Raw genomic sequence first — 104,990 nt, 5'->3', positions numbered from 1 at the left:
GTCCCGTTCCATGTCCGCGCGCCGGGTGGTCGTCCCCAACGTGGTGAACAGTCGGTCCTCCGATTCGGCGGTGGTGTCGAGGTCCGGGTGGAGCTCCTCGTTCTCGTCGACCGCGAGGTCCTCCGCGAGCTGTCTGAGCAGGGTCGACTTGCCGGCGTTCGTGTAGCCCGCCAGCGCCACGAGGTCGAACCCCGACTGGCGGCGCTCCTCCCTCCGCTGTTCCTCGGTCTTCGCGATCGAGGCCAGCTCCTCCTTGATCCGGCTGATCTGGGACTTGATGTCGCGCTCGCGCGACTCGTCGTACTCGCCGAGCCCCATGAACCCGGGGTGTTCCTCGCGTTTCGAGAGGCTGACCTTCGCGTCCACGCGGGGCAGCTCGTAGCGAAGCTCGGCGAGCTCGACCTGGAGTTGGGCCTTGCGGGTCTGGGCCCGCTGGCCGAAGATGTCGAGGATCAGGGTGAAGCGGTCGATCACCTCGACGTCCTCGGGCATCTCCTGGCCGATGTTGTAGATCTGGTAGGGCCCGAGCCGGTTGTCGAAAATCACGGTGTCGGCGCCCGTCCGGCGGACCAGGCGAGCCAGCTCCGTAACCTTCCCCTCGCCGATGTGGGTGGCGGCGTCCTCGGTGCGTGTCTGTGTCAGTTCGTCGAGGACGGTGTAGCCGGCCGCACGCGCCAGATCCCGGATCTCGCTCGTGTCGGCGGTGCCCTCGTCTACTCGTTTGACGATGACCGTGTTCATAGTATGAGTGTTCGTGCGGCGTACGCGGCGTGGTGGGCGATCTCGACGGTTCTGCGCTCGGCGACCGACTCGACGTACTTGAACTCGGGGCCGAACGCCGCCCCGATCACCCTGGCGGGCTCCTCGTAGAACTCGCCGCGTTCGGCGACCACGGGGCCGGCGGGCGGCTCGGGAAGCGCGCCGAGCGCGCCCTCGACGACCGAGAGCAGGTGTTCGAGCGCCGGATCGGCACGGCTGGTCGCGAAGCCGATCCCCCTGACCTCGCGGATCCGGTTCGAGCCGACGCGGGCGGCGACGGCCGCGGCGACCATGAGATACTCGCCGCGCTCCTCGTGGCGGCCGCTGATGTCGATGCCGACCACCTCAGCCGCGCCGGGCCTTCACCCCGGACCCGTCCCGTTGCCACACCATGTCGCGCGTTACGCGCCCGCCGGACTTCAATCCCGCGCCGGCAGCGTCGGGCCAACGGGAGGCGTCGAGCATCGTCGAGGGCTCAGCGCGTGCCGATCTCGTTTTCGTCCTTGATGATCCGCGTCTCGGCGGTGCCGCTCGTGTGTTCGTTCACCAGGTCGTAGAAGTCGTTCTGCATCCCCGCGGGGAACTCGAGCACCCCGACCCAGGAGCCGTCGGACTGCCACTCCTCGCGCTGGAGGTCGCCGAACTGCCTGACCTGGGCCTGCGCGCTGCCCGCGTAGTCGGCGGGGATCTGCACTGCGACGATCACCTCGTCGAAGCGGATCGGGATCACAGGCCGAAGGGCGTCGAGCGCCTCGTCGACCTGCGTCTCGACGGGCTCCATCGGGTCGATCCGGAAGTCCGTCTCCTCGAGGGCGCTCTCGATGCGCTCGGGCGGGTGGGGCGCGTTGTCCATCTGTGGGTTGACCGCGTTGCGCGCGATGCGGTTGATCAGCTGGCGCCGTTTCTGTTCCTGCATCTCGCGGCGCTGCTCGGCGGTGATCTGGATCTCCCCCCGTCGGATGACCTCGGGGATGATCTCCATCGGGTCGGTGGTGTCGAAGACGTCCTCGAGGTCGGTCTCGGCGGGGCGATCCCCACGGGAGGCGTTCTCGAAGACCTCCTCGGCGGCGATCACCTCCTCCAGGTCGCCGTCGAACTCCTCGCGCTTGATCGCGAGCGCCGCGTCCGGGTCGACGAGCACTTCGAATCGCGCACCGTGGGATTCGAGGCGTGCGGTCACCGCCTCGTCAAGCGAAATCATACCCGACGGTTCGACCCGCCGGTAAAAGAGTGTTCCCGCTGTCGATCGGTTACTCGTCCGACTCGTCGCCGGCGTCCTCCTCGTCGGCCAGCAGGTCGAACTCGTCGAGGTACTCGTCGACCTCCTCGTCGGTGACCTCGGTGAACGACTCGGTCTCGGTCGGGATCGTCGCCATCCCGATGCTCTCGGGGCGCAGCTCGCCGTCGTTGACCTCCGCGAGCGCGCGAAGCGCGAGCTCGATGCCGCCCTCGAGGTCCGCACCCTCCTCGTAGTTCTCCTCGAGGTGGTCCTCGATGTCGCCCCGATCGGCGCCCACCGCGAGCGCCTTCCACTCGTAGGGCGTCCCCGAGGGGTCGGTCTCGTAGAGGCGGGGCTCGCCGTCCTCGATGCCGCCGATGATCAGCGCGACGCCGAACGGCCGGGCACCGCCGACCTGGGTGTACTGCTGGATGTGGTCGGTGACGTCCTTCGTGAGCGTCTCGACGCCGATCGGCTCGCCGTAGCGGAGCCGGTTCACTTGCGCGTTCCGGCGCGCGAAGTCGATCAGCTGGCGGGCGTCGGCGACGTGGCCGGCGCTCGCGATGCCGATGTGGTCGTCGGCCTTATGGATCTTCTCGACGCTGGTGCGCTCCATCAGCGGCGAGCGGATGCGCTTGTCGACGGCGAGAACGACGCCGCCGGCGGTTCGGATGCCGATGCTTGCGGTGCCTCGCTTTACGGCTTCGCGGGCGTACTCGACCTGGTAGAGGCGTCCGTCCGGGGAGAAGATGGTGATCCCGCGGTCGTATGCCTGCTGTTGGTTTTGTCCCTGCATAGTATCACACTGGAGTTACATCGAAGTCCGTCGTGCCGGTGTACGCATCCCCGACCTGTACCTCGACGAGCCCGTCACGGCTGACGGCGGCCCGGTCTGCGTTCTCGAACACGACTCGGTTCTCGCCCGAAACTTCCGGTCGGCGTCCTAAATACTTTTCTTCACAGCCCTCGACGGTCCCGCTGACGCCGCGGACGTGGACGCCGACCTCCCGGCCGTCGACCTCGTCGAGACAGGCGAGCGCGGCGCGTGCCTCGCTCACCGTGTCCCGCCGGGTGCGGACGACCGCCTCGCCGACGCCCTCGTCGTGATGGAATCCGAACACGCTGAGGTCGGCGTCGGCGCTGCCCGGATCGCCGAGCAGGTTCTGACCCGCGTACCAGAGGCCGCGCTGGAACCCTCGCCGCGAGAGCTCCGCGTCGGGCCACGTCTCCAGCCCGACGGCGAGATAGCGCCACTTGGGACGCAGGTGTTTCGGGAGGTGCTTCACGCCCCGATAAAAGGACCCCGGACGGATATGTGCGGCGTTCTCGGCGACCGACGGGGGTACCGAAACCCCCTATCGCTCGCCGACCCGCTCGCCGACCAGCACCCCGACCTGGTCGTGGACCCGCCGGGCGCCCGTGACCGCGAAGCCCGCCTCGGTGAAGGCTTCGACAAGCGTGCCGACCGTGGCGGGGTCGTCGACCTCGGGGCTGTAGAAGGGCTCGGAGGGGTCAGGCTCGCCGAAGAACATCACGTCGCCGAGCACGAACCGCCGGGGTTCGAGCCCCGCGATGACCTGAATCGCCTCGCGCTTCTCCTCGTCCGAGAGGTGGTGCATCGCGAAGTTCGAGACGACGATATCTACCTCGCCAGTGTAGCCTGGCTCCCGGAAGCGCCCCTCGCCGAACTCGACGTTTTCGATCCCGCCCTCGGCGGCCTTCTCGCGCGCTCTCTCCATCATCCCCTCGCTTATGTCCCGGCCGACCACGCGCTTCGCGTCATCGGCCAGTGCCAGCGCGATCGCGCCCGTCCCACAGCCCAGATCGAGGACGACGTCCTCGGGACCCGGATCCGCGTGTTCGATTACGAGGCCCGCACAGGCCCTGTAGGCCTCGCTGTCCTGGCTCTCGTCGTAGTCGGCGGCGTGGTCGTCGAACCGGCTCGCGTGCTCCTCAACGGTCCTCTTCATACCGTCCCCTACGCACCCCCGGCTCCATGAACGACTCGGAGGCGATCTCGCGGTTGCGCTCGGCGATCCGTCCCCACTCGCGGAGTCCGTGTTCGGTCCAGTCGGCCGGAAAGCCGACCTGCTCGCCGACGGCGATCAGCTCGCGGGGCGCCCGGAGCTGGAGGTGGCTCTCCGGAGAAGCGCTCACCACGTAGGGCGCGTCGTACTGGGTGACGAGCTCGCGGAGCTTTCGCATGTCCGAGAGCGCCTGCACGCGCGGGCCGCCCGCGAGCCGGAGCACCCGCGAGAGGTCGAACTCGACGCGCACGCCGTTTCGCGCCGCGGCCTTCGCGAGCACGTGGTTGAAGTCGCCGTCGCCGGCCATCGGCCGAGTGAGGACGTCCACGCGCACCTGCTCGACCGCGAAGCGGTTCAGCTCGTTCGTCCCGCCGCGCAGCGCGAGGAGGGTGTGCTCCTCGCGGCGGTTCCCGAGGTGGCCGCTCGCGCGCTGTGGGCCGTCGACCCGGATCTCGGTGCCCCGGACGACGTCGACCCCGTAGCGCTCCGCGATCCGCTCGGCGTCGTCCTCCTCGAGGGCCGCGTCGTCCCGGACGACGATCCCCTCGAAGCCGTACTCGCTCGCGGCGTGGGCGAACCGGGCGGCCGTCGAGCGGCCCTCGGGGGCGGCGTGGATCGCCTCGTACATGCTCCCGGTTTCGGGGAGGGGTGCAATACCCGTGGCGGTTCGCGGGTTAGGGTTAACAACCTCGGCGATCTATCCCCACCCGTATGGCCCGACGCAACCCGTTCGACGACATCGAGGAGTTCTTCGACCGACTGAACAGCCAGTTCGAGGGACAGGGCGGCTTCGACCAGGAGGCCTTCGGCATGGGCGGGACGAGCCGCATGAGCATCGACCTCGCCGACCGCGACGGCGAGTTCGTCGTCACCGCGGACGCCCCCGGATTCGGCAAGGAGGAGATCGACGTCCGCGTCACCGGCCGGCGGCTCACGATCGAGGCCGAGCGCACCGAGAGCTCCGAGGACGAATCGGAGACCTACCTGCGAAGCGAGCGCCGCAGCGAGTCGCTCCACCGGACCGTCCAGCTCCCCGAGCCCGTCGAGGAGGAGGACGTCTCCGCGACCTACAAGAACGGCGTGCTGACGATCACGCTGCCGAAACAGGACCCCGAGACCGGCGGGAAGTCGATCGAGATCGAGTAGGCCGGTCGCCCCGTTTTTTCGTGGTAGCAACACACATGTGTCTCGGCAGGCATGGCTCTCCTATGCCGACCTGTTCGGGCTGTAGCGGCGATTTCACGCCCGAGGAGCTGGTGCGCCACGAGGACGGCCCGCTCCTGCTCGTTCACTGTCCGGACTGCGGGCTGTCGCTCGGGAGCTACCGCCGGCGATGACCGAAGAGGGTTCGTCCCCCACGCGGAGGTTGTGCAGGGCCAACCCCTATGGGCGCGTCGGTCGTATCGGCGAACGACCGGTTCGGCGGTGGACCGGGGGACCAGCCATGGAAAGCGTGAACCCAGCGACCGGCGAGCGGCTTGAAACGTACGACGACCACACCGAGGAGGACGTCGACCGCGCGCTCGATCGCGCCTCGGAGGCGTTCGGCGAGTGGCGCGACCGCCCCATCAACGAGCGCCAGGTGCTCCTCTCGCGGGCCGCGGAGGTGCTCCGGGAGAACCAGGAGGAGTACGCCGAGCTGATGACCGAGGAGATGGGCAAACCCATCGTGGAGGCCCGCGCGGAGGTCGAGAAATGCGCGTGGGTCTGTGACTTCTACGCCGAGCGCGCGGACGAGTTCCTCGCCGACGAGGTGCTCGGCAGCGAGCCCGAGTCCCGGTCGCTCGTCTCCTACGAGCCGCTCGGAACCGTACTAGCAGTGATGCCCTGGAACTTCCCGTTCTGGCAGGTGTTCCGCTTCGCCGCTCCCCACCTCACCGCCGGCAACGTCGGCGTGCTCAAACACGCCTCGAACGTCCCGGGCTGTGCGAAGGCCATCGAGGAGGTCTTCACGGAGGCGGGCTACCCCGAGGACGTCTTCACGACGCTGCTGGTCGGCTCGGACACCATCGACGACGTCATCCGCGACGACCGCGTGGCCGCGGTCACGCTCACGGGCAGCGAGGGTGCCGGGCGATCGGTGGGCGAGACCGCCGGCAGCGAGATCAAGAAGAGCGTCCTCGAACTGGGCGGCAGCGACCCGTTCGTCGTCCTCGAGGACGCCGACGTCGAGGCCGCCGCGGCGACGGGCGTCCAGGCCCGCACGATCAACTCGGGGCAGTCCTGCATCGCCGCCAAGCGCTTCATCGTCCACGAGGACGTCTACGACGAGTTCGTCGAGGAGTTCGTCGCGGAGACGGAGGCGCTCTCGATGGGTGATCCGATGGACGAGGACACCGACATCGGTCCGCAGGCCCGCGAGGACCTCGTCGAGGACGTCCACGAGCAGGTCGAGGGAACCGTCGAGGCGGGCGCGGAGCTGCGCACCGGCGGCGAGCGCCCCGACGGGGAGGGCAACTTCTATCCGCCGACCGTGCTGACCGAGGTCCCCCGCGACGCCCCCGCCGCGACCGAGGAGGTGTTCGGCCCCGCCGCGGCGGTCTTCCGCGTCGGGAGCGAGGAGGAGGCGATCGAGGTGGCGAACGACATCGAGTTCGGGCTCGGCGCCTCGATCTGGACCGAGGACCTCGAACGCGGCGAGCGCCTCGCCCGGCGGGTCGAGGCGGGCTGCGTCTTCGTCAACGAGCTCGTCAAGTCCGACCCGCGTATCCCCTTCGGCGGCGTGAAGAACTCCGGCTACGGCCGGGAGCTCGCCGAGCAGGGGATCCACGAGTTCGTCAACCGCAAGACCGTCTGGGTGCAGTCGCCCGAGGGCCCCGACGACGTCGCGACGGAGTAAAGGGGGCGGGCGAGAAAGACGACGCCAATGTGCGACGGGCGAGGACTCAGTAGACGGGGGCTGCTCCGCGTCGGTGCGGTCGGGGCGATGGCGGCGACGGCGGGCTGTTCGGACCTGATCTCGGGTTCCGGGCCGCTGGAGGACGAGGAGGAGGAGCACACGCTGACGGTATTCCTCGAGGACGCGGAATCGGGCGACCCGGCCACGGAGGCGTCGGTCTCGGTCGAGTCCGAACAGTTCGTCCCGCAGGCCGACGCGCAGGTTCCCGAGAGCGACGGGATCGTCTCCTTCGAGCTCGAGGACGGCGAGTACGTCGTGTTGGTCGAGAGCCAGGAGTACACGAACGTCGACGAACCGGTCTCGATAGAGGGCGAGGACGTCGAGATGACGATCGCACTCGAGCGCGGCTACGGCTGATCGGGGTCGCGCACGACCAGCACGGGAACGGGGGCGTTGTCGACGACCCGCTCGGTGACGCTACCCATCGAGAGCAGCTTCTCGCGGGGGCTCTTGCCGTGGGTGCCGATCGCGATCAGACCGATCCCCGCCTCCTCGGCGTACTCGACGATCTCCTTCTGGGGCGTGCCCGATCGGACCTCGCCGACCGCCTCGAGGCCCTCCTCCTCGGCGCGCGCGACGACGTGATCGATCGCCTCCTCGCCCTCGGCGCGCAACGACTCCTCGACGGACTCGCGGGCGTCCTCGGCGGCGCGAGCCACACGGGAATCGACGACGTAGAGCGCGTGGACCGTCGCGCCGTGGTCCCGTGCGATCCGCAGGCCGTGTTCGAGCGTGGTGTCGATCATCTCGCTGCCGTCGGTCGGGATCAGCACGCTGTCGTACATACGCGGGCGTTCGACCCCCGGCCACTTCTACCCTCCCCCGAACCGATCGGCGACGCAGTCATGGGACTCGCTCCCGTCGAGGTGGTATGGTCAAAGCCTCGGATCTACTGGTCGAGTGCCTCGAAAGCGAGGGCATCGAGTACGTCTTCGGCGTCCCGGGTGAGGAACTGGAGGACCTGCTGTTCTCGCTTCGGGACTCCGATATCCGGTTCGTCCCGACCCGCCACGAGCAGGGCGCGGCGTTCATGGCGGACGTCCACGGCCGGCTGACCGGCGAGGCCGGCGTCTGCCTCTCGACGCTCGGCCCGGGCGCGACGAACCTCATGACGGGCGTGGCCGACGCCCATCTCGATAAGTCGCCGTTGGTCGCGATCACCGGCCAGGGCGGGCGCGAACGGCTCCACAAGGAGAGCCACCAGGCGCTCGACGTCGTTCACATGTTCGAGCCGATCGTGAAGTGGAACACCCAGCTCGGCGAGCCCGAGATCGTCGCCGAATCGGTCAGGAAGGCGTTCAAGCTCGCCGAACACGAGAAACCGGGAGCGACACATCTGGAGTTTCCCGAGGACGTCGCCGCCGAGGAGACGACCGACACGCCGCTGCCCGCGCGCGAGCGGGTACGTCGGCCCGACCCCGACCCCGACTCGGTCGAGCGGGCGGCGACGCTGCTCGAACGGGCCGAGCGCCCGATCGTGCTCGCGGGCAACGGCGCGGTTCGCACCCGCTCGCGGGGGGCGGGCCGGGGTTCGGAGAGCGCGAACCGGCTCCGCGAGCTCGTCGAGAAGATGGGGCTACCGGTCGTCGCCACCTACATGGGGAAGGGTGCGATCTCCGATCGCGAGCCCCACTCGCTGATGACGCTCGATTCGGGGCCCGACGGCGAGGCCGCCGACGCCATCGAGGACGCCGACTGCGTGCTCGCAGTGGGCTACGACATCGCCGAGCACGACCCCGCGGGCTGGAACCCCGAGATCGGTACGACGATCATCCACCTCGACCACGAGCCCGCCGAGGTGTATCGCCACTACAACCCCGAGGTCGAGATCGTCGCGGACATCCCCGCGAGCCTGCGCGCGATCGGCGAGTCTGTGGACCCGCGCTCGGGGAAGTCGTGGTGCAGCGACGTCCACGACCGGATCGTCGAGAACGCGACGCGCCGGCCCGACGACGAGCCCTTCAGCGTGCGCCGAACGCTGCCGATCCTGCGCGAGGCGATGGCCGACGAGGACGTGCTGCTCTCGGACGTCGGCAGCCACAAGATGGCGATCGCCCAGGCGTTCCCGACCTACGAGCCCAACACCTGCATCGTCTCCAACGGCCTGGCGAGCATGGGAATCTCCGTCCCCGGCGGGCTCGCGGCCGACTTGGCCTGCGGGTCGAACGTCGTCGCGGCGACCGGCGACGGCGGCTTCCTGATGAACGGCGCCGAGATCGAGACGGCCACGCGGCTGGGGCTCGATTACACGATCCTGCTGTTCAACGACGACGACTACGGGCTGATCAGCGAGAAACAGGACGAACACCTCAGCGAGCACTTCGGCACCGAACTCTCGAACCCCGATTTCGTCGCGCTCGCCGAGAGCTTCGGGATCGATGGCTACCGGCCCGGGTCGTGGGACGAGCTAGAGGAGGTTCTCGAGGAGGTGGTCCCCTCCGAGGGAATGGCGCTGGTGGAGGTCCGTCTCGAATAGCGGAAAGCGGGCGACTCAGCCGGCGAGCGCACGCCCGCGTGGCGAGAGCGCGAACAGGCCGACGCCCAGAAGCACCCACAGCATCACCATCAGCCACTCGTAGGGCCAGACGAGCGCCGAGGCCCCGCCGGGCAGGTAGAGGTAGACGAAGAAGGCCGACAGGAGGAGCGCGATCGTGCCCGTCGCGTAGCCGGCGGGCACCCTGAAGGGGCGCTCCATCCCGGGTTCGCGCCGCCGGAGAACGAGGAAGGAGACGCAGACGAGCAGCCAGGCGATCACGATCCCGAGGCCACCGGCGTTGACGATCCAGCCGAGCATCTGCTCGCCGAACAGCGGCGCGAGCACCGAGGAGGCACCGATCAGCAGGATCGCGTTGTGGGGCGTGTTGTACTCGGGGTGGGTCTTCGCGAGGAACGCGGGAAGCATGTCGGACTGGGCCATCGCGAAGATCGCGCGGCTGCCGCCGATGATGAAGGCGTTCCAGCTGGTGAGAATGCCGGCGATCCCGGCGATGGCCATGACCTGTCCGAGGGTCACGCTGTCGAACAGCGTCTCCATGGCCGCCGCGGCGGGCAGCGGGCTCTCGACCAGCTGGGCGCCGGGCAGCGCCCGGCTGGAGCCCCAGATCACGGCGATGTAGAACAGCGTCGCCATCGCGACGGCGAGGACCGTGATCGTCCCGAGCGACCGTGTCGGGACGTCGGCCTCCTCGGCGGCCTGCGGGATCACGTCGAAGCCGACGAACATGAACGGCGTCGCGAGCACGACCCCGAAGATCCCCGCGGCCCCGGCGATCACGGGCGGATCGGGCGACGGCTGACCGCCGGTGATCGCGCCGATGACGAGGACGACCCCCGCGAGCGCGATGACGAGCGTGACGATCGCCTGGAACTGGGCGGCCGGACGGATCCCGACGTAGTTGACGGCGGTCATCGCGGCCGCACCGATCACGCCGGCCAGCACCCACGTCCCATAGACCGGTTCGCCGGCGATCGACCAGAGCTCGATCGCGTTGAATCCGGGGATCACGTATGCGAGCGCCGAGGGCAGCGCGACGGCCTCGAAGGCGACGACGCTGACGTAGCCGAAGGCGATCGCCCATGTACAGACGAACGATCCCAACGGACCGAGCGCCCGGTGGCTGTAGACGTGCTCGCCGCCGACGAAGGGCATCGCCGAGGCGAGCTCGCCGTAGAGCACCGCGACGAAGATCACCAGCGTCCCCCCGATGACGAACGCCGAGATCGCCCCGACGGGCCCGCCCTCGTCGATCCACTGTCCCGAGAGGATGATCCATCCCCAGCCGATCATCGCGCCGAACGCGAGTACGAACAGGTCGCGCTGGGTAAGCGCCTTCACCAGCCCGCGCTCGGTCGTTTCTTTCCCCGACATACACGCCCCCCACTCGGGAGTGGTTCATATACGTTCGGGGGACGGCAACGCGGCGTCGGAGCTACAGTATCTCGCGAACGTTCTCGACGGCCGACTCCTTCTTCGCGGGGTAGGCCTCGACCTTCGCCCGGAGGGTGATCCCCTCGCCGAGCCGGGCCTCGCCGCCGAAGGCGGCCTGCTTGTCGAGATAGAGGAACAGCTCGCAGTTCTCGGTCACGCGGTCGTCGAGCTGGTCGCGCACCCGATCGAGGTCCGCCGAGCCCCGCAACTGATCGAGGACGTGGCGGATCCCGTCGGCGTTCTCGACGCGCGCCGAGAACACGAGGATGCGATCGCCGTGGTGACCCTCGTTCTCGATGCGCTCGACCTCGGCCTCCTCGGGGAGGTAGGTCCTGAGGGCGTCCTCGACCCGCTTTTCGTCCTCGGTCGCATAACAGAACGCCCGGAGGTCGACGTAGTGCAGCGGGACGGCGGCCATCGCGCGTTACTCGTCCGCGTCGGCGTCGGCGGACGAGAGGTCGTCCTCGGGGATGCCCGTCTCCTGGCCGTCCTCGAAGCTCACCGTGTAGGTGGCGTCGCCGAACATGTTCTCCATCACCTGGGTCACCCGTCCCTCCTGGCCGTCGAACTCGCTGTGCTCGTCCGACAGCACGACGCGGTCGTCCTCGTCGAAGCTCATACCTACCGGTAGCTCCCGGTTCGGTAAAAGCAGCGTGGTTCGGTCGGCAAAGCGTTATTGCCGGTTCGAGCCCTTTCGGGAACCATGCACGAACTCGACCCCGCGACGGACCCGGGAGGTGGCTGATGACGACGATCGACGAGCTGTGGTTCCGCGCGAGCGAGGCGAGCCAGCGCGCCGAGCAGGCCTACCAGCGCCTCCGGGAACGCCACGACTCGTTTCTCCGGATCGACCACAGCCGACGGGTCTCGCGCTCGCGCTTTCGGACCCTGATCGAGCGCGTCCGCCAGTCGGGCGCGCCCTACGGCGCCCACACGATCGTCTACCGGCCCTCCGGCGAGCTCCTGCTCGTGCGCCACGAGGGCGTCGACCTCTGGGTGCTGCCCGGCGGCGAGGTCGATCCCGACGAGGGGTTCGAGCGGGCCGCGGTCCGCGAGCTCGCCGAGGAGGCCGGCGTCGAGGCCGACTACGAGGGGCTGGGCATCCTCACGCAGGTCACGATCCGCTGTGGGGAGTACGAGACGTGGGGCGTGATCCCGATCTTCGCCGCCCGCGCGCTCTCGACGGAAACCTACATCGCCGACCCGGACGGCGAGATCTCCGACGCGCGGTGGTTCTCGGAGCTCCCCGAGGACACCCGGGACCGCGAGGACCTGCTCGCGTGGCGCCAGCGCGAACTCGGGTTCTGAGAGCTACTGGTCGGGACCGTAGCTCTTGCCCTCGCGCGCGTCCGCGCGCATCCGCCTGAGGGCGGCCTGTGCGTTGGCGGCGTCGTAGCCGAAGAACACGTCCTCTCCGTAGTGATCGGCGACCTCGGCGGCCGCGATGAGGCTGTCGACGTCGACGTCGACAGCGTAGAGCTCGACGCTGAAGGGCGTCGAGAGCAGGCTCTCGAAGCCGCTCGCGATCGTCTCGAGCCAGTAGGTCGTCGAGTAGGCCATGTCGTAGAGGGGAACCACGAACTCGTCGACGTGGGGCTCGATGGCCTCGACGTCGAGGCCGGCGCGCTCGTAGAGGTGGCCCGGATACGGGTCGGGATAGAGGGTGAGATAGGTCTTGCCGGGGATCCGCTCTGCGGCGTCGGCGAGGAACGCCGTGATGACGGAGGCGCGCCACGCGAAGCGGTCCTCGAACTCGCTCTCCTCGAAGCGGGCGTTACAGCGCTCACAGAAGCAGTACTCCTGACGGGGAAAGCCGACGTCGTCGAGGCGGACGTCGCCGTTGGCGTCTGCGGCGTCGCTCACCATCTCCAACAGACCCTCGCGGTAGCCCTCGTGGGTCGGGCAGATATACGACCAGTCGAAGTAGGGTCGCTCGCGGGTCGCGAGCTCGCCCTCGCGGTTCCGGGGAACGAGCTCGGGCGAGCTCTCGGCGGCGGCGTTGTCCCCGAAACAGGAGATCATGTTGACCGCCTCGGGGATCGGCTCCGCGGAGCGCCCGCTGACGTCCTTCGACTCGTAGAAGGCGAGATCGAACTCGGGCCAGCTACACTCCTCCTCATTGCGCGTGACGACCCCGAACATGGGTGCAGTATCGGCGCGGGGCGTAAGTGCGTTGCTACGTCGGGCGGCCGACAGCGTTTTGATCGCGATGTTCCTGCACCCGGTATGGTTCAGCACCAACGGCTGGCGTACGCCCGCTACGCACGCAGGGGGTTCCTGTTGGGCGTGGCGCTGTTCGCGCTCGGGATCCTCGGCCACGCGGTCGGCCCGGCGCTGTTCGGGCCGCTGCCCGAGTGGGAACTGACGCTCTTCGCGCTGATGGAGTTCGGCGGGATCGGGCTCGCGCTCTGCTCGCCGATCGTCTTCGGCGTCGTCCTGCCGCTGATCGAATGAGAGCCGGCCGTTCCCATGGACGGCGTCGTCGAGACGCGGGTCGTGGTCGGCCAGCCGGCCCGGGAGATCATCGAGACGGCAGAGGAGGGCGGCTTCGACGCGATCGTGATCGGCAGCCACGGCCGGACGGGCGCGGCGCGGGTACTGCTGGGGAGCGTTCGAAATCCAGTGGGTTTTCGAGTCAAGCAGAACGCACCGCCTTCTGCTGACGTCGCGGAGGCGGTCGCGCGTCGGTCGCCGGTGCCGGGATCGTCCGCTGACCCGGGGTTATTCGACGCCGATGTGGTCGGCGAACTCCTCGCGGATCAGCGTCCCGCAGTAGTCACACCGGACGCCGTCCTCGAGGACCGAAAAGCGCGAGTCGACGGGCTCGCGCGCGGTCGTGATGCAGTTGGCGTTGGGGCAGGTGAGCACGCCGACGACCTCCTCGGGGCGCTCGACGCGGTGTTTCTCGATCACCTCGTACTCCCGGACGATGTTGATCGTCGCGTCGGGCGCGACCAGCGAGAGGACGTCGACCTCCTCCTGGCTCAGCTCCCGGCCCTCGACCTTGACGATGTCCTTGCGGCCCAGTCGATCGGAAGGGACGTTCATCCCGACGGAGATCTCCTCGCCGCCCGAGCCGTCGATGTCGAGGATCGCCAGTACGGTCAGTGCCTGGCCGCCGGTCACGTGATCGATGACGGTTCCGTTCCGGATTTTGCCGACGCGGAGTTCGTGGTCCTGGGTCATAGTAGCGAGTCGAGCAGCGCCATTCGCACGGGGACGCCGTTGTGTGCCTGATCGAAGTACGTCGCGTGGTCGGTGTCGTCGATCGCGGGGTCGATCTCGTCGACCCGCGGGAGCGGGTGCATGACCGAGAGGTCGTCCTTCGCGTCCTCGAGCATCGAGCGGTCGATCCCGTACGCGCTCGCGACCGCGCGGTACTCGTTCTCGTCGGGGAACCGTTCCCGTTGGATCCGGGTGACGTAGAGCACGTCGAGCTCCGGCAGGACGCCCGCGAGCTCGGTGTGTTCCTCGACCGCCGCGCCCGCTTCGTCGAGGTCGTAGCGCACCTCCGGGGGCAGCGCCAGGCTCTCGGGGCTGACGAAGTGCTGTGTGGCGTCGAAGTTCGTCAGTGCCTGGGCCAGCGAGTGGACCGTCCGGCCGTACTTTAGATCGCCCATGATCCCGATGGTGAGATCGTCGAGGCCCGCGTTCTCCCGGATGGAGTAGAGGTCGAGCAGCGTCTGGGTCGGGTGGTGGCCCGCGCCGTCGCCCGCGTTGATCACGGGGACGTCGACGAACTCGCTGGCCATCTTCGCCGCACCCTGTTGGGGATGGCGAAGCACCAACGCGTCGGCGTACCCCTCGATCACCCGGACCGTGTCGGCGAGGCTCTCGCCCTTCGTCACCGAGGAGGAGTCGACCGACCCCATGTCGAGGACGTCGCCGCCGAGGCGCTTGATCGCCGCCTCGAAGCTCATCTTGGTGCGGGTGCTGGGCTCGAAGAACAGCAGCCCGAGCAGCGAGTCGGTGTGGCGGGTGTCGCCCGTCGGGCGATCGAAGTCGGCCGCGCGGTCGAGCACCGCCTCGATATCCGCGCGCGAGAACTGTTTTGCGGTGAGCACGTGGTCATGCCGCATTACACCAACGGGGGGCGCAGGAGGCCTTCAATCCCGCGGTTGGGGGCCCGCGACATATGCCGACGATCGGGGTACATGCTTAACAGCACCCCAGCCGAAGTCGGGACGATGGTCGAACTGGGTTACACACTATCAAGCGAGGAGCATCCCCCGAACACGCTCGTCGAGAACGCCGCCCGCGCCGAGGAGCTCGGGTTCGAGTTCGTCTCGATCTCCGATCACTTCCACCCGTGGGTCGAGGCGCAGGGCGAGTCGCCGTTCGTCTGGTCGGTGCTGGGCGGGATCGCGCAGGCCACTGACGAGATCGACGTCGGCGTCGGCGTCACCTGTCCCACCGTCAGGATCCACCCGGCGATCCTCGCCCAGGCGACGGCGACGACCGCCGACATGCTCGACGGCCGGTTCTTCTTCGGCGTCGGCACCGGCGAGAACCTGAACGAGCACGTGCTGGGCGATCGCTGGCCCGAGTTCGAGGTGCGCATGGAGATGCTCGAGGAGGCGGTTGCGGTGATCCGTGACCTCTGGGAGGGCGAGAACTACAGCCACCACGGCGAGCACTACGACGTCGAGAACGCGAAGATCTACACCCTTCCCGAGGAACTCCCGCCGATCGTCGCCTCCGCCTTCGGCCCGAAGTCCGCCCGCGCGGCGGCGGACATCGGCGACGGGCTGTGGTGTGTCGGTCCGCAGGAAGAGCCCATCGAGAACTACGCCGAGGCCGGCGGCGACGGTCCGACGTACACCCAGATCGACGTCTGTTACGCCGAGAGCGAGGAGGAGGCGCTCGACACCGTCTACGAGCAGTGGCCCAACGGCGAGATCGCGGGTGAGCTGAGCCAGGTCCTGCCGACCCCGGCCCATTTCGAGCAGGCGGCGGAGATGGTCACACGCGAGGACGTCGCGGAGAGCGCCACGCCGCTCGGACCGGACCCGCAGCCGTTCATCGACAGCGTACAGGCGTGTATCGACGCGGGCTACGATCACGTCTACTTCCACCAGATCGGCGACGACCAGGAGGGCTTCTTCGAGTTCTACGAGGAGAACCTCGAGGGCGAGTTCTGACCGGCCGAAGGTTTATTCCTGTTTGAAAACATATATATTGTGATATGGGTCGGCGCCTACCGACGGGGATCGACGTGCTCGATCGGAAGCTCGAGGGTGGGCTCCCCGCGGGAAGCGTCGTCGCGCTCACGGCCGCGCCGGCGAGTCAGTCGGAGTTGCTGTTGTACGAGTTCGCCGCCCCCCGCGGGACGCTGTATCTCACGACCGAACGCTCGGCGGAAGCGGTCCGGGACGCCTTCGACCGAACCGTCGTTCCGACCGGCACGCCCGAAATAGAGGAGCTCATGGACGAGACGCCGCTCGATCGGGCCACCGCATTGTCGGAGACGCTCGCCGAGGGCTCGACGCTGATCCTCGACCCGGTCGACCCCCTGGAGTGCCAGAACTCGGCCCGATACCGGCGGTTCCTCAACGGCCTGCGGGCGCGGCTGGTCGATACGGGGAGCATCGCGGTATTGCATTGTCTCACCGGGCACGCCCCGCCGGACGGGCGCGATCTCACGGAACACATGGCCGACGTGGTCTTCGAGCTCGACACCCGGGTGAGCGGCGAATCTGTCGAGAACAGGCTCGCAGTCCCGAAGTTCCGCGGCGGGCGCGCGCTCCCCGAGACCATCAAACTGGAGCTCACCGAGCGGGTGCGGATCGACACGAGCCGCGATATCGCCTGACTACTCCTCGGCGTCGATGTCCAGGTCGCCCTCGAGCTCCTCGACGATCTCGTCGGCGTCGACGTCGGCGTCCTCGAGCGCCTCCTCGACGCCGCCACCGCCGCCCATGCCGCCCATCATACCGCCCATACCGCCCATCATGCCGCCGCCGCCCTCGATGGTCTCCTGAATGATGACCCGATCGAGGTCGAGGCGGTCCATCAGGTCCTGGGCGATCTGCTGTTTCTGGAACATCCACTGCTGGTTCATCGTCAGCTGTGGCGTCGCCTCGATGTAGAGCGTCTCCTTCTCGACGGTCTCGGTCTCGGTCTCGGGCTCCGCATCCTCGTCGTCCTCGCTCTCGACGACGGTCTCCTCCTCGACCTCGTCGGTCTCGACCCACATCTCGAGGTCGGCGTCGACGAACATCGCGAGCATCCCCTTCGCGCGGTCGACGCGGTCCTCGACCTCCTCTTCGATCTCGTACTCGTACTCGACGTCCTCGCCCGCGAGCGGGTGGTTGAAGTCGACGCGGGCCCGGCCGCCGATGACGGTCTCGACGTGGCCGTGCTGGTTCTCGATGTCGACGTGGGCGCCGGGATAGCGGTCGTCCTCGGGGATCTTCTCGGCGCTGATGGTGCGGACCTCCTCCTCGTTGTACTCGCCGAAGGCCTCCTCGGCGGGGACGACGACGCTGCCGGTGTCGCCGGCCTCCTTGCCCTCGATGTCTTCCTCGACCGTCTCGAAGAGGTGGCCCGCGCCGAGCGCGATCACGCGCGGCTCGATGTTCTGCTCCTCGACGTCGACGCCCTCGTCCTCGGCGATCTCTCGATCGGTGGTGTCGACGAGCTGGTCGCCCTCGACCGTGCGTGCGGTGTACGCGAGGCGGACGAAGTCGCCATCGGAGAGCCCGTCGGCCTCCTCGGCGTCCTCGTCGGTCTGAGCCTCCGCCTCGGCGTCGGCGTCGGCTTCGGTCTCAGGTTCATCGGCTGCGGCTGCCTCTTCTTCGTCACTCATACCACAGACGACAGGCGTTCGCGCCTTAAGAACAACGTTTCGTGCCCGCCGCGGACACGGTCGATGGACGGCCTTCAGTGGTCCGAGTACGACTCGATGGCGTCCTCGATCGCCTTCTCGTCGACCTCGCCCTCGGCGTACTCTTCGAGGGTTTCGCGAACCGCCTCCTCGTCGATCTCGCCCTCGGCGTACGCCTCGAGGACCTTCTCGACCGTCTCCCGGTCGACGTCGCCCTCGAACCGGAAGGCGATCTTGCCGTCCTCGTCGATGACGCAGATCGTCACCGAGGCCGTGATGCCGTACTTCTCGAGGGCGTCCAGATCGCCCATCGCGTGCTCCCAGTCGCCGCCGTGTTCCTCGTGGAACGCCTTGACGTCCTCCTTCGAGACGTCGAGGTTGGAGTTGACCGTCACCATGTACGCGTGGTCCTCGTACTTCCCGTGGAGGTCGACCAGCGTCTCGGAGTAGGCCTTACACTCCTCGCTCTCGATGTCGGCGAACATCACGACGGTCGGCTTGTCCTTGGGCTCGATCGTGACCGTCTTCCCGTCCGGGGTCTCGACGTCGACCTTCGGGGCGTCGTCGCCGCTTTTGGGCTTGTCGTCGTCCTTCGTGCCGTCGTCGTGGTCGTCGTCACCGTTCTCGCCGTTGGCGTCGTCGCCGTTCTCCTCCTCGTCCTCGTCCGGGTCCTCGTCGGCGCCGAGGCAGCCGGCCATGCTTGTGAGGGCTATACCGCCGGACAGCTGGATCATGCGTCGTCGTTTTATCTCGCGCATCACCTGAACCAACCACCCATCGACACTTACTTATCTAGATACTATCAGCGAGGTAGTACGTCGCTAACGGTCCGACGGGAGCGATCGGGCCGACGACAGTCACCCGGCGAGGAGCGCCGCCGGTAGGAGTGGGGTCTAGCCGACGGCTAACGCCCGACGACGGCCCCGCAGCCGAGGGCTGTAGCCCGGCCGTTAGCGGGTGGGAAACCGGGCGATCGGAACGCGGGCGTTTTTCAGCCATCGCTCGGTACGGGAGGGCATGTACGAGGTCGAGATGAAGGTCCGGGCCGACCACAGCGCGGTGCGGGAGGCGCTCGCGAGACGGGGAGCCGACCGGATCGGGACCGTCACGCAGCGCGACACGTACTACGACGCCCCGACGCGCGACTTCGCGGAGACCGACGAGGCGCTGCGGGTCCGCCGCGAGGAGCGCGAGGGGGAGGGTCGGGCGAAGCTCACCTACAAGGGGCCGCTGGTCGGCGAGACCGGAAAGACCCGCGAGGAGCACGAGACGGAGCTAGGCGACGGGGACACCATGGACTCGATCCTCGATTCGCTGGGGTTCGTGCCGGTCGAAACCGTCGAGAAGGAGCGCGAGCGGTTCTCGCTGGGGGAACACACCGTAACCCTGGACGGGGTCGTCGGGCTGGGCGAGTTCGTCGAGGTCGAGACGGAGGTCCCCGAAGGCGAGGTCGACGCCGCGCGGGAGGGCGTCGCCCGGACGGTCGAGTCGCTCGGGCTCGACCCGAGCGAGGAGATCCGAACCTCCTATCTCGGACTCCTGCTCGAAGGGACGCGGTGAGAACGGTTTCGTCGCGTGGGCGGTTCGCCGGCGGTTCAGACGAGTACCGAGCCCCGAACGGAGATCGCAGCTTGGCCGATCAGAAGCGCGAGTAGGTGGCCAAACAACAGCATCACCATCGAGATCATCCGGCCGGTGATGATCGTCTCTTCGGTGAGCGCGACGCCGGTTTCCTCGTCGCTATCGTCGGTCTGCCAGCTCGATTCGGGCATGACGACGCCGTCGCCGCTCAGCGAGGGGCGCATCTGCCCGATTCGGTTCGCGATCGCAGCGAAGAAGCTCCCCGGCACGTTCCCGAGGATGATCGCGGGAGCGATGATCGAGAACATCTGGTCGAAACTGGTCCCCGTTGCACTCGCATGGACCTCGCTCACCGCTCAACGGGATCCCACCGGCGCCCATTCCCCCGACGAAGACGGTGATCCCCGAACCGGTGAGCGAAAAGGCCGGCCCCGACCACGTCGTCCGGCAGGTCCCGTGTCCACCGCCGCGAACACGACCAGGAGCAGCGGGAGGTAGAGGTACAGCGGCACGCCGTAGGCGATCTCGTGCTTCAGAAATGCCGAGTCGATCCCTCGACTCGACCACGCAGCTGAGTTGGATATTCTCATACAGTACTGCTGAATCGTAGCGTTAGTCGATTACGGTTGCATACTATTACGATTGGTTTCGAAGCGTGTAAACGCCGAAGCGACAGAATTTCACTATCTTTCAAACAACCATCGTTTCGTGGTGGTTTTTTGTTCGTATACGGACAAGGTCGGCCATGGCAACCGCGCTAGTCGTTCAGACCGGCGACTCGATCGACAACCAGCTCCTCGAAGCCGCCGCGACGTACGCTCGGGGGACGGACACGGATGTCGTGCTCTGTCTCGCGTTCGACAAGAAACGGATACAGAACGACCTCCAGCGCCGGGCGCGGCCCGACCGGACCCTCGACGAGCTGCAGCGGGTCGCGCGGGAGAACGCGGAATCGAGCGCGAAGGCGGCTTTCGGCGAGGAGGTCCCGTATACGATCCGCGAGGAAGTCGGCTCCTTACCGGCCGCGGTAATCGAGCTCGCGGACGAACTCGGCAGTGAGCACCTCTTCGTCAGCGGCAAGCGCCGATCGCCAGCCGGGAAAGCGATCTTCGGCGATGTCGCACAGTCGCTCATCCTCGACTTCGACGGGCCCGTCACCGTCCTCACCGCCTGAGGCCGTCGCTATCGATCGGGATAACGGGCGTGTGATACACAGCGTGCATATTTCGCAGCCGAGTAGTTATCGCAAGGTATAGCATACCCGGACGTGTAGGCTCGTCAATGACCGAGCGGAACATCCGAGTCGAGCCGATCGATCGCCGAGCAGTCGAGGATCAGGAAGTCGAGATCGTCGAGCGAAAGGGGCTCGGCCACCCCGATTCGATCTGTGACGGCGTCGCCGAGAGCGTCTCGAGAGCGCTCTCGCGTGAGTACATCGACCGGGTCGGCAAGGTGCTGCACTACAACACCGACGAGACCCAGCTAGTGGCGGGCAACGCCGCGCCCGCCTTCGGCGGCGGCGAGATGGTCGACCCGATCTACCTGCTGATCGTCGGGCGCGCGACAAAGGAGTACCAGGGGACGAAGATCCCGACCGGGAAGATCGCCCTCGAGGCCGCCCGCGACTACCTCGCCGAGCACGTCCCCGAACTCGAGTTCGGCACCGACGTCATCGTCGACGTGAAGCTCGGCGAGGGCTCGGGCGACCTCCAGGAGGTCTTCGGCGAGGAGGGGACGACCGTCCCGATGGCCAACGACACCTCCTTCGGCGTGGGCCACGCCCCGCTGACCGAGACCGAGCGCATCGTGCTCGAGGCCGAGCGAAGCCTCAACGGCGAGTACAGCGACACCAACCCCGAGGTCGGCCCCGACGTGAAGATCATGGGTAAACGCGAGGGCGACCGGATCGACATCACCGTCGCGGCCGCGATGATCGACGAGTACGTCGCCGATCTCGACGAGTACGACGAGGCCGTCGTGGGCGTCCGCAAGCACGTCGCCGACCTCGCACGCGAGTACACCGATCGGGACGTCTCCGTCCACGTTAACACCGCCGACGACTACGAGCAGGGCTCGATCTACCTGACGACCACCGGCACCTCCGCCGAGCAGGGCGACGACGGCTCCGTGGGTCGGGGCAACCGCGCGAACGGCCTGATCACGCCCAACCGCTCGATGTCGATGGAGGCGACCAGCGGGAAGAACCCCGTCAACCACATCGGGAAGATCTACAACCTGCTGTCGACCGAGATCGCCCACTCGGTCGTCGACGAGGTCGACGGGATCCGCGACCTGCGGGTCCGGCTGCTCAGCCAGATCGGCCGGCCGATCGACCGACCTCACGTCGCCGACGCCCACGTCGTCGCCGAGGAGGGCGTCGAACTGGCCGACATCGAGGACGAAGTCATCGCGATCGTCGACCGCGAGCTCGCGGACGTCTCGGGGATCACCCAGCGGACGATCGACGGCGAGCTCTCGACGTTCTAGCCCGTTCGAAGCCCGTTTATCCCTCCTCGCTCTACCCCGCTCATGACCCCGCCCGAAGCCGACACCGTCCTCGTTCGCTACGGCGATATCGGCGTCAAGAGCACGAAGGTCCAGCGGGACATGGAGCGGACCCTCGAAGCGAACCTCCGGGCGATGCTCGATATCCGGAACGTGACCTGCGAGCTCGACTGGCGGTGGTCCCGGCCACGGATCCGCACCGACGCCGACGCCGCGACGGCCGCCACCGACGCCGCCTGCGACACCTTCGGGATCGTCTCGGCCAGCCCCGCGATCTCGACCGAGCCGACGATGGAGTCCATCCGCGAGGCGCTCTCCGAAACCGCCGCCGGGAGCGAGGTCGAGGGGCCGTTCGCGGTGGACGCGCGCCGGGCCGGCGAGCGCGACGACCACCCCTTTACCAGCAAGGACATCGAGCGCGAGGGCGGGCGGGCGGTCTGGGACGCCCTCGACGATCCCGAGGTCGACCTCGAGGACCCCGCCCGAACGTTCCACGTCGAGTGTCGCCCCGAGGAGGCGTTCGTCTTCGTCGAGAAGCGCGCGGGGCCGGGCGGCCTCCCACTGGGAAGCCAGCGCCCGCTCGTCGCGCTGCTCTCGGGCGGGATCGACTCGCCCGTCGCGGCGTGGGAGGTCATGAAGCGCGGCAGCCCCGTGATCCCCCTCTACTTCGACTTCGAGGCCTACGGCGGGGTCGATCACGTCGCGCGAGCGATCGAATCGGCCCGCACCCTCGCCGGATACGCGCCGAACCACGCACGCGACCTGCGGATCGCGCCCGCGGGCGCGGCCGCGGACCGGCTCGTGAGCGATGTCGGCCCGACCAGGATGCTCTCCCTTCGGCGGTTCATGCTCCGGGTCGCCGAACGGGTCGCGGAGGAGACGCGGGCAGCAGGGATCGTCACCGGCGAGGCGATCGGCCAGAAGTCGAGCCAGACGAGCGCGAACCTCGCGGTGACCGACTGCGTCACCGACCTGCCGGTCCACCGCCCGCTGCTGGCGTGGGACAAGCAGGAGATCATCGCCCGCGCCCGCGAGCTCGACACCTACGAGGACGCGACCATCGAGGCGGGCTGCAACCGGATCGCGCCCGACTACCCCGAGACGAACGCCTCGCTGGAGGCGGTCGAGGGGAACGAGCCCGACCTCGGGACGCTGGTCGCGGAGGCGGTCGCGGGGATCGAGCGGGTTGAGCCGTAGGCCGCCGGAAGCGAAACCGACTTTCGCCGGCCCCGACATTCTCCGCGCGTGACGACCGTCTGCATCGTCGGCAAACCGGAGGTGGACGTTCGCTTCGAGCTTCTGAGCCGCGAGACCGCCCGGCGGGCGCTCGCGACCCACGACCTCTCCGAGCCGTGGGAGAACACCGTCGCCGTCGAGACCGTGAGCCTCGGCGGCGCCGTCTCGCTGCTGAACGACCTGAACTGGTATCTGGTGCGCTTCGCCGACGCCGCGTTCGTCAGGGAGCCCTCGATCAGCGAGGCCGAGTGGCTCTCGCGGAAGCTGGCCGGTCAGGTCCGGGATAACGACCTCCGGCCCGAGGAGACCGATGAGCGCCTCGCGATCTACGGCGTCGAGGGGGGTGCGCTGGTCGAGCCGATGTACGTCACCCGCCGGGACGGCGCGGTTCCCGAGTACGACCTGCGCGACGTCGAGGAGACGGTCGTCGTCCGGGTCGCCGAGGGCGAGTTCGGCGGGTAGCTCACCCGGCCTCGACGTCGACGTCGGTGTTGCCGCCGCCATGGGTGTGGCGTGCGACCTCGGAGTGGGAGGCGGTGTCGGCCCGGACAAGCCAGCCGTAGGGGTACGCGTCGTCGTGGCCCGAAGGGCGGGTGACGCAGCTGTAGGAACGGAGCGTGCCGTCCTTGAGCCGCTCGACGCCGACGAAGCGGACGCCCTCGGACTGGCCGGAGCCGATCACCTGTACCGCGATCAGGGTCGATCCTTCGAAGTCGGTTCCCTCGACGAACTCCCGGGGTTCCGAGCGCCCGTCGAGCGAGAGCGATTCGACATCGTCGGAGGACGTGAGGAGCGCGATGTCGGGTGCGTACTCGCCCCCGATCAGGGGCTCACCCTCGACGGCACGGACCTCGTATCCGAGTTCCGTCCCGGGAAGCTCGGCGTCTCCCGGGCCAGGACAGCCCCGAATCGTCCCCAGAACGGCGAGCTCCACTCGTTCTCGATAGGCGTAACCGAGGCCGAGGATCGACCCCGCGGCGACCGCCCCGCCGGTCACGAGCCGACGGCGCGTGATCGACGGCATACTGCGTTCTATCCGCGGAGAGACATAACACTACTGGCCGTCAGTAGGAACTCAGCCGAACAGGCCTGTCGAGAGGGAGCGCTCGCCGCTGTCGATGTCACGGCAGCGTAGTTCGGGAGACTACCGGCCCACCGACGATAATTATATGTTCGCTTGCGTGTACAGTTACATGTACATGGGGTCGAAGAACATCACCGTCACGGAGGACGTCTACGAGCGGGTCAAGGCGCACAAGCGCCCCGACGAGAGTTTCTCCGATACGCTCAGACGGTTGACGCGGGGTGACCGGGACCCGCTCGATACCGCCGGCAACTGGCCAGGGGTCGCGGAGGCGGCCGAGGCGAGCAGACGGCGGCTCGGCCGCGATCTCGGCGATCGGGGGCGGAAGGGGGAATGACGCTAATCGACGCGAGCTTCCTGATCGACTACACCGATCCCGAGGCGGACCATCACGAGGCGGCACTAAACTACCTCTCGGAGCGCGACGGGCCGTATTTCACGTCGCCGGTAGCGCTCTACGAGCTCTACGAGGGGGTCGCGTGGGTCCACGGTCCAGAGGCGATCGACGACGTCGAGGAGGACCTCTGGTGGGTCGAGCCGGTGGAGTTCTCCGCCTCGATCGCCGTCAGGGCCGCCAGACTCACCTGCTCGCTCAAACGGAGCGGCGACGAGATCAACGGCGCCGACGCCCTGATCGCGGCGACGGCGCTCGCGATCGACCAGCCGGTACTCGCGAACGACAGGCATTTCGACCGGATAGACGGGCTGGACGTGCTCTCGTACGTCTGATTCGAGGGGTGGGAAATGGACCGGACCGTCACGTGGTGCGGGTCGAAGGTCAGTCGAACAGTCCGGTGGAGAGGTAGCGCTCGCCGCTGTCGGGGAAGATCGTCACCACCAGCGGGCAGTCGTCGTAGCCGGCCTCCGCGCCCCCGTCGGCGCTCATCGAACTCATATCGGGTGCCTCAGGGCAGTTCAGCTCGGGCCGCGCGAGACTCTCGGCGACCCGGCGCGCGGCGAGCGAGGCCGCGCCGCTCGACTGGCCGACGAGGACCCCCTCCTCGCGCGCGAGGCGGCGACACTCCCGCTCGGCGTCCGCGAGCGCGACGACCTCGACCCCATCGAGCAGCTCGACGTCGAGCAGGTCGCTGACGAACCCCGGGCCCATCCCTTGGAACTCGTCGGCCCCGGGCTCGCCGGTCGAGAGGACGGCGTTGCCCTCGGGCTCGACCGCGATCACGTCCATCCCGGGGTACTCCTCCTTGAGCCGCCGCCCCGTGCCGGTGATGGTACCGCCGGTGCCGACGCCGGCGACCAGCGCGTCGATCTCGCGGCCCTCGACGGCCTCGATGATCTCGGGGGCGGTCGTCCGGTAATGGGCCTCGGCGTTCGCGGGGTTCTCGAACTGGCCCAGCTGGACGGCGCCGGTCTCGGCGACGATCTCGTCGGCGCGCGCCCGGGCGTCGGTCATGTCACCGGCGACGAGCTCGATGTCGGCGCCGTACGCCCTGAGGAGCCGGCGGCGCTCCTTCGACATCGTGTCGGGCAGGACGATCGTCAGCTCGTAGTCCCGGGCGGCCGCGGCGACCGCGATGCCGATGCCCGTGTTCCCGCTCGTGGGCTCGACGATCGAATCGCCCGGCGCGAGCAGCCCCTCGCGTTCCGCGGCCTCGATCATCGCGAGCGCGGGCCGGTCCTTCGCCGAGCCCCCCGGGTTGAACGACTCCAGCTTCGCCGCGATCGTCGACCCCTCCGGGGAGTCGACCTGGACCAGCGGCGTCCCGATGGCGTCCAGAATGCTCCCGTACATGCGAGACGAATAGGGAACACAGGTATAAACCCCTGATGGACGCGGGTAATAAATCGCCGCGCGGGTATTAGCAACTCCGCCCGATACCCCGCCGATGCTGCCGGGACCGACAGTCGAATGCGAACGCTTGGCGTGGGATGCGCTGTGCAGTCAGTCGGGGTCGGCGGCGTTCGAGCGGTGGTACGCGACCTCTGGAGCGACGGGCGGGGCTGGATCCTCCTGGGAGTGGCCGGCGGCTGGTTCCTCTCGCTCGGCCTCCGGCTCGTCTTTCCCGCCCTGCTTCCCTCGATCCGCGAGGCGTTCGACCTCGGGCTGACGGCCGCTGGCCTCCTCATAACCGTCCTCTGGGTCGCCTACGCGCTGGGGCAGTTCCCCGGTGGGGTCATCGGCGATCGGGTCGGCGAGGGCAACGCGCTGGTGGTCAGTACCCTCGTCTCGGGAACGATGATCGCGGTCGTCGCCCTCTCGAACACGGCGTTCGTCCTCTTTCTCGCCACGGCGCTGTTCGGCTTCTCGACGGCGCTGTTCGGCCCCGCGCGCTTCACGATCCTCTCGTCGATCTACGAGGAGCGCGACGGCACCGCCATCGGCCTGACGCTGTCGGCGGGCGAGGCGGGCAACGCGATCCTGCCGGTCGTCGCCGGGCTGCTCGCGGCGGCCGCCTCCTGGCGGCTGGGCTTCGGCGCGACGGTCCCGCTGTTCGTCCTGATGGCGGTCGTCCTCCATCGAGTCGTGCCCGGGAAGGTGACCGAGGGCAGCGCAGTCGAGAGCCTCTCGCTTTCGACCTTCGGCTACGTCGCCCGCGGGATCGCCCAACGGTCGATCCTGATCGTCACCGGCGTCCACGTCTGTCTCTTCGCCGTCTATCAGGGTTTCACCGGCTTCTACCCCACCTACCTCGTCGAGGTGAAGGGGCTCTCGCCGGGCCTCGCGGCGGGCCTGTTCGGCCTCTTCTTCGCGAGCGGGGTCGCCGTCCAGCCGATCGCGGGCGCCGGCGGCGATCGCTTCGGCACCCGCCCGACGCTGTACGTCGTCTGCGGGGTCTCGACGCTCTCGCTCGCGGCCCTGCCCTTTCTCGACGAGCTGGCCGGAATCGTCGTCGTGACGGTCGTCGCGAGCTCGCTCGTCGGCGCGACGCCGCTGACCCAGACGTTCCTCGTCAACGCGCTGCCGGCGGACATGAAGGGGAGCGGACTCGGCCTGCTGCGGACGGGCTACATCGCGCTCGGGGCGACCGCCCCCCTCCTCGTCGGCGCGGTCGCAGAGCGCGGCTTCTTCGACGGGGCGTTCCTCGGGCTCGCGGCCCTCTCCGGGATCGGGATCCTCCTCACGGTGCTCGTGCCCGACGACTAGCACGCCCGTTAAGATCCCTCGCGACGAACCCTCTGCCATGACCCTCGAGACCATGCGACCGAACCCGACGTGGGACGCGAAGGCACACGAACGCGAGCTCGAACCGTTCGAGCGACACGCCGACGACTTGGTCGTTCGAGTCTGGGGCGGCGACTGGTGTGGCGACTGCCGGGCCGTCCTGCCCGACCTGGGCGCGGCCCTCGACGCCGCGGGGGTTCCCGACGATCGGATCCACGAGTACCCCGTCGAGAAGCTCGACGACGGCTCGAAGAAGGGCCCGAAGGTCGAGGAGTACGGCATCGAGTACATCCCGACCGTCATCGTTGAGCGAAGCTCAACTGGCAGCCAGAACTCGGAGAGTTCTGGCGAGATTGTCGAACGCGACGGCGAAGAGGTCGCCCGGTTCGTCGAGAGCGAGCCGATCCCCGCTTTCGCGCATCTCGCGGAACAGCTGCGCGAGATCGAGGCCTCAGCCTGAGTCCGCGGGACTCGCGGGGTCGAGATCCTCGACCCATTCCAGGGCCTCGCCGATCTCGGTCACCGGCGGCGAGCAGGTAAAGGAGCGACAGACGTAGGCGGTCGGCCCGTCCCTGGCTTCGCGGCCCGCCCAGATCGGCGGCGCTTCGTCAAGCCCCAACTCGTCGAGCCATTCCTCCAGTCCGTCCTCGGTCGGCGGCCGGCGCGCGAGGATCCGGTTCGGGAGGTGCGCGCTCCCCAGCGTCTCGCGCCATTCCTCGGGTAGCTCGTCGGCGGCGATCGTCAGCTCGAGCGAGCCGTTCTCGAACCGATCCGCGACCAGCGCCAGCGTCGCGTGTTCGAGCGGGTTCCCCCGAACTCGGTCGCCGTATCGGGAGAGGACCCGCTCGACGATCCCCTCGAAATCGGCGTCGGCGAAGGGCGAAAGCGAGAGCAGGACGTCGCAGGCGACCCCCAGGCTCGACGGGGTGGACTGGTCGTTCAGCTCCTGGGGACGGGTCACGAGCTCCTCGCCGGCTTCGGGGGTGAAGTACAGCGTCTCTCGCTCCTCGTCCCAGAACTCGCGCTCGATCGCCCGCGCCAGGTCGAGGGCGAACGCCAGGTGCTCCAGCTCGCCGGTCGCCTGGTAGGTGTCGAACGCCCCGCGCGCGAGGAACGCGTAGTCCTCGAGGTAGCCGTCGATCCTCACCTCTCCATCCTTGTATCGCCGCGAGAGCAACCCTTCCTCCGCGTCCCAGAGCTGCTCGCGGACGAACGAGAGCGCCTCCGCGGCGCGGTCGGCGTACGAATCGTCGAGTGCCAGCCCGGCCTCCGCGAACGCCGAGATCATCAGGCCGTTCCAGCCCGCGAGCACCTTCTCGTCGCGGCGCGGGCGCGGGCGTTCCTCGCGGGCCTCGAACAGCCGCCGTTTGGCCTCGCCGAGGCGCTCTTCGACCTCGCTCTCGTCCATCCCGTACTCCTCGGCCAGCGATCCGACGCCCCGCGAGAGCGTCAGCACCGTCGTTCTCCCCTCGAAGTTGCCACCCTGCTCGACGCCGTAGCGCCCGCGGAACAGCGCCGCGCTCTCCTCGTCGAGGACCTCCTCGACCTCCTCGGGCGTCCAGACGTAGAAGACGCCCTCCTCGTGCTCGCCCGTCTCGGGGTCCTCGCTCTGGGCGTCGAGCGTGCTGAAAAAGCCACCCTCAGAATGGCCGAGCTCCCGGTCGACGAACCCGAGGGTCTCCGCGACGATATCGGCGTAGCGTTCCTCGCCGGTGGCCCGGTAGCCCGCGAGGTAGGTCCTCGGGAGTTCGGCGTTGTCGTAGAGCATCTTCTCGAAGTGGGGAACCACCCACTCGCGGTCGGTGGCGTATCGGTGAAATCCCCCGCCGAGGTGGTCGTACATCCCTCGACTACCCATCGCGTCGAGCGTCTCGCGCACGACCTCGCCGTAGGGCCGCCGCTCGGTGCGGTCGTAGGCCCGAAGCAGGACCTCCAGCCGGGCGGTCTGGGGGAACTTCGGGCCGTTCTCGCCGAACCCGCCGTGCTCTCGGTCCGCGCCCCGCAGCGCGGCGTCGGCGGCCTCGATCAGCACGCCCTCCGGGCGCTCGCCCGCCTCGGGCACCTCCTCGAGCTGGTCGGTGATCGCGCGGGTCCACTGATCCGCGCGGTTCTCGATTTCGTCCCTGTCAGTTTCCCAGCTCTCGGCGAGGTTCCCGAGGAGGTCGCCGAACCCCGGCGTCCCGCGGCGCGACTCCCGGGGGAAGTAGGTCCCGACGTAGAAGGGCCGGCCGTCGGGGGTGAGCCAGACCGACAGCGGCCAGCCACCCCTACGGGTGACGAGCTGGCAGATCGTCTGGTAGATGCTGTCGAGGTCGGGCCGTTCCTCGCGGTCGACCTTGACCGGGACGAACCCTTCGTTGAGCTGCCGGGCGATCGCCTCGTCCTCGAAGCTCTCCTCCTCCATGACGTGACACCAGTGACACGCCGAGTAGCCCACCGAGAGGAAGATCGGGACGTCGCGCTCCTCGGCCTCCGCGAGCGCCGCGTCGTCCCACGGTTGCCAGTTCACCGGATTGTCGGCGTGCTGTCGGAGATAGGGGCTCTCCTCCTCGTCGAGCCGGTTCCGATCGGTGCTCATGGCTCGGGGTAGGAAGTCAGGACGGGTAAACGTGACCGTGACCGTGGCCATGGCTGTGGCCGTAGCCACAGGGCTATCACGGTCGGGGTCCTACCCCGAGGCGTGTGTACGCTCATCTTCGCCTGGCAGGCCTTCGCCGACGCCCCCGTCCTCGTCGCGGCCAACCGGGACGAGGCGCTCGGCCGTCCCTCCCATCCGCCGGGGATCTACGGCGAGGAGCCCCGGATCGTCGCGCCGTGGGACGAGGAGGCCGGCGGGACCTGGATCGGCCACAACGAGCACGGGGTGGTCGCCGTCGTCACGAACCGCTGGCTGGATCACGAACTCGCCGGCGAGCGCTCGCGGGGACTGCTGGTCGGCGACGCCCTCGAACGCGAGTCCGCGGAGGACGCCACCCGGTTTGTCGAGCGCTCGGTGGAGGAGTTCGAGTACGACGGGTTCAACCTCGCGCTGATCGACCGGAACGCGGCGCTCCTGCTGGAGTGGGACGGGAGCCTGCGGGTGCGGAACTTCGAGCCCGGCGTCCATATCGTCGTCAACGTCGGTGCCGACGGCGACTTCGAGATCCCCGCTCGACGGGCGGAGTTCGGCGAGCGACAGGCGGAAAGCGCCCGTCGGGCGCGCGAGGCGCTGCAGCCCGAGCCGGGCGAGGATTCGGGGGACTGGCACGAGCGGGCGGCGGCCACGCTCCGGGACCACGACTACGGCTTCTGCGTCCACGCCGAGGAATACGGTACCCGTTCGTCGTCGCTGATCCGCGTCGACTCCGAGAGATCGACGGAGTTCCGGTTCGCGGACGGCCCGCCCTGTGAGACCGAGTACGAGCCCGTCGACCGGGAGGCGAGCTCGGAGTTGAACTAGCAGGCAGCGCTTTTACCCCGATACCTATCGGACCATTGAGTATGGTACTCGATACGGCCATCGTGTTCGTCGTCAGCCTGCTGGTCGGTACACTGGGAATCTACGTCGGGGTCAGCCTCGCGACCAACGAGGCCATCGGCTTCGGCGGCGCGGCGATCACCGCCCTCATCGGGGCGGTCGCCTGGGGGGTCGTGAGCTTCTTCCTCGGGGGAATCCCGCTGGTCGGCCCGCTGCTGGCGCTGGCGGCCTGGATCGGCGTCATCAACGTCCGGCATACGGGCGGGTGGGGTGCCGCGGCCCTGATCGGGCTCGTCGCCTGGCTCGTCGCCGCGGGCGCCCTCTACGCGCTCGCGACGGCCGGCTTCGTCTCGGCCTCCGCGATCGGCGTGCCGGGCGTGTAGATCGGCCGGTCAGACGTCGTCGGGAACCATCGCGCCGAACGTCGCCTCGGCGTCGGCGGGCACGTCGAAGTCGTGGTAGTGCTCGCCCTTCTCCTCGGAGAGGATCGACAGCGCGGCGGCGGCGCCGTCGCCGACCGCGATGGCCGCCTGCCACTCCTCGGCCCGGACCATCGCGCCCGTCGCGAAGGCGTTCTCGACGCTCGTCTCCATGCGGACGTCGACGTCGACGACGCCGTTCTCGGTGAGGTCGCAGCCGAGCTCCTCGGCGAGGTCCCGTTTCGCGCCGGTCGCGAGGATCACGTAGTCGGCCCCGTACTCGTCCTCGTCGGTCGTGACGGTGAACCCGCCGTCCGTGGCCTCGACCGCGGTGACCTCCTCGCCCTGCTTGCGGTCGACGCCGAAGTCGTCGACCTGCTTTCGCGCGGTCGCCATGAAGGCGCTTCCGTCCACGGAGCCGATCCCGAGGTAGTTGAACAGGTGGGCCTTGTGCATCCACGTCGCGTCCGTGTCGAACACGACCGTCTCGAGTCCGTTCTTCGCGGCGAAGAGTCCCGCGCTCAGTCCGGCCGGTCCGCCGCCGACGATGGCAACGTTCGTCATACTCCATCGAGGGCGTCCCGTCACATAAGCCTAAGTGATCCGTCAATTGTCGGACGGACGTCGGCCAGACCTACACAATTTATTTATCGCATGACTCTGCATGCGAATCATGGTATTCGCTAACCCGGTTCCCGTCTTCCTGATCGGGCTGGTTACCGTCGTGGCGCTGCTCGTCTGGCTCAAGCTGCCCGCGTTCATCGGACTGGTGATCGCGACGCTGGTCGTGGGGGCGGCCACCGATCAGGTGCCGTTCGCCGAGGTGCCGGCCGAGACCGCTGCGGGCTTCGGCGACACGATGGTCGGGATCGGGATCCCGATCCTGATGGCGGCGGTGATCGGCAAGACGATGATGGAGAGCGGCGCCGCCGAGCGGATCGTCAGGGCCTTCCAACGCCTCACGGGGGAAGAGCGGTCATATCTGGCGCTCTGGGGGTCCTCGGGGGTGCTCGCGATCCCCGTCTTCTTCGACAACGTCTTCTACCTGCTCGCGCCGCTGGCGCGATCGATGCGCGCCCGGACGGGCCGGGACTACGCGCTCTTTATCGCCGTCGTCGGGGCCGCGGGCGTGACGACCCACGGGTTCGTGCCGCCGACGCCGGGCCCGCTCGCGGTCGCGCTCGAACTGGGCGTCGACCTCGGCGTCACGATCCTCGTGGGGATCGTGGTCGCGCTGCCGACCGCGCTGGTCGCGGGCGTGCTCTACGGCAAGTGGATCAACCGCCAGCTCCCCGACATCCCGCTTCGCGAGACGATGGGTTCGACCGCCGAACAGATGCGCGAGCTCTCCGAGCGGCCGACCTCGGCGCTGCCGGGCCTGTTCGAGGCCTCGCTGCCGATCCTCCTCGCGGTGTTCCTGATCGCCTCGAACACGGTCACCGACTCGATGGTCGACGCCGGAATGCTCGCCGAGGACAGCGCGGCGAACGCGGCGACGGGCTTCGTCGGCGACGCGAACTTCGCGCTGACGGCGGCGGCGCTCGCGGCGGCGCTGACCTACCTCCGCGCGCGCTCGCTCGACCGGGACGTCTGGTCGGACGAACTGGTCGAGTCGCTCAAAAGCGGCGGACACATCGCGGCGATCACCGCCGCCGGCGGGGCGTTCGGCGCGATGCTCGCCGCCTCGGGGATCGGCGACTACATCGCGGGCGCGCTCCAGGGTGTCGGCATCCCGCTGCTGGTCGCCGGCTTCGTCATCGCCGCGACGGTCCGCATCGCGCAGGGCTCGGCGACCGTCGCGCTGCTGACCACGGCCGGGATCATGGCCCCGCTGCTCCCCCAGCTCACCGTCCACCCGGTCTACCTCGTGATGATCATCGGCGCCGGCGGCTCGATCTTCTCGTGGTTCAACGACAGCGGCTTCTGGATCGTCAAGGAGGTCGGCGGGCTCACCCAGGAGGAAACGATCAAGATCTGGACCGTGTTGACGACGATCGTCTCCATCACCGGGTTCATCGTCGTCATGGTGCTCTCGACGCTGTTCCCGTTCGCCTGAGCTCCTGAGCGCGCGGTCGATGTCGATCGAAACCGATGCGGCGAAAACGGTGTCGCTCGATCCGTGACGCCTATCGCAGATCGAGTTCGCGTTTCTCCCAGTCCTTCTCGAAGAGGTTGATCGTGTGGACCCCTTCGCCCGTGTAGGCGTGCTCCTCGATCACGTCGTGATCCAGTTCGATGCCGAAGCCGGGGCCGTCGGGCACCTCCATGAACCCGTCCTCGACGACCAGCGGCTCGGTCAGCAGGTCGTCGACCCACTCGACGTCGTAGGTCTGGAACAGCTCCTGGATCATGAAGTTCGGCACCGTCGTACAGAGATGGGCGTAGATCGCCGACGCGACCGGCCCCTGGGGGTTGTGCGGCGCGAAGCTCACGTGGTCGGCCTCGGCGAGCGCCGCGATCTTCTTGCCCTCCGTCAGCCCGCCCGTGTTCATCAGGTCGGGCTGGATGATGTCGACATCGGTGCGGGTGATCAGCTCGAAGAAGTCGTGTTTGGTCATGTGGCGCTCGCCAGTCGCGATCGGAATCGGCGACTTATCGGCGACCTCCGCGAGGCTGTTGATCGAGTCCGGCGGGCAGGGCTCCTCGAACCACGTCGGCTCGAACTCGTCGAGCTTCCGGGCGATGTCGACGGCCTGTCCGGCGGTGAAGCGCCCGTGGCCCTCGATCAGTAGGTCGACGTCCGGGCCGACCGCCTCGCGCACGGCGCGGACGATGTCGACGGAGTGGTTGAGGTCCTTCTTGGGCATGCGCTGCCAGGCGGTGCCGAAGGGGTCGAACTTCATGGCGTCGTAGCCGTCGGCGACGACCGCTTCCGCGGCCTCGGCGAATCCCTCGGGTTCGCCCTCGGCCTCGGTGTACCAGCCGTTCGCGTAGGTGCGCAGGCGGTCGCCGTGGACCTTGCCGCCCAGCAGGTCGTAGACGGGTTTGTCGAGGAGTTTGCCCTTGATGTCCCAGCAGGCCATGTCGACGGCCGAACAGACGGTGGTGTTGATGACGTTCTTCGAGAACCACTCGTCGCGGTACATCTCGAGCCAGATCGCCTCGGTGTCGAAGGGGTCCTTGCCGATGAAGTACTTCGACATCTCCTCGATGGCGGCGGCGACCGTCCGTGGCTTGTCGTGGGTGGTGGCTTCGGCGAGGCCGGTGACGCCGGCGTCGGTCTCGAGTTCGACGAACACCCAGGGTTTCCAGGGGTTCGCGACGATGTACGTCTCGACGTCCGTGATCGCTACGTCTTCCATGCTCGATTGTGTCACTCGGCCCCCGGGAAGTAATACTACCGGCAGGGGCGTGGTCCGGGCGGGCGTTTATGGACCGGCGTGGCGAACCCGGGGGTATGGACTTCGGCATCGGACTCCTGACCGCACAGCGACGGCCGGACGACGATCGCCCGGCGAGCGAGATCTACGGCGACCTCCTCGAGGTGGGAAAGGCGGCCGAGCGGGCGGGTCTGGACAGCGTCTGGACCTCCGAGCACCACTTCACCGACGACGAGTACCTCTCGGGGACGACCCCGACGCTGGGGGCGCTGGCGGGCGCGACCGACGAGATCACGCTGGCCTCGGGGGTCGCGCTCACGCCCTTCTACGACCCCGTCCGCCTCGCGGAGGACGCCGCGACCGTCCAAGCGCTCTCGGAGGGGCGGCTCACGCTGGGGCTCTCGGTGGGCTACCTCGACTTCGAGTTCGAGAACTTCGGGGTCCCGAAGGACGAACGCACCGACCGCACCGAGGACGCCATCCGCCTGCTGCGAAACGCCTGGGAGCCCGGACCGCTGGAGTACGACTCGGAGTTCCACCCGGTCTCCTCCGACGCCGAGGTGACGCCGACGCCCGACGAGCCCCCGGAGGTCGTTCTGGGCGCGATCGCCAAACCCGCGGTCCGGCGGGCCGCGCGCATGGGCGACGGCTGGTGTGCCAACGAGATGCTCTCGATCGAGGACATCGAGCATCGGAAGAACGACATCGAGCGCGTTCGGGATGAGGAGGGGATCGAGGGAGAGTTTACCACCTACGCGATCCAGTACGCCTTCGTCGGCGACAGCTACGAGGAGGCCTGGGAGACGCTGCGCGAGGGCTACTTCTACCAGCAGCGCAAGTACCAGGAGTGGGGCGGCGAGGAGGAGGTCGACGAGCTCCCCGAGGAGCAGAAGGAGGAGCTCGAGGAGCGTGCGCTCGTCGGCACCCCCGAGGACGTGGTCGAGGGGGTCGAGGAGTACCGCGAGGCGCTCGGCGACGACGTCCACTTCGTCTTCCGGCCGTACGCGCCGGGCATCGACACGGAGGACCTGATCGAGTGCGTCGAACGCCTCGGCGAGGAGGTCGTCCCGCGCCTGTAGCGGGCGAAGGGCAACCTTTAGGCTTCGGCCCGCGCCTCACTCAGCCATGTCAGAGACGGTGCTGCTGGTCGGCGGGGGCGGGCGCGAGCACGCCATCGCGCGGGCGCTCGAGGACAGCGACTGCGAGCTCTACGCGTGTGCCGGGAACCGAAACCCCGGGATCGCCCGGATCGCGGCGGACTTCGGGATGCTCGGCGCCACGAACACGAGCGCCATGACGAGCTACGCCGAGGAGGTCGGCGCGACCCTCGCGGTCGTCGGCCCCGAGGCGCCCCTGCAGGCGGGGGTCGCCGACGCGCTCTCGGAGGCGGGCGTCTACCCCTTCGGCCCGAGCGCCGAGGGGGCCAGGATCGAGACGGACAAGGCCTACCAGCGCCGGTTCATGCGCGAGCACGACATCCCGGGCTGTCCGGAGTTCGAGACCTTCGAGAGCACGGAAGAAGCTTGCGAGTATATCGACTCCTCCACTACGGACCTCGCCGTCAAGCCCGCTGGGCTGACGGGCGGAAAGGGCGTGAAGGTGATCGGCGACCAGGTGGACAAGGAGGGTGCGAAGGAATACCTCCGCGAGGAGGAGTACGACAGGATCGTCCTCGAGGAGCGGTTCGTCGGCGAGGAGTTCACCGTTCAAGGGCTCGTCGCGAACGGCTCGCTCCGGGTAACGCCGGCGGTCCAGGACCACAAACGCGCCTACGAGGGCGACGAGGGGCCGAACACGGGGGGGATGGGATCGTACAGCGACGCGGGGCTCGAACTCCCGTTCATGACTGAGGAGGAATACCGCGAGGCGGTCCGGATCCTCGACGCGACGGTCGCGGCACTGGGCGACTATACGGGAGTTCTCTACGGCCAGTTCATGCTCACCGCGGACGGCGTGAAGGTCATCGAGTACAACGCCCGCTTCGGCGACCCCGAGGCGATGAACACGCTCCCCGTCATGAACACCGACTTCCTCGACGTGCTCATCGCGGCCCGTGAGGGCGAGGACCTCCCGCAGCTCTCCTTTGCCCCGCGCGCGACCGTCTGTAAGTACGCCGTTCCCGAAGGCTACCCCGACGACCCGCAGGGCGGGACGCTCGTCGAGGTCAACGAGGAGAGCGTGGCGCGAGCGGCGACTGAAGACGGCGACACACAGCTGTTCTACGCGAGCGTGGACGGAAGGGACGACGGCATCTATACCACCACATCTCGTGCCTTTGCGGTCGTGGGGATCGCCGGGAGCATCGCCGAGGCCGAGGCGATCGCCGAGCGGGCTCTGGAGGGGGCCGACGAGGGCGTGCGGGTCCGCCACGACATCGGGACCGCCGAACTCGTCCAGTCGCGCATCGGCCACATGAACGAGCTCCGCGGGGAGTAGGGGCCGGCGCACGCAGGGGTAACGACGAGGGGGGTTCCCGTGGTTGCCCGCCCCATGGACGATCACGAGCGGACGCATGACGAGTCGCCGTGGATCGCGACGACCGACGGACCGCGACACCCGCCGCTCGAGGGCGATCGAACCGTCGAGGTCGCCGTCGTCGGCGCCGGCATCGCGGGGCTCTCCGCTGCTGCTCGCCTCGCCGAGGACGGCCGCGACGTGGCGGTGATCGAACGCGACCGGGTCGGGGCGGCGGTGACGGGCCACACCACCGCGAAGGTCACCTCCCAGCACGGGCTGAAGTACGGCCACCTGCTCGAAACGGTCGGCGAGGAGCGCGCGCGCCAGTACGCCGAGGCCAACGAGGACGCTTTAGAGGAAGTCGCCGAGCGAAGCGAGGGGTTCGACGCCGAGTTCGAGCGCGCCCCCGCCTACGTCTACGCGGACGACTCCGAGAGCCGCGGGCAGGTGTACGACGAGGCCCAGGCGGCGAAACGCCTCGGCCTGCCCGCGGAGTTCGTCGGGAGCGAGGAGGTCGACCTCCCCTACGAGACGGCGGGCGCGGTCCGCTTCGCCGATCAGGGCCAGTTCCATCCCCGCAAGTACGTCCTCGGGCTGGCCGAGAGAGTGGAGGAGGAGGGCGGCGCGGTCTTCGAGGAGACGCGCGCGACCGACCTGAGCGGGAGCGGCCCCTACGAGCTCGAGACCGAGTCGGGGACCGTCCGCGCCGAGCACGTCGTCTGTGCGACCCACTTCCCGGTCTTCGACCGCGGGGGGTTCTTCGCGCGGATGAAGACCAAGCGCTCGCACGTGCTCGGGGTCCGGGTCGCGGGCGAACCCCCCGAGGGGATGTACTACAACGCGGGCGACCCCTACCGGTCGATCCGGGTCCACGAACTCGACGGCGAGCCGCTCGTGCTGGTCGGCGGCGAGAACCACGAGACGGCACAGGGTGGCTCGACGCGCGAGCGCTACGAGCGCTTGGAGACGTTCGCCCGGACGTACTTCGACGTCAGCGAGGTCGAGTACCGCTGGTCGACCCAGGACTACACGACGTTCGACCAAGTCCCCTACATCGGCCGGCTCGGCCCCGTCGGCGAGAACGCCTACGTCGCCACCGGCTTCGGCGGCTGGGGGATGACCGGCGGGGTCGCGGCCGGCGAGATCATCTCGGGGCTGATCCGCGACGGCGAGCACCCCCATCAGGAGGTGTTCTCGCCCGCACGGGTCAACGGCGAGTCGGCCAAGACGTTCGTGACCCACAACGCCGAGGTCGGCGCGCATTTCACGGCCGACTGGGCGCGCTCACTGCTGGCCGGCGAGGAGGCGGCCCTCGAAGCGGGCGAGGGCACCGTGGTGAAGACCGACGACGGGCCGGTCGGGGTCTCCCGGGACGAATCAGGAGAGATCAACGCCGTCTCGGCGATCTGCCCGCACATGAAGTGCGTGCTGCGCTGGAACGACGGCGAGGAGAGCTGGGACTGCCCGTGTCACGGCTCGCGGTTCACCCCCGAGGGGCGGGTGCTCGACGGGCCGGCCATCGAGGACCTGCCGCGCCGCGAGGCGCGTGAAAAGTGACGGCACCTGCCGGCCCCGCCCTTTCGGGCGTGGGCGGTCTCGGTTCGCCCATGGGAGACGACGACGAACCAGCGTACGGGAGCAACGAAGTCGAGAACGACGACGGACAGTACGGCGGAACCGAGGACGGCGGGGACGACAAGCGGAGCGCGGGCGGCGAGAGCGACCGAACCGACGGCGAGGACGAAAACGACGAGGGTGACGAGGAGTCGCTCGGCCAGGACGAGACCGACCCCGAGTGATCGGGTGACCGGGCGGATTCAAGGGCTGGGCGGGCGTACGCCGGAACGTGAGCGACGAGATCCCGCCCCGTCACGAGCGCGTGAGCCGCCACCCGACGCCGGGTCGCGCGAACTCGCTGTGGAACTGGCCCGACGCGCGCCACCCCCTCCGCATCGTCGTCAACTACCTCGCGATCGTTCTCGCGCGCCACTCGCCGAGCCTCCGGGCCAAGAACTGGCTGCTTCGGCGGGTCGGCGTCACCGTCGGCGAGGGCGTCTCCTGGGGGCTCGAATCGACGCCCGACGTCTTCTGGCCCGAGCTGATCACCGTCGAGGACGGCGCGATCATCGGTTACGACGCCACCCTGCTCTGTCACGAGTTCCTCCAGAAGGAGTACCGGACCGGGCCCGTCAGGGTCGGCGAGCGGGCGATGATCGGCGCGGGCGCGGTGGTCCTGCCCGGCGTCGAGATCGGCGCGGGCGCGAGCGTCGCGGCGAACTCCCTTGTGACCGAGGACGTGCCCCCGGGCGCGACCGCCGCGGGCGTCCCCGCTGAAGTGCGGACTCCCGGCGAGTGACGGCCTCGTCTTGAAGGGCATGACGGGGGTAGTTTCGTGTATGGAACCCTCCGAGTTCTACACGATGGTCAGACAGCAGGCGGACCTCGAATCGAACGACGAGGCAGAGACGGCCGCGAAGGCCGTCCTCGAGACGCTCTCCGAGCGCCTCGCACCGGGTGAGGCCGAGGAGATCGCCGGCGAACTCCCCAACGAACTGGCCGGGACGGTCGGCACCGAGGACGCGAGCGAGGAGTTCGGCCCCGAGGAGTTCATAGCGCGGCTCGAGAAGCGCGCCGGGGTCGACGAGGAGTTCGCGACCCGGGCGACGCGCGCGACGACCCACGCCCTCGAGGAGGCGGTCGGCGAGGCGTTCGTCGACGCGCGCGAACAGTTCCCCGCGGAGTACGACGAGCTGTTCGCCAGCGCGGCCGACACCCAGTGATCGCCCGGCGAACGCAGGCAGTGTTTTAACTGACGACGCGCGACCATCCTCCCGTATGGATATCAGCGACGTCGCGACCGACGAGTACGTCGCGGTGGAACCGGACACCCGGATCGCCGAACTCAAGCCGTACTTCGAGGACGAGCACATCGACGGCGTGTTCGTCGCCCGGGACGGCGAGTGCGAGGGCGTGATCACGCCCCGCGAGTGGCTCCGCTCGTATCGCGACGACGAGACCGCCGCCGAGCGGCTCGCGAAGGCCGTCCCCCTGTTCGAGCGGACCGCGAACGTCAGGGACGTCGCCCGCCAGCTCGTCGAGAGCGAGACCCGGATCGCCCCGGTCTACGTCGAGGGCGAGCTCTGGGGAGCGATCACGCAGGACGCCATCCTCGAGGCGACCCTCGAGAACCTCGACGTGCTCGAGGTCCGCCAGATCATGACCGACGACGTCGTGACGATCTCGACGGACACCACGCTGGGGACGGCGATCAACAGGCTGCGCGAGCACGGCGTCTCCCGGCTGCCCATCAGCGAGGACGGGCGTCCGGAGGGGATGGTGACGGTCAAGGACATCGTCGACTTCGTCCTGCGGACGCCAGACCGGCCCACCGACGGCACCCGCGGCGGCGAGGACCTCGACCTGATCGACCTCCCCGTCTACGACGAGATGAGCCGGCCCGCCCAGACGATCGGCCTCGAGGACACCGTCGCGGAGGCCGTCAATACGATGTTCGAGTACGACTACGACGGGCTGATCGTCTCGCCCGACTACGACGAGCGCGTCGCGGGCGTGGTCACCAAGACCGACGTGATGCGCGCGCTCTCGTACACCCAGGAGGAGGGGATGGACGTCCAGATCACCAACATCGACGCGCTGCGCTCGACCTCCCGCGAGGAGGTCGGCGAGCGCCTGCTCGAGATCAGCGACAAACACCGGACCATGGACGTCCACCACGTCCACGTCCGGTTCAAGGAGCACGACGAGAGCCTCCGGGGCCAGGCGCTCTACCGATGTCAGGTCCGGATGCGGACCAGCGAGGGCCAGATCGCCGGCACCGGCGAGGGTTACGGCGGCGACGAGGCGTTCTCGCTGGCGCTCGAGACCCTCGAACGGAACGTGCTCGAACGGAAGGGGAAGCGAAGCGACGAGGAGTACCGCGGCCAGCTGCTGCGGAAGCTCGGCGGACTCTAAGACCGCCGTTTGCTCGCGCCCTCCTCGAAGACGGTGCGATTGGGGACGATGTACTCGGTCCCGTCGTCCTCGATGCGGGTGACGAACAGCTCGACCTCCTGGACGACGCCGGAACGGTCGCCGATACGCACCTGATCGCCGATCCCGTAGGGCTCGTTGAGGAAGAGATAGAGCCCCGCGGCGCCGGAGGCGAGCAGGTCCCGGCCCGCGACCGCGACGAGGAAGACCAGCCCGAAGACGTAGACCGCGAGCAGGACCAGCAGGGCGTTGGTCGCGATCCCGAGCTGGCCGAGCGCGATCAGGACCGCGACGTAGATGACGCTGTATTTGGCGACCGTACCGACGAGCCCGACCTCCGGGAACTTGACGCTCCGGAGGCGTTCGTCGATCAGCAGGTCGATCTTGTCGCCCGCGATGATGCCGGCGATGACGACGAACAGCGCGATGAACGCCCGGGGCAGCAGCCAGGCGAGCTCGCCGATCAGGAGGTGGAGCTCGAGCACGCCCGCGACGTACAGCGCCAGCAGGACGCCGACGGCGTAGATGAACCACGAACTCAGCCGCGAGACGACCGAGACCGTCGAGCTACCGAGCCCCTGGGCGGTGCGGTCGAAGGCGGTCCCCTCGACGACGTCGCCGATGCCGATCGCGGTCAGCACCTGTTTGGTGAGCTGGCCGAGGACGTACCCGAGGACGACGACCCCGACGAACACCGCGAGCGCGAGCACCAGCGGTTCGCGCAGGATCGAGATCTGCATCTCAGTACTCCTCCGGGTCGATCTCGAGGACGAGCGTCCCGCCCTTGAACGCCCGCACGAGGCCGTCGGATTCGGAGAGAACGATCGACGTGGCGTTCGTGTCGCGCGTGATCGCCCCGCCGGCCATGTGGCGCGCGCCGAGTCCCTTCGGGATGTCGATCCCCTCGGCGGCGGGTTCGAGGTAGCGGTACGCGGAGACGATCTTGCCCGAGTCGCTGATGACGAACGCGCCGTCGAGCCGCGAGAACTCCTTGAGCATCACGTTGACGATCGGGTCGCCGACGTGGACGTGCGATTTCTCGAAGGGGTTGTAGCTGAGCGGGCGCGACTTGTTCATCACGTTGCCCGCGTCGCCGACGACGAACAACGCGCCGACGGGCTTGCCCTTCTGGCCCTTCTTGCCGAGATCGATCGCGACCTCGAGCACGCTGCGGATCACGTCGGGCTCGGCCCGGGAGTTGACGAACAGGTCGTAGAGGTCCGAGTGGACCGATTCCGCGGCCCGGACCCGCGAGACGGTGTCGATCTCGTCGTCGAAGGACGCGGTCGCACAGACGACGACGTCGCCGTCCTCGACGTAGCCGTCGCCGACGGCCGCCCCGACTCCGAACTCGACGAGGTCCTCGATGTCGACGAACTCGAGTGGGATCTCGACGAAGGTATCGGCGTCGACGGTGTTCTCGGTGCCGATGACGATCACGTCGGCGTCGAGGTCGGCCTCGACGAACCGGTCGTACAGGGATCCGCTGGGCGAGAAGAGCGCGACCGCGTCGGCGTCCGCGACGATGCCCGAGAGGAGCTCGGAGACAGGGTCCATTGTCGAAGACCACTCCGTGCGCGCGAAAAAGCGTTGTGGCACGCCTCAGCGCGTCCGACGCACGGCAGACACGATCCGGGCGAACGCTTTTGGCCCTCTCTGCTCAACGGGAGAACACAATGGTCGGAGTACTCGCGATCGGCAAGAAGGCGGCGTCGTTCGGCTACAAGAGATACGGCGTGCCCGGCGCGATCGCCACGACGCTCGTCGCCCTCGGGGGGTACTACTACCTGAAGAAGGCGTTGAGCGGGTCGGGAAGCGACGGGAACTCGGACGACGGGAGCTGACGACGCTCGGGACGAAAGGAGCACGGCGTTTCTCTTGAGACTGCTCCTTCAGTCCGTGTGGTCCGTAACTGCAGGGACGCCTACTGATTGAAGGAGCCATCGAGTCAGTTTCCGGGCGGCAGAACAGTATTGTATACAGACTCGTATACTGTATCGTATGAGCAAGAGCATTCGAGTAGACGAGGAGACCCATGCAGCGCTGGCCGCGCTAAAGGGTGACGACGAAACGTTCGACGACGTCCTTTCGCGACTCATCAGAGAGCGACGCGAAAGCGTCCGGGAGGGTGCCGGGCTGTGGGAAGGCACTGACGCAGCGGAAGGCGCCCGCCGGGCACGAAAGGAGATGAAACGGAGCGTCGGCTCTCGATGACGCTCTACGACAGTAGCGTCCTCATCGATTACCTCGACGGTGTTAGCGAGACGGTAGATTACATCGAAACCCGCTATGAGGAGCGCGCGATCACGATCCCGCTGGTGATGTTCGAGCTATACCAAGGGGAGGTGTTCAGGTCCGGTCCGGCGGAGTTCGATGCCCTCGATGGCGCGCTCGACTGGCTCACCGTCGTCGAGGGAACCCCCGACCTCGCGCGCTCGGCGGGCGAGCTCCAGGACGCGCTTTACCGTCGCGGGGAGCCGCTCGCGGCCCGCGACGCGTTCATCGCCGGAGCCGCGAAGGGGCTCGACGAGCGGCTCGTGGTCGCCGACTCGGACTTCGACGTCGAGGTGATCACCGACGAACTCGACGTCGAGTTCGTTTGAGGTGGTTCAGAAGACCTCCAGATACTCCTCGATCACCTCGCGCTCTTCCTCGGTGAGATCGAACAGGTCGTACACCGCCTCGTCGATCTCGGCCTCCAGCGCCTCGATGTCGGTTCCCTCTACTTCCTCGCGATCCTCCGCGAGCCGGGCGAGTAAAAGGTGGATGCGCGGGACCGGATTCGAACCTCGGTCGCAGCAGAGCTGCTCCCTGCTTCGAATCGGTCCTGCTCCCTCACTCCGCGCTGTTCGCTTCGCTCACAGCGTTCCGTTCAGTGCGCGGGACCGGATTCGAACCGGCGGACCCCTACGGGACAGCGTCCTAAGCGCTGCGCCTTTGGCCTAGCTCGGCAACCCGCGCGCAGTACGGGTTTCCCGCGAGCGGAGTAAAAACCCGTCGCTGTTCGCCCACCCGCCGCCTGCTACAGTCCCAGCGCCTCCACCAGATCGTCGAAGCGCTCGATCGTCAGGTCCGGATCGCCGCCGAAGGGCTCCCACGGCGAGCCCTTCCGGTCGACCCACACCGACTGCATCCCGGCATGTTTCGCCCCCAGCACGTCGAACCAGCCCGCGGTGACGTGGGCGATCTCCCCGATCGGGGTTCCCGTTCGTGCCGCGGCGTGGCGGTAGAGCTCCGCGGCCGGCTTGAACGTCCGGATCTCGTCGGCGCTGATCGTGTCCTCGAGCAGGTCGCCGATCCCCGCGTGCTCGACCATCGAGTCGAGCATTCCTGGATTTCCGTTCGAGACGACGTACGGGTCGTAGCCGCCGTCGCGCAGGCGCTCGATCCCCTCGCGCACGTCGTCGAAGACGTCGAGTTCGTGGTAGACCGCGAGGATCTCGTCGCGCTCCTCGGTCGGGAGGTCGACCCCGTGGGCGTCGAGGGCGTACTGGAGCGCGTCGCGGTTCATCTCGTAGAAGGGCTGGTAGGCGTCGATCGCGTTCGCGACGAACGTGTACTCGAGCGAGCGCGATCGCCAGAGCTTCGACACCGGTTCGGGGTCCTCGACGCGCTCCTCGAGGGCGCTCTCGGCCGCGTCGACGTCGACCAGCGTGCTGTAGGAGTCGAACGTGACCGTCGTGATGCGCTCGGGATCGAACGACATGCCGAAGTGTGGTGTGCCGTCCACATAGTACCCGCGTCGCCCCCGCGAGGTGGGAAGAAACGAGGGACCGGCTGGATAATGACCGACGGGGCGGTCAAACGGTTTAAATCCGATCGCGACCAACACAGGCCGTGTATCGTGCAAGCGACCGACTGCAGAACGAACGGTGGCTCGCCGACCTCGACCGGGCGGCCGACGAGCTGGATCTCGGGAGCGACACCCGTTCGACCGCCGAGGACCTCTTCCTCTCGACGGCCCCCGACGCCGAGCGCTCGAAGCCCGCCGCGATCGCCGCGAGCCTCTACGCCGCCGGACTGATCGCCGGCGAGCGCCGCTCCCAGGGGGACGTCGCCGACGCCGTCGGGGTCACCCGCCTGACCGTCCAGAACCGCTGGAAGTCCCTGCTCGAGGAGGCCGGACTCGAGCCGCCGACCTGGTAGACCGGACTGGTTAACAACGCTCCAACACTCCATACTAATCCTTGCCATTCTCGTATTGGTGTTACATAACCGGTAGGGCGGTGCTAACAGGGTTTTTGATTCCAGGGGGCTAAGAGGGAAGTGGAATGTGTCACTGCTTCGGTCCCGTCGAGGGGATGAGCGAGGACGAACGCACCGAACTACGCGAGGAACACTCCGCTGAGGAGCTCCGCGACGAGTACTCCCACGAGGATCTCGAGCGGTTAGGCGTCGCCGCGTAACCACGCCGTCGTTTTCCGCGATCGAACCGACCGCCGGGAGCTACCGCGAACGCTCGCGGTCGCGTCCGTCACGGTCGGGCGTGAGGTTGCCGTGTTCGTCGATCTCGCCGTTGACGATCCGGGTGCTCGAGACGACGTCGCCGTCCTCCGCCCGGAGGTGGTCGACGACGACCAGCTCGAGGGGGTCGTGGCCACGCTCCCGTCGGAGCTCGTTGATCCGCTCGCCGCCGGCCTCGGTCTCGGGCGAGACGATCAACGCATCGAAGCGGGGCTGGGTGGCGATGCCCGTCGGCTCCTCGAGCTCCATGACCTCGTACTCGCGGTCGTGCTCCTCGGCGAGCGCCGCGAGCTCGCTTTCGAGGTCCGCCTTTCGCTCATCGAAGGGCCGAACGTACCGGTCCTCCCGGCGGGTTTCGGGCGCGAGCTCGTCGCTCGTGAGGCCGACGGTGACGTCCCCGAGTTCGAAGGCGCGCTCGAACAGCGCGCGATGCCCGTCGTGTACCGGATCGAACGTCCCACCCAGCGCAACCTGCATACCGGTGCGATGCGAGCCGGTGGTTTAGAGCCTTCGGAAGGGCTACTCCCCGATCTCCTCGCCGTCCTCACCGGTCGGGTCGTCCGCCTCGTCCCGATCGTGCGGCTCCTCCGAACCGGCGTCGGTGTCGTCGACGGTGATGCTGATGGGCCGGCTCGTCTCCTCGCCGTCCTCGTCGAGGTACTGATCGAGGTTGAACACCGTGTTGAGCTCGTCCTGGACCTGGTGGAGGATCCCCCCGACGAGCTCGCTGGGCGCGATGGCGGTGTACTCGTAGGGGTTGTTGCCCGCGCCCTCGCTTTCGCGCTTCTCCCGGGAGACGTTGCCCTCCTCGTTGAGCTCCGCGAGCGCCTCGCGGACGGTACTGGGATAGAGGCCCGTCCCCTCGGCGATCTCCTCGCTGGTCGAGCCGGGGTACTGCCGGAGGTAGACGTAGATCCGCGCGCGGGTCTCGGTGTCGAGCACCCACGCCAGCAGGTCGACGATCCCCCTGTCGAACTCCTCGACCGCGCGGTCGGCACCCTCCTCGATACGCGTCCGGGCGTCCGAGTCCTCCTCGGAGTCGACCTCGACCGGTATCTCGTCGCCGGTGTCTGTGTCATCGTCGGACATGTCCGTTCTGAAGGGACGGAAGATTGCAGCGGTGAAAAGTCTTGCCTAGGGGGTGTCTCCCGTCGAAAACGAGGGAAGTGGATCGGTCCTGAGGACGCTATGGCGACAGGACGAGCGACTCGTAGAGCGCCTCGGGGCCCGATTCGTGGTGGAGCTGGCGCTGACGCGCGGTGCCGCTTCCCTCGGCGTGGATCCGGCCGATCCCCTCGACCCCGAGGCGTTCGCACTCCCGGGCGACGACCTCGCCCAGCGAGACGACCCCCGAGCGATCCCGCGCGATGAAGGAGGCCTCGTGGCCGTGGCGCATCGCGCGCCACTTGTTCTCGTCGAGGAGTTCGCGGCGGTGATCGTGGCCCGCGGCCCACGGATCGGCGTGGTCCTCGTAACGCTCGGCGAGGTCGAGAACGAGCGCGTGGGTGTACTCGACGAACGCCAGCACGCGCTCGGGATCGGCCTGGCCGTCGGGCGTGCGGACCTCGACGGTGCCGTGATCCGAGTGGGGCCGGACGTCGTACCACAGCTCCCCGCGGTCGTTGATCGAACCCTGCTCGACCATCAGGCGCTCGAAGTCGGCGAACGCCGAGAAGCTCGAGAAGCCCGTCGGCATCCCGGTGTTGGGCAGCCCCTCGAATATCTTCGCGCGGGCTGACTGGAGGCCGGTATCGAACCCGTTCCAGTACGGCGAGTTCGCCGAGAGGGCGAGCATGATCGGGAGGAACCAGCGGATCTCGTTGGCGATCCAGGTCGCCTTGTCGGCGTCGTCGACCCCGACGTGGACGTGCAGCCCTGCCGTCGTGTTTCGATGCTGGGGGTACTGGATGCGATCGAGCTGCGAGCGATAGCGGGGCTTCTCGGCGTGTTCGAGCTCGCGCCACTTCGCGGCGGGATGCAGGCCCGCGGCGGCGATCCGGTAGCCGTGCTCGGCGGCGTACGAGACGAGCGTTTCTCTCACTTCGCCCAGGACGTCGCCGGCCTCCGAGAGGGAGTCGATCACGGGCGTCTGGGTCTCGATCACGAACTTGAACAGCTCGTGATCGAGGCGGTCCTCGAGAACGCCGGGGGGGTCGTTCGCGTAGACGAGTTCGTCGGTCCCCGACACGGGCCGGCCCGAGTCGTCGACGACGAAGAACTCCTCCTCGATCCCGAGCGTGCCCATCCGTGTGAAGTTCTCGGCCGAACCCGTCTCCATCGGAACCGGGTTCGGCCCCCGCGGATAAATAGCCCCTGTTATGCCCCGGGATTACCGGGGCCGGGCGACCACCGCGAGGTGGTCGTCGTGGTACGGTTCGAGGCGCTCGGTCCCGAGGACCTCGTAGCCCTCCTCGAGGCGCTCGAGGACCTCGGGGAACACCTCGTCGGGCTCGCGGGTCACGTCCTCGCTTCGGGCCTTGATCGCCGCGAGCAGCCGGCCGTCCTCGCGGAGGAACTCGCGGTTCCGGAGCGCCACGTCGGCCTGCCCGCGGGTCGCGACGTCCTGGACGATCGCGTCGACGCCCGACTCGACGACGTGGGCGTAGCTCTCGGGCGTGCGGGCGTCCTTCAGCAGCGGAAAGAGGTTCGGCCGGTCCTCTGCGACCCCGACGAGGTCCCGAACGGGCCGGGGCGCGAACTCGACGGCGTAGGTCGGCCCCGCGAAGTCCGCGACGTGGCCGACGGTGGTGCCGCTCGCGGCCCCCAGGTAGAGCACCGTATCGCCCGTGTAGGGACCGGCCTCGGGATCGCTTCCCGCGAGCCCCGTCTCCATCCCCGTCTCGAGCATCGCGCCGAGCTTCGAGCGGTTGGGGTCCCACGCGCGCCACCCCTCGGAGGTGGGCTCGCCGTAGACCGGCTCCCCGCGGGTCGCGAGGCGATCGGACCCGCCCAGATCGCGCCGTTCGATCCCCTTGGGCAGGCTCATGTCTCGTCCTCCCGCGCCCGGATGGTCGCGATGCGGTCGTCGAGTTCGTCGTCGAGCTCGGGCCGGCGGTCGCCCGAGTAGTGGTCGACCCGGGCGACGATGGTGAGCTTGCCCGCGAGCGCGCGGGCGGCCGAGCCCCGATCCTCGGGGCGGGTGCCCCGGACGTACTCGTGGGTGAAGATGATGCCGTGTTTGGGCGAGGGGGCGTGGCCCCGCAGGTGGGCGAACAGCGCGTCCTCGGCGCCGAGCACCTGAAGGGTGCCGCTTGGCTTCTTCGCGAGCTCGCCGAGCCCGCCGGCCAGCGCGATCAGTCGTGCCGCGAGCACCGGCCCCGCAAGCACCGCGAGGTTGGGCGCGACCGCGGGCGTGGTCCGCTCGATGAAACCCCTGAGGGAATCGGCCTCGTCGGCCACCGCGGCGGTCCGGGAGGCGAGCGCGACCGCCCGCTCCTCGACCGGGTCCTCGGGCTCGTGCCCGGCCAGCTCGCGGGCGTACTCGACGCCGGCACCCTCGTCGATCCCGAGGCTGCCGCCCCATTCGGCGACCCGTTCGGCGAGCTCGTTGGCGACGCGCTCGGCGTCGTCCATCGCGCGGACCGCGTGGACGAGCTGGGCGTCGTCGGCCCGCTCGCGCTCGCGGACCTCCTCGCTGGCGGCCGCGACGCTCGCGTCGTGAAGCCGCTCGTAGTACCCTTCTCGCGTGTCGGCGAACCCCGACTCGACCGCCAGCGCCGGCCAGTCCTCGGGGGCGTCGGCGCGGCCCTCGCGGACCGCACGCGCCCCGTCGTCGGGCGTGACCCCGGCGAACCATCCCTCGCTCATACCCTCCACTTACCCCGCCGTCCGGTAAACCCCTCGCTCCGCCGGCGACAGAGTTTAAGTAACATACCCGATATTTCCTGCCAATGAACGCGCGAGGCGAACCATGAGCGACGAGCGAGTGACGATCGGAACCGCAGACGACGGGACGCCGGTCGGAATGCCGGTCGTCCAGCTTTTGACCGGCCGGGGCTTCATCACCGGCAAGTCCGGGTCGGGCAAGTCCAACACCGCGAGCGTCGTCGTCGAGGAGCTGCTCGAGGCGGGCTACCCCGTCCTGATCGTCGACACCGACGGCGAGTACTACGGGCTCAAGGAGGAGTACGAGCTGCTGCACGCCGGCGCCGACGAGGAGTGTGACATCCAGGTCGGCCCCGAACACGCCGAAAAGGTCGCCGAACTCGCCCTCGACCAGAACGTCCCCACCATCCTCGACGTCTCGGGCTACCTCGACGAGGACGCCGCCGACGAACTCCTCCGAGAAACCGCCCGCCACCTCTTCGCCAAGGAGAAGAAGCTGAAGAAGCCGTTCCTGCTGGTCGTCGAGGAGGTCCACGAGTACATCCCCGAGGGCGGCGGGATGGACGAAACTGGCCGGATGTTGATCAAGATCGGGAAACGCGGGCGGAAACACGGGCTGGGGATCGTCGGCATCAGCCAGCGGCCCGCCGACGTCAAGAAGGACTTCATCACGCAGGCGAACTGGCTGGTTTGGCATCGGTTGACGTGGGACAACGACACGAAGGTCGTCGGACGGATCGTCGGCGGCGAGTACGGCGAGCGGGTCGCGGAGCTCGACGCGGGCGAGGCCTTTCTCCAGACCGACTGGACCGATGGGGAGGTCCGGCGGGTGCAGTTCAAGCGAAAGCGGACCTTCGACGCGGGGGCGACGCCGGGGCTGGAGGACTTCGAGCGTCCCGAGCTCAAATCGGTCAGTGATGGACTGGTCGGCGACCTCCAGTCGATCAGCGAGGACCAGCAACGCGAACGAGAGCGGGTCGCGGAGCTCGAACGCGAGCTCGCCCAGCGGGATCGGCGGATCGACCAACTGGAGCGCGAGCTGGAGTCGGCCCGCGACGTGAGCGAGGCCGCCCGCCAGATGGCCGACGCGCTGTCGGGAGAGGGAACGATCGAGCCCGCACAGGCGACGCTGCCCGAGGCGACGATGGACGACGAGCTCGAACGGCTGCGCTCGGAGAACACCGCGCTGGAGGCCGAGATCGAGGAGCTGCGCGGGCGGCTGGAGGGGCCTCAGGGGACGGACGAACGGGCGCCCGAAACCTCGGCGGACGGCGACGGTGCGGACGGGGAACGCAGGGACGAGACGGGCGGGCCGAACGCCGAGGCCGTGGGGATCGCCGCGGAGATCGAGGCCGCGAGCCGGCGGTCGCTCTGTGGCGAGACCGAGACTTGGGCCGTCATCGAGGTACTGGCCGATCGGGAGGGCGCGACCGCCAGCGAGGTCGGCGGGGAGGTCTCGGCGCCGTTCCAACACGTCTGGACGCTGCTCATGGAGCTTCGGGGCTGTTCCTGCGTCGAGCGGGGATCGGACGGGATCTACACGCTCTCGCCTGCTGCGCGCGAACTCGTCCTCGAGAGTGCCGATCCGCTCTCGGCGTAGAGCGGGTGGTTACGCCTCGCCAACGGGCGGACCCGATCAGTCATGGAGGAACTCCCGGATCGCGCCGTCGAACGGCCGCCGGTGGTCGAGGACGGCCTCGTGGCCGACGCCGTCGAGTTCGACCAGACGGCCGTCGGTGATTCCGGCGGCGGTCCCGCGGAACGCCTCGGGGGCGAAGAAGGGGTCCTCGGTCCCGCCGATCACCAGCGTCGGGACCCCGATCTCCTCGAGGCGGTCGGTCCCGTCGTAGGCCAGGCAGGCCTCGGCGGAGACGAGGAAATCGTGGCGGTCGACCGGCGATGGGGAGCCGAGGAGCCCGTAGAGCCGGGCGGCGTCGCGGGCGACCGTACCCCGGAGGCCGCCCGCGACCGCGCCCGCGGCCTCCGTACAGATCGGTCGCCATCGATCCTCCCCCGCGTACTCGCGCCAGCGCCCGACGACCTCCCTGCCGCGCTCGCTCAGCCGGGCGGCGGCCAGCCCGAGGATCGCGTGCTCGACGAGGTCGGGGCGATCGGCGGCGAGCTCCGCGACGAGGAACCCGCCCATCGAGAGACCCATGACGTCGGCGGGGCCGATCTCTTCGAGGACGTCGGCGTAGCCGCCCGCGAGTTCACGGACGGACGCCTCCTCGTCGAGGCCAGGGGGCCGACTCACCATCGCGACCGTGTGCCGGCCCGCGTAGCGGTTGCAGTAGGCGGCGGCGAGCAGGCTGAACCACCACCGGTCGGTGACCCGACAGAGCGGGTCGTTGAGCCCCGGGATCACGATCAGCGTTCGCGGGCCGTCCCCAACGGCGACGTAGGGATGGTCGTCCCAGCGCCCGCGGCGCAGGGGGGCTCCGATCACCGACGACCACCGCTGGCAGGCCGGTTCGATGGGGAACGACTCATACTCACCGTGGGCGGGCCGGGACGAAAACCGTTGCCCGCCGGGGCGTTTTAGGCGCTCGACGCCCAGCTATCGGTATGGGACGTGGAACGGTCTCGGAGACGTATCACGCCGCGCTCGCTCACGGCCTCGCCGACCTGGGCGAGGCGACCCGGATCGGGGTGGTCCGCCGGCCGACGGCGTGGTTCCACGGCGAGATCGACGAGAACGTCCCCGAGCTCGGTCCGCCCGAGGAGCTGCTCTCGGAGTTCCAGGAACGCCGCGAGGGCCTGAAGACGCGGGGGATGTGCGACGAGGGCGCGCATAACGCCGCCTGGGAGGAGGTGGGATTCGGCGAGCGATACGACGAGCACCTCGGATCGCCCGAGGCGCGGGAGGTCCTCTCGGGGCTTGCGGAGCGGGTCGCAGGCGGGGAAGACATCGTTCTCGTCTGTTACGAGGCCGATTCGAAGCGGTGCCACCGCCGCCCGCTCGTCGACGCGATCGAGGAGCGAACCGGCGGCGCCTGAGAGCGCGCCGCCCGGTGCCCAGCGGGCTAAAAATCCATTCCGGTATTATAATTTTCAACACATGTTGTAATATACACAAAGTATTTATTCATGGCAGTTCTTGGAATATTTGCCGTCAAGGAGACGGCCGTTGTGCCTGTCAGAGGCCACCCCCCTCCCCATCGCACTCTCGATGGCGTCGACGATTCGTCGTCGCCATCCCACCAGTACGCCGGGGCGATCCGCCCTCCCCCCCCCCCACCGCGGATCGCCCCCGCGCCGACCGGGAACGGCCCGGTCGGCGCCGCGTACTCTGTTTGTACCGACGACTACTGACGAAGGGACCCGATCGAGAAGCGCTCGCGTTACTCGGCCTGTTCGCGGATCGCCGCGCCGAGCTCCGGGTGGAGCACCGGCCGATCCTCGTCGTCGCGCCGTAGCAGCGGGTCGCCGCCCAGCCGCTCCTCGAGCGTGCCGACGCGCTTCGTGATGGTTCGTTCGGTGTAGTCCGCCTCCTCGGCGAGCTCTTCAGTCGACAGGGGTTCGTCGGCGTTCGCGAGCACCAGCGCGATCTCGTACTCCGAGTCGCGGTACTCCGTCGCTATCTTCTCCGCGAGCGCGGCCAACTCCTCCGGGACCTCCTCGGTTGCCATACCCCCTTTCGGGGGACGGGGTATGTAAAACCTATACTGTCGGGACGAGCAGCCGGGCGAGGACGACCGCGCCCGTCGCCAACAGGACGTTCGAGAGCGCGTAGACCACGGCGAGAACGGGCTCGCCGTCCTCGACCAGCCGGGTCGTGTCGACCGAGAACGACGAGAACGTCGTGAACGCGCCGCAGGCGCCGATCCCGACGACCAGCAGCGCACCCTCCCCGGCGCCGGCGAACGTCACCCAGCCCAGCACGAAACTCCCGACGACGTTCACGAACAGCGTCTCGTAGGGGAAGCGGACGTCGAACCGCCCGACGCCGAGGCCGACGAGATACCGCGAGACCGCGCCGACCGCGCCCCCGAGGCCGACCAACAGCGCCTCGATCATCGCCACCCACCCACGACCAGCCGGCGGCCGAGGATCGCCGCCCCGAACCCGAAGGCGTAGCTCCCGAGGACGTTGAGCAGGCCCCACATCAGTGAAACGTCGACCGTCTCGAAGGCGAACATGCTGTAGGTCGTATAGGAGGAGAGGAAGCCGGTGGCGACGAGCAGCCGGGTCCGGGGGGAGATCCGGTCGGTCGTCGAGGAGGTGTAGAAGACGTAGCCCAGCGCGAAGCTCCCGGTGACGTTCACGAGGAAGGTCCCGCCCAGTCCGGGCGCAAGTAGCGTCACGCCGTATCGCGCGATCGAGCCGACGAAGCCGCCGAGCGCGACGAGCGCGATCGCCGCGGGCCGGGAGGGAGCCATCGCTAGCGGGTTCCCGGCGTCGGTGATAAAACGGAACGGTTCGCGGGCGCTACAGGCCGCCCTGGCGGCGCGGACGGTCGCGGTCGGTCACCGACTCGACCAGCGGGCGGGCCGTCTCGACGAGCGCCCGCGTCCGGGCGGGGTTTCGCTTCGCGGCGTAGGCGACGGCAGCCACGATGGTGAGGACGGTGACGGACGTGATGACGATAGCGCTGCTGATGGCAAACGGTATGAGTGCTGCAATGAGTGTGACACTGATGCCATTGATGAACAGCAACGCCCCGGTCAACAGGAGCACCCTGTTGAGCGCGGCGGTCGCCCCGCCGGATCCACGATCGGGCCCGCGCCCTCCCGTGGATCGACGGGAGCCATGGTCGGATAGTGACTCCATACCGTGACCCTCTCGCGGCCACCCTCTTGAAAGTCAGTCAGCTATCCGTCAGACATCCGTGTTTCATTCGAAAGGATATCGTCCTGAAATACCAAGAGGGATGTCCGGCGGGCGCCGACCCGGTTCATGGTCGAATGTCCACACTGCGATCGCCCGCTGGAGCTGACGGTCGAACCAGCGACCGTTCCCGTCCACCGCGACGGGGAGACGACAGAGATCGAGCCCGACGCCTTCCGGTGTGCGGGCTGCGGGGCGGTGCTGTTCGCGACCGTGAGCCGCGAGCTCGGCGAGCGATAGCGGGCAGTATACAACGGTCGATACCCTCCCCTGGGGCATGATCGGGAAAGTCGACCCCGAACGCCTCGAGACGGTCTTCTCGAACACCGGCGCTCCGGACGACGACGTCGTCGTGGGCCCGGCCTACGGCGAGGACGCCGCCGCGATCCGCGTCGGCGAACAGCTGCTGGTCGCCAACACCGATCCCGTCTCGCTGGCCGCCGAACGGATCGGCGAGATCGGGATCCACGTCGCCTGCAACGACGTCGCGGCCTCGGGCGGCGAGCCCCGCTGGCTCACCGCGGCCGTCTTCCTGCCGAACGACGACCTGCTCGAACCCGTCGTCTCGCAGCTCGACACGGCCGCCCGCGAGGCCGGCGTGGCGATCGTCGGCGGCCACACCGAGTACGCCCCGGACCGGGACCGCCCGCTGGTCTGTCTGAGCTGTCTGGGCCTCGCCGACGAGTACGTCCCCACGGGCGGGGCCGACCCGGGCGACGTCCTCGTGCTGACGAAGGGCGCGGGGATCGAGGGCACCGCGATCCTCGCGACGGACTTCCGCGAGGAGTCGGGCCTCCCCCGGGAGATCACCGACCGGGGCGCGGCGCTGTTCTCGGAGCTGAGCGTCCTCCCCGAGGCGCGGGTCCTGCGCGAGTACGCCACCGCGATGCACGACCCCACAGAGGGCGGGCTGGTCGACGGCGCCCTCGAGCTCGCGGTCGCCTCCGGCGTCGTCGCCCGGATCGAGCGCGACCGGGTGCCGGTCAGGGGGCCGACCCGGGAGCTCTGCGCGGCGATGGGCGTCGACCCCCTGAAGATGTTCGGCTCGGGCGCGCTGCTCGCGGCGATCCCTCAGGGAGAGGTCGACGGTGCGCTCACGGAGCTCGACGAACGGGGGATCGAGGCGGCCGCGATCGGGGAGGTCGGGGCGGGCGAGCCCGCCCTCGATCTCGACGGCGAGCGGATCGCCGAGCCGGTCCGCGACGACCTCTACGGGCTCTGGGAGTAGGCTACGAGCCCTCCAGACAGGCGCGCAGCTCGTCGGGATCGACGCGGAACTTGAACGCGGGGCGGCCATCGACCAGGACGTAGGGTACCCGCTCGCCGTACTCGTCGGCGAGGCCGGCCTCGTCGACGTCGACGAGCGTGAGGTCGACCTCCGTTCCGGCGTCGTCCGCTACTTCCTCGATCGTCCCGATCGCCTCCGCACAGAGGTGGCAGTCCTCGCGGGTGTAGACGGTGACCTCGGTCATGGCGGGGAGTACGGGCGCGAGCGCCATGAGCCCTTTCGATGGACGGGTTCGATATGGGCAGCTATTTATCCGAATCCGAGTGAGTCCCTATCATGACGGAGCAACCGGTTCGCCTCGCGGTCGTCGGGCTCGGCTTCATGGGACAGGTCCACGCGGAGAACGCCGAGGAGTTCGGCCACGAGGTCGTCGCGGGGACCGACCTCGACGAGGAGGTGCGCGAGGAATTCGCCTCGCGCTTCGGGGCCGCGACCTACGGGGAGTTCGAGGAGATGTACGCGGCGGAGGAGCTCGACGCGGTCGCCGTCTCGGTGCCCAACAAGTTCCACGAGCCCGCCGTGGTCGCCGCGCTCGAACGCGACCTCGACGTGCTCTGTGAGAAACCGCTGGCCCACACCTTAGAGAGCGCGGAACGGATCGCCGAGGCCGCCCGCGACTCCAAGGGGTTCTGTGCGGTGAACTTCCACAACCGCCTCTCTGCGGCCGTCGAGATGGTGAAGGGGTATCAGGAGGACGACAAGTTCGGCGACGTCACGCACATCCAGGGCAACTACGTCCGCTGGCGGGGCGTCCCGGGGCTCGGCACGTGGTTCACCTCCGAGGAACTGGCCGGCGGCGGCGCGCTCGTCGACATCGGGGTCCACGCGATCGACTTCGCGCTGTACATCCTCGACTTCCCGGCCGTCGAGGAGGTCATGGGGATCTCGCGGTCGAACTTCGCGGGCCGCGAGGACTACGCCGACCCCGACGACTGGGGGACCGGCGAGGGCGAGTTCGACGTCGAGGACTCGGTGACCGCGCTGATCCGGTGTGAGACCGGCCAGACGATCTCGCTCGAGATCGCGTGGGCGGCCTCCCAGGAGCCGACCAACGAGTTCCTCGTCCGGGGGACCGACGCGGGCGCGCGCCTCAGCCTCGGCGAGGAGGAGCTCGAGCTGCTCGAGACGGGCCACCAGGGCACCGATCACTACGTCCGCTCGGAGCTGGAGGGCAGCCTGCCCGAGACGGGCTGGGCCGCGAGCGACGAGCTGTTCCTCGAGAGCGTCGCGAGCGGCGAGACGCCCGAACTGAACACGGTCGAGCAGGCGCTGACGGTCCAGCGGGTCATCGACGGGATCTATCGGTCTGCCGAAGAAGGGACGTCGGTGCGGCTCGATTAGGCGTCGTCGCTATCCTCGTCGGCCTGGCCAAGGAAGGCCAGCGCCGCGCCCAGCAGCGCGAGGTTCTGCAGGAAGTTGGTCTGCTCGGTGGCGCGCTGTTCGCCCTCCATGTTCCAGAAGTCGTGCATCAGCGGGGTGACGCCGACGAGGAAGCCGGCGATCGCGCCCGCGGCGAGTCGTGGGACCCGCCAGAAGACGACCGCGAGACTGCCGAACGCGAGCATGCCGCTCGCGAAGGGGACCAGCTGGTCGGCCCGGGGGACGGCCTTCGATTCGGCGTAGCCGATCATTCCTTCTATCTCCTGGAAGTTGTTGTACGCGAGCGCTGCGAGGCTGCCGCCGAACAGCAGCCGTCCGAGCAGCGACGGGGTGTCGTCAGTCATGGTTCCGCTGGGGATAGACGGCCGGACATCAAAAGGGGCCGGGTATCGGAAGGCGATCGCGGCGCCATACTTGACAATAGTCTTAGAGGATAAGTTGATAACGGGATCGGTAGTACGGGGAAGCGGGGAATGCACATGCCAACCTGTGCTTCATGCGGCGAACACGTGACGGGGCGGTTCCAACGGGTGTTCGCCGGAAACGACGGTGAAGTGTACGGCTGTCCGTCCTGTACCGACATGACGGCGATCATCAACGGCGAGCCGGCCCGCCGATAGCGGCCGTCGACTCTCGTCACGTACAAGTAGCGTAGCCGAGAAGAGTCGGGACGAATGTCGGATAGCCTTCGTGGACCGCCCAAGCCGCGCAGCGAGAGGGGTCCCGAGCCGCCGGACGCGTGGACGTTCCTCACGTTCGGGGCCATGATGCTCGTCGTGTCGGGCGTGATCATCGGCGCCGGCGGCGTGCTCCACGGCTTTCCGTCCCTCTCCGAGCCCGCCGAACCGGAAGGGGAGGGAGCCGGCGACGCTGACGACGCCACCGGCGCCGACACGGTCGACGAGGACGAAGGCGAGGCGAACGGCGACGACGACGGGAACGATGAGGGTCCAGGTAGCGACGACGGAGGGATCGACGGTGACGGCGAACCCGATAGCGGTGAGGATGAGGACGGCGACGAGAACGACGAGGTCGAGGAGGACGACGAACCGCTGTTCGGCGGGAACGATGACGACGCGGACGCCGAGGAGGGTTCGGACGACGACGCTGAGGAAACCGAGGACGAGGACGCCGAGGGCGACGAGCCCGATACGAACGACGACGGCGCGGTCGACGAAGGCGGGGCTGATGGGGACGCGGGCGAAGAAGACGAGGCCGACGAAACCGATGAGGACGACACCGAGGCGGGCGACGGGGTCGAGATCGGCGGAACCGACCTCGTCGACGGCGGGTCGTGACCGGGTGTCCCCTTACTCCGCTCGCGCGACCCGGCGGATCCGGGAGTCGGCGTCCTCGCCGCCCGTCTCGTCGAAGCCGGCCATCGCATCGAGGAAGGCCGTCTTGTAGCTCGCGGGGCCCGCGTACTCGCCGTACTCCCCGTTGGCGGCCCGTTCGGCCACGAGCCCGAACGCACAGGTCCCCGCGAGCGCGGCCGAAAGAGGGTCGTCGAGGCTCGGGGCGACGACCGAGAGCGCCGCGCCCAGCATACAGCCGGTGCCGACGATCCGCCCCAGCATCGGGTCGCCGGCGCGGACCTCGTAGGCCGACTCGGCGTCGGCGACCACGTCGACCTCGCCCGAGGCGACGACGGCCGCGCCGGTCTCGCGGGCACAGGCGATCGCCGTCCGTCCGATCCCGTCGTACTCGCCGACGGACTCGACGCCCCGGACGGTGGCCCCCTCGCCGGTCAGCGCGCTGATCTCGCCGTAGTTACCCTTGACGACGGCGACGTCGAGCTCCGCGGCCAGCCGCTTTGCGACGTCGGTGCGCGTCGGGGTCGCGCCGACGCCGACGGGATCGAGTACGACCGGGATTCCCGCGTCGTTGGCCGCCCGACCCGCCGTCAGCATGGTCTCCTCGCCGTCCTCGCTCACGTCACCCATGTTCAGCAGGCAGGCCTGGGCGGTCGCGACCATGTCGGCGACCTCCCGAACGTCGTCCGACATGACCGGCAGGCCGCCCCAGTGCAGGACCGTGTTCGCGACGTCGTTGGTCGTGACCGCGTTGGTCACGGCGTTGACCAGCGGCTCGGTTCCCTCGATCGATGCCTGCATCGCCCGGAGGTCGACGTCGGGGCCGGGGTCGGGTTCGGAACCGGGTTCGTCGGCCGTCATTCCTCCCCCTCCAGGCCGTCCTCGACGGCCGCCCGCAGCTCGCGGGTCGCCGCCGCGGGGTCGTCCGCGCCGGTGATCGCGGAGATGACCGCGACGCCCTCGGCGCCGGCCGCGACCGCCGACGCGGCGTTCTCGGGGGTGATTCCGCCGATCGCGACCAGCGGGATCCCGACCGCCCCGCGGATCTCCCGGACGCGCTCGACGCCGATGGCGAGTTCGTCGTCGGCGACGTCGTCCTTCGAGGACGTGTGGAAGACCGCCCCGACGCCGAGGTAGTCCGCGCCGTTGGCTTCCGCCTCCCGGGCGGCGTCGACGGTCGAGACCGAGCGCCCGATCACGGCTCCCTCGCCGAGGATCCCGCGCGCGACCCCGATCGGGAGGTCGTCGTCGCCGAGGTGGACGCCGTCGGCGTCGACCGCCCGCGCGACGTCGACGCGGTCGTTGACGATCAGGTCGACGCCTGCCCGTTCGGTGAGCTCGCGCAGCTCGCGGCCCAGTTCGTAGCGCCGGCGGGCCGTCGCGTGTTTCTCGCGCAGCTGTACCGCGTCGATGCCACCCTCGATCGCCCGCTCGACGACCTCGCGGGTCGAACGGTCGACAGAGAGGTCCTCCTGGGTGACGAGATACGTTCGATAGGATCGATTCACGAGCCATACCAGCGGCTAATGGACCAAATACCGGCCGGTTCGTCGTCGGATCGGGTGCGAGGAGAAGGTGGACGGTCGCGTTTCGGGGGCGATTACACCAGGAACGCGCCCCAGAGCGAGACCGCCGTCTGGCCGACCAGGAGCATCATCGCGCCGCCGATCCGCGAGGACATCTGGGCGAAGGCCATCAGCTCCATGCGCTCGGCCGCGGCGAGGGTCGCGACGTCGCCCGAGCCGCCCATGTTCACCATACAGAGCCCGCCACAGAGCGAGGCCTCGATGGGGTACATCCCGAAGAGGTAGCCGACGGTCGCAGCACCGAGGGCCCCGCCCAGTACGGTGAGGATGACGATCGCGAAGTACGTCGGATCGAGCGTCTCGACGAGTACGTCGATGTCGATCAGCGACATCCCGATCGCGAGCAACAATGGGCCGACGAAGCCCGCGATCATGAAGTCGTAGAAGTGGCCCGCACCCTCCTCGAGGCGCTCGGGGAAGACGCCCGCGACCTTGATGCCGATCGCGAGCAGGATCATGATCGCGAAGGGGTGGATCGGGATCAGGTTCTCGAGGAGGTAGCCGAGCACCAACAGCCCCACGGCGATCGTCCAGCCCATCACGATCGTGTCCTCCGTGAGGTCGACGTCGGGCGTCTCGATGCCGTCGGCGGGCTTCCACTTGCCCTCGGGCATGACGATCCCGTCGCCGCTCAGCGAGGGCCGGAGCGTCCCGATCCGGTGGGCGATCGCGGCGAAGAGGATGCCGACCATGTTGCCCAGGATGATCGCGGGGGCGATGATCGAGAACATCTGGTCGAAGCCGGTGCCCGTCCCGCTCGCGTAGATCTCGCTCAGCGGGATCCCGCCCGCGCCCATCCCGCCGCCGAAGACGGGGATCAGGACGATCAACAGCGACTGGATCCCGCCGTAGCCCAACAGCGTCCCCGCCGCGTACGCGAAGACGGCGGCGAAGCCGAGCCCCCCGAGGACGGAGGGTGCGTAGATCGGCAGCGCCCGCACCAGATACGACCGGGGCATCGAGAGGATGCTGCCCGCGATCAGCGCCGCGATGAACCAGTCGAGCATGTTCGAGCCCTCGGTGAGGAACGTGTCGATCGACGCGTAGGCGTCGGCCGGGATCAGCGCGTAGTAGTTGATAACCAACCCCAACACGAGACAGAGCACCAGCCCGCCGCCGAACCAGGTCCGCCAGATCGGAAGTCGGTCGCCGACGAAGACCGTGATCCCCGCGACGACCAGCAGGAACGCGGTCGCTCCGACCATGTCGTCGGGCAGGTCGCCCGTGTAGACCGCCGCGAGCACCACCGCCAGAAGCGGCAGATAGAGATACAGCGGTATCCCGTAGGCGATCTCGGCCCTCGCCAGTCCCCCTCCGTCCCCGTCAGCCTCCCCGCTTGTTTCGTTCATCGGCCTGGATCGGAAGTCGCCCGATCGATGTAAAACGATTGCGCTAAAGAATAATTATCACGTACGTTGGTTTAATTCGACGCGGAACGGGACATCATCGGACGAATCGTCGTAACGCTCGTGAAAACGACCGCAGGAAGGGAGTGCTCCGTCAGGGATTCGAACCCTGGTCATTGCCGTGAGAGGGCAATATGATTGGCCGGACTACACCAACGGAGCGCGTCCGTTCGCATTCTCCGGTAGCCGCGAGAATCGTTTAACAGTTGCGTTTTCCCGCGGGTGTGGTGGGCGCTATCGTTCGATCACGTCCCGGTCTCGAGGGGCGAGCGCATCGCCTCCGGCTCGGAACCGGGCCGGCTGATGAGGTTCTCCCGGCCGACCCGCAGTTTGCTGATCGATCCCTCCGACTCCATCTCCGAGAGCAGCATGCTCGTCTTGGACTTCGACCACCCGGTCGTCTCGACGATGGCGGTCTGGCGCATCCGCCCGCCGTTCGAGTCGAGCAGCCGGAGCACGCGCTCCTCGTCGGTCAGGGCCATCGGTTCGTCGGGTACGTCGTGGTCCGGCGACGGTGGCGAGGTCGTTTCCTCGGTCCGGCGCTGCCACGCGACCGCGCCGCTGCCGGCGAGGAGGACGCCGAGGCCGAGCGCGACGATCCAGCCGCCGACCGACGTCGTCTGAAGCGCGTCGGCCGGCGAGGCCCCCTCAACGGGTTCGAGTATCCAGTTCATTCGATGATATATTAGATTTCCAATACGAAATAGTTTATGACCGATATTCGTCACAACCGAACAGTCAACAGGTGTGGCGGCGACCGTGGGATATGGAGACCCTATCGTTTGACGGACGGACCGCGCTGATCACCGGCGCGAGCTCGGGCATCGGGACCACGTCGGCGCACGCGCTCGCACGCGAGGGGGTCGACATCGCGCTCGCCGCGCGCCGCGAGGAGCGCCTCGAGGAGATCGCCGACGATCTCGAATCGGAGCACGGCGTCGAGACGTTGACCGTTCCGACGGACGTCCGTGACGAGGAGGCGGTCGACGCGATGGTCGAGGAGACGGTCGAGCGCTTCGGCGGGCTCGACGTCCTGTTGAACAACGCGGGGCTGGGACGGGGCGGCGACGTCGAGTCGCTCTCGACGGAGGACTACCGGCTCATGCAGGACACCAACGTCGACGGGATGTTCTTCGCGACGCGGGCGGCGCTGCCCCATCTGAAGGAGTCGGAGGGGAACCTGCTCTTCATCGGTAGCTTCGCGGGGCATTTCCCCCGGCCGTCGAACCCCGTCTATGCAGCGACCAAGTGGTGGACCCGCGGGTTCGCCCACAGCGTCCAGGCGAGCGTCGGCGAGAGCGTCGCCGTCTCGGTGATCAACCCCAGCGAGGTCCGCACGGAGTTCGGAAGCGCCTCCGGCGAGTCCTTCGAGGAGCGCTTCGGCGAGGGCGAGGTCACCGAGCCCGAGGAGATCGCCGACGCGGTCGTCTTCGCCGCGGGCCAGCGGAACTCGACGGTCACGGAACTCGACCTCTACCGGCGCGACAAGTTCAGCGGCTTCTGAATCAGATCGCGTCGGCCTCGCGGAAGGCGTCGATCTCTCCCTCGGTATAGCCGGCCTCCCGAAGCACCTCTGCAGTGTGCTCGCCGAGTTCGGGTGGATGGCGGCGGATCGAGGTCGGCGTTTCCGAGAGGAACATCGGGCTGCCGGGCATCTCGATCGCCCCCGACGGGGCTTCGACTTCCCGACGCATACCGCGGGCCTCGATCTGCGGATGGCCGAAGACGTCGGCCATGTCGTTGACCGCGCGTGCGGGCACGTCGTAGTCGGTCAGCAGGGAGACCGCCTCCTCGGTGGTGTACTCCCCGAGTTCGGCTTCGAGGATCGGGACCAGCTCCTCGCGGTTCTCGACCCGGTCGGCGTTCGTCACGAAGCGCTCGTCCTCGACGAGCCCCTCGCGGCCGATCGCCCGCCAGAGCTTTTCGGAGGCCGCCGCGACCACGACGTGGCCGTCGCGGGTCCCGAACGCCTGGTAGGGGACGATGGTGGGGTGGGCGCTGCCCATCTTCCCGGGGACCTCGCCGCCTGCGAAGTAGTTCGTCGCCATGTAGGACATCCAGGCCGCCTGGGCGTCGAGCAGGCTCACGTCGATCTTCTGGCCGCCCGCGTCGCGCAGCTCGCGGGCCAGCAGCGCCGCGAGGATCGACTGGGTGGCGTACATCCCCGCGCCGATGTCGGCGATGGCGACGCCCACCCGAACGGGATCGCCCCCGTCCTCGCCGGTGATGCTCATCATCCCGCCCTCGGCCTGGATCATCAGGTCGTAGGCCGGCTTCTCGCTATCCGGCCCCCACTCGCCGTAGCCCGACAGCGAGCAGTAGATCAGCTCGGGGTTCACTTCCTGGAGGTCTTCGTACCCCAAGCCCCACGTCTCCATGGTTCCGACCCGGAAGTTCTCGACGAGGACGTCCGCGTCGGCCGCGAGCGTCCGCAGGACCGCCTGTCCCTCCTCGCTCCCCAGATCCAGCGTGGCCGAGCGCTTGTTCCGGTTGACGCTCGCGAAGTAGGCGCTCGGGCCCTCCTCGCTGAATCGGGGCGGATGCCAACCGCGGGTCTGATCGCCCACGCCGGGGCGTTCGACCTTGATGACCTCCGCGCCGAGGTCCCCGAGCTGCATCGTACAGAACGGGCCCACGAGCACCTGCGAACAGTCCACGACCGTGAGCCCCGACAGCGGCCCCTCGCCCGTCGCGTCGCGCGCCTCGCCGGTCATGGCGCGAGGCGGTTCTTCCGGCCCTTCATGTGCTCGTCGTAGTACGCGAAGGTGATCGGACACCAGTCGGCGGCGATGTCCAGGACCTCCTCGGTCAGCTCGCGGATCTCCCACTGGCTGTCGGCGGCGGCGCGCATGTCGGCGACGTGCATCAACATCCGGGCGTTCATCGACATCACGAGGTTGACCTCGGTGCCGATCGGCAGGACGAACCGGGCGTCCTCGGGGGCCATCCCCAACTCGAGAAGCTCCTGGTACTCCTCGACGGACCGGGAGACGGACTCGGTGAACACCCGCTCGCGTTCCCTCACCGTCTCCTCGTCGACCGCGCCGCTCTTCTGGTTGCGCCCGATCCAGTTCGGGTCGCTCGCGGAGGGCGGGACGACGACCATCTCGCCGTTTCGTACCTCGGCGGGATCGACGTCGTCGAAGGCGACGTAGCGCATCGACTGCACGTCGAAGGAGACGTGGCGATGCCTGGTGAGCTGAGCCATACACGCCCGAGAGATCCCCTTGACGGCGATCGTCAGCTGGGGGTGTTCGAACGGGCCGAAGTGGCCGTGCGAGAGGAGGTGGCCGATCAGGGTCTCCTGTTTCTCCTCGATCCCCTCGCCGTCGATGCTCGCCATGACCTCCTCGAAGGACTGGTCGCCGACGAACCCGCTCATGTAGTCGTTCCGCGCGGCCGTACAGATGACCCGTTCGGGGTCCTCCGTGGCTTCGAGCAGCGTGACGTCCATACACGGTGGGGGCGCCGCCGGCTACATAACACCCACCGATCGACCGTCGGACGGTCGTAAAGGATATGTGACTACTGATTGATCAATACTACAATGGCCCCACCCGTACGGCTGGCGTTCATCGGCGATCCCGGCGTGGGTGAGGCGATCGATCGGGAGCTCGGCGAGGGGGTGGCGCTCTCCACCCTGGCCCCGGAGGAGACGGTGGGCACGGCGTTCGACTGCGTGGTCTCTCTCGGATGGCGGCCCGACGCGCTCGGCGACGGGAGTCGGCTCCCGACGCTCGTCCTGACCGACGACGCGGCGGCGGCCTCGGAGGGGCGGCTGGCCGGCGCGCGGGTCCTGCCGACGGCGACGATCGACCGACCCGAGGAGCTCCGCGCGCAGATCGAGGCCGCCGCGGAGGGGGAACCGACGCCGGCGAGTGACCGGGAACGGGCGCCGCGACGCCCCGTCGAGGACGGGGGTGTCGACGGCGGGACGGCCGTCGACGGTCCGGGGGATGGGCGCGACGCCGAGGACGACCGGACGAGGTGGACGCTCGAGGGGTTGCTCGGGGCGACCCGCGAGCTGATGGCCGCCGAGGGGAGGGAGGAGGCCGCGACCGTCGCGGTCTCGGCGGCGAACCGCGTTCTGGGGCTCGCCCACACCGGCGTTCACCTCGCCGACGACGCCGGCGAGCGGCTCGAACCCGTCGCCTACACCGAGGTCGTCGAGGAGTCGCTGGGGACGGTCCCGACCCTGGAGCGCGGCGACTGTCTCGCCTGGCAGGTCCTCGATTCCGGGGAGGGGCGGGTCTTCGAAGGGGTTCAGGAGGAGGAAGAAGCACACAACCCCGAGACGCATCTCCGCAGCGAGATGATCTACCCGCTCGGCGAGCACGGCGTGCTCATCGTCGCCTCCGATAGCCGGGACGCGTTCGACGACGCGGACGTCTACTTCACCGAGCTGCTCGTCGAGACCACGACGGCCGCGCTCGATCGCATCGCCCGCGAGAGCGCGCTCGCGGGGAAGAACGCCCGCCTCGAGGAGTTCATCGGCGTCGTCTCCCACGACCTGCGCAACCCGCTGACGGTCGCCGAGGGGTCGGCCTCGCTCGCACAGGAGACCGGCGATCTCGAGCATCTCGAACAGGTACGCGAGAGCCACCGGCGGATGCGCGAGATCATCGACGGGCTGTTGGTGCTCGCCCGGGAGGGGAAGATGGTCGGCCGGAGACAGCCGGTGGTGCTCGGTACCGTCGCCGAGGAGGCGTGGACGAACGTCGACACGGACGGCGCGACCCTCGTCGTCGGCGACGACCGGACCGTCGAGGCCGACAGGAGCCGCCTCGCGCAGCTGTTCGAGAACGCCTTTCGGAACAGCGTCGAGCATGGCTCGACTCGCAGCCGGGATCCGGTGGATCCCGACGACAGCGTTGAACACGGTCCAACGAGCAGTCGGCCGAAGGCCGACGACAGTGTCGAGCCATGCTCGACTTGCAGCCGGGATCCACCGGATCCCGGCGACAGCGTCGAACACGGTTCGACGGGCGATCTGACCGTCACCGTCGAGGCCACGCCGACGGGGTTCGCGATCGGCGACGACGGCCCCGGAATCGACCCCGAGGAGCGTGCGACTGCGCTCGAACCCGGCTACAGCAGCGAGGAGGGGACCGGCTTCGGGCTGGTCATCATCACGAACATCGCGGAGGGCCACGGCTGGGAGCTCTCGCTCGAGGGGAGCGATACCGGCGGACTACGCCTCGAGTTCACGACGGACGGAAAGGGTCATCCCGACGGCGGGCGATGAGCCGGCATGATCACGAACCTCGCGGCGGGCGTCCAGGCCTTCACCAGCAACGCGTTCCTCGTCGAGGGCGAACGAACCGTCCTCGTCGACGCGGGCGCGAACTTCGACGTCGCGAGCGTGATCCGCGAGCGGGTCGAGGCGCTCGACGGCGTCGTCCTGACCCATACCCACCGGGATCACGTCGAGAACCTTCCGGGGGTCCGCGAGGCGTTCGACGTCAACGTCCAAGGGTTCGACCCCGATCACCCCGAGGTCGACCACGCGATCGACGACGGCGAGTCCCTGACGCTGGGCGATCACGAGTACCGGGCGCTGCACACCCCGGGCCACAAGGACGACCACCTCTGTTTCTACGCCGCCGATCCGGGGATACTCTTCGCGGGCGACCTGATCTTTCGGAACGGGAGCTTCGGGCGGACGGATCTGGAAGAGGGTGATCGGGGGGCGCTGATCGACAGCATCGACCGCGTCGCGGAGGTCGTCGCCGCGGACCTCGCACAGCTCCACACCGGCCACGGTCCGAGCGTCGAGGACGACGCCTACTCGCATATCGAGCTGGCCGGGCAGGCCGCGCGGTTCTAGTCCTCCAGGTCCTCCTCGCGCTTCAGCCCGTAGTATCCCGGTTGGTCCTCGGAGACGGGGTTGCCGACCACGAGGTCGTCGCCGTTGTTCACCACCCACGGGATCGCCCAGTCGAGCAGGACGGCTTCGGTGTCGGGTTCGAGCTCCGCCTCGGGGTCGATCCCCTGAAGCAGGCGGCCGATCTCGTAGACGGTGTACATCTCGCCCTCCTCGAACAGCTCCTCGGGGGTGTAGAAGTCACAAGGGTACAGCTCGTCGAACTCCTCTTTGGGCTTTGGCATACTCGGGGTTGGACGGAGACGCCACTAAAGCCCACGGTGTGCGCGAAAAAACGGCGGGATCTACCGACTTACTCGAACTGCTCGAGGCACTTCTGGTACTCCTCCTCAGGGTTCTCCCAGTCGACGACGTCGAAGAACGCGTCGATGAAGCTGCCCCGGTCCGGGCCGTAGTCGTAGTAGTAGGAGTGTTCCCAGACGTCGAGCGCCAGCACGGGATGGGCGCCCCAGAGCGCGCCCTGGTCGTGCTTGTCGACCGCCAGGTTGCGGAGCTGCTTCGCAACCGGGTCGTAGACCAGCAGCGCCCAGCCGCTGGCCGTCGTGGCGGCCTTCTCGAACTCGCCCTTCCAGCCCTCGTAGGAGCCGAAGTCCTCCTCGATTCGGTCGGCGAGCTCGCCGGAGGGCTCGTCGCCGCCCTCGGGGCTCATGTTCTCCCAGAACAGCGTGTGGAGATAGTGGCCACTGCCGTTGTGGGTGACGTTGCCCAGCGCGGTGCCGGTACCGCTGTAATCACCGGACTCGCGGTTCTCCGCGAGCGTCTCCTCGGCGCTGTTGAGGCCGTTTACGTAGCCCTGGTGGTGCGTGTCGTGATGCCACGTGACGACCTGCTCGGAGAGGGACGGTTCGAGCGCGTCGTAGTCGTACGGAAGCGGCGGAAGTTCGGCGTTTGATTTCTCTGGCATAGTGATCTCCTCCGTCCCTATCATCTCCGGCCGCGCTGTTAAAGCTTTAGAAGCCCCACGTTATCGTACATCACTCCCGCGTCCCGGGGTCGGCACCGTCGCGACCGAGCACCGGAAGGCGGAGCGTGACGACGCTGCCGGTGGGGTCGTTCTCCGCGAACTCGATCGTCCCGCCGAGCAGCTCGACGGTCCAGCTGACCAGCCAGAGGCCGATCCCGCTGCCGTGTCGGAGGGGGGTCTCGCCGCCCGCTTCGAGGACCTCCCGTTCGACGGGCGGGATCCCCGGCCCGTTGTCCGTGACCGAGATCCGAACCGCCTCGCCCTCCACGGCCGCCTCGACGGTGACCGTCGGTTCGTCGTCGGTGTTGTGCTCGGCGGCGTTCTCGACGAGGTTGTGTATCGCCGTCCCCGCCGGCGAGCCACACGCGACGGCCGGGAGCTCCCCGACGACGAACGTCGTCCGGGGGTACTCGGACCGGAGCGACTCGACCGTGTTCGCGATCGTGCTATCGAGGCTGATCGCCGGCGGGTCCTCGTCGCTCCCTTCGGCCATCCGTTCGATCTGGGCGGCCTTGTCGCTGAGGTCCATGACCCGCGTCGCGCTCTCCTCGATCGCGCTCGCGTGGTCCCGATGGTCGTCCGCGATCCCCACGGCGTGGCCCCGAACGACCGTCATCTCGTTCCGGAGGTTGTGCCGGAGGATGCGGTGAAGCACCGAGAGGCGCTGGCGGTGGCGACGGCGTTCGGTCACGTCCCGGAGGACGACCGCCCGGCCAACGACCCGGTCGTGGTAGTCCTTCAAGATCGAGACCCGGACGTCGACGTACCGGGTGGTCTCTTCGTCCTCGATCGTCACCTCGGAGTCGCTTCCCGCCGGGGGGTCCCCGGGGTCGTAGCCCGGCACGACGTCGCTCGCCGGCCTCCCGACGACGTCGGTCGTGCCTGCGTCGAGCATCCCCCGTGCCGCGGGGTTCAGGTCCACCACGAACCCGCGGGAGTCGACGACGACGACCCCGTCGTCGATCCCCCCGACGACGAACTCGCTCGCGAGGCGGCTCGCGGACGGGTTGGCCTCGAGCAGCTTGCCCCGCGAGAGCGCGAACAGCAACACGGCCCCCGAGCCGGAGAAGGAGGCCGCCATCAGGTCGAGGCCGGCCCAGGGGGTCAGCCCGCTGAGATAGACGAGATGCGAGAGCCACGGCAGCGCGGCGCCGACGAGGAGGGCCGCGGCCTGGCTACGATACAGGAACGAGGAGCCGACCGCGAGCTGGGCGAACAGCAGCGACCCGACGGCCGCGAGGAGATACGCGTAGCCCACGGCGAGGAAGAACCACGGCCCCCAGACCGACTCGAGGACCAGATAGCCGTTGTGCTCGACGAGCGTCGCCGTCTCGCGGACGAGGCCATGCGAGCCGTTCGTCCACAGCAGCGCGATCGTGAGCGCCGGGAGGACCGACAGCCCCGCGACGATCGGGGCCCTGACGTACTGGTCGCGGCCGGTGTACTCGAGCGCGAAGACGATCCACAACACCGGCAGCGCCACGCTTCCGAACCACTGTAGTCGCGCCCAGAACAGCGTCCCGGCCAGCGTCCCCGAGAGGAGGGTGCCGAGATGCGTCGCGGACCACCAAGCCGCCGCGAGCATGAGGGCCGCGAGGCTGACCGCACCGGGTTCGGGCCGTTGGCGCCACGCCAGGGCCGCGACGCTCCCCGCGGCGAGCACCGCACCCACGATCAGCACGAACGTCGGCGTTAGCTGAACCATCTGACCATCGTCCGAAACGGCCGACCCGCTATACTCCCGCCACAGCCCGGCTCCTCTTATATGTTTTCTACTAGTGGAAGTTAAATCAAGCTCCGAAAGCCACTGCGGCGGCGAGACAGACGGCCATGAGGGGTGATTCGAGGTAGCTCGCGAGGCAGAGCCGGTCGATCGACCGGTCCCGGCCGAGACGCGCCACGAGCACGGAGGAGAACAGCATCGCCGGCGCGACGGCGAGCGCCGCCGTCGCGAGCACGTCGAGGAGGACCGCACCGCCGAGCAGCGCGAACGAGCAGGCGTTCACCGCCCCGAGGGCGGCCTGCGTCGGGCGAACACCGAGGGCGACCGGCAGGGTGCCGACGCCCTCCCGTCGGTCGCCCGCGACGTCGCGGACGTTGAACAGTTCGACGCCGACGACCGTCCGCAGGAAGAAGAAGCCGAGGACGACGGCCGCGCCCGCGCCGAACGAACGCCCCTCGAACGCGAGCGGCAGGAGCGCGAGGGGGACGGCCCACGCGAGGGCGACCGCGCCCGTCCCGACGACCAGCACGTCCTTCAGCCGGTCGGCCCCCGACCCGGGCAGCCAGCGGCTGCTGTAGAGCACGCCGAGGGCCCCCGGGAACAGCGCCAGCGCGAACGCCACCGGGCCGCCGAGGGCGGACAGACAGAGCGCCGCGAGGTAGGCGCCGGCCGAGAGCAGGCCGAAGAGCCGCTTTCGTGAGCCGAAGAAGGCGGCGCGGTCGGGGTCGTTGACCCCGTCCTCCGCGAGGTCGGTCAGCTTGTTGTGGTTGTAGACCGCGAGCGTCACCAGGAACGCCACCGCCGCGGCCACGTTCACCGGGATCGACAGCAGGAGCGAGACGACCGCGACCTTGCTCGCGCCCACCGCGGCCAGCAACAGCGAGCAGTGGACGCAGATCGCATATGCGCTCGCCGTGAGCCGTCCGGGGCGTGTTTCACGGAGGTGGCCGAACCACCGCCGGATCGTTTCGAGTTCGCGTCCGTTCGCGATCGAGAATCGTACCATTGCACTGGAACGATTGCGGACGCAAACAGATGTTTCTAGTGACAAGTCATCGGAAAAATACGTTGTTGCCGACCGTTTTCGACCGGTTCCGGTCGGTTCAGTCCTCGCCGTGTGCGCTCGAACGTCTCGATGGCCGCCTCGCGGCGTTCGGCATGGTCGGCGATCGGCTCCGACTCGTCCCAGGAGTGGATCGTCTCGGGGTCGACCCCGCGGAGCGAGGGGACGTACTCGTGGATGGACTCGGCGTCGGGACCGTGGCGCTCGCCCTGGGTCGTCGGGTTTACCACCCCGAAGTAGGCTGGGCGTCGGTGCCGGTGTTCGCGGCCTATTGCCAGCCGCCGGTGGCGTTCGCGGTGTCGTGATCCACCGGCTGCTCGCGGAATCGGGTGTAGCCCCCTCAGTAGATCAGTTCGTCGTCGCTCTCGACCATGTAGAGGGTGCGGGCGGCGATGTTGACGGCATGGTCCCCGACGCGCTCGAGGTCCCGGACGGTGAGCAGCAGGCGCGAGACCTCCCCGAAGAGTCGTTCCGTCTCGGCCCCGTCCATGTCGGTCTCGATCAGGTCCCGGATGACCAGCTCGCTCGCGCGCTCACAGAGGTCGTCGATCTCTTCGTCGCGCTCGGCGATCGCGTAGCAGGCCTCGACGTCCTCCTCGGCGTAGGCAGCCATCGCCTCGCCCAGGGCCTCGTCGACCCGCTCGCCGATGTGGCCGACGTCGACGTCAGGGTAGATCTCGCGTTCGGCGCGCCCCGCGTACTCGCCGAGGTTGGTCGCGAGGTCGGCGACGCGTTCGAGGTCGGTGATGATCTTGAAGGAGGCGGCGATGAAGCGCAGGTCGCCGGCGACGGGCTGCTGGAGCGCGATCAGGTCCGTACACTCGCGTTCGAGCTCGAGGTACGTCTCGTTTATCTCGTAGTCGCGCTCGATGACCTCCCGGCCGAGCGCCTCGTTTCGCTCCTCGAGGGCGCGCAACGCGATCCCGAGGCGCTCGCGCACCGTCTCGCCCATGTGGAGGACGTCCTCCCGGAGCCCCTCGAGCCGGTTCTGATACTCGTTTCGGGCCATCTATCCGAACTTCCCCGTGATGTAGTCCTCGACCTCCCGGTGCTCCGGGTTCTCGAAGATCTTCGTGGTATCGTCGAACTCGACGAGCTTTCCGCCGGTAAGGAACACGGCGGTCTTGTCGCTGATTCTCGCCGCCTGTTGCATGTTGTGGGTGACGATCACGACCGTATAGTCGCGTGCCAGCTCGTCGATCAGGTCCTCGATCTTCGAGGCGGCGACGGGGTCGAGCGCGCTCGTCGGCTCGTCCATCAGCAGTACCTCGGGGTCCGGTGCGATCGCCCGGGCGATACAGAGACGCTGTTGTTGGCCCCCCGAGAGGTCGAGCCCGGACGAATCGAGCTTCCCCTCCACCTCGTCCCACAGCGCCGCCCCGCGCAGCGCCTGCTCGACGTCCTCGTCGGTCGCCGACTGGCCCTGCACTTCGAGCCCGTAGCTGACGTTGTCCCTGATGCTCTTCGGGAACGGATTGGGCTTCTGGAACACCATCCCGACCGTCCGGCGCAGCGCGACGGGGTCGACGTCCTCGTCGTAGACGTCCTTGCCGCGAAAGACCAACTCACCTTCGACACGACAGACGTCGATGAGGTCGTTCATCCGGTTGATCGAGCGCAGGAACGTCGACTTCCCACAGCCCGACGGGCCGATGATCGCCGTCACCTTGTGTTCGGGAACCTCGATCGAGACGTCCTGAAGGGCCGGTTCGTCGCCGTAGTAGACGTCGAGGTCTCGTGCCGCGAGGACCGTCTCGTCGGGCCGGGCGGATCGTTCGGTTTCGCTGCTCGATACCTCGGTCGATATGAGTGGTTCGTTTTCCTTTGTTGCCATTTCAAACACCCGTTTCGTAGCGGTTGCGCACGAAGAACGCGAGGCCGTACATCCCGACGAGGATCAACAGCAGGATCAGGATGCCGAGCGCGGCCAGGTGGTGGAACTCGGTGATCGGCCGGAACGACCAGTAGTAGATCATCGTCGGCATCGACCCGAACAGATCCGTCGGGCCGGGCGACTGGCGCGCTTCGAGCACCGCTCCGACCATGATCAGCGGCGCGGTCTCCCCGATCGCGCGTGCGAGCGCGAGGATCGTTCCGGTGACGATCCCGGGAAGTGCGGCCGGGAGCACGACGCCCCGGATCGTCTGCCAGCGGGTCGCGCCGGTCGCGAGCGAGCCGTGGCGAACGCCGTCGGGCACCGCCCGCAGCGCCTCCTGGCTCGCGACGATCACGATCGGGACGACCAGCAACGCGAGCGCGAGCGCGCCGGCGATGAGGATCTCGCCCAGTCGGAGCCCGTTGACGAAGACGCCGAGCGCAAGTAGTCCATAGACGACCGACGGGACGCCGGCGAGGTTCGTCAGGTTCGCCTCGATGAGGCGGGTGATCCGGCTTCTCGGTGCGTACTCCTCCAGATAGGTCGCGGTGGCGACGCCGAGGAAAAACGAGAAGACCAACGTGAAGAGAACGAGCCAGATCGAGCCGATGATCGCGGGCAGGAAGCCGGCGTTCTCCCAGTTGCGCGAGGCGCCGCTACTGACGAACGTCCCGACGTCGATGCCGATGACGACGACCCCGACCGCCGTTTCGAGCAGGACGTCGAGGATCAACAGCGCGAGCATCACCACGCCGAACAGCGCGGCCGACACGAGCGTGGCGTGAAACAGCAGCTCCTTGCGCTTGACCCACGTCAGGTCGATGTCCGAAAGCAGATCCGAGCCGGTGTCCGTGCTCATGCGAGCCACCCCCGGTGGCGAGTATGAGTAGGGAGCAACTGCATTGTGACTGAACTCATGCGAACCGCCTCCATGCGGTTCGGATGGCCGGCGATGTCGTAACCGGGATCATTGGTACACCTCGCGATACCGCCGTTTGATGTAGTCGTTGACGAGGTTCGCCGCGAGCGTCATCAGGAACAACACCAGTCCGACGGCGAAGAGGCTCTGATAGGTGACCGAGCCGACCAGCGCGGTCGAGCGGGCGCTGGTCACCATGTAGGCGGTCATCGTCTGGACCTCCGCCAGCGGGTTCGCGGTGAGGTTCGGGGTCGCGCCGGCTGCCAGCGTCACGGCCATCGTCTCGCCGATCGCCCGCGAGACCGCGAGGATATAGGAGGCGAACACGCCGGAGATCGACGCCGGTAGTACGACGCTCGCCGAGACCTTGTACTTCGAGGCCCCGAGCGCGTACGCGCCGTTTCTGAGTTCGTCGGGAACGGAGTTCATCGCGTCCTCGGAGATCGAGGCGACCATCGGGATCGTCATGATCCCGACGACGACCATCCCCGCGAGCGCGTTGTTGCGCCCGACCGAGAGCCCGAAGACCTCGAGAACGGGTCGCAACAGCACCGGCGTGACGAACGAGACGGCGAAGAAGCCGTAGACGATCGTCGGAACGCCCGCGAGAACTTCGAGAGTGGGTTTGAGGTACTTGCGGGTTCGCGTGCCCGCGTACTCCGAGAGGTACAGCGCCGCCGCGGTCCCGATGGGAATCGAGACGAACGCCGCCCCGACCGTGATCAGGATCGTCGCGGAGATCAGCGTCGGAATGCCGAACCGCGGGTCGTCTGCGTGGGAGGGACGCCACTGGGAGTCGGTAAAGAACTCGGTAAACGTGACTCGCTGGGTCAGTCCGTCCATCCCGAGGTTGAGAATCGAGGTACTGACCCACTCGGAAAACGTCGCGTCGAAGAAGAAGCCCCACGTGTTGTCGAAGAGCACGGCGAAGATCGCGATCGTCGTCAACACGGTGATGCTCGTCGCCCCAAGGAGGATCCGACGGATCATGCGGTCGCGTCGCTGATCGCCCGAAGCGATGTCCTCCGTGATCCCCGACGGTTGGCCTGTGTCCGTACTCATCTAACTCGTCCCCCGTTATTCGTCGTCCTCGTCGTCCCCGTCGTTGCCATCCTCGACCTCGGCGCCGCCCTCGCCGGGCTCGCCGCCGAGCTCGGTGAAGTAGCCGACCCCGCCCCAGCCGAAGGCGTACTGGCTCTCGGCGACCCCCTCCATGATCGATCCGGTGTCGGTGTGGGCGCTGTAGTCGGTCCGGATGGAGCCGATCTCGCCGTTGATCTCGCGGGTGAAGTAGTCGAACGTCCCCGAGTCGTCGTCCCGTCCCCAGAGGTCGATCTCCTCGTCGGGATACTCGTCGTCGATGTCGCTCCAGGCCGTGATCTCGGACTCGTACCGCCAGACCGCGTGGAGGTCGTCGAGGGTGATCTCGTCCATCCAGTCGTTGTCGGCGTGTTTGACGACTGCCAGCCCGTCCCAGCCGATCTCGTAGTGGGAGTACTCGACGCCGTTCTCCTCGGCGACCTCGGCCTCCTCGTCGAGGATCTCCCGGCTCGCGCTCTGGATGTCCGAGCCACCGGTCGCGAAATCCTGAAAGCCCGCACCGGTCCCCTCGGGGTTGACCGCGACGCTCACGCCCTCGTGTTCGTTCTCGAAGTCCTCGCCCGCTGCCGAGGTGATCGGCGCGACCGTGTTCGAGCCCGAACAGTCGATCGTCCCGCCGTCGATGTCGTCGGGGTCGACCTCGACACCGAGGTCGTCGAGTACGGCCTGGAACTCCTCCATGTTCTGATCGCGGGTCTCGTCGTCGGTCGCGTAGTAGCCCGTATCGCGGGCGAACTCGTGCTGGTTCTCGAAGTAGAACTGGACGTACGAGCCGATCAGGTCCGGGTTCTCCTCGAGGGTCGCGTGGTTGACGAAGATGAACAGCGGCCTGGTCAGCGGCGAGTAGACGCCGCTCTCGATGTTCTCCTCGGTCGGGTGGTAGAACTCCCCGTCCTCGTCGCTCTCGACGGCGACCGTCTCGATCGCCGCCTCCGACCCCGCCTGGTCCTCGAGGAAATCGGTACACCCGGCCAGTCCGATCGCCCCGGACGCGCCCACGGCAGTCAAGAACTTCCGCCTCGTCGTCCCCGTAGCCGATGGATCAGTTGCCATCATCACCACCGTTCCCGAGAGATGGTAAATACTCTTCTAAGAGATATATATAGTAGAATGTAGATACATATATCTCTACTTCCCGGGACGTATTCCGATCGCGACCATAGCGATCTTAGAACCCATATCGTCGTACAAACGCCCTTGTATCCGTTTTATCCGCACTCACGAGATCCACCGACTGATACGATCGTTCGTGATACCGAGGTCATCGGACAATAGTAAGTCGGTCCGTTCGGGGCCGATCGCCGAACTGTGATCTCTATACCCGGCTCTGACTGAAGTATATAGATTCAGAAGAGCTTATGTAGGGGCGAGCGAACAGGGGGTGCATGGAGGTCCGTAAGGTCCAGATCACGGGCGGGTCGACCTACACCGTCTCGTTGCCCAAGGAGTGGGCGACCGAGACCGGAATCGAGGCGGGAAGCGAGCTAGCGTTCTACCCGGAGGGCGACACCCTCGTCGCCGCGCCCTCGAGTGTGGCCATCGAAGCCAGCACGACCCTCGCGACCGAGGACGCGAGCCCCGGGGAGCTCGAGAGCCGGATCGTCACCCTCTACATCAACGGCTTCGACGAGATCGCCCTCGAGGGCGATCGGATCGCGACCGACCAGCGTCGTGCGATCCGGTCGGCGGCAACCGACCTCGTGGGCTTCGAGGTCAGCGCCGAGACCGAGGACCGGATCGTCCTCCAGGACTTCCTCGATTCCTCGGAGCTCTCGTTACACAACACCGTCATGCAGATGCGCCTGCTCTCGCTGTCGATGCTCGAGGAGGCGGCCGAGGGGCTGCTCGAGGGGGAGCCCGTGCGGGCGGCGGCGTTCGCCGAGCGCGACGACGACGTCGACCGGCTGTGGTACGTCACCTCGCGGCTGTTTCGCTCCGTGTTGCGCGATCCGCGGGCGGCCGCCGCGATCGACCTCGGGCGCGAGACCTGCTTCGACTACCGGACGTGTGCGAGACAGATCGAGCGGATCGCGGACCATTCGGTCAAGATCGCGGGCCACGTCGAGGAGCTGGACGGGCTCCCCGAGGGCGTTCGCGAGCCGCTCGCGGCGCTCGAAACCGAGTCCCGCGAGACCGTCGAGAACGCGATGGACGCCTTCCTCGTCGAGGACTCCGACCGGGCGACGGAGCTCGCGACGGCGACGCTCGCCCGGTCGGCGGGGATCGACGCCCGGACCCGGACGATCGACGAACGCCTCAGAAGCGTCGACCCGACCGACGCCCAGCTGCTGGGGCTGATCGTCGACTCGCTGTCGCGGATCGGCGACTACGGGGCGAACATCGCCGAGACCGCCCTCCAGAAGGCTACGCCCGCGCCCGCGGCGACGGGCGTCCGTCGCTGAGGGCGCTCAGGCGTAGCTTCGCTCGGCGAACTCGAGGATGCGGTCGGACTCGGGCATCGTCACCCCACGCTCCTCGTCGACCAACACCGGCACGCCCCGCTGGCCGGAGACCCGTTTGACCTCGTTTCGCTTCGAATGCAGCGCCTCGGTCCAGATCGTCTCGTACTCGACGCCGAGCTCGTCGAGCCGGTCGGCGACCTTTTCGCAGTGCGGACAACCATCGAGCTGGTACAGCGTGACTGACATACCGGGTAGTGACGCGCCACCGGTAAAAAGTCAGCCCGTCATGCAATATCCTTTTATCTGAATTCAACAATTCTTATCCATGCATCGAAGCGCCGCCGCGGAGCACTCCCTCGACCGGGACGCCCGGTCCTACCGCTACTACCGGAACGCCGTCGAGCGCCACTGGGACCCCGCGGAGATCGACCTGAGCACGGATCGCGAACGGATCGGGAAGCTCGACGAGGCGACCTTCACGGACCTCAGGCGGACGCTGGCGCTGTTCGGCGCGGGCGAGGAGGCCGTCACCGAGGACCTCGCGCCGCTGTCGGTCGTCATGGAGGGGATCGAGGACCAGATGTTCGTCACGACCCAGCTCTACGAGGAGGCCAAACACACCGACTTCTTCGACCGCTACTGGCGGGAGGTGATCAACCCCGCGGAGGACGACCGCGGGCTCGAACGGAGCTCGCCGCTCGACGACCGCTGGTTCTTCGACGCCTACCACGAGCTGTTCGGGCGAAACGAGGCGGCCATGGACCGACTGCTCACGGAGGACACGCCCGCGAACCGCGTGCGGGCGCTCTGTCACTACCACCTGACGATCGAGGGGATCATGGCCCAGACGGGCTACTACGCCGTCCAGACCAACTACAGCGGCGAGATCCCCGAACTGCCCCTGATCCCGGGGCTGGTCGACGGGTTCGCGGAGATCCGCGGCGACGAGGGTCGCCACGTCGGGTTCGGGATGGCGAAGCTGAAGGAGCTGCTCGGGGAGGGCGTCCCGATCGACGTCGTCCACGGGACGGTCAACAACCTGTTGCCGCTGACCCAGGAGGTGGCCGCGACCGCGGCCGCGAGCGAGGACGGGGCCGGCCTCGACGAGGGGGACCTCACCACCTACGCCGCCGAGAAACACCTCCAGCGTATGGAGCAGCTCTCGGACGCGAGCGCCGAGATCCCCGACGTCGAGGAGCTGGTGGCGGTCGAGCGACCCGCTGATTTTTAGTGGCGAGCGTCCGTGTCCGTGGTATGCACGGACAACCCGAGGTGAGTTTTCGGTGAGCGAACGCGAGATCCACCTGCCGGTGGCCGCCCAGTCGGGCGTCGAGACGATCGTCTCGTACACCCAGCAGGCCGAACGAACGGGCTACGACCGCGTCTGGCTGCCCGAGACCTGGGGGCGCGACGCCGTGAGCGTCCTCACGGTGCTCGCCGAGCGCACCGATTCCGTAGAGCTGGGCTCGAGCATCCTCCCCGTCTACTCGCGCTCGCCGGCGCTGCTCGGCCAGACCGCCGCCACCCTCCAGGAGGTCTCGGAGGGGCGATTCAGGCTCGGAATCGGGCCGAGCGGCCCCGCGGTGATCGAGGGCTGGCACGGCGCGGCGTTCGACCGGCCGCTCAGGTACACCCGCGAGACCGTCGAAATCGTCAAACGGGTGCTCTCGGGCGAGTCCGTCGAGTACGACGGCGATCTGTTCCAGCTCTCGGGTTTCCGGCTCCGCGGTGAGCCGCCCGAGGACCCCCCGGAAATCGACGCCGCGGGGCTGGGGCCGAAGTCGGTCGAGCTCGCCGGCCGGTTCGCCGACGGCTGGCACGCCGTCGTCTTCACGCCAGACGGGCTCCGCGAGCGCCTCGCCGATCTCGAACGCGGCGCCGAGCTGGGCGATCGCGACCCGGACGACGTGCGGACGACCCTCTCGCTGCCCTGCTGTGCGCTGGAGGACCGCGAGCGCGCCCGGCGACTGGCTCGCCAACATATCGCCTTCTACGTCGGCGGGATGGGGACCTACTACCGGGAATCGCTGGCCCGCCAGGGTTACGGGGAGGTAGCCGAGGCCGTCGCGACGGCGTGGGGAAGCGGTGATCGTGAGGAGGCACTGGCGGCGATCCCCGACGGCCTGCTCGACGAGCTCTGTGCGGCGGGCACGCCCGAGGAGGCCCGCGAGGGGGTCGAGCGGTTCGAGTCCGTCGAGGGGCTCGACGCCGTCGCGGTCAGCTTCCCGCGGGGCGCGAGCGAGGACGAGATCGAGGCGACGATCGGGGCGCTCGCGCCGTAGATCGGCGTAAGATTTTTACGAACCGTGAGTATAGCATCGGATGCATTCGAGGTGAACAGCCATGGCGCTGCCGACGAACGCGACCAGCACATGGAACCAAGGCCTCGACCTGCCCTCCCGGATCTTCGGCGAGGGCGGCGGAACCGACTACGAACTGTACGAGGAGGACGGCGAGTTCGTCCTCAGCGTCGACATGCCCGGCTTCGAGCGCGAGGCGATCGACCTCGCGTGGAACGACGGCGTGTTGAACGTCGCCGCCGAGCACGTCGACGACGAGCGCGGGCGAAAGCGGACCTACCATCGCCGGTTCCGCTTCCCGCGTGACGTCGACGAGGACGGCATCGCCGCGACGTACAGGAACGGCGTCCTGAAGGTCCGGCTCCCGATCGCCGAGGAGTCGACCCCGCACGGAAAGACGATCCCGATCGAGGAGTAACGGCCGAGCGGCCGCCCCGTCTCGGGATCCCGTTCTGTAGAACGCGGTTTTCGCCGTCGCTCATCGCGTAGTCCCGGCTACGTCATCGACGGCGTCGGCTCCTCGCCGTCGGCGTAGAAGGTCCCGTGGAAGTCGAAGGGGAGCGCGTGGGGGAGGTACGCGCGCGCGATCTCCTCGAACCCCGCGGCGTCGAGAACGAGCACGCAGGAACGTTCCTCCTCGACGTCGAGCGCGACCGAGATGAGGACGCCGTCGTCCTCCTCCTCGGCGTCGGGACGCGGGACGAACAGCGGCTCGCCGGGGTGTAGCTCCGCCTCTCTCCACTCCTCGTTCGTCCCGTGCTCGACGTCGACCTTGTGCAGGCGGTCGTTGAAGCTTCCCGCTTCCGAGCCGACGCCGTAGCAGAACCGATAGGGGTGGAGGTTCGCCTCGGCGTAGTTGGTGGTCGGGAACTCGATGTCCTCCTCGAAGAGCGTCCGGCCCTCCGCCTCCCCCGCCTCGAGGTCGATCCGGTAGCGTCGGAGCTCGCCGTCCGGGACCTCGGGGGCGCGCGATCGGAGGTTCGCGAGCGAGAGCGACTCCACGACCGAGTGGTCCTCGAAGGCGACCAGGTCGACGAACAGCTCGTCGCCGCGCTCGAAGGCGTCGACGTGGTGGAAGGTGAAGAAGGGCGGGACGGTCGGTTCGGCGACGACCTCCCCCTCGCGTCGGTCGACGACGAGGAACCGGGTGTCGCGCTCGGGGTACCACCGGAAGCTCTCGGCGAACGGGCGCGAGTCGAGCAGGCGGCGCGGGGAGGTCGTGAAGGGGTGTTCGGTGAGCACGGCGTAGTGGTCGGTGAGCGCGAAGCTGTGCATGTAGGCGGGTTCGTCGCGCTCGACGTGGGCGACCGTCTCGGCGGGGCCGTCGTCGGGGTCGTGATAGAGGACGTAGCCCGAGTCGCGGCCGTAGTCGATCCCGAGGCCGACCCACTCCTCCTGGTGGAAGTCGTAGTGGTCGTGCGCGAGGGTGCCGGTCCCCTCGACGCTCCCGTCGTGCGTGCCGAGCGTCGAGAGGTCGACGGGGTCGAAGGCGACCTCGCGTGCGGTCTCGGTCACCGCGCGGTGTTCGCCGTCGCGGTGACGGACCGTCAGCGAGGCGTTATCGGTTCGGGCCCCGCCCAGCAGGCCCCGCAGTCGCCCGAGGAACGACCAGTCGGGGTTCGTCCCGAACTCGGGATACCGGAGCTCGCCCTCCCGGGCCGCCCGGTAGGCGTCGCTCTCGAGGAAGCGACTCGAGTACTCGATCCCGTCATCGAACCGGAAGCGCCGCAGCAGTGCGAACCCGTCGAACCAGTGGGTCAGGTCGCGGTCGCCGACCTCGAAGTCGCCGGGGCCGTTGCGGTAGAGCGTCCCCGAGAGCCACTCCGGGAGCTCGCCCGCGACGTCGAGTTCGACCGGATCCGTCTCCTCGTCGAACGACTCGAATCCCAAACGGTGGTCTGCCATACGCGGGACGACGCTCCCCCGGCGCATAGTTCTGGTCCCGTTTTATGGGGCCGGCGCCCCGAGTCGGGGACGTGAAAGCCATCAGGATCGAGGCGTTCGGCGACAGTGGCGCGCTCGAACCACGGGAAGTCGAGCGACCCGAGCCCGGGTCGGGGGAGGTACTGCTCGAGGTGCGCGCGGCGGGGATCAACTTCGCGGACGTCATGCAGCGTCGGGGCGAGTATCCCGGCGGTCCACAGCCACCCTTCACGCCCGGCATGGAGGCCGCGGGCGTCGTCGAGGAAGCGGGCGACGGGGTCGACTTGGAGGCGGGTGATCGGGTCGTCGGGATGATCGGCCAGGGCGGCTACGCGGAGTACGCCGTCGCCGACGCGGGGGCGCTGTTTCCGGTCCCCGAGGGGATGGGCTTCGAGGAGGCCGCGGGCTTCCCGGTCCAGTATCTCACCGCGCACAACTGCCTGTTCGAGTGGGGCGGGCTGGAGCGCGAGGCGCAGGGCGCCTCGGAAAACGCGAGCGGGCAAAGCCCGCGAGCGGACGGCGAACGGGTGCTGATCCACGCGGCCGCTGGCGGCGTCGGAACGGCGGCCGTCCAGCTGGCCTCCAGAGCGGGCGCGGAGGTGTTCGGCACCGCGAGCACCCCCGAGAAGCTCGACCTCGCCGCGGAGCTGGGCTGTGATCACCCGATTAACTACACCGAGACGGAGTTCGCGGAAGAAGTGGACGAGATCACCGACGAGGGGCTCGATCTCGTGCTCGACGGCGTGGGCGGCGAGAGCTTCGAGCGGAGCGTCGAGACGCTCGCGCCGTTCGGCCGGGTCGTGACCTACGGGGTCGCGAGTGGCGAGCCCGGCGTCGTCGAGACCCCGGAGCTGTTCTTCGGCAACCACTCGGTGATCGGCTACCACCTCGGCCGAGCGAGCCAGCAGGCACCAGAGAGAGTGTTCTCGGCCGTCGAGGACCTCACCGAGGGCTTTTCATCGGGCGAGCTGGGGGTCGTCGTCGGCGAGACGTTCGACCTAGAGGAGGCGGCCGACGCCCACGCCTTCATCGAGAACCGCGAGAGCAGCGGGAAGGTCGTACTTATTCCATAAATCGCATCTTTACTTTATATTCTGTATCCATGGTGGAAATATAACAAATATAAGTAACTCCAGTCCAGACTAAAAGATTATGTCCCAGTGCTTTCTGCTCGGTGCGGGTGCATCTGCTGGGTGCAAAAATAGTAACTCAGCAACACCACCAATGGGGGATTGGCTATTTGCCGATGGATGGAAATCAGGGTTGTTGAAAAAAGACGAGTTTACAGAATTGCTAGAGGAAGTGGAAAAAGAAGTTGGATCGCGACGGGGTATAGGGGATTCAAGACTGAACTCCGAAGTATTCTTAGAAAATCTGGATCAGAATTTTCGTCAGGAAGTCGAAAATGGGAATAACCGTGAATCAAATCGGCTGCAGAAAGCACTAAGCGAATCATATTACTATTTTTATGAATTGTTTAGGCAGTACGTGTCTCAATATACTCCAGGAGATGATAACTACACTTCTCTAGCAACTCATATCCTCGAATCTGACCAAGAGGCACGCGTAATATCATTAAACTATGACACAATGTTTGAGAAAGCTATCAAGCATGAACAGAGTGATTATCACTATGGTGGATTGGGAAGGAGATTCTACAGAGGTCCAAAGCATAAAGCCCGAAGTATATCAATATCAAAAGTCCACGGATCAATAAACTGATTGAATGATTTTTCAGGTATTCAAACTAATCCATATTCGGGTTCATTACGAGATAGAATCCAAGCCGTTCATAGCAATAAATCCCTTTCGAGCATGAAGTATATGGGGTTTGATGAACTAGAAGCCCGCGACTATAAAGATCTTGTTTTTGATCTGGATCATATGTATGAACCTGCAGTTATTCCACCTATCGGAGGGAAAAAGGACTACGAAAAGGTACGTGCTTATCCTCCTGTTTGGAGAGCAGCAAAATCCTATATAGACATTTCAACAGAGTTAATTGTAATCGGAAGTCGGATCAGCAGTCATGACAGTAGATTAATCAATGCTGTCAATGAAGGAGTAGAAGATGGAGATAAAATAAGAATCGTATCGGGAAGTGGTTCAGAGGAAATAAAAAGCAGATTAAAAGATGAAATAAATGAAGGGGAGATAGTGACGAACAATCTGAAATTCGGGGAATATATGCGGACTTTAGTTTAGAAGGAGTCGATCACCGGGATCCCTTCGGTGCCGTAGTCGCTCATCGCCGCCAGCTTCTCGGGCACGTCGTCGAGCGAGACGGTCCCGGAGACGACCGCGCCGGGATCGAGCTTGCCGGTCGCGACCATCCGGAAGATCTCGTCGTAGCGCGTGGGCTGCATCCCCAGCGAGCCGATGAACTCGATCTCGTTCATCACCATCAGGTCGGTCGGCAGCGAGACCTGCCCCCGCTCGTCGCTCGTGCTCAGCCCGATCTGGACGTGCTTGCCGCGGCGCCCGAGGCTCATCACCGAGTTGCGACACGTCTCGGCGATCCCCAGCGCGTCGACCGCGACGTTCGCCCCGCCGTCCATGATCGCCTTGACCTCCCGGGGAACGTCCTCGACCTCGCCCGCGTTCACGGTCTCGACCGCCCCCAGCCCCTCGGCCGTCGCGAGCTTCTCGTCGACCAGGTCGACCGCGATCACGTTCGCACCCAGGGCATCGGCGATGTGGACCGCTGAGAGGCCGACGCCGCCACAGCCGTGGACCGCGACCCAGTCGCCCGCACTGACGTTCGCCCGGTGGGCCAGCCCGTGAAAGGAGGTCATGAACCGACAGCCCAGTCCGGCCATGTCGGTCGCCGAGACCCCCTCGGGGAGCGAAACCGCGTTGTGGTCGGCCGCGGGCACGTGGACCTGCTCGGCGAACGCCCCCTGGGCCGACTCGACGAACCCCAGCGGCCGGACGTTCTCACAGATGTTCGAGCGGCCGTTCCGACACTGGTGGCAGCTACCGTCGCCGAGGTTGAACGGGACCGCGACGCGATCGCCCTCGCGAACCCACTCGACGTCCGCCCCGGCAGAGACGACGGTGCCGGCAGGTTCGTGGCCGAGGATCTGGCCCTCCTGGGGCTGGATCCCGAGCCAGTCCCAGTCGCCCTGCCAGCCGTGCCAGTCGCTTCGACAGATCCCGCAGGCCTCGACGTCGACGACCACCCCGTCGGGGTCGGGCTCGGGCGCGTCGACGGATTCGATCTCGAGCGGTTCGCCGTGGTCGTGGAGTACAGCGGCGCGCATCACTCCGACCACGGACTATTGAATGATTAATATACAGGATCGATCCCGTCCCGCCGTCCGTCGAGGACGGGAAAGCGCTCGTCGCGGCGGGTCTCGAGCCAGCGGAGCAGCCGCTCGGCCCAGCGGAGCTTGCGGGCCTTCATCGGCCCGACGGAGGGGTCGTCGAGGTCCCAGCCCGGGAACGCCAGCCGAGCCGCGCCGAAGTGGTCCGCGAGGAAGGCCCCGCGGTCGCCGTCGGTGAAGCCGCCGAAGTTCTTGACGGGGCCCTTCGGGGCGGCCTGCGTCGTCGGGAGGACGTTCTCGCCGGCGAGCCGGGGCATCCATCGCTCGATCAGCCCGACGTTGTCGCCGTGGGCGTGGACGGCCGCCGGAACCCCCCGCTCGGTCAATCCCCGGAGCGTCTCGGGGTTCTTGTCGACGTCCGTCACGAACAGGTCGGGGTCGATGCCCGCCTCCATGAGGACGTCCGCGGCGGTCGAGGCGGCGATCACGTAGTCGGCCTCGGCCGCGAGGTCGAGTTCGCCCGGAAGCGAGGGGCCCGCGCCCGCCACCGCGACGGTCGCGCCCTCGATCCCCGCGAGCCGATCCGTCTCGAAGGGCTCGGCGAGGTCGACGAGGACGTCGCGGGCGCGCTCGTCGCCGGTGCGGTCGAACCCGAGGTCGGCGAGGATCGCCCCGTAGACGGGCTCCCAGGTCGCGAAGTTCATGGCCGTGGCTCGTCGGTCGGCGTCGATAAAAACGGTTCCGTGAGCCGGAGTGGCCCGAGTACCCCTACCCGGGGGCCGTTCCGGCTTCCACCTGTCGGTTTTACCGCCTCCGGTATAAGCTTTCTCTTAGTTAATATCATGTAAAATCTTCGAGACTATCTCGCGGAGACGGTCCGTACCGTCGGGGATCGCCCGGTTCAGTGCCTCGAAGCCGCGAGGGGTGCCGAACAGTACCGCCGGATCCGTTCCGGCGAGGCGCACCCCCTCGGCGTCGGCGACCGCGGCGGCGAGCGGTTCGCGAGCCCCTCCCAGCCCGGCGAGACGGAACCAACGGGTGATCCCCGCGTCGGCGATCCCCGCACTCGCGCCGACGCGTTCGAGGTGGCGCGCGGCCTCCGCTCGGGTCGTCACGTCGAGTTCCTCGACCGTGGGATCGGTGCCGGTCCCGCGGACCCGATCGCGGGCGAACTCCCGGCCGATCAGGGCGGCGTCGCGGGTCTCGGCGACGTCGTGGGTTCGAAGGACGTGCGCGCCGCGCTCGACGGCCATCGCTGTCGCGGCCAGCGAGACGGGCAGCGCCTCGTCCGTCTCCCGCCCGGCGACCGCCCGCAGGAAGTTCTTGCGGTTGATCGAGACCAGCAGTGGGCGGCCGTAGGCTCGGAACTCCCGCAGCTTCCGAAACGTCTCGCGGTCGTCCGCGAGGGTCTTCTCCTCCGACCAGCCCCCGAAGGCGGGATCGAGGATCGTCTTCCCGGTGAAGCCGTTCATCGCGAGGGCCTCGTAGATCTCGTCGACCGATTCGACGGCGCCGGGGCGTTTCAGATCCGGCGGCGAGGCCATCTTGACGACGGCGGCGTCGTGATCGTCGCAAACGTCGGGCATCGCGGGGTCGGCGAAGCCACAGACGTCGTTGACCATGTCGAATCCCCGCGACAGGGCCGCGTCGGCGACCTCCGCGTAGCGCGTCTCGATCGAGAAGACCGCCTCCCCGGAAACCGATTCGATGGCCTCGACGGCGGTGTCGAGCCGGTCGAGCTCCTCCTCGGCCGAGAGCACGTCGAGGCGCTTGTTCGCCGATTCGAGGCCGACGTCGACGATGTCCGCTCCCTCGTCGATCAGGTCGCGATCGACGTACGCGGCCGCCTCGCCGGGATCGGCGAAGACGCTCGGGTCGTAGGGCGACTCCTCGCTGACGTTCAACACGCCCATGATCCGCGAGGGGTGGTCGTCGCCGATCCCCAGCCCGGCCGCGTCGACGGTTCGCATGGGCGGGGGTTGGGACGACGGGCAGATAGGCGGTCCGGTTCGCGGTGGAGCGATCCACGCGGTTTTTACCGACCGCGCCGATAGCCCCGGTATGGGCAAGGTGAGCATCGGGCTTCGCGGCTGGCGGTTCGACGAGCGGGAGGTGTTCGACTCCGAGGGGGAGTTCAAACCCCTCGAGGAGATCCCCGACGAGACGCGCCTGCGCCTCGAACGCCTCGAGCTGCTGGTCACCTCGCCGTGTCAGGCCTGCTGGCTGATCCACGGCGACGCGAACCTCGAGGAGTGCAACGTCGCGGAGGCGGTCTACGGCGAGCCCCGCTCGGAGGTGCTGCTCTGTGACGAGCACGAGCCGGACTTCCTCTACTGGTTCCAGGAGGACGGCGGCCGTGAGTACATGGGCGAGGACGAGCTGAAGGACGCCTTCCACGAGTGGTTCGCCGACGACGGGCGCGCGCCGGGCAACTACGAGGGGATCGAGCACGTCGAGACCGACCCGGAGGACGTCCCCGAACCCAGCGAGATCGACTTCGAGGAGATGCAGGTCGAGGCGCCCGAGGACGACGAGAAGATCGACCTGCGTGACTTCGACATCTCCCAGGAGTACCCCTCCTCGTGAGTTCGGTGGTCGTCGTCGGGGCCGAAACCCCCGGAAACGTCGGCACGATCGCTCGCGCGATGAAGAACTTCGGCTTCTCCGAACTGTTGCTTGTCGACCCACCCGAACTCGATCCCGACGGCGAGGCGTACGGCTTCGCCGGCCAGGCCCGCGAGGACGTCCTGCCGAACGCCGAGACGGTGAGCTTCGAGGAGGTCGTCGAGGGGTTCCACACCGTGGGCTTCACCGCGACGACCAACGAGGACGCCCGCAAACACGTCCGCTTTCCCTTCCGCACGCCGGAGGAGCTCGCCGAGGACCTCTCGGGAGTCGAAGCCGACGTCGCGCTCGTCTTCGGGCGCGAGCGCGTCGGGCTCACCAACGAGGAGCTCGCCCGACTCGATCAGATCTGTGCGATCCCCGCGAGCGCCGACTACCCCGTTCTCAACCTCGGACAGGCCGCGACGGTGGCGCTCTACGAGCTCCGGGGGCTGGCGATGGGCGACTCGCAGCTGCCCGACGTGGAGCACGAACGCGCCGACGAGCCCGAGATCGAGCGCTTCTACGACCGGTTCGACGAGACGCTACGAGCGGTGGGATATCCCGAGGGCAAGCGCCCGAAGACGATGCGGCTGGTCCGGCGGCTCGTGGGTCGGGCCCACCCGACCGACAGGGAGATAACGACGTTGCACGGGGTTCTGCGGGCGATCGAGCGCGCGACGCGGGAGCGATAACGGGTGGCTCGACAGCTCACGCGGTCGAGACCCACAGCCAGGCGGTCTGGAGGCAGACCCAGATCGCCAGCCAGAAGACGACGAACAGGCCGACGAGCGCGGTCGCGCCGAGGCTCCCCGCCCCCGTCACTGCGAAGGAGACCGGGGCCAGCAGGACGACCGCGACGAGCGCGATCGCGAGCCCGAGGGCCGCGAAGACGTAGTCCCTGACGGGCGTCTCGTCGCCCGTCGCGCTCGTACGGGAGGCGGTCGGTCTCCCGGTTCCCCTCGAGGCCGGCGGAGGCGTGACCATCCCTTACACCCTATCCATAATTGTAGTTCAATATGTATAAGTGTTACCACGTGACGATGTATCGAGTCATAGGGAACAGCGGTGTGGTTCGACCGACTCGTGGGACGGCCCATCCGAGTAGCTGGGTGGTCACGACGGTACGTGGGCTACTACGGGCGATCGAGGGCGCGACCCGGAAGCGCCGAGCCGTTCGGGAACGAGCCGCTAGTCGTCGGTTCTCCCGTTCCGGATCGGCTGGAGGCTCCCGTAGGTGAGGGTGCGCCAGAGCCATTCCAGCGGTCCGAACCGGAAGTGCCGTAGCCAGAGGGCCGATAGCGGGACCTGTATCGCCCAGATCGCGACGACGACGCCGAGCGCCCCGACTCGGCTCACTCCTCCGAACAGGCCGAGGCCGTGCCCGTAGAAGACCGACGTGGCGAGTACTGTCTGGAGGACGTAGTTGCTGAAGGCCGTCCGGCCGACGGCGGCCAGTGCCCGCGTCGCGACCCCGTCGGGGCGCCACCGACAGTACAGCATGACCAGCCCGATGTACGCGCCGGCCAGGGGGAAGCTCGCCCAGTAGTTGAACTGCCGCCAGAACAGCGCCACCCCGGCGGCCCAATCGTTGGCCTGGACGTACCAGACGCCGACGAGCGACAGGGCGATCCCGCTTGCCGCCCCGCCGACGACCAGCCAGCGGTAGAACCGCGACGATCGGTCGTTCGTCAGCAGGCCCCACTTGAACAGCGCCATCCCGAGCAGCATGGAGCCGCCCACCCGCCAGGCGCTGTAGCCGAGCAGCCCCGACGTCTGGCGCTCGAGGGCCGTCGGGACCCGGTGGTCCATCTGTTCGAGCCAGCCGCCACGGTAGGCCTCGATCTCGGCCCGGAGGGCCGCCCCCGAGGGCTGCCAGCTGCTCGCGATGGCGGCCGGGTCGACGGTGAGCCCCGAGGCGACCTCGGTGATCGAGGGGAACGCCAGCAGCACGATCCCGAGGGACGCGAGCGCCCGCGGTGGGCGATCGCGAAGGAAGACGACGCCCAGCGCGCAGACGCCGTACGCGACGAGGATGTCGCCGTACCACAGCAGGTAGGCGTGCGCCAGGCCGAACGCGACGAGCCACCCGGATCGGCGGAAGTGCAGTTCGAGGGCGGGGCCTCCCTTCGACTCGACGCTCCGGGCGAACAGGACGACCCCGCCGCCGAACAGCAGGGTGAACAGCGTGATGAACTTCCCCTCGACGAGGACGTGGCCCGCGAACCAGACCCAGTAGTTCGCCCCGGTCAGGTCGCCGTAGGCCGTCGGGTTGGTCAGGACCACTTCGGGCATCGAGAACGCCCGGACGTTGATCACCAGAATCCCGAGCAGTGCGAACCCGCGAAGCGCGTCGAGGCCGACGATGCGATCCGACGCCGGCGTCGGGCCGTCCTCGGCGTCAGTCATCGCGCGTGCGGTCGGACCGGCGTCCGTTCGCGCCGGCGCGGGTCGACCGTCGGAGGGGGGCTCACGCTCGCTGCTGGATCTCCTCGCGCAGCGCGGCGCTGACGGCCTCGCCGTCGGCCTTCCCGCCCAGGGCGCCCATCGCCTCGCCCATCAGCCCCGAGAAAGCGGCCATCCCCTCCTCCTCGACCTGCTCGGCGTTTCGTTCGACGACCTCGCGGACGGCCGCGCGGACCTCGTCCTCGGAGGCCCCGCCCAGCCCCTCGCGTTCGAGGGCCTCCTCGGCTGTCAGCTCGGGGGAGTCGGCGATCGCCGCGAGCAGGTCGCCGACGCTGCCCTTCGGGAGGTCGCCGTCGCGCGCGAGCGCGAGCGTCCCGGCGACCTGGTCCTCGGAGAGGTTCCCGACGGGGACGTCGTCGCGGCGCAACTCGGTCAGGGTGGATTCGAGCGTGCCGGCGGCGAGCGTGGGATCGACCCCCTCGCTCACGACGTGTTCGAACAGCGGCATTCGTCGGCCGTAGGCGACCTGTTCGGCGAGCCCGGCGTCGAGGCCGTGTTCTTCCTGATAGCGTTCGACCTTCTCGGTGAGGAGCTCGGGCGTCTCGACCTCGCTCGGGTCGGGATCCACCGGAGGAACGTCCGTCTCGGGGTACATCCGCGCGGCGCCCGGCAGGGGACGGAGGTATCGCGAGGTGCCGTCCTCGTTGGCGCCGCGGGTCTCCTCGGGGACGCCCTCGATGGCCGTTTCGGCCCGCGCCGCGACGGCCCCGATCGCGCTTTCGGCGGTGTCCGCGTCGTCGGCGACGATGGCGACCGCGTCCTCGGGGCCGGCCCCCACCGCCTCGCGCAGCGCCTCGACCTCCGCCTCCGTGACGCCGTAGGCGGGCAGTTCGTCGGTGTGGAAGACCCCGCCCGCGCCGTGGCGCTTCGCGTGATCGGAGAGCTCGGTACCCAGGCGCCGATCGGGCTGGAGCTCGCGGCCGACCAGCCCGTCGAAGCCGTACAGCGGGACCGCCATCACCGAGCCGCCGTCCGAGAGGGCGCCGGCGATGACCCCGCTGTCGGTGTCGGCGAAGAGTTCGCTCACGTCCGCGGGATCGCCGACCGCCGCGTCGCGCGATTCGAGCTCCGCGGCAATCTCCAGCAGCTCGACCTGCCGGCCGACCTCCCCGCGCACGAGGTCGTCGATGTCGTCGAGGCTCTGGACGCCCTTCATCTCGACGCGGGCGCCCTCCGCGATCGAGACGTTGACGTCCTGGCGGATGGTGCCGAGGCCCCGCTTTACCGTCCCCGTCGAGCGAAGCAGCATGCCGATCCGTTCTGCGGCCTCCAGGGCCTGCTCGGGCGAGGAGATGTCGGGGCTGGTGCCGATCTCCACGAGGGGGATCCCCAGCCGGTCGAGGCTCCAGCGCACTCCGTTATCGGTCTCCTCGATCCGCTGGGCGCTTTCTTCCTCCAAGAGGAGGTCCTCGATCCCAACGGGGCCCTCGCTCGTCTCGATCGCGCCGTTCGTGGCGATCAGCGACGAACGCTGGAACCCCGAGGTGTTCGAGCCGTCGACGACGATCTTGCGCATGACGTGGGCCCGGTCGACGGGCTCGGCGTCGAGCAGCCCCGCGATCTCCAGGGCGACCGAGAGCGCCTCCTCGTCCATCCGGTGGGGCGGCTCGTCGTCGGCCTCGACGAGGCAGGTCGTGTCGTAGGCCAGATACTCGAACTCGCGGTCGACCCGGCTCTCCTCGAGGGCTGCCTCGTCGATCTCGCCGAGCTCGCTCTTCGTCGGGTGCAGGTAGCGCGTGAACGTATGCGAGGACGCCTCGGGCTCGCGTCGCTCGGTCGGACAGGCACAGAAGAGCTTCGTCTCCGTATCGAGCTGCTGGTGGATCTCGAGGCCGGCGACGAGCCCCAGCGCCTCGTAGTCGTAGTCGTCGGCGGTCATTGTGCCGACGTGGGGAGCCGAGGGGTAAAAAACCGTCCAGTCGGCGGTGGCCCCGACGAGGCCCGCCCTCGTCCCAGTCCCGGCTCGACGGGCACTGGGGTTTTGTATCGAGTCACCGTGCGAACACGTATGGACTCATCGCTCTCGCTCGAGGAGATCATCGCCGACGGGTTCGTCATCGGCACGATCCTGCTGTGTTGGTGGGCGGTCGCCCTGGTGGTGGCGCTCCCGTCGGTCGCGCTCGAGGGTTCGGTCCTCACCGACGCGCTTCGGTGGCTCGCCGTCCTGCTCATGGTCACCGGGATCGGCAACGCGCTGGTCTACGCGATCGCGCGCGGGATCGTCCTCTCGGAGGACGCACGGTTCGAGTAGCGGGCGGACCAAATCAGAAACAGGGGGCTACTGGGTCCGCGTCGTGATCCGTACGTCGTCGACCCGGAGGATGTCCTCGGTGAGTCCCTCGCCCTCGCAGTCGTCGTTGGGGCAGGCGTAGTGCCAGCCGTCGCGGGTGGCCCGGCGCTCGGCGAAGCGGTCCCCACAGGCCTGGCAAAACAGCTGACCCTCCGCACACGTGTCGCGGTGAAGCGACAGCGCGAGCTCGGTCCGGAAGGTCCGCTTGCAGTTACGACACGTGTACATATCAGATGCTACTCACACGTCAGACATAGCTGTACTGGTTTCTATCCGCTCGTTGAGGCGTGTGAACGGTGAACGCGATTCCCGTTCCCGAACGTTACTCCTGGCCGAGAATTCCGCGGTGGGTCATCAGCTCGGGGTCGAGCACCTCGTCGACCTCGCCCTCCTCGAGGTAGCCCTTCTCGACGACGACCTCCCGGACCGTCTTGTCCTCCTTCAGGGCCGTCTTGGCGGCGTCGCTGGCCTTGTCGTAACCGATGTGTGGGTTGAGCGCGGTCGCGAGCGCCATCGACTGCTCGACCTGCTCCTCGCAGTGTTCGGCGTTGGCCTCGAGCTTGGCGACGAAGCGCTCGCCGAAGGTCTCGGCGGCGTTGGCGAGCATCCCGGCCGACTCGAGGAAGTTGTGCGCGAGCACGGGTTTATAGAGGTTCAGGTCGATCTCGCCGCGACCCCCGCCGGCGGAGACGGCCGCGTCGTTGCCGACGACCTGCTTGTGGACCTGGTTGACCGACTCCGCGACGACGGGATTGATCTTCCCGGGCATGATCGAGGAGCCGGGCTGGTTCTCGGGCTGTTCGAGCTCGCCAAGTCCGTTTCGCGGGCCGGAGGCCAGCAGGCGCATGTCGTTCGCCATCTTGTTCATCGAGCCCGCCACCACGCGCAGCGCGCCGTGGGCCTCGACCATCGCGTCGTGGGCGGCCTGGGCCTCGAAGTGGTTGTCGGCCTCGACGAAGTCGACCCCCGTCTCCTCGCTGATGTACTCCGCCGCGCGCTCGGGGAACTCCTCGTGGGTGTTCAGCCCCGTCCCGACCGCGGTGCCGCCCAGCGCGAGCTCCGCGAGATGTGCCCGGGTCGCCTTCACGCGGACCCGTCCTTTCTCGATCTGGGTCCGGTAGCCGCCGAACTCCTGGCCGAGGGTGACGGGCGTGGCGTCCTGCAGGTGGGTGCGGCCGGTCTTGACGACGTTCGAGAACTCCTCCTCCTTCGTTTCGAGCTCGTCCTCGAGGAGCTCGAGGGCGGGCAGGACGTCCTTCTCGACGGCCTCCAGGCTCGCGACGTGCATCGCCGTCGGGATCACGTCGTTCGACGACTGGCCGTAGTTGACGTGGTCGTTGGGATGGACGTCCCGCGAGCCGATCTCGCCCCCCTGGATCTCGGTTGCGCGGTTCGCGATCACCTCGTTGGCGTTCATGTTCGAGGAGGTGCCCGAGCCCGTCTGGAAGACGTCGACCGGGAACTGGTCGTCGTGCTCGCCCGCGATGACCTCGTCTGCGGCCTCGATGATCGCTTCCGCGGTGTCCTCCTCGACCAGCTCGAGGTCGCGGTTGGCCTGTGCGGCGGCCTTCTTGACGATCCCGAGCGCGCGGACGAACCGCCGACCGAACGTGATCCCGCTGATCGGGAAGTTCTCCACCGCGCGCTGGGTCTGTGCGCCCCAGTAGGCCTCGGCGGGGACCTCCATCTCGCCCAGACTGTCCTCCTCGATCCGAACGTCCTCGCTCATACCCGGGACCTCACGGCCCGCGGGGTAAAACCTACTGGAACCGGCGGGCCGACGCGACCCCGCCGATTCCGAACGTGATTCCCCGGGACGGACCCCTCAGTACGCCATGTCAGTATGTATCATATCAGAGTGGTAGGGCGGAAATCACCCGAAGGGATGTATGTAACAGATATAGATTTACGTTGTTATTCGACTATGAAAAAACCTCGAAACTGTTAAGTGTCCTGACCGAACAGATACGGTCGTACTTACAGTACTAACCATGAATGATGATCAATCACGGACGATCTCGCGCCGGACCTATCTACGAGCGAGCGGGGCGGCGAGTGCGGCGGCGGTAGCCGGGTTGGCCGGCTGTATGGGCGGCGACGGCGACGGGAACGGCGAGGGCGAGCTCGAGATCGCCCACTGGTGGACCGCCGGTGGCGAGGAGGACGCCATCGAGGCGCTGATCGAGGGGTTCGAGGAGGAGTACCCCGACTACGAGGTCGACAACAACCCCACGCCCGGCGGTGCGGGCAGCGCGCTCGAGGCCGACGTCCGCAACCGCGTGATCGACGGCAACCCGCCGAGCACCTTTCAGATCTGGCCGGGTGAGGCGCTGACGCTGTACACCGAGGAGGACCTGCTCGAGGACGTCGGCGACATCTGGGACGACGAGATGCAGGAGGCCTACCTCGACGGACCCCGGGAGCTCTCCCAGGACGACGAGGGGACCTTCGTCGCGGTGCCGATCAACATCCACCGTCTCAACAACCTCTTTTACAACGTCGAGGTCGTCGAGGACGCGGGTATCGACCCCGAGGAGATCGAGGACCCCGAGGCGCTGGTCGAGGCCCTCGCGGCCGTCGAGGACGCGGGCTCGGTCGGGATGATCCACCAGACTCAGGAGCCGTGGTCGACGCTGCAGCTCTGGGAGAACGCGCTGCTGGGCCTCGATCCCGACGCCTACCAGACGACGATCGACGGCGACCCCGAGAGCGTCGAGGACGAGGTCATGGAGTCGCTCGAACTCACCGCCGAATACGCCGCGTACTTCAACGACGACGCCAGTTCCGTCGCATGGGACGAGGCGAACAACCGGATCATCAACGGCGAGGCGGCGTTCCTCCACCAGGGTGACTGGGCGGCCGGCCAGTACGAGGCCAGCGAGGACTTCGAGTACGGCGAGGACTGGGACTACATCCCGTTCCCCGGCACCGAGGGGCTCTACCAGACGGTGATGGACGCGTTCGTGATGCCGACGGAGAACCCCTCGCCCGAGGCGACCGAGGCCTTCCTCGCCTACGCGGGCACGACCGACGCCCAGGCCCGGTTCAACGTCGAGAAGGGATCGATCCCGCCCCGTACCGACGTCGACATGGGCGAGTTCACCGAGTTCCTCCAAGCCCAGATGGAGGACTTCGAGGAGAGCGAGGACCAACCCCCACAGATCGCCCACGGGCTCGCACTCCCCCCGGACCAGCACAGCGACATGGAGGGCGTGTTCGCCAACTTCAACGAGAGCTTCGACGCCGATCAGGCGTACGACGGGATCGTCTCCGTCTTCGAGTAATCGGACGTGATTCGCGACACGTTACGCCGGCTACGGCGTCGACGAGGCGACGGATCCACCGAGGAAGCGGTCCGAACCGACGGCGGGACCGAGACCGGCCGCCGCTTCAGCATCGGGTCGGACTCGATCGACAACGAGCTACTGGAGTCGCTACCGTTCTGGCTGCCCGCGGCGCTGCTCGTCGGGCTGTTCGTCTACGGGGCGATCGGCTGGAACTTCCTGATCTCGCTGACCGACTGGTCCGGGCTCGGCCAGCCCGACTACTCGAGCCTCTCGCTCGAGATGTATCGGATCATGCTCGAGGACGCGAACTTCATCGCGGCGACCCGCAACACGTTCGTTCTGCTGATCGTCTTCACGGCGGTCGCGCTCGTGTTGGGGCTGCTGATGGCGATCCTCGTCGATCAGGGGATCCGCTTCGAGAACACGTTCCGGACGATCTACCTGCTGCCGTTCAGCCTCTCCTTTGTCGTGACGGCGATCTTCTGGTCGTGGATGTACAACGTCTCCTCGGGCGGGATCAACGTCACGCTGCAGGCGCTCGGGCTCGACTTCCTGGCGATGAACTGGCTCGGGGATCCCAGGTTCCGCCTCGCGGCGATCATCTTCGCGCTGATGTGGCAGTTCAGCGGCTACTGCCTGATCGTCTATCTGGCGGGGCTGCGGTCGATCCCCGACGAGCACTACGAGGCCGCGAAGGTCGACGGCGCGAGCACGGTCCGGATGTACTGGCGGGTGATCGTCCCGCAGCTCCGGGCGGCGACGATGAGCGCGGCGGTCGTGCTCATGGTGTTCGCGCTCAAGGCGTTCGACTTCATCTACGTGATGTTCGGCACGAACCCCGGTCGGTCGGCGGACATCCTCGCGGTGATGATGTACCGACAGGCGTTCTCGGCGACCAACTGGGCGTACGGCTCGGCGATCGCCATCGTGCTGTTCGCGATGGCGCTCGGCGTGATCGCACCCTACATCTACATGCAGTACAGACGAGGTGAGCTATGAGCGGCGGAGGATCGAACGAGGAGGGGTTCCTCGAAGGGCTCACGCCCAGACGGGTCGGACTCTACGCGGTCCTGCTGGCCATGGTCGGGTTCTACCTCGCTCCCCTAGAGAGCGGGCTGATGACCTCGATCAAGTCCACCCAGGCGTTCGCAAGCACGACACCCTTCGCGCCGCCGGGGCCCGAGGGCTTCACGATCGAGCCGTGGCTGGCGGCCTGGGAGTCGCTGCAGGGCTCGCTGTTCAACCTGCGTGGCTCGCTCGTCAACAGCCTGTTCTTCGCGCTGCCGGCGACGCTGCTGTCGGCGACGCTGGGCAGCCTCGCGGCCTACGGGCTGACGAAGGTGAGCTGGCGCGGCCAGATCTTCGTCTTCGCACTGCTGATCGCGGGCGTGTTCATCCCCTACCAGGCGGTGCTCGTCCCGCTGCGACAGTTCTGGTCGTTCGTCGACGTCGCGTCGCTGCTGACGGGCGTCCCGGTGCTCGAACCGCGAAGCGACCTGATCGAGCTGACGATCACCCACACCGCCTACGGGATCCCGATCTGTACGGTGCTGTTCCGGTCGTACTACCAGACGATCGACGACGACATGCTGGAGGCCGCGCGCCTCGACGGCGCGTCGGTCGCGCGCATCTACCGGCGGATCATCCTCCCGCTCTCGGTGCCGATGTTCGCGGTGACGCTGATCTACCAGTTCACGCAGGTCTGGAACGACCTGCTGTTCGCGCTGGTGATCGTCCAGTCGTCGGAGTTCTTCGTCGTCACCCAAGAGCTAAACGCCCTGCAGGGCGCACTGGTACAGGAGTACAACATACAGATGGCCGGCGCGTTCATCGCGGCGCTTCCGACACTGATCGTCTACGTCATGTTCGGAAAGCAGTTCGCGGAGGGCGTCGCAGGAGAAGGAGCATGAACACACGACACACCACCATGGAGGGAGCATGGCCGAACTGATCCTCGACGGGGTCACGAAGTACTTCGACGACGACGGCGAGCGGATCGTCGCCGTCGACGACGCCTCGATCGACATCGCCGACGGCGAGTTCCTCGTCCTGGTCGGCCCGTCGGGCTGTGGGAAATCCACGACCCTGCGGATGGTCGCCGGCCTCGAGACGATCTCGGAGGGCGAGATCAGCCTCGGCGGTCGACGAATAAACGACCAGAAGCCCCAGCAACGGGACATCGCGATGGTGTTCCAGAGCTACGCGCTCTATCCCCACATGACCGTCCGGGAGAACATGCGCTTCGGGCTCGAGGAGTCGACCGACCTCTCGGACGAGGAGATGGACAGCAGGGTCGAGGAATCGACGTCGATGATGGGGATCCACGACCTGCTGGATCGCTACCCCCGGGAGCTCTCGGGCGGCCAGCAACAGCGCGTCGCGCTGGGGCGGGCGATCGTCCGCGATCCAGCCGTCTTCCTGATGGACGAACCCCTCTCGAACCTCGACGCGAAGCTGCGCTCCTCGATGCGCACGGAACTGCAGCGCATCCAGGAGGAGCTGGGCGTGACGACCGTCTACGTCACGCACGACCAGACCGAGGCGATGACGATGGGCGACCGGATCGCGATCCTCGACGGCGGCGTGCTCCAGCAGGTCGCCACGCCGCTCGAGTGTTACCACCGCCCGCGAAACCAGTTCGTCGCGAGCTTCATCGGCGAGCCGTCGATGAACTTCTTCGACGTGCGACGCGAGGGCGATCGGCTCGTCGCCGAGGACTTCGAGTACCCGCTGTCGGCGGAGATCGCCGGGAAGCTCGAGGCCGAGGCGCTGACCCTCGGGGTCCGCCCGGAGGACATCGAACTGGTCGAGGGCGAGGCGGGCGATCACGACTACGCCGCGGAGGTGCTCGTCGTCGAGCCGATGGGTAACGAGAACAGCGTTCACCTCCGGATCGGCGAGACCCGCTTCATCGCCACCGTCGGCGGGATGCGCCAGGTCGCCCAGGGCGAGGCGGTCACCGTCCGGCTGCCCGAGGACGCGATCCACCTCTTCGACCGCGAGACCGGCGAGGCGCTACACAACCGCCGGCTCGAGGAGGAGCTCGCGGAGCCGCCGGTCTGACTACTGTTTCTCGTACTCCTCGGGCGTGTAGGTCTTCAGTTCGAGGGCGTGGATGTCGGTCGTCATGTGGTCGCCGAGCGCGTCGTAGACCAGCTGGTGTTGCTGAACCAGCGGTTTGCCCTCGAACGCCGGCGAGACGACGACCGCGGCGAGGTGGTCCTCGTCGTCGACGCCCCGTGGCTGGGTGACGGTCGCCTCCGCGTCCTCGATATCCGATTCGATCAGTTCGGCGACGTCGTCGGTGTCCATACCACCGACTGCGTCCCGGAGGGGGAAAACGGTTTTCGAGTCCTCAGGTCCACTGGTCGAGCCCGGTCTGGGTCACCGACTCCTCGATGCGCTCGAAGCCGCGGGCGACCTCGTCGGCCGGGATCTCCCAGTCCTCGACGACGAACGTGCGGGCGGCCTCGATGTCGGGCGAGAGGGCTGTGTCGAAGCCGTAGTCGTCGGTCACGTCGGGATCGAGGAACAGCTCGCGAACCGACTCGACGTCGTCGATCGCGGCGTTCCGGGCGTCGAGGACGCTCATGAGATCGCCGTGCTCGTGGATCGCTTTTACTGCTGTTTTCGGCCCCAGCCCGTGGACGCCCTCGTTGAAGTCGGTCCCACAGAGGATGCCGACGTCGACCAGCTGCTCGTAGGTCAGCTCGTGGGCCGCGAGGGTGGCCTCGAGGTCCATCCGCTCGGAGTCGCCCTTGCTGGTGATCTGGCGCAGCGTCAGCGGCGCGCCAAACAGCAGCGCGTCGTAGTCCTCGGTGCCTGCGTAGTCGACGTCGCCCGCTTTGGCCATGTGGGCGGCCTGGGCCTCGCCCTCGGCAGGCGCCTCGATGTAGGGGACGTCGAGCAACTCGAGTAGCTCACGAGTCGTTTGCTGGATCGTCTCGGTCAGGCTCTGTGTACGGGCTTCGAGGCGGGCGGCCTCGACCCTGTCGCCGCGCTCGCGGGCGGCCCGCGCCTCGGCCTCGGCGCGTTCCTTGGCTGCCCGGCGATCGTCGATTTCGGCCTCTTTGAGGTCGGTGACGACGCCGTCGAAGACGAAGACGGGGACGATGTCGTGCTCGAAGAACTTCGGCAGACCCTGGACGACCCCCACGAGGTTCGCGACCTCGGTGCCGTCGGCGGTGGTGTAGACGCCGTCGGCGGTCCACTTGACGGTCGTCGTCAGGTAGCGATAGAGCCAGTTGTGGGCGTCGATCGCGACGACGGCCCCCGAAATCTCCTCGAAGGGGACCTCCTCGATCGCCGCGAGCTCCCGGAGTGCTGCGTTTCCCATCGGCGAGGGTAGGGAGGGAGACGGTTTCAAGCTACGGATGGGCGGGTCCATTCGAAACCCTTACTCCCCGTCCGGAGGTGGTGGAGAGTATGAGCGACCAGTCCGTCCCCGACGAGGAGGTCCGCCATGTCGCGGAGCTCGCGCGGATCGGCCTCGACGACGAGGAGGTCGAGGAGTTCTCCGAGCAGTTCAGCGAGATCCTCTCGGCGTTCGAGACTCTCGACGAGGTGCCCGAGGCCGAACGCGATGGGGACCTCGAGAACGTGATGCGCGCCGACGAGGTCCGCGAGGGCCTCTCCCAGGAGGAGGCGCTGCGGAACGCCCCCGACTCCGAGGACGGCTACTTCAAGGGACCGAGCGTCTCATGAGCGGGGACTCGATCTTCATCACGAAGGAACGAATCGCAGGCGACCGGGAGGGACCCCTCGCTGGTGAGCGGGTCGCCGTCAAGGACAACATCAGCACCGAGGGCGTGCGCACCACCTGCGGGTCGGCGATGCTCTCGGAGTACGTCCCGCCGTACGACGCGACGGTCGTCGAGCGCCTGAAGGACGCCGGCGCGGAGATCGTCGGCAAGGCGAACATGGACGAGTTCGGGATGGGCTCGACCACCGAGACCTCCCATTTCGGCTCGACCGAGAACCCCGCGGCCGAGGGCCACGTGCCCGGCGGCTCCTCCGGGGGCTCCGCGGCGGCGGTCGCCGCCGGCGAGGCCGACCTCGCGCTCGGAACAGACACCGGGGGCTCGATCCGCAACCCGGCGGCGTTCTGCGGCGTGGTCGGGATCAAACCCACCTACGGGCTGGTCTCGCGATACGGGCTGGTCGCCTACGCCAACTCGCTCGAACAGATCGGACCGCTCGCGCCCACCGTCGAGGGCGCCGCCCGGCTGCTCGATGCCATCGCGGGCCCCGACGAGCGTGACGCGACCACTCGCCGAGAGGGTGCGGAAACTGACTACGCGGGCGCCGTCGACGGCGACGTCGACGGGCTCTCGATCGGGATCCCGACCGAGCTCGTCGAGGGTGCCCACGACGGCGTCCGGGAGCGTTTCTGGGACGCGATCGACGAGCTCGAATCGCGGGGCGCGAGCTCCCACGAGGTGAGCCTGCCCTCGATCGAGCACGCCGTCGCCGCCTACTACGTGATCGCGATGTCCGAGGCCTCCTCGAACCTCGCGCGCTACGACGGGGTCCGGTACGGGCCCGACACGGACTCGGAGGGCAACTGGAACGAGAGCTTCGCGGACGTGCGCGATCGGGGCTTCGGCGACGAGGTCAAACGGCGGATCCTGCTCGGGACCTACGCGCTGTCGGCGGGCTACCACGAGAAGTACTACGGGAAGGCCCAACAGGCCCGCGCGTGGGTCGAGCAGGACTTCGAGGAGGCGTTCGAGGAGGCCGACGTGCTCGCGAGCCCGACGATGCCGGTCCCCCCCTTCGAGCTGGGCGAGAGCCTCGACGACCCGCTACAGATGTACCTCTCGGACGCGAATACCGTCCCTGTCAACCTCGCGAACCTGCCGGCGATCTCGGTGCCCGCGGGGACGACCGACGGCCTGCCTGTCGGCTTCCAGCTGATCGGGCCGAAATTCGGCGAGAAGCGGATCGTCCGCGCGGCGAGCGCGCTCGAGGGCTGAGACGAGACGCGGGCTCGTCGCGGCGGAGCCGTGACGAGAGTTTTTAGTGCGCTCACTGAGCCTAGCTCAGTGGCGCCAGCGGGACCTTCGGTCCCGCCAGACAGGTTTTTGGCCCGCCCCCGAGCGAAGCGAGTGGGGTGGGGTAAAAACGTGCGTTCAGTACTCCTCGTAGGCGAGGTTCATGATCCACTGCGAGAAGGCGTCGCTGTTGGCGTCGATCTCCTCCTCGCCGATGAAGGGTGAGAGCATGTCGCCGGCCATCAGCAGCGAGAAGTCCAGATCGCGGGCCGCGGGGGTGAGCAGGTAGGTGTTGTGGCCGTTGTAGACGGTGTCGTGGCGCTCGATCAGCTCAGACTCCGCGAGTTTGTCGACGATCCGGCTACCCTTTCGCGAGGAGACGTCCAGTTCCTTCCAGAAGTCGCTCTGGTGGATCCCCCCGCTCTGGCGGACGAGTTCGAGGCCGGCGCGTTCGTCCTCCGACAGCTCGGCTTCGAGTTCGGCGGCGCTCATACCCGAACAACGCCGCCCGACGCCTTTAACGTTGACCGTCCGCGACCGGGAGGGTCATGACGGCCCTGTCCGTAGGCCGGTCCATGACTCCCGAGGAGCTCAGGGCCGAGACGCCGGGGTTCGAGAACTGCACCTACCTCAACACGGGCGCGAGCGGGCCCAGTCCCCGACGGATCGTCGAGGCCGCGACCGGCTGTCTCGAGCACCACGAGTACGACTCGCCCGCCGGCGAGGGGATGTACGTCACGGCGAACCGGGTCTACGACGAGGCTCGTGGGGCGGTGGCGGAGCTGTTGGGCACCGACGAGCGGCGAGTGGCGATGACCCAGAGCACGACCGATGGCATCAACCGGATCGCGGGCGCGGTCGACTTCGAGCCCGGCGACGTCGTCGTGCGTACCGATCTCGAACACTCGGCGGGGATCCTGCCATGGCAACGGCTGGCCGACGTCAACGACCTCGAGGTCAGGGTACTCGAGACCCACGAGGGGCGGATCGATCCCGACGAATACGCCGAGGCGGTCGCGGACGCGCGGCTGGTCTGTTTCAGCGCACTCACCTGGACCCACGGGACGCGACTCCCGGTAGAGAAGCTGGTCGAGATCGCCCACGACGCCGGCGCGCGGGTGCTGGTCGACGCGGTGCAGATGCCGGGGCAGACCGAGCTCGACGTCGAGGAGTGGGGCGCGGACGCGGTCGCCGCGGCGGGCCACAAGTGGCTGCTCGGGACGTGGGGTGCCGGTTTCCTCGCCGTCTCGCCCGAGTTCCTCGCGGAGATCGAACCCCGCTCGATAGGGTATCGCAGCGTCGCCGAACCCGACGCCGAGTCCTACGCCTTCCACGAAGGGGCCCGCCGGCTCGAGGTCGGCACGACCAACCCCGCGCCGTACGCCGCGCTCGCCGAAGCCATCGAAACGATGGAGCAGGTGGGCTACGACACCATCGAGTCCCGAATCGCCGAGCTGACCGATCGGCTCAAGGAGGGGCTCGGCGAGGAGCGCCTGCTGAGCCCCCGCAAGTACGAGAGCGGGCTGGTGACGTTTACGGACGAGAGCCCTGAGAAGACCGTCGAACGACTCGCGGAGCAGGGAATACAGGTTCGAACGCTTCCTGACCCGAAGGCGATCCGGGCGTCGGTCCACGCGATCAACACAGAATCCGATATCGACGCCCTACTCGAGGGGCTCTGAGCGCTCCGCGAGGAGCTCGCGGACGGCCCCGCGGTCGACCGTGCCCGAGGCGGTGCGGGGCAGTTCGTCGGCGAACGCGATCGTCTTCGGGCGCTTGTAGTCCGCGAGCCGGCCCTCGAGGAACTCCCGGAGGGCGGGCTCCGCGACGTCGCCGACGACCAGCGCACAGACCCGCTCGCCCCATTCGGGGTCGGACAGGCCGACGACGGCGCAGTCCTCGACCCCCGAACGGTCGCGGAGGACGCGGGCGATCTCGGCGGGATGGACGTTCTCGCCGCCGGTGATGATCGCGTCGTCGACGCGCCCGATGACACGAACCGAGCCGTCCCCCTCGACGACCCCGAGGTCGCCCGTCCGGAAGCCGTAGGGCCCGAAGACCCGATCATTGGTTTCCGGGTCGTCGTAGTACCCTTCCATTACTGTGGGCCCCGAGACGACGAGCTCGCCGGGTTCGCCGGGTCCGAGGGGCTCGTCCCCGTCGACCGCCCGGACGCGGGTGAACGCGAGCGGGTGGCCGGCACGCTCGGGCTCGGCGTACGCTTCCTCGGGCCGGGCGGTCGCGACCTGCGAGGCCGTCTCGGTCATGCCGTAGGTGGGGTGGATCGGGACCCCGCGCTCCCCACAGCGCGCGATCAGCTCCGGCGGGGTCGGCGCGCCCCCCGTGAGGACGAACCGCAGCGAGTCGGGGGGATCGCCCGCGTCGAGCAGCCGGTCGAGCATCGTCGGGACCACGGAGACGCCCGTGGCGTCGTGTTCGTGGAGGTCGTCGAGCGCCCGCCCCGCGTCAAAGCCGCTTCCTCCGGGAAGGACGACGCGGGTGCCGGAGAGCGCCGAACGGACGATCGGCGCGAGCCCGCCCATGTGGTAGCCCGCGAGCGGGTCGTACCAGCGGTCGTCGGGCAGGACACCCAGCCGGAACGCGGAGGCGACGGCGCTCGAGAGCAGGTTCCGGCCCGTGAGGACGACCGCCTTCGGCTCGCCAGTCGTCCCTGAGGTGAAGAGCATGGCGCGAGGGGAGTCGATCGGCGGGTCCTCGGCGCCGAACTCGGCGACCGGCTCCTCGGCGAGCGCCGGAAGCGGTTCGACCGGGGCGTCAGCGACCGCCCGCGCGCGCTCTGCATACCCTTCCTCGGCGAGGATCGCCGTCGCGTCGACCCTCCGGACCTGCTCGCGGAGCTCCGCCTCGGGCAGCCGGGTGTTGAACGGGACCAACACCGCCCCGACCCGCCACGCCGTGTGGACGATGCGTACGAACTCGGGGGAGGTGTCGGCGAGCACGCCCAGTTGATCGCCCGGTTGGAGTCCGAGCGACCACAGCCGACCGGCGGTCCGTCCCACCACCCGGTCGAGTTCGGCGTACGTCCACTCCTCGTCGGTCCCGGCGTCGACCAGTGCCGTGGCATGGGGGACGGCGTGGCGCTGGTAGCTGACGGGATCACGCATCATCCCCACCCCCGTTCTCGCTCCAGGGTCCGTCAGTTCCCAGTCCCGGCCCCTGCGGGACCTCGATCCGACCATCAGTAACGGGCGCGGGATCGGGCGCGAGGTCCCCGGCGAGCAGGTCGGCGGTCGCAAGCCCGCAGGCGTGGTCGGGATCGAGCGCCGCGGCGGCGTGGATCGCTGCCGTTCGGGCGACGACGGCGTCGATGGTGGTCGTCACGACGACGCTGTCGAGTCGCCGCCCCAGTTCGACCGCCCGATCGACCCCGCCCAGCGCCATCGGCTTCAGGACGAAGACGTCGGCCGCGTCGGCCAGTCCCTCGATCTCCTCGGCCCTGCGCCCGGCCAGCGACTCGTCGAGCGCGATCGGCATAGAGGAGGTGAGTTCGCGGTGGCCCGCGACGTCGTCGGCCGGAAGCGGCTGCTCGACGTACTCGATGTCGAACTCGGCGAGCGAATTGAGGGCGTGTTCGGCTTCCTCCCGGTTCCACCCCCCGTTGGCGTCGAGCCGGAGCGCGGGCCCGTTCCCGATCGCCCCGCGGACCGCGCGGACGCGCTCGACGTCCTCCTCGACCGGGCGCGCGCCGACCTTGCATTTGACCGTCCCGAACCCCTCTGCGATCGCCTTCCGGGCAGCGTCGGCGGTCTTCTCGACCGAGCCGTCGCCGACGGTGGCGTTGACGGGCACCGATTCGACCGGGCCCTTTGACCCCCCGCCCGCGCCCAGGTGCTGAGCGAGCGAGCGTCCGGCATCGCGAGCGTCCCGGTCGGCGAGCGCGAGCGAGAGGCCGTGGCGTGCTGCGGGGCGGTCGTCGAGGTCCGCGAGCGCGGACGAGGGGTCGGACTTGCCGACGTCCGCGAGGGCCTCCCGGCACTCCTCGAACGACTCG

Annotated in this window: 127 protein-coding genes, 2 tRNA genes and 2 pseudogenes (2 of these 131 only partly in view); 61 read left to right on the top strand and 70 right to left on the bottom strand. The window is 68.1% G+C overall.

The window, feature by feature from the left end:
* From hflX to WOA58_RS04510, 7 genes are all read right to left on the bottom strand, one after another.
* Nucleotides 1–741: the 5' portion of a GTPase HflX gene (gene hflX, locus WOA58_RS04540; RefSeq protein WP_340602970.1), read on the bottom strand. 552 nt of this gene lie to the left of the window's left edge; the window shows 741 of its 1,293 coding nt (coding positions 1–741); it begins with the start codon at nt 739–741; its stop codon lies off the left edge, out of view.
* Nucleotides 738–1,094 (bottom strand): DUF2209 family protein, encoded by a 357-nt coding sequence (locus WOA58_RS04535; protein ID WP_390220503.1) that lies wholly within the window; start codon nt 1,092–1,094, stop codon nt 738–740. Before WOA58_RS04535 ends, hflX begins: the two co-directional genes overlap by 4 nt.
* Nucleotides 1,095–1,234: 140 nt before the next feature.
* Nucleotides 1,235–1,960: a ribosome assembly factor SBDS gene (locus tag WOA58_RS04530; protein WP_340602968.1), complete on the bottom strand. Its 726-nt coding sequence runs from the start codon at nt 1,958–1,960 to the stop codon at nt 1,235–1,237.
* Nucleotides 1,961–2,009: 49 nt separating this feature from the next.
* Nucleotides 2,010–2,774, bottom strand: a complete 765-nt coding sequence (gene psmA / locus WOA58_RS04525) for an archaeal proteasome endopeptidase complex subunit alpha (RefSeq protein ID WP_340602967.1) — start codon at nt 2,772–2,774, stop codon at nt 2,010–2,012.
* A gap of 4 nt (nt 2,775–2,778) precedes the next feature.
* On the bottom strand, nt 2,779–3,264 hold the full coding sequence (locus WOA58_RS04520) for an Rpp14/Pop5 family protein (protein WP_340602966.1): 486 nt from the start codon (nt 3,262–3,264) through the stop codon (nt 2,779–2,781).
* Between the two features lie 69 nt (nt 3,265–3,333).
* Nucleotides 3,334–3,948, bottom strand: coding sequence for a class I SAM-dependent methyltransferase (locus WOA58_RS04515; RefSeq protein ID WP_340602965.1), 615 nt, complete (start codon nt 3,946–3,948; stop codon nt 3,334–3,336).
* A complete protein-coding gene (locus WOA58_RS04510) occupies nt 3,932–4,633 on the bottom strand; it encodes an RNase P subunit p30 family protein (protein WP_340602964.1) in 702 nt (233 codons plus the stop codon). Before WOA58_RS04510 ends, WOA58_RS04515 begins: the two co-directional genes overlap by 17 nt.
* Nucleotides 4,634–4,716: 83 nt before the next feature.
* Here WOA58_RS04510 and WOA58_RS04505 point away from each other — a divergent pair, with 83 nt between their 5' ends.
* The 4 genes from WOA58_RS04505 to WOA58_RS04490 all read left to right on the top strand — a co-directional run bounded on the left by WOA58_RS04505 (nt 4,717) and on the right by WOA58_RS04490 (nt 7,261).
* Entirely contained in the window at nt 4,717–5,151 is a 435-nt protein-coding gene (locus WOA58_RS04505) for an Hsp20/alpha crystallin family protein (RefSeq protein ID WP_340602963.1), read from the top strand.
* A gap of 62 nt (nt 5,152–5,213) precedes the next feature.
* Entirely contained in the window at nt 5,214–5,342 is a 129-nt protein-coding gene (locus WOA58_RS04500) for a hypothetical protein (protein WP_340602962.1), read from the top strand.
* Nucleotides 5,343–5,449: 107 nt separating this feature from the next.
* Complete coding sequence (locus WOA58_RS04495; RefSeq protein ID WP_340602961.1) at nt 5,450–6,844, top strand: NAD-dependent succinate-semialdehyde dehydrogenase; 1,395 nt, start codon at nt 5,450–5,452, stop codon at nt 6,842–6,844.
* Between the two features lie 27 nt (nt 6,845–6,871).
* On the top strand, nt 6,872–7,261 hold the full coding sequence (locus WOA58_RS04490; RefSeq protein ID WP_340602960.1) for a twin-arginine translocation signal domain-containing protein: 390 nt from the start codon (nt 6,872–6,874) through the stop codon (nt 7,259–7,261).
* Here the strand turns inward: WOA58_RS04490 and WOA58_RS04485 are convergent.
* Nucleotides 7,252–7,689: a universal stress protein gene (locus tag WOA58_RS04485; protein ID WP_340602959.1), complete on the bottom strand. Its 438-nt coding sequence runs from the start codon at nt 7,687–7,689 to the stop codon at nt 7,252–7,254. The genes WOA58_RS04490 and WOA58_RS04485 overlap by 10 nt on opposite strands.
* Before the next feature lie 86 nt (nt 7,690–7,775).
* On the opposite strand from WOA58_RS04485, the gene WOA58_RS04480 reads away from it, so the two are divergent.
* On the top strand, nt 7,776–9,380 hold the full coding sequence (locus tag WOA58_RS04480) for an acetolactate synthase large subunit (protein ID WP_340602958.1): 1,605 nt from the start codon (nt 7,776–7,778) through the stop codon (nt 9,378–9,380).
* A gap of 15 nt (nt 9,381–9,395) precedes the next feature.
* Here the strand turns inward: WOA58_RS04480 and WOA58_RS04475 are convergent, their stop codons facing one another.
* From WOA58_RS04475 to WOA58_RS04465, 3 genes are all read right to left on the bottom strand, one after another.
* Nucleotides 9,396–10,772 (bottom strand): APC family permease, encoded by a 1,377-nt coding sequence (locus tag WOA58_RS04475; protein WP_340602957.1) that lies wholly within the window; start codon nt 10,770–10,772, stop codon nt 9,396–9,398.
* A gap of 61 nt (nt 10,773–10,833) precedes the next feature.
* Nucleotides 10,834–11,250 carry an RNA-binding protein gene (locus tag WOA58_RS04470; protein WP_340602956.1) on the bottom strand — a complete coding sequence of 139 codons (417 nt, stop codon included), beginning with the start codon at nt 11,248–11,250 and terminating at the stop codon, nt 10,834–10,836.
* Between the two features lie 6 nt (nt 11,251–11,256).
* The gene (locus WOA58_RS04465) at nt 11,257–11,451 is read right to left on the bottom strand and encodes a DUF1918 domain-containing protein (RefSeq protein ID WP_340602955.1); all 195 of its coding nucleotides are present in this window, start codon (nt 11,449–11,451) and stop codon (nt 11,257–11,259) included.
* Nucleotides 11,452–11,576: 125 nt separating this feature from the next.
* On the opposite strand from WOA58_RS04465, the gene WOA58_RS04460 reads away from it, so the two are divergent.
* Entirely contained in the window at nt 11,577–12,140 is a 564-nt protein-coding gene (locus tag WOA58_RS04460; RefSeq protein ID WP_340602954.1) for an NUDIX hydrolase, read from the top strand.
* Between the two features lie 3 nt (nt 12,141–12,143).
* Here WOA58_RS04460 and WOA58_RS04455 read toward each other — a convergent pair whose 3' ends face one another.
* Nucleotides 12,144–12,974, bottom strand: a complete 831-nt coding sequence (locus WOA58_RS04455; RefSeq protein ID WP_340602953.1) for a hypothetical protein — start codon at nt 12,972–12,974, stop codon at nt 12,144–12,146.
* A gap of 84 nt (nt 12,975–13,058) precedes the next feature.
* Between WOA58_RS04455 and WOA58_RS04450 the strand changes: the two genes are divergently transcribed.
* Together WOA58_RS04450 and WOA58_RS04445 are read left to right on the top strand one after the other, a co-directional pair.
* Nucleotides 13,059–13,286 carry a DUF7860 family protein gene (locus WOA58_RS04450; RefSeq protein WP_340602952.1) on the top strand — a complete coding sequence of 76 codons (228 nt, stop codon included), beginning with the start codon at nt 13,059–13,061 and terminating at the stop codon, nt 13,284–13,286.
* 15 nt (nt 13,287–13,301) lie between these two features.
* Nucleotides 13,302–13,391 (top strand): annotated as a pseudogene (locus tag WOA58_RS04445) (universal stress protein); the annotation flags it as partial.
* Between the two features lie 162 nt (nt 13,392–13,553).
* Here WOA58_RS04445 and pyrI read toward each other — a convergent pair.
* Both pyrI and pyrB read right to left on the bottom strand, forming a co-directional pair.
* Entirely contained in the window at nt 13,554–14,018 is a 465-nt protein-coding gene (pyrI, locus tag WOA58_RS04440; protein ID WP_340602951.1) for an aspartate carbamoyltransferase regulatory subunit, read from the bottom strand.
* Nucleotides 14,015–14,911 carry an aspartate carbamoyltransferase gene (gene pyrB, locus WOA58_RS04435; RefSeq protein ID WP_340602950.1) on the bottom strand — a complete coding sequence of 299 codons (897 nt, stop codon included), beginning with the start codon at nt 14,909–14,911 and terminating at the stop codon, nt 14,015–14,017. The genes pyrI and pyrB overlap by 4 nt, the downstream gene beginning before the upstream one ends.
* A gap of 108 nt (nt 14,912–15,019) precedes the next feature.
* Here pyrB and WOA58_RS04430 point away from each other — a divergent pair, with 108 nt between their 5' ends.
* Together WOA58_RS04430 and WOA58_RS04425 are read left to right on the top strand one after the other, a co-directional pair.
* On the top strand, nt 15,020–15,973 hold the full coding sequence (locus WOA58_RS04430) for a TIGR03557 family F420-dependent LLM class oxidoreductase (protein WP_390220501.1): 954 nt from the start codon (nt 15,020–15,022) through the stop codon (nt 15,971–15,973).
* 44 nt (nt 15,974–16,017) lie between these two features.
* A complete protein-coding gene (locus WOA58_RS04425) occupies nt 16,018–16,644 on the top strand; it encodes an RAD55 family ATPase (protein WP_340602948.1) in 627 nt (208 codons plus the stop codon).
* Here the strand turns inward: WOA58_RS04425 and WOA58_RS04420 are convergent, their stop codons facing one another.
* Complete coding sequence (locus WOA58_RS04420; protein ID WP_340602947.1) at nt 16,645–17,640, bottom strand: FKBP-type peptidyl-prolyl cis-trans isomerase; 996 nt, start codon at nt 17,638–17,640, stop codon at nt 16,645–16,647.
* Nucleotides 17,641–17,714: 74 nt separating this feature from the next.
* Complete coding sequence (locus tag WOA58_RS04415; protein WP_340602946.1) at nt 17,715–18,392, bottom strand: TlpA family protein disulfide reductase; 678 nt, start codon at nt 18,390–18,392, stop codon at nt 17,715–17,717.
* 283 nt (nt 18,393–18,675) lie between these two features.
* On the opposite strand from WOA58_RS04415, the gene cyaB reads away from it, so the two are divergent.
* Nucleotides 18,676–19,218 carry a class IV adenylate cyclase gene (gene cyaB / locus WOA58_RS04410; RefSeq protein ID WP_340602945.1) on the top strand — a complete coding sequence of 181 codons (543 nt, stop codon included), beginning with the start codon at nt 18,676–18,678 and terminating at the stop codon, nt 19,216–19,218.
* Nucleotides 19,219–19,253: 35 nt separating this feature from the next.
* On the opposite strand, the gene WOA58_RS04405 is transcribed toward cyaB, so the two are convergent.
* Entirely contained in the window at nt 19,254–19,592 is a 339-nt protein-coding gene (locus tag WOA58_RS04405; RefSeq protein ID WP_340602944.1) for a 2-hydroxycarboxylate transporter family protein, read from the bottom strand.
* 392 nt (nt 19,593–19,984) lie between these two features.
* Here WOA58_RS04405 and WOA58_RS04400 point away from each other — a divergent pair, with 392 nt between their 5' ends.
* From WOA58_RS04400 to WOA58_RS04385, 4 genes are all read left to right on the top strand, one after another.
* Nucleotides 19,985–20,413: a universal stress protein gene (locus tag WOA58_RS04400; protein WP_340602943.1), complete on the top strand. Its 429-nt coding sequence runs from the start codon at nt 19,985–19,987 to the stop codon at nt 20,411–20,413.
* 107 nt (nt 20,414–20,520) lie between these two features.
* A complete protein-coding gene (locus tag WOA58_RS04395; RefSeq protein WP_340602942.1) occupies nt 20,521–21,726 on the top strand; it encodes a methionine adenosyltransferase in 1,206 nt (401 codons plus the stop codon).
* Nucleotides 21,727–21,768: 42 nt separating this feature from the next.
* On the top strand, nt 21,769–22,941 hold the full coding sequence (locus WOA58_RS04390; protein ID WP_340602941.1) for a tRNA sulfurtransferase: 1,173 nt from the start codon (nt 21,769–21,771) through the stop codon (nt 22,939–22,941).
* Nucleotides 22,942–22,989: 48 nt separating this feature from the next.
* A complete protein-coding gene (locus tag WOA58_RS04385; protein WP_340602940.1) occupies nt 22,990–23,442 on the top strand; it encodes a DUF5804 family protein in 453 nt (150 codons plus the stop codon).
* Nucleotide 23,443: 1 nt separating this feature from the next.
* Here WOA58_RS04385 and WOA58_RS04380 read toward each other — a convergent pair whose 3' ends face one another.
* The gene (locus WOA58_RS04380; RefSeq protein WP_340602939.1) at nt 23,444–24,004 is read right to left on the bottom strand and encodes a hypothetical protein; all 561 of its coding nucleotides are present in this window, start codon (nt 24,002–24,004) and stop codon (nt 23,444–23,446) included.
* 169 nt (nt 24,005–24,173) lie between these two features.
* On the opposite strand from WOA58_RS04380, the gene WOA58_RS04375 reads away from it, so the two are divergent.
* A complete protein-coding gene (locus tag WOA58_RS04375) occupies nt 24,174–24,401 on the top strand; it encodes an antitoxin VapB family protein (protein ID WP_340602938.1) in 228 nt (75 codons plus the stop codon).
* Nucleotides 24,398–24,793: a PIN domain-containing protein gene (locus WOA58_RS04370; protein ID WP_340602937.1), complete on the top strand. Its 396-nt coding sequence runs from the start codon at nt 24,398–24,400 to the stop codon at nt 24,791–24,793. Before WOA58_RS04375 ends, WOA58_RS04370 begins: the two co-directional genes overlap by 4 nt.
* Nucleotides 24,794–24,842: 49 nt before the next feature.
* Here WOA58_RS04370 and WOA58_RS04365 read toward each other — a convergent pair whose 3' ends face one another.
* Nucleotides 24,843–25,814 (bottom strand): PLP-dependent cysteine synthase family protein, encoded by a 972-nt coding sequence (locus tag WOA58_RS04365; RefSeq protein WP_340602936.1) that lies wholly within the window; start codon nt 25,812–25,814, stop codon nt 24,843–24,845.
* 144 nt (nt 25,815–25,958) lie between these two features.
* On the opposite strand from WOA58_RS04365, the gene WOA58_RS04360 reads away from it, so the two are divergent.
* The gene (locus tag WOA58_RS04360; RefSeq protein WP_340602935.1) at nt 25,959–27,167 is read left to right on the top strand and encodes an MFS transporter; all 1,209 of its coding nucleotides are present in this window, start codon (nt 25,959–25,961) and stop codon (nt 27,165–27,167) included.
* A 37-nt stretch (nt 27,168–27,204) separates the two neighbouring features.
* Nucleotides 27,205–27,645: a thioredoxin family protein gene (locus WOA58_RS04355; RefSeq protein WP_340602934.1), complete on the top strand. Its 441-nt coding sequence runs from the start codon at nt 27,205–27,207 to the stop codon at nt 27,643–27,645.
* Here WOA58_RS04355 and WOA58_RS04350 read toward each other — a convergent pair.
* Nucleotides 27,637–29,763: a thioredoxin domain-containing protein gene (locus WOA58_RS04350; protein WP_340602933.1), complete on the bottom strand. Its 2,127-nt coding sequence runs from the start codon at nt 29,761–29,763 to the stop codon at nt 27,637–27,639. The genes WOA58_RS04355 and WOA58_RS04350 overlap by 9 nt on opposite strands.
* Nucleotides 29,764–29,865: 102 nt before the next feature.
* Between WOA58_RS04350 and WOA58_RS04345 the strand changes: the two genes are divergently transcribed.
* Nucleotides 29,866–30,624: an NRDE family protein gene (locus tag WOA58_RS04345; RefSeq protein ID WP_340602932.1), complete on the top strand. Its 759-nt coding sequence runs from the start codon at nt 29,866–29,868 to the stop codon at nt 30,622–30,624.
* Between the two features lie 41 nt (nt 30,625–30,665).
* Nucleotides 30,666–31,025 (top strand): hypothetical protein, encoded by a 360-nt coding sequence (locus tag WOA58_RS04340; protein WP_340602931.1) that lies wholly within the window; start codon nt 30,666–30,668, stop codon nt 31,023–31,025.
* Between the two features lie 9 nt (nt 31,026–31,034).
* Here the strand turns inward: WOA58_RS04340 and WOA58_RS04335 are convergent, their stop codons facing one another.
* Complete coding sequence (locus tag WOA58_RS04335) at nt 31,035–31,625, bottom strand: NAD(P)/FAD-dependent oxidoreductase (RefSeq protein WP_340602930.1); 591 nt, start codon at nt 31,623–31,625, stop codon at nt 31,035–31,037.
* Nucleotides 31,626–31,734: 109 nt separating this feature from the next.
* Between WOA58_RS04335 and WOA58_RS04330 the strand changes: the two genes are divergently transcribed.
* On the top strand, nt 31,735–33,117 hold the full coding sequence (locus tag WOA58_RS04330; protein ID WP_340602929.1) for a GntP family permease: 1,383 nt from the start codon (nt 31,735–31,737) through the stop codon (nt 33,115–33,117).
* Between the two features lie 70 nt (nt 33,118–33,187).
* On the opposite strand, the gene WOA58_RS04325 is transcribed toward WOA58_RS04330, so the two are convergent.
* Nucleotides 33,188–34,363, bottom strand: a complete 1,176-nt coding sequence (locus WOA58_RS04325; protein ID WP_340602928.1) for a mandelate racemase/muconate lactonizing enzyme family protein — start codon at nt 34,361–34,363, stop codon at nt 33,188–33,190.
* Nucleotides 34,364–34,458: 95 nt separating this feature from the next.
* On the opposite strand from WOA58_RS04325, the gene WOA58_RS04320 reads away from it, so the two are divergent.
* Genes WOA58_RS04320 through WOA58_RS04290 form a run of 7 tightly spaced genes read left to right on the top strand, consistent with a single transcriptional unit; the run spans nt 34,459 to nt 40,810 of the window.
* On the top strand, nt 34,459–35,460 hold the full coding sequence (locus WOA58_RS04320) for an LLM class flavin-dependent oxidoreductase (protein ID WP_340602927.1): 1,002 nt from the start codon (nt 34,459–34,461) through the stop codon (nt 35,458–35,460).
* A 46-nt stretch (nt 35,461–35,506) separates the two neighbouring features.
* Entirely contained in the window at nt 35,507–36,817 is a 1,311-nt protein-coding gene (gene purD / locus WOA58_RS04315; RefSeq protein WP_340602926.1) for a phosphoribosylamine--glycine ligase, read from the top strand.
* A 54-nt stretch (nt 36,818–36,871) separates the two neighbouring features.
* Nucleotides 36,872–38,395 carry an FAD-dependent oxidoreductase gene (locus WOA58_RS04310; RefSeq protein ID WP_340602925.1) on the top strand — a complete coding sequence of 508 codons (1,524 nt, stop codon included), beginning with the start codon at nt 36,872–36,874 and terminating at the stop codon, nt 38,393–38,395.
* A 50-nt stretch (nt 38,396–38,445) separates the two neighbouring features.
* Nucleotides 38,446–38,637, top strand: coding sequence for a hypothetical protein (locus WOA58_RS04305; protein ID WP_340602924.1), 192 nt, complete (start codon nt 38,446–38,448; stop codon nt 38,635–38,637).
* Nucleotides 38,638–38,684: 47 nt separating this feature from the next.
* On the top strand, nt 38,685–39,194 hold the full coding sequence (locus WOA58_RS04300) for an acyltransferase (protein ID WP_340602923.1): 510 nt from the start codon (nt 38,685–38,687) through the stop codon (nt 39,192–39,194).
* Between the two features lie 40 nt (nt 39,195–39,234).
* A complete protein-coding gene (locus WOA58_RS04295; RefSeq protein WP_340602922.1) occupies nt 39,235–39,618 on the top strand; it encodes a DUF2267 domain-containing protein in 384 nt (127 codons plus the stop codon).
* 55 nt (nt 39,619–39,673) lie between these two features.
* On the top strand, nt 39,674–40,810 hold the full coding sequence (locus tag WOA58_RS04290; protein WP_340602921.1) for a CBS domain-containing protein: 1,137 nt from the start codon (nt 39,674–39,676) through the stop codon (nt 40,808–40,810).
* Here WOA58_RS04290 and WOA58_RS04285 read toward each other — a convergent pair.
* Both WOA58_RS04285 and dacZ read right to left on the bottom strand, forming a co-directional pair.
* The gene (locus WOA58_RS04285) at nt 40,807–41,568 is read right to left on the bottom strand and encodes a mechanosensitive ion channel domain-containing protein (protein ID WP_340602920.1); all 762 of its coding nucleotides are present in this window, start codon (nt 41,566–41,568) and stop codon (nt 40,807–40,809) included. The genes WOA58_RS04290 and WOA58_RS04285 overlap by 4 nt on opposite strands.
* A gap of 1 nt (nt 41,569) precedes the next feature.
* Nucleotides 41,570–42,385 (bottom strand): diadenylate cyclase DacZ, encoded by an 816-nt coding sequence (dacZ, locus tag WOA58_RS04280; protein ID WP_340602919.1) that lies wholly within the window; start codon nt 42,383–42,385, stop codon nt 41,570–41,572.
* A gap of 119 nt (nt 42,386–42,504) precedes the next feature.
* Here dacZ and WOA58_RS04275 point away from each other — a divergent pair, with 119 nt between their 5' ends.
* From WOA58_RS04275 to WOA58_RS04265, 3 genes are all read left to right on the top strand, one after another.
* A complete protein-coding gene (locus WOA58_RS04275; RefSeq protein WP_340602918.1) occupies nt 42,505–42,672 on the top strand; it encodes a hypothetical protein in 168 nt (55 codons plus the stop codon).
* Nucleotides 42,673–42,829: 157 nt separating this feature from the next.
* Entirely contained in the window at nt 42,830–43,042 is a 213-nt protein-coding gene (locus WOA58_RS04270; RefSeq protein ID WP_340602917.1) for a DUF7557 family protein, read from the top strand.
* Complete coding sequence (locus WOA58_RS04265; RefSeq protein WP_340602915.1) at nt 43,039–43,431, top strand: PIN domain-containing protein; 393 nt, start codon at nt 43,039–43,041, stop codon at nt 43,429–43,431. The genes WOA58_RS04270 and WOA58_RS04265 overlap by 4 nt, the downstream gene beginning before the upstream one ends.
* 273 nt (nt 43,432–43,704) lie before the next feature.
* Here the strand turns inward: WOA58_RS04265 and WOA58_RS04260 are convergent.
* Both WOA58_RS04260 and WOA58_RS04255 read right to left on the bottom strand, forming a co-directional pair.
* Nucleotides 43,705–43,789 (bottom strand) — tRNA-Leu (locus tag WOA58_RS04260).
* 61 nt (nt 43,790–43,850) lie between these two features.
* Entirely contained in the window at nt 43,851–44,534 is a 684-nt protein-coding gene (locus WOA58_RS04255) for a haloacid dehalogenase type II (protein ID WP_340603122.1), read from the bottom strand.
* Between the two features lie 131 nt (nt 44,535–44,665).
* On the opposite strand from WOA58_RS04255, the gene WOA58_RS04250 reads away from it, so the two are divergent.
* Both WOA58_RS04250 and WOA58_RS04245 read left to right on the top strand, forming a co-directional pair.
* Nucleotides 44,666–44,974, top strand: coding sequence for a transcription initiation factor IIB family protein (locus WOA58_RS04250; protein WP_340602914.1), 309 nt, complete (start codon nt 44,666–44,668; stop codon nt 44,972–44,974).
* Between the two features lie 125 nt (nt 44,975–45,099).
* Nucleotides 45,100–45,234, top strand: a complete 135-nt coding sequence (locus WOA58_RS04245) for a hypothetical protein (protein ID WP_340602913.1) — start codon at nt 45,100–45,102, stop codon at nt 45,232–45,234.
* A gap of 40 nt (nt 45,235–45,274) precedes the next feature.
* On the opposite strand, the gene WOA58_RS04240 is transcribed toward WOA58_RS04245, so the two are convergent.
* From WOA58_RS04240 to WOA58_RS04220, 5 genes are all read right to left on the bottom strand, one after another.
* On the bottom strand, nt 45,275–45,769 hold the full coding sequence (locus tag WOA58_RS04240; RefSeq protein ID WP_340602912.1) for a phosphopantetheine adenylyltransferase: 495 nt from the start codon (nt 45,767–45,769) through the stop codon (nt 45,275–45,277).
* A gap of 42 nt (nt 45,770–45,811) precedes the next feature.
* Nucleotides 45,812–46,381, bottom strand: a complete 570-nt coding sequence (locus tag WOA58_RS04235) for a winged helix-turn-helix domain-containing protein (protein WP_340602911.1) — start codon at nt 46,379–46,381, stop codon at nt 45,812–45,814.
* A 97-nt stretch (nt 46,382–46,478) separates the two neighbouring features.
* A complete protein-coding gene (locus WOA58_RS04230; protein WP_340602910.1) occupies nt 46,479–47,570 on the bottom strand; it encodes a glutamate--cysteine ligase in 1,092 nt (363 codons plus the stop codon).
* Nucleotides 47,571–47,621: 51 nt separating this feature from the next.
* A complete protein-coding gene (locus tag WOA58_RS04225; RefSeq protein WP_340602909.1) occupies nt 47,622–48,278 on the bottom strand; it encodes a fibrillarin-like rRNA/tRNA 2'-O-methyltransferase in 657 nt (218 codons plus the stop codon).
* Nucleotides 48,275–49,099, bottom strand: coding sequence for an NOP5/NOP56 family protein (locus WOA58_RS04220; protein ID WP_340602908.1), 825 nt, complete (start codon nt 49,097–49,099; stop codon nt 48,275–48,277). Before WOA58_RS04220 ends, WOA58_RS04225 begins: the two co-directional genes overlap by 4 nt.
* A gap of 103 nt (nt 49,100–49,202) precedes the next feature.
* Between WOA58_RS04220 and WOA58_RS04215 the strand changes: the two genes are divergently transcribed.
* A complete protein-coding gene (locus tag WOA58_RS04215; protein ID WP_340602907.1) occupies nt 49,203–50,717 on the top strand; it encodes an ATP-binding protein in 1,515 nt (504 codons plus the stop codon).
* 36 nt (nt 50,718–50,753) lie between these two features.
* On the opposite strand, the gene WOA58_RS04210 is transcribed toward WOA58_RS04215, so the two are convergent.
* Nucleotides 50,754–51,563, bottom strand: a complete 810-nt coding sequence (locus tag WOA58_RS04210; RefSeq protein ID WP_340602906.1) for an alpha/beta fold hydrolase — start codon at nt 51,561–51,563, stop codon at nt 50,754–50,756.
* Nucleotides 51,564–51,682: 119 nt separating this feature from the next.
* Between WOA58_RS04210 and WOA58_RS04205 the strand changes: the two genes are divergently transcribed.
* Nucleotides 51,683–52,114: a DUF488 domain-containing protein gene (locus WOA58_RS04205; protein ID WP_340602905.1), complete on the top strand. Its 432-nt coding sequence runs from the start codon at nt 51,683–51,685 to the stop codon at nt 52,112–52,114.
* Nucleotides 52,115–52,458: 344 nt separating this feature from the next.
* Here WOA58_RS04205 and WOA58_RS04200 read toward each other — a convergent pair whose 3' ends face one another.
* Genes WOA58_RS04200 through WOA58_RS04185 form a run of 4 tightly spaced genes read right to left on the bottom strand, consistent with a single transcriptional unit; the run spans nt 52,459 to nt 53,887 of the window.
* Nucleotides 52,459–52,746 carry an HTH domain-containing protein gene (locus tag WOA58_RS04200; protein ID WP_340602904.1) on the bottom strand — a complete coding sequence of 96 codons (288 nt, stop codon included), beginning with the start codon at nt 52,744–52,746 and terminating at the stop codon, nt 52,459–52,461.
* 31 nt (nt 52,747–52,777) lie between these two features.
* Nucleotides 52,778–53,134, bottom strand: coding sequence for a fluoride efflux transporter FluC (locus WOA58_RS04195; protein WP_340603121.1), 357 nt, complete (start codon nt 53,132–53,134; stop codon nt 52,778–52,780).
* Nucleotides 53,131–53,496, bottom strand: coding sequence for a fluoride efflux transporter FluC (locus WOA58_RS04190; RefSeq protein WP_340602903.1), 366 nt, complete (start codon nt 53,494–53,496; stop codon nt 53,131–53,133). Before WOA58_RS04190 ends, WOA58_RS04195 begins: the two co-directional genes overlap by 4 nt.
* 49 nt (nt 53,497–53,545) lie before the next feature.
* Nucleotides 53,546–53,887: a hypothetical protein gene (locus WOA58_RS04185; protein WP_340602902.1), complete on the bottom strand. Its 342-nt coding sequence runs from the start codon at nt 53,885–53,887 to the stop codon at nt 53,546–53,548.
* A gap of 126 nt (nt 53,888–54,013) precedes the next feature.
* Here WOA58_RS04185 and WOA58_RS04180 point away from each other — a divergent pair, with 126 nt between their 5' ends.
* Both WOA58_RS04180 and WOA58_RS04175 read left to right on the top strand, forming a co-directional pair.
* Nucleotides 54,014–54,184 carry a hypothetical protein gene (locus WOA58_RS04180; RefSeq protein ID WP_340602901.1) on the top strand — a complete coding sequence of 57 codons (171 nt, stop codon included), beginning with the start codon at nt 54,014–54,016 and terminating at the stop codon, nt 54,182–54,184.
* A gap of 37 nt (nt 54,185–54,221) precedes the next feature.
* A complete protein-coding gene (locus tag WOA58_RS04175; protein ID WP_340602900.1) occupies nt 54,222–55,172 on the top strand; it encodes an AIR synthase family protein in 951 nt (316 codons plus the stop codon).
* A 1-nt stretch (nt 55,173) separates the two neighbouring features.
* Here the strand turns inward: WOA58_RS04175 and WOA58_RS04170 are convergent, their stop codons facing one another.
* Complete coding sequence (locus WOA58_RS04170; protein ID WP_340602899.1) at nt 55,174–55,416, bottom strand: glutaredoxin family protein; 243 nt, start codon at nt 55,414–55,416, stop codon at nt 55,174–55,176.
* A gap of 92 nt (nt 55,417–55,508) precedes the next feature.
* Here WOA58_RS04170 and WOA58_RS04165 point away from each other — a divergent pair, with 92 nt between their 5' ends.
* Entirely contained in the window at nt 55,509–56,573 is a 1,065-nt protein-coding gene (locus WOA58_RS04165; protein WP_340602898.1) for a Gfo/Idh/MocA family protein, read from the top strand.
* Here WOA58_RS04165 and WOA58_RS04160 read toward each other — a convergent pair.
* Complete coding sequence (locus WOA58_RS04160) at nt 56,570–56,956, bottom strand: DoxX family protein (RefSeq protein ID WP_340602897.1); 387 nt, start codon at nt 56,954–56,956, stop codon at nt 56,570–56,572. The two genes, WOA58_RS04165 and WOA58_RS04160, sit on opposite strands and share 4 nt — an antisense overlap.
* A gap of 135 nt (nt 56,957–57,091) precedes the next feature.
* Between WOA58_RS04160 and WOA58_RS04155 the strand changes: the two genes are divergently transcribed.
* Both WOA58_RS04155 and WOA58_RS04150 read left to right on the top strand, forming a co-directional pair.
* The gene (locus tag WOA58_RS04155) at nt 57,092–57,232 is read left to right on the top strand and encodes a DUF7563 family protein (RefSeq protein ID WP_340602896.1); all 141 of its coding nucleotides are present in this window, start codon (nt 57,092–57,094) and stop codon (nt 57,230–57,232) included.
* Between the two features lie 54 nt (nt 57,233–57,286).
* On the top strand, nt 57,287–57,910 hold the full coding sequence (locus WOA58_RS04150) for a hypothetical protein (protein ID WP_340602895.1): 624 nt from the start codon (nt 57,287–57,289) through the stop codon (nt 57,908–57,910).
* Nucleotides 57,911–57,922: 12 nt separating this feature from the next.
* Here WOA58_RS04150 and thiM read toward each other — a convergent pair whose 3' ends face one another.
* The 5 genes from thiM to WOA58_RS19060 form a co-directional block, all read right to left on the bottom strand.
* The gene (gene thiM / locus WOA58_RS04145; RefSeq protein WP_340602894.1) at nt 57,923–58,786 is read right to left on the bottom strand and encodes a hydroxyethylthiazole kinase; all 864 of its coding nucleotides are present in this window, start codon (nt 58,784–58,786) and stop codon (nt 57,923–57,925) included.
* On the bottom strand, nt 58,783–59,433 hold the full coding sequence (thiE, locus tag WOA58_RS04140; RefSeq protein WP_340602893.1) for a thiamine phosphate synthase: 651 nt from the start codon (nt 59,431–59,433) through the stop codon (nt 58,783–58,785). Before thiE ends, thiM begins: the two co-directional genes overlap by 4 nt.
* A 92-nt stretch (nt 59,434–59,525) precedes the next feature.
* On the bottom strand, nt 59,526–60,860 hold the full coding sequence (locus WOA58_RS04135; RefSeq protein ID WP_340602892.1) for a 2-hydroxycarboxylate transporter family protein: 1,335 nt from the start codon (nt 60,858–60,860) through the stop codon (nt 59,526–59,528).
* 144 nt (nt 60,861–61,004) lie between these two features.
* A tRNA-Glu gene (locus WOA58_RS04130) sits at nt 61,005–61,079 on the bottom strand.
* Nucleotides 61,080–61,162: 83 nt separating this feature from the next.
* Nucleotides 61,163–61,591 carry a helix-turn-helix transcriptional regulator gene (locus WOA58_RS19060; protein ID WP_390220408.1) on the bottom strand — a complete coding sequence of 143 codons (429 nt, stop codon included), beginning with the start codon at nt 61,589–61,591 and terminating at the stop codon, nt 61,163–61,165.
* A 92-nt stretch (nt 61,592–61,683) separates the two neighbouring features.
* On the opposite strand from WOA58_RS19060, the gene WOA58_RS04120 reads away from it, so the two are divergent.
* Nucleotides 61,684–62,421 carry an SDR family oxidoreductase gene (locus WOA58_RS04120; protein ID WP_340602891.1) on the top strand — a complete coding sequence of 246 codons (738 nt, stop codon included), beginning with the start codon at nt 61,684–61,686 and terminating at the stop codon, nt 62,419–62,421.
* Between the two features lies 1 nt (nt 62,422).
* Here the strand turns inward: WOA58_RS04120 and WOA58_RS04115 are convergent, their stop codons facing one another.
* Both WOA58_RS04115 and thyX read right to left on the bottom strand, forming a co-directional pair.
* Nucleotides 62,423–63,631, bottom strand: a complete 1,209-nt coding sequence (locus WOA58_RS04115; RefSeq protein ID WP_340602890.1) for a CaiB/BaiF CoA transferase family protein — start codon at nt 63,629–63,631, stop codon at nt 62,423–62,425.
* Complete coding sequence (gene thyX / locus WOA58_RS04110) at nt 63,628–64,371, bottom strand: FAD-dependent thymidylate synthase (protein WP_340602889.1); 744 nt, start codon at nt 64,369–64,371, stop codon at nt 63,628–63,630. The genes WOA58_RS04115 and thyX overlap by 4 nt, the downstream gene beginning before the upstream one ends.
* A 93-nt stretch (nt 64,372–64,464) precedes the next feature.
* Here thyX and WOA58_RS04105 point away from each other — a divergent pair, with 93 nt between their 5' ends.
* Nucleotides 64,465–66,162: a sensor histidine kinase gene (locus WOA58_RS04105; protein ID WP_340602888.1), complete on the top strand. Its 1,698-nt coding sequence runs from the start codon at nt 64,465–64,467 to the stop codon at nt 66,160–66,162.
* A 6-nt stretch (nt 66,163–66,168) separates the two neighbouring features.
* A complete protein-coding gene (locus WOA58_RS04100) occupies nt 66,169–66,744 on the top strand; it encodes an MBL fold metallo-hydrolase (protein ID WP_340602887.1) in 576 nt (191 codons plus the stop codon).
* Here the strand turns inward: WOA58_RS04100 and WOA58_RS04095 are convergent.
* From WOA58_RS04095 to WOA58_RS04050, 10 genes and pseudogenes are all read right to left on the bottom strand, one after another.
* Nucleotides 66,741–67,025: a DUF5827 family protein gene (locus tag WOA58_RS04095; RefSeq protein ID WP_340602886.1), complete on the bottom strand. Its 285-nt coding sequence runs from the start codon at nt 67,023–67,025 to the stop codon at nt 66,741–66,743. The genes WOA58_RS04100 and WOA58_RS04095 overlap by 4 nt on opposite strands.
* A 68-nt stretch (nt 67,026–67,093) precedes the next feature.
* A complete protein-coding gene (sod, locus tag WOA58_RS04090; protein WP_340602885.1) occupies nt 67,094–67,705 on the bottom strand; it encodes a superoxide dismutase in 612 nt (203 codons plus the stop codon).
* 70 nt (nt 67,706–67,775) lie between these two features.
* On the bottom strand, nt 67,776–69,470 hold the full coding sequence (locus tag WOA58_RS04085; RefSeq protein ID WP_340602884.1) for a histidine kinase N-terminal 7TM domain-containing protein: 1,695 nt from the start codon (nt 69,468–69,470) through the stop codon (nt 67,776–67,778).
* An 85-nt stretch (nt 69,471–69,555) separates the two neighbouring features.
* The gene (locus WOA58_RS04080; RefSeq protein WP_340602883.1) at nt 69,556–70,494 is read right to left on the bottom strand and encodes a UbiA family prenyltransferase; all 939 of its coding nucleotides are present in this window, start codon (nt 70,492–70,494) and stop codon (nt 69,556–69,558) included.
* A 35-nt stretch (nt 70,495–70,529) separates the two neighbouring features.
* Nucleotides 70,530–70,888: pseudogene (locus WOA58_RS04075) on the bottom strand (FAD-binding domain-containing protein); the annotation flags it as partial.
* Between the two features lie 3 nt (nt 70,889–70,891).
* A complete protein-coding gene (gene phoU, locus WOA58_RS04070; RefSeq protein WP_340602882.1) occupies nt 70,892–71,560 on the bottom strand; it encodes a phosphate signaling complex protein PhoU in 669 nt (222 codons plus the stop codon).
* The gene (gene pstB / locus WOA58_RS04065) at nt 71,561–72,385 is read right to left on the bottom strand and encodes a phosphate ABC transporter ATP-binding protein PstB (RefSeq protein ID WP_340602881.1); all 825 of its coding nucleotides are present in this window, start codon (nt 72,383–72,385) and stop codon (nt 71,561–71,563) included.
* 1 nt (nt 72,386) lies between these two features.
* Entirely contained in the window at nt 72,387–73,286 is a 900-nt protein-coding gene (pstA, locus tag WOA58_RS04060; RefSeq protein ID WP_340602880.1) for a phosphate ABC transporter permease PstA, read from the bottom strand.
* Between the two features lie 108 nt (nt 73,287–73,394).
* Entirely contained in the window at nt 73,395–74,408 is a 1,014-nt protein-coding gene (pstC, locus tag WOA58_RS04055; RefSeq protein WP_340602879.1) for a phosphate ABC transporter permease subunit PstC, read from the bottom strand.
* A 15-nt stretch (nt 74,409–74,423) separates the two neighbouring features.
* Nucleotides 74,424–75,500, bottom strand: a complete 1,077-nt coding sequence (locus WOA58_RS04050) for a substrate-binding domain-containing protein (protein WP_340602878.1) — start codon at nt 75,498–75,500, stop codon at nt 74,424–74,426.
* 332 nt (nt 75,501–75,832) lie between these two features.
* Between WOA58_RS04050 and WOA58_RS04045 the strand changes: the two genes are divergently transcribed.
* Nucleotides 75,833–76,849, top strand: coding sequence for a phosphate uptake regulator PhoU (locus WOA58_RS04045; protein WP_340602877.1), 1,017 nt, complete (start codon nt 75,833–75,835; stop codon nt 76,847–76,849).
* Nucleotides 76,850–76,855: 6 nt separating this feature from the next.
* Here WOA58_RS04045 and WOA58_RS04040 read toward each other — a convergent pair whose 3' ends face one another.
* Entirely contained in the window at nt 76,856–77,095 is a 240-nt protein-coding gene (locus tag WOA58_RS04040; RefSeq protein ID WP_340602876.1) for a glutaredoxin family protein, read from the bottom strand.
* Between the two features lie 79 nt (nt 77,096–77,174).
* Between WOA58_RS04040 and WOA58_RS04035 the strand changes: the two genes are divergently transcribed.
* The 3 genes from WOA58_RS04035 to WOA58_RS04025 all read left to right on the top strand — a co-directional run bounded on the left by WOA58_RS04035 (nt 77,175) and on the right by WOA58_RS04025 (nt 79,567).
* The gene (locus WOA58_RS04035) at nt 77,175–78,080 is read left to right on the top strand and encodes a ribonucleotide-diphosphate reductase subunit beta (protein ID WP_340602875.1); all 906 of its coding nucleotides are present in this window, start codon (nt 77,175–77,177) and stop codon (nt 78,078–78,080) included.
* Nucleotides 78,081–78,132: 52 nt separating this feature from the next.
* Nucleotides 78,133–79,131 carry a TIGR04024 family LLM class F420-dependent oxidoreductase gene (locus WOA58_RS04030; RefSeq protein WP_340602874.1) on the top strand — a complete coding sequence of 333 codons (999 nt, stop codon included), beginning with the start codon at nt 78,133–78,135 and terminating at the stop codon, nt 79,129–79,131.
* A 61-nt stretch (nt 79,132–79,192) separates the two neighbouring features.
* Nucleotides 79,193–79,567, top strand: a complete 375-nt coding sequence (locus tag WOA58_RS04025) for an Hsp20/alpha crystallin family protein (RefSeq protein ID WP_340602873.1) — start codon at nt 79,193–79,195, stop codon at nt 79,565–79,567.
* Between the two features lie 77 nt (nt 79,568–79,644).
* Here the strand turns inward: WOA58_RS04025 and WOA58_RS04020 are convergent, their stop codons facing one another.
* Entirely contained in the window at nt 79,645–81,054 is a 1,410-nt protein-coding gene (locus WOA58_RS04020; protein WP_340602872.1) for a carotenoid oxygenase family protein, read from the bottom strand.
* A 71-nt stretch (nt 81,055–81,125) separates the two neighbouring features.
* On the opposite strand from WOA58_RS04020, the gene WOA58_RS04015 reads away from it, so the two are divergent.
* From WOA58_RS04015 to WOA58_RS04005, 3 genes are all read left to right on the top strand, one after another.
* Nucleotides 81,126–82,145, top strand: coding sequence for a quinone oxidoreductase family protein (locus tag WOA58_RS04015; RefSeq protein WP_340602871.1), 1,020 nt, complete (start codon nt 81,126–81,128; stop codon nt 82,143–82,145).
* 79 nt (nt 82,146–82,224) lie between these two features.
* Complete coding sequence (locus WOA58_RS04010) at nt 82,225–82,794, top strand: hypothetical protein (protein WP_340602870.1); 570 nt, start codon at nt 82,225–82,227, stop codon at nt 82,792–82,794.
* A gap of 102 nt (nt 82,795–82,896) precedes the next feature.
* The gene (locus WOA58_RS04005; RefSeq protein ID WP_340602869.1) at nt 82,897–83,277 is read left to right on the top strand and encodes a hypothetical protein; all 381 of its coding nucleotides are present in this window, start codon (nt 82,897–82,899) and stop codon (nt 83,275–83,277) included.
* On the opposite strand, the gene WOA58_RS04000 is transcribed toward WOA58_RS04005, so the two are convergent.
* The 3 genes from WOA58_RS04000 to folP form a co-directional block, all read right to left on the bottom strand.
* A complete protein-coding gene (locus WOA58_RS04000; RefSeq protein ID WP_340602868.1) occupies nt 83,274–84,335 on the bottom strand; it encodes a zinc-dependent alcohol dehydrogenase family protein in 1,062 nt (353 codons plus the stop codon). The genes WOA58_RS04005 and WOA58_RS04000 overlap by 4 nt on opposite strands.
* A 26-nt stretch (nt 84,336–84,361) precedes the next feature.
* Nucleotides 84,362–85,042, bottom strand: coding sequence for a 6-hydroxymethylpterin diphosphokinase MptE-like protein (locus WOA58_RS03995; RefSeq protein ID WP_340602867.1), 681 nt, complete (start codon nt 85,040–85,042; stop codon nt 84,362–84,364).
* 126 nt (nt 85,043–85,168) lie between these two features.
* Nucleotides 85,169–86,308 (bottom strand): dihydropteroate synthase, encoded by a 1,140-nt coding sequence (folP, locus tag WOA58_RS03990; protein WP_340602866.1) that lies wholly within the window; start codon nt 86,306–86,308, stop codon nt 85,169–85,171.
* Nucleotides 86,309–86,399: 91 nt separating this feature from the next.
* Between folP and WOA58_RS03985 the strand changes: the two genes are divergently transcribed.
* Entirely contained in the window at nt 86,400–86,924 is a 525-nt protein-coding gene (locus tag WOA58_RS03985; protein WP_340602865.1) for a hypothetical protein, read from the top strand.
* Nucleotides 86,921–87,637 carry an RNA methyltransferase gene (locus WOA58_RS03980; RefSeq protein ID WP_340602864.1) on the top strand — a complete coding sequence of 239 codons (717 nt, stop codon included), beginning with the start codon at nt 86,921–86,923 and terminating at the stop codon, nt 87,635–87,637. The genes WOA58_RS03985 and WOA58_RS03980 overlap by 4 nt, the downstream gene beginning before the upstream one ends.
* Nucleotides 87,638–87,653: 16 nt before the next feature.
* Here the strand turns inward: WOA58_RS03980 and WOA58_RS03975 are convergent, their stop codons facing one another.
* The 3 genes from WOA58_RS03975 to gatE form a co-directional block, all read right to left on the bottom strand.
* A complete protein-coding gene (locus tag WOA58_RS03975) occupies nt 87,654–87,929 on the bottom strand; it encodes a hypothetical protein (RefSeq protein WP_340602863.1) in 276 nt (91 codons plus the stop codon).
* A 204-nt stretch (nt 87,930–88,133) separates the two neighbouring features.
* Nucleotides 88,134–89,351, bottom strand: a complete 1,218-nt coding sequence (locus WOA58_RS03970; RefSeq protein ID WP_340602862.1) for a DUF418 domain-containing protein — start codon at nt 89,349–89,351, stop codon at nt 88,134–88,136.
* A gap of 61 nt (nt 89,352–89,412) precedes the next feature.
* Complete coding sequence (gatE, locus tag WOA58_RS03965) at nt 89,413–91,287, bottom strand: Glu-tRNA(Gln) amidotransferase subunit GatE (RefSeq protein WP_340602861.1); 1,875 nt, start codon at nt 91,285–91,287, stop codon at nt 89,413–89,415.
* Between the two features lie 129 nt (nt 91,288–91,416).
* Between gatE and WOA58_RS03960 the strand changes: the two genes are divergently transcribed.
* Nucleotides 91,417–91,659, top strand: a complete 243-nt coding sequence (locus tag WOA58_RS03960; protein ID WP_340602860.1) for a hypothetical protein — start codon at nt 91,417–91,419, stop codon at nt 91,657–91,659.
* 27 nt (nt 91,660–91,686) lie between these two features.
* Here the strand turns inward: WOA58_RS03960 and WOA58_RS03955 are convergent, their stop codons facing one another.
* Nucleotides 91,687–91,926, bottom strand: coding sequence for an HVO_2901 family zinc finger protein (locus WOA58_RS03955; protein ID WP_340602859.1), 240 nt, complete (start codon nt 91,924–91,926; stop codon nt 91,687–91,689).
* A gap of 94 nt (nt 91,927–92,020) precedes the next feature.
* Nucleotides 92,021–93,427, bottom strand: a complete 1,407-nt coding sequence (locus WOA58_RS03950) for a class II fumarate hydratase (RefSeq protein ID WP_340602858.1) — start codon at nt 93,425–93,427, stop codon at nt 92,021–92,023.
* 262 nt (nt 93,428–93,689) lie between these two features.
* Between WOA58_RS03950 and WOA58_RS03945 the strand changes: the two genes are divergently transcribed.
* From WOA58_RS03945 to WOA58_RS03930, 4 genes are read left to right on the top strand one after another with little or no spacing between them, the layout of a single operon-like run.
* Nucleotides 93,690–94,982, top strand: coding sequence for an ABC transporter substrate-binding protein (locus WOA58_RS03945; protein ID WP_340602857.1), 1,293 nt, complete (start codon nt 93,690–93,692; stop codon nt 94,980–94,982).
* Nucleotides 94,983–94,988: 6 nt separating this feature from the next.
* On the top strand, nt 94,989–95,984 hold the full coding sequence (locus tag WOA58_RS03940) for a carbohydrate ABC transporter permease (protein WP_390220387.1): 996 nt from the start codon (nt 94,989–94,991) through the stop codon (nt 95,982–95,984).
* Nucleotides 95,981–96,895 carry a carbohydrate ABC transporter permease gene (locus tag WOA58_RS03935; RefSeq protein WP_340602856.1) on the top strand — a complete coding sequence of 305 codons (915 nt, stop codon included), beginning with the start codon at nt 95,981–95,983 and terminating at the stop codon, nt 96,893–96,895. Before WOA58_RS03940 ends, WOA58_RS03935 begins: the two co-directional genes overlap by 4 nt.
* A 28-nt stretch (nt 96,896–96,923) precedes the next feature.
* The gene (locus tag WOA58_RS03930) at nt 96,924–98,048 is read left to right on the top strand and encodes an ABC transporter ATP-binding protein (protein WP_340602855.1); all 1,125 of its coding nucleotides are present in this window, start codon (nt 96,924–96,926) and stop codon (nt 98,046–98,048) included.
* On the opposite strand, the gene WOA58_RS03925 is transcribed toward WOA58_RS03930, so the two are convergent.
* Together WOA58_RS03925 and fen are read right to left on the bottom strand one after the other, a co-directional pair.
* The gene (locus WOA58_RS03925) at nt 98,049–98,297 is read right to left on the bottom strand and encodes a BolA family protein (RefSeq protein WP_340602854.1); all 249 of its coding nucleotides are present in this window, start codon (nt 98,295–98,297) and stop codon (nt 98,049–98,051) included.
* Nucleotides 98,298–98,340: 43 nt separating this feature from the next.
* The gene (fen, locus tag WOA58_RS03920; RefSeq protein WP_340602853.1) at nt 98,341–99,321 is read right to left on the bottom strand and encodes a flap endonuclease-1; all 981 of its coding nucleotides are present in this window, start codon (nt 99,319–99,321) and stop codon (nt 98,341–98,343) included.
* Nucleotides 99,322–99,410: 89 nt separating this feature from the next.
* Between fen and gatC the strand changes: the two genes are divergently transcribed.
* Both gatC and gatA read left to right on the top strand, forming a co-directional pair.
* Nucleotides 99,411–99,689: an Asp-tRNA(Asn)/Glu-tRNA(Gln) amidotransferase subunit GatC gene (gatC, locus tag WOA58_RS03915; RefSeq protein ID WP_340602852.1), complete on the top strand. Its 279-nt coding sequence runs from the start codon at nt 99,411–99,413 to the stop codon at nt 99,687–99,689.
* Nucleotides 99,686–100,960 carry an Asp-tRNA(Asn)/Glu-tRNA(Gln) amidotransferase subunit GatA gene (gatA, locus tag WOA58_RS03910; protein WP_340602851.1) on the top strand — a complete coding sequence of 425 codons (1,275 nt, stop codon included), beginning with the start codon at nt 99,686–99,688 and terminating at the stop codon, nt 100,958–100,960. The genes gatC and gatA overlap by 4 nt, the downstream gene beginning before the upstream one ends.
* A gap of 156 nt (nt 100,961–101,116) precedes the next feature.
* Here the strand turns inward: gatA and WOA58_RS03905 are convergent, their stop codons facing one another.
* Entirely contained in the window at nt 101,117–101,470 is a 354-nt protein-coding gene (locus tag WOA58_RS03905; protein WP_340602850.1) for a helix-turn-helix transcriptional regulator, read from the bottom strand.
* Nucleotides 101,471–101,553: 83 nt separating this feature from the next.
* On the opposite strand from WOA58_RS03905, the gene WOA58_RS03900 reads away from it, so the two are divergent.
* On the top strand, nt 101,554–102,660 hold the full coding sequence (locus WOA58_RS03900) for an aminotransferase class V-fold PLP-dependent enzyme (protein ID WP_340602849.1): 1,107 nt from the start codon (nt 101,554–101,556) through the stop codon (nt 102,658–102,660).
* Here WOA58_RS03900 and WOA58_RS03895 read toward each other — a convergent pair.
* Complete coding sequence (locus WOA58_RS03895) at nt 102,643–104,103, bottom strand: class I adenylate-forming enzyme family protein (RefSeq protein WP_340602848.1); 1,461 nt, start codon at nt 104,101–104,103, stop codon at nt 102,643–102,645. The genes WOA58_RS03900 and WOA58_RS03895 overlap by 18 nt on opposite strands.
* Nucleotides 104,096–104,990, bottom strand: the 3' portion of a protein-coding gene (locus WOA58_RS03890) for a mandelate racemase/muconate lactonizing enzyme family protein (RefSeq protein ID WP_340602847.1). 134 nt of this gene lie beyond the right edge of the window; the window shows 895 of its 1,029 coding nt (coding positions 135–1,029); its start codon lies off the right edge, out of view — the gene reads right to left on this strand; its stop codon occupies nt 104,096–104,098. The genes WOA58_RS03895 and WOA58_RS03890 overlap by 8 nt, the downstream gene beginning before the upstream one ends.

It is taken from the genome of Halalkalicoccus tibetensis (assembly GCF_037996645.1).
GTDB classification, from domain to species: Archaea; Halobacteriota; Halobacteria; order Halobacteriales; family Halalkalicoccaceae; genus Halalkalicoccus; species Halalkalicoccus tibetensis.
This window is presented reverse-complemented; position numbering and strand designations above follow the sequence as displayed.

What these genes read in the sequence shown, in the direction of transcription:
- WOA58_RS04530 (WP_340602968.1), bottom strand. Translation starts at nt 1,960, where the DNA reads ATGATTTCGCTTGACGAGGCGGTGACCGCACGCCTCGAATCCCACGGT.
- psmA (WP_340602967.1), bottom strand. Translation starts at nt 2,774, where the DNA reads ATGCAGGGACAAAACCAACAGCAGGCATACGACCGCGGGATCACCATC.
- WOA58_RS04515 (WP_340602965.1), bottom strand. Translation starts at nt 3,948, where the DNA reads ATGAAGAGGACCGTTGAGGAGCACGCGAGCCGGTTCGACGACCACGCC.
- WOA58_RS04510 (WP_340602964.1), bottom strand. Translation starts at nt 4,633, where the DNA reads ATGTACGAGGCGATCCACGCCGCCCCCGAGGGCCGCTCGACGGCCGCC.
- WOA58_RS04505 (WP_340602963.1), top strand. Translation starts at nt 4,717, where the DNA reads ATGGCCCGACGCAACCCGTTCGACGACATCGAGGAGTTCTTCGACCGA.
- WOA58_RS04500 (WP_340602962.1), top strand. Translation starts at nt 5,214, where the DNA reads ATGCCGACCTGTTCGGGCTGTAGCGGCGATTTCACGCCCGAGGAGCTG.
- WOA58_RS04495 (WP_340602961.1), top strand. Translation starts at nt 5,450, where the DNA reads ATGGAAAGCGTGAACCCAGCGACCGGCGAGCGGCTTGAAACGTACGAC.
- WOA58_RS04490 (WP_340602960.1), top strand. Translation starts at nt 6,872, where the DNA reads ATGTGCGACGGGCGAGGACTCAGTAGACGGGGGCTGCTCCGCGTCGGT.
- WOA58_RS04485 (WP_340602959.1), bottom strand. Translation starts at nt 7,689, where the DNA reads ATGTACGACAGCGTGCTGATCCCGACCGACGGCAGCGAGATGATCGAC.
- WOA58_RS04480 (WP_340602958.1), top strand. Translation starts at nt 7,776, where the DNA reads ATGGTCAAAGCCTCGGATCTACTGGTCGAGTGCCTCGAAAGCGAGGGC.
- WOA58_RS04475 (WP_340602957.1), bottom strand. Translation starts at nt 10,772, where the DNA reads ATGTCGGGGAAAGAAACGACCGAGCGCGGGCTGGTGAAGGCGCTTACC.
- WOA58_RS04470 (WP_340602956.1), bottom strand. Translation starts at nt 11,250, where the DNA reads ATGGCCGCCGTCCCGCTGCACTACGTCGACCTCCGGGCGTTCTGTTAT.
- WOA58_RS04465 (WP_340602955.1), bottom strand. Translation starts at nt 11,451, where the DNA reads ATGAGCTTCGACGAGGACGACCGCGTCGTGCTGTCGGACGAGCACAGC.
- WOA58_RS04460 (WP_340602954.1), top strand. Translation starts at nt 11,577, where the DNA reads ATGACGACGATCGACGAGCTGTGGTTCCGCGCGAGCGAGGCGAGCCAG.
- WOA58_RS04455 (WP_340602953.1), bottom strand. Translation starts at nt 12,974, where the DNA reads ATGTTCGGGGTCGTCACGCGCAATGAGGAGGAGTGTAGCTGGCCCGAG.
- WOA58_RS04450 (WP_340602952.1), top strand. Translation starts at nt 13,059, where the DNA reads ATGGTTCAGCACCAACGGCTGGCGTACGCCCGCTACGCACGCAGGGGG.
- pyrI (WP_340602951.1), bottom strand. Translation starts at nt 14,018, where the DNA reads ATGACCCAGGACCACGAACTCCGCGTCGGCAAAATCCGGAACGGAACC.
- pyrB (WP_340602950.1), bottom strand. Translation starts at nt 14,911, where the DNA reads ATGCGGCATGACCACGTGCTCACCGCAAAACAGTTCTCGCGCGCGGAT.
- WOA58_RS04430 (WP_390220501.1), top strand. Translation starts at nt 15,020, where the DNA reads ATGGTCGAACTGGGTTACACACTATCAAGCGAGGAGCATCCCCCGAAC.
- WOA58_RS04425 (WP_340602948.1), top strand. Translation starts at nt 16,018, where the DNA reads ATGGGTCGGCGCCTACCGACGGGGATCGACGTGCTCGATCGGAAGCTC.
- WOA58_RS04420 (WP_340602947.1), bottom strand. Translation starts at nt 17,640, where the DNA reads ATGAGTGACGAAGAAGAGGCAGCCGCAGCCGATGAACCTGAGACCGAA.
- WOA58_RS04415 (WP_340602946.1), bottom strand. Translation starts at nt 18,392, where the DNA reads ATGATCCAGCTGTCCGGCGGTATAGCCCTCACAAGCATGGCCGGCTGC.
- cyaB (WP_340602945.1), top strand. Translation starts at nt 18,676, where the DNA reads ATGTACGAGGTCGAGATGAAGGTCCGGGCCGACCACAGCGCGGTGCGG.
- WOA58_RS04400 (WP_340602943.1), top strand. Translation starts at nt 19,985, where the DNA reads ATGGCAACCGCGCTAGTCGTTCAGACCGGCGACTCGATCGACAACCAG.
- WOA58_RS04395 (WP_340602942.1), top strand. Translation starts at nt 20,521, where the DNA reads ATGACCGAGCGGAACATCCGAGTCGAGCCGATCGATCGCCGAGCAGTC.
- WOA58_RS04390 (WP_340602941.1), top strand. Translation starts at nt 21,769, where the DNA reads ATGACCCCGCCCGAAGCCGACACCGTCCTCGTTCGCTACGGCGATATC.
- WOA58_RS04380 (WP_340602939.1), bottom strand. Translation starts at nt 24,004, where the DNA reads ATGCCGTCGATCACGCGCCGTCGGCTCGTGACCGGCGGGGCGGTCGCC.
- WOA58_RS04375 (WP_340602938.1), top strand. Translation starts at nt 24,174, where the DNA reads ATGTACATGGGGTCGAAGAACATCACCGTCACGGAGGACGTCTACGAG.
- WOA58_RS04370 (WP_340602937.1), top strand. Translation starts at nt 24,398, where the DNA reads ATGACGCTAATCGACGCGAGCTTCCTGATCGACTACACCGATCCCGAG.
- WOA58_RS04365 (WP_340602936.1), bottom strand. Translation starts at nt 25,814, where the DNA reads ATGTACGGGAGCATTCTGGACGCCATCGGGACGCCGCTGGTCCAGGTC.
- WOA58_RS04355 (WP_340602934.1), top strand. Translation starts at nt 27,205, where the DNA reads ATGACCCTCGAGACCATGCGACCGAACCCGACGTGGGACGCGAAGGCA.
- WOA58_RS04350 (WP_340602933.1), bottom strand. Translation starts at nt 29,763, where the DNA reads ATGAGCACCGATCGGAACCGGCTCGACGAGGAGGAGAGCCCCTATCTC.
- WOA58_RS04340 (WP_340602931.1), top strand. Translation starts at nt 30,666, where the DNA reads ATGGTACTCGATACGGCCATCGTGTTCGTCGTCAGCCTGCTGGTCGGT.
- WOA58_RS04335 (WP_340602930.1), bottom strand. Translation starts at nt 31,625, where the DNA reads ATGACGAACGTTGCCATCGTCGGCGGCGGACCGGCCGGACTGAGCGCG.
- WOA58_RS04330 (WP_340602929.1), top strand. Translation starts at nt 31,735, where the DNA reads ATGGTATTCGCTAACCCGGTTCCCGTCTTCCTGATCGGGCTGGTTACC.
- WOA58_RS04325 (WP_340602928.1), bottom strand. Translation starts at nt 34,363, where the DNA reads ATGGAAGACGTAGCGATCACGGACGTCGAGACGTACATCGTCGCGAAC.
- WOA58_RS04320 (WP_340602927.1), top strand. Translation starts at nt 34,459, where the DNA reads ATGGACTTCGGCATCGGACTCCTGACCGCACAGCGACGGCCGGACGAC.
- purD (WP_340602926.1), top strand. Translation starts at nt 35,507, where the DNA reads ATGTCAGAGACGGTGCTGCTGGTCGGCGGGGGCGGGCGCGAGCACGCC.
- WOA58_RS04310 (WP_340602925.1), top strand. Translation starts at nt 36,872, where the DNA reads ATGGACGATCACGAGCGGACGCATGACGAGTCGCCGTGGATCGCGACG.
- WOA58_RS04305 (WP_340602924.1), top strand. Translation starts at nt 38,446, where the DNA reads ATGGGAGACGACGACGAACCAGCGTACGGGAGCAACGAAGTCGAGAAC.
- WOA58_RS04295 (WP_340602922.1), top strand. Translation starts at nt 39,235, where the DNA reads ATGGAACCCTCCGAGTTCTACACGATGGTCAGACAGCAGGCGGACCTC.
- WOA58_RS04290 (WP_340602921.1), top strand. Translation starts at nt 39,674, where the DNA reads ATGGATATCAGCGACGTCGCGACCGACGAGTACGTCGCGGTGGAACCG.
- WOA58_RS04285 (WP_340602920.1), bottom strand. Translation starts at nt 41,568, where the DNA reads ATGCAGATCTCGATCCTGCGCGAACCGCTGGTGCTCGCGCTCGCGGTG.
- dacZ (WP_340602919.1), bottom strand. Translation starts at nt 42,385, where the DNA reads ATGGACCCTGTCTCCGAGCTCCTCTCGGGCATCGTCGCGGACGCCGAC.
- WOA58_RS04275 (WP_340602918.1), top strand. Translation starts at nt 42,505, where the DNA reads ATGGTCGGAGTACTCGCGATCGGCAAGAAGGCGGCGTCGTTCGGCTAC.
- WOA58_RS04270 (WP_340602917.1), top strand. Translation starts at nt 42,830, where the DNA reads ATGAGCAAGAGCATTCGAGTAGACGAGGAGACCCATGCAGCGCTGGCC.
- WOA58_RS04265 (WP_340602915.1), top strand. Translation starts at nt 43,039, where the DNA reads ATGACGCTCTACGACAGTAGCGTCCTCATCGATTACCTCGACGGTGTT.
- WOA58_RS04255 (WP_340603122.1), bottom strand. Translation starts at nt 44,534, where the DNA reads ATGTCGTTCGATCCCGAGCGCATCACGACGGTCACGTTCGACTCCTAC.
- WOA58_RS04245 (WP_340602913.1), top strand. Translation starts at nt 45,100, where the DNA reads ATGTGTCACTGCTTCGGTCCCGTCGAGGGGATGAGCGAGGACGAACGC.
- WOA58_RS04240 (WP_340602912.1), bottom strand. Translation starts at nt 45,769, where the DNA reads ATGCAGGTTGCGCTGGGTGGGACGTTCGATCCGGTACACGACGGGCAT.
- WOA58_RS04235 (WP_340602911.1), bottom strand. Translation starts at nt 46,381, where the DNA reads ATGTCCGACGATGACACAGACACCGGCGACGAGATACCGGTCGAGGTC.
- WOA58_RS04230 (WP_340602910.1), bottom strand. Translation starts at nt 47,570, where the DNA reads ATGGAGACGGGTTCGGCCGAGAACTTCACACGGATGGGCACGCTCGGG.
- WOA58_RS04225 (WP_340602909.1), bottom strand. Translation starts at nt 48,278, where the DNA reads ATGAGCCTGCCCAAGGGGATCGAACGGCGCGATCTGGGCGGGTCCGAT.
- WOA58_RS04220 (WP_340602908.1), bottom strand. Translation starts at nt 49,099, where the DNA reads ATGAGCGAGGGATGGTTCGCCGGGGTCACGCCCGACGACGGGGCGCGT.
- WOA58_RS04215 (WP_340602907.1), top strand. Translation starts at nt 49,203, where the DNA reads ATGAGCGACGAGCGAGTGACGATCGGAACCGCAGACGACGGGACGCCG.
- WOA58_RS04205 (WP_340602905.1), top strand. Translation starts at nt 51,683, where the DNA reads ATGGGACGTGGAACGGTCTCGGAGACGTATCACGCCGCGCTCGCTCAC.
- WOA58_RS04200 (WP_340602904.1), bottom strand. Translation starts at nt 52,746, where the DNA reads ATGGCAACCGAGGAGGTCCCGGAGGAGTTGGCCGCGCTCGCGGAGAAG.
- WOA58_RS04195 (WP_340603121.1), bottom strand. Translation starts at nt 53,134, where the DNA reads ATGATCGAGGCGCTGTTGGTCGGCCTCGGGGGCGCGGTCGGCGCGGTC.
- WOA58_RS04190 (WP_340602903.1), bottom strand. Translation starts at nt 53,496, where the DNA reads ATGGCTCCCTCCCGGCCCGCGGCGATCGCGCTCGTCGCGCTCGGCGGC.
- WOA58_RS04185 (WP_340602902.1), bottom strand. Translation starts at nt 53,887, where the DNA reads ATGGAGTCACTATCCGACCATGGCTCCCGTCGATCCACGGGAGGGCGC.
- WOA58_RS04180 (WP_340602901.1), top strand. Translation starts at nt 54,014, where the DNA reads ATGGTCGAATGTCCACACTGCGATCGCCCGCTGGAGCTGACGGTCGAA.
- WOA58_RS04175 (WP_340602900.1), top strand. Translation starts at nt 54,222, where the DNA reads ATGATCGGGAAAGTCGACCCCGAACGCCTCGAGACGGTCTTCTCGAAC.
- WOA58_RS04170 (WP_340602899.1), bottom strand. Translation starts at nt 55,416, where the DNA reads ATGACCGAGGTCACCGTCTACACCCGCGAGGACTGCCACCTCTGTGCG.
- WOA58_RS04165 (WP_340602898.1), top strand. Translation starts at nt 55,509, where the DNA reads ATGACGGAGCAACCGGTTCGCCTCGCGGTCGTCGGGCTCGGCTTCATG.
- WOA58_RS04160 (WP_340602897.1), bottom strand. Translation starts at nt 56,956, where the DNA reads ATGACTGACGACACCCCGTCGCTGCTCGGACGGCTGCTGTTCGGCGGC.
- WOA58_RS04155 (WP_340602896.1), top strand. Translation starts at nt 57,092, where the DNA reads ATGCCAACCTGTGCTTCATGCGGCGAACACGTGACGGGGCGGTTCCAA.
- WOA58_RS04150 (WP_340602895.1), top strand. Translation starts at nt 57,287, where the DNA reads ATGTCGGATAGCCTTCGTGGACCGCCCAAGCCGCGCAGCGAGAGGGGT.
- thiM (WP_340602894.1), bottom strand. Translation starts at nt 58,786, where the DNA reads ATGACGGCCGACGAACCCGGTTCCGAACCCGACCCCGGCCCCGACGTC.
- WOA58_RS04135 (WP_340602892.1), bottom strand. Translation starts at nt 60,860, where the DNA reads ATGAACGAAACAAGCGGGGAGGCTGACGGGGACGGAGGGGGACTGGCG.
- WOA58_RS19060 (WP_390220408.1), bottom strand. Translation starts at nt 61,591, where the DNA reads ATGAACTGGATACTCGAACCCGTTGAGGGGGCCTCGCCGGCCGACGCG.
- WOA58_RS04120 (WP_340602891.1), top strand. Translation starts at nt 61,684, where the DNA reads ATGGAGACCCTATCGTTTGACGGACGGACCGCGCTGATCACCGGCGCG.
- WOA58_RS04115 (WP_340602890.1), bottom strand. Translation starts at nt 63,631, where the DNA reads ATGACCGGCGAGGCGCGCGACGCGACGGGCGAGGGGCCGCTGTCGGGG.
- thyX (WP_340602889.1), bottom strand. Translation starts at nt 64,371, where the DNA reads ATGGACGTCACGCTGCTCGAAGCCACGGAGGACCCCGAACGGGTCATC.
- WOA58_RS04105 (WP_340602888.1), top strand. Translation starts at nt 64,465, where the DNA reads ATGGCCCCACCCGTACGGCTGGCGTTCATCGGCGATCCCGGCGTGGGT.
- WOA58_RS04100 (WP_340602887.1), top strand. Translation starts at nt 66,169, where the DNA reads ATGATCACGAACCTCGCGGCGGGCGTCCAGGCCTTCACCAGCAACGCG.
- WOA58_RS04095 (WP_340602886.1), bottom strand. Translation starts at nt 67,025, where the DNA reads ATGCCAAAGCCCAAAGAGGAGTTCGACGAGCTGTACCCTTGTGACTTC.
- sod (WP_340602885.1), bottom strand. Translation starts at nt 67,705, where the DNA reads ATGCCAGAGAAATCAAACGCCGAACTTCCGCCGCTTCCGTACGACTAC.
- WOA58_RS04085 (WP_340602884.1), bottom strand. Translation starts at nt 69,470, where the DNA reads ATGGTTCAGCTAACGCCGACGTTCGTGCTGATCGTGGGTGCGGTGCTC.
- WOA58_RS04080 (WP_340602883.1), bottom strand. Translation starts at nt 70,494, where the DNA reads ATGGTACGATTCTCGATCGCGAACGGACGCGAACTCGAAACGATCCGG.
- phoU (WP_340602882.1), bottom strand. Translation starts at nt 71,560, where the DNA reads ATGGCCCGAAACGAGTATCAGAACCGGCTCGAGGGGCTCCGGGAGGAC.
- pstB (WP_340602881.1), bottom strand. Translation starts at nt 72,385, where the DNA reads ATGGCAACAAAGGAAAACGAACCACTCATATCGACCGAGGTATCGAGC.
- pstA (WP_340602880.1), bottom strand. Translation starts at nt 73,286, where the DNA reads ATGAGCACGGACACCGGCTCGGATCTGCTTTCGGACATCGACCTGACG.
- pstC (WP_340602879.1), bottom strand. Translation starts at nt 74,408, where the DNA reads ATGAGTACGGACACAGGCCAACCGTCGGGGATCACGGAGGACATCGCT.
- WOA58_RS04050 (WP_340602878.1), bottom strand. Translation starts at nt 75,500, where the DNA reads ATGGCAACTGATCCATCGGCTACGGGGACGACGAGGCGGAAGTTCTTG.
- WOA58_RS04045 (WP_340602877.1), top strand. Translation starts at nt 75,833, where the DNA reads ATGGAGGTCCGTAAGGTCCAGATCACGGGCGGGTCGACCTACACCGTC.
- WOA58_RS04040 (WP_340602876.1), bottom strand. Translation starts at nt 77,095, where the DNA reads ATGTCAGTCACGCTGTACCAGCTCGATGGTTGTCCGCACTGCGAAAAG.
- WOA58_RS04035 (WP_340602875.1), top strand. Translation starts at nt 77,175, where the DNA reads ATGCATCGAAGCGCCGCCGCGGAGCACTCCCTCGACCGGGACGCCCGG.
- WOA58_RS04025 (WP_340602873.1), top strand. Translation starts at nt 79,193, where the DNA reads ATGGCGCTGCCGACGAACGCGACCAGCACATGGAACCAAGGCCTCGAC.
- WOA58_RS04020 (WP_340602872.1), bottom strand. Translation starts at nt 81,054, where the DNA reads ATGGCAGACCACCGTTTGGGATTCGAGTCGTTCGACGAGGAGACGGAT.
- WOA58_RS04010 (WP_340602870.1), top strand. Translation starts at nt 82,225, where the DNA reads ATGTCCCAGTGCTTTCTGCTCGGTGCGGGTGCATCTGCTGGGTGCAAA.
- WOA58_RS04005 (WP_340602869.1), top strand. Translation starts at nt 82,897, where the DNA reads ATGGGGTTTGATGAACTAGAAGCCCGCGACTATAAAGATCTTGTTTTT.
- WOA58_RS04000 (WP_340602868.1), bottom strand. Translation starts at nt 84,335, where the DNA reads ATGCGCGCCGCTGTACTCCACGACCACGGCGAACCGCTCGAGATCGAA.
- WOA58_RS03995 (WP_340602867.1), bottom strand. Translation starts at nt 85,042, where the DNA reads ATGAACTTCGCGACCTGGGAGCCCGTCTACGGGGCGATCCTCGCCGAC.
- folP (WP_340602866.1), bottom strand. Translation starts at nt 86,308, where the DNA reads ATGCGAACCGTCGACGCGGCCGGGCTGGGGATCGGCGACGACCACCCC.
- WOA58_RS03985 (WP_340602865.1), top strand. Translation starts at nt 86,400, where the DNA reads ATGGGCAAGGTGAGCATCGGGCTTCGCGGCTGGCGGTTCGACGAGCGG.
- WOA58_RS03975 (WP_340602863.1), bottom strand. Translation starts at nt 87,929, where the DNA reads ATGGTCACGCCTCCGCCGGCCTCGAGGGGAACCGGGAGACCGACCGCC.
- WOA58_RS03970 (WP_340602862.1), bottom strand. Translation starts at nt 89,351, where the DNA reads ATGACTGACGCCGAGGACGGCCCGACGCCGGCGTCGGATCGCATCGTC.
- gatE (WP_340602861.1), bottom strand. Translation starts at nt 91,287, where the DNA reads ATGACCGCCGACGACTACGACTACGAGGCGCTGGGGCTCGTCGCCGGC.
- WOA58_RS03960 (WP_340602860.1), top strand. Translation starts at nt 91,417, where the DNA reads ATGGACTCATCGCTCTCGCTCGAGGAGATCATCGCCGACGGGTTCGTC.
- WOA58_RS03955 (WP_340602859.1), bottom strand. Translation starts at nt 91,926, where the DNA reads ATGTACACGTGTCGTAACTGCAAGCGGACCTTCCGGACCGAGCTCGCG.
- WOA58_RS03950 (WP_340602858.1), bottom strand. Translation starts at nt 93,427, where the DNA reads ATGAGCGAGGACGTTCGGATCGAGGAGGACAGTCTGGGCGAGATGGAG.
- WOA58_RS03945 (WP_340602857.1), top strand. Translation starts at nt 93,690, where the DNA reads ATGAATGATGATCAATCACGGACGATCTCGCGCCGGACCTATCTACGA.
- WOA58_RS03935 (WP_340602856.1), top strand. Translation starts at nt 95,981, where the DNA reads ATGAGCGGCGGAGGATCGAACGAGGAGGGGTTCCTCGAAGGGCTCACG.
- WOA58_RS03930 (WP_340602855.1), top strand. Translation starts at nt 96,924, where the DNA reads ATGGCCGAACTGATCCTCGACGGGGTCACGAAGTACTTCGACGACGAC.
- WOA58_RS03925 (WP_340602854.1), bottom strand. Translation starts at nt 98,297, where the DNA reads ATGGACACCGACGACGTCGCCGAACTGATCGAATCGGATATCGAGGAC.
- fen (WP_340602853.1), bottom strand. Translation starts at nt 99,321, where the DNA reads ATGGGAAACGCAGCACTCCGGGAGCTCGCGGCGATCGAGGAGGTCCCC.
- gatC (WP_340602852.1), top strand. Translation starts at nt 99,411, where the DNA reads ATGAGCGACCAGTCCGTCCCCGACGAGGAGGTCCGCCATGTCGCGGAG.
- gatA (WP_340602851.1), top strand. Translation starts at nt 99,686, where the DNA reads ATGAGCGGGGACTCGATCTTCATCACGAAGGAACGAATCGCAGGCGAC.
- WOA58_RS03905 (WP_340602850.1), bottom strand. Translation starts at nt 101,470, where the DNA reads ATGAGCGCCGCCGAACTCGAAGCCGAGCTGTCGGAGGACGAACGCGCC.
- WOA58_RS03900 (WP_340602849.1), top strand. Translation starts at nt 101,554, where the DNA reads ATGACTCCCGAGGAGCTCAGGGCCGAGACGCCGGGGTTCGAGAACTGC.
- WOA58_RS03895 (WP_340602848.1), bottom strand. Translation starts at nt 104,103, where the DNA reads ATGCGTGATCCCGTCAGCTACCAGCGCCACGCCGTCCCCCATGCCACG.